The 114,978-nt window shown below is 71.8% G+C and carries 90 protein-coding genes and 3 pseudogenes (2 of these 93 only partly in view); 43 read left to right on the forward strand and 50 right to left on the reverse strand.

Annotation, left to right across the window (positions count from 1 at the left end; all coding sequences use genetic code 11):
- Nucleotides 1-240: the end of a sulfatase family protein gene (locus tag IPJ59_RS21170; RefSeq protein ID WP_293273069.1), read on the forward strand. 1,575 nt of this gene lie to the left of the window's left edge; the window shows 240 of its 1,815 coding nt (coding positions 1,576-1,815); its start codon lies off the left edge, out of view; its stop codon occupies nt 238-240.
- Nucleotides 241-244: 4 nt separating this feature from the next.
- Here the strand turns inward: IPJ59_RS21170 and asd are convergent, their stop codons facing one another.
- Entirely contained in the window at nt 245-1,090 is an 846-nt protein-coding gene (asd, locus tag IPJ59_RS21175) for an archaetidylserine decarboxylase (RefSeq protein ID WP_293251111.1), read from the reverse strand.
- Nucleotides 1,091-1,164: 74 nt separating this feature from the next.
- Between asd and IPJ59_RS21180 the strand changes: the two genes are divergently transcribed.
- Entirely contained in the window at nt 1,165-2,037 is an 873-nt protein-coding gene (locus IPJ59_RS21180; protein WP_293251113.1) for a hypothetical protein, read from the forward strand.
- A gap of 15 nt (nt 2,038-2,052) precedes the next feature.
- On the opposite strand, the gene IPJ59_RS21185 is transcribed toward IPJ59_RS21180, so the two are convergent.
- Nucleotides 2,053-3,315, reverse strand: a complete 1,263-nt coding sequence (locus tag IPJ59_RS21185; RefSeq protein ID WP_293273070.1) for a fatty acid desaturase — start codon at nt 3,313-3,315, stop codon at nt 2,053-2,055.
- A 3-nt stretch (nt 3,316-3,318) separates the two neighbouring features.
- The gene (locus IPJ59_RS21190) at nt 3,319-4,218 is read right to left on the reverse strand and encodes an MYXO-CTERM sorting domain-containing protein (RefSeq protein WP_293273071.1); all 900 of its coding nucleotides are present in this window, start codon (nt 4,216-4,218) and stop codon (nt 3,319-3,321) included.
- Between the two features lie 165 nt (nt 4,219-4,383).
- On the opposite strand from IPJ59_RS21190, the gene IPJ59_RS21195 reads away from it, so the two are divergent.
- On the forward strand, nt 4,384-5,733 hold the full coding sequence (locus IPJ59_RS21195; protein ID WP_293273072.1) for a PA4780 family RIO1-like protein kinase: 1,350 nt from the start codon (nt 4,384-4,386) through the stop codon (nt 5,731-5,733).
- A gap of 83 nt (nt 5,734-5,816) precedes the next feature.
- Here IPJ59_RS21195 and IPJ59_RS21200 read toward each other — a convergent pair whose 3' ends face one another.
- Together IPJ59_RS21200 and IPJ59_RS21205 are read right to left on the reverse strand one after the other, a co-directional pair.
- Complete coding sequence (locus tag IPJ59_RS21200) at nt 5,817-6,023, reverse strand: hypothetical protein (RefSeq protein WP_293273073.1); 207 nt, start codon at nt 6,021-6,023, stop codon at nt 5,817-5,819.
- A 42-nt stretch (nt 6,024-6,065) separates the two neighbouring features.
- Nucleotides 6,066-6,341, reverse strand: a complete 276-nt coding sequence (locus tag IPJ59_RS21205) for a hypothetical protein (RefSeq protein WP_293273074.1) — start codon at nt 6,339-6,341, stop codon at nt 6,066-6,068.
- 93 nt (nt 6,342-6,434) lie between these two features.
- Between IPJ59_RS21205 and IPJ59_RS21210 the strand changes: the two genes are divergently transcribed.
- The gene (locus IPJ59_RS21210) at nt 6,435-6,701 is read left to right on the forward strand and encodes a hypothetical protein (protein ID WP_293273075.1); all 267 of its coding nucleotides are present in this window, start codon (nt 6,435-6,437) and stop codon (nt 6,699-6,701) included.
- Nucleotides 6,702-6,782: 81 nt separating this feature from the next.
- Here IPJ59_RS21210 and IPJ59_RS21215 read toward each other — a convergent pair whose 3' ends face one another.
- Nucleotides 6,783-8,525, reverse strand: a complete 1,743-nt coding sequence (locus tag IPJ59_RS21215; RefSeq protein WP_293273076.1) for a mechanosensitive ion channel — start codon at nt 8,523-8,525, stop codon at nt 6,783-6,785.
- 198 nt (nt 8,526-8,723) lie between these two features.
- A complete protein-coding gene (locus IPJ59_RS21220) occupies nt 8,724-11,867 on the reverse strand; it encodes a protein kinase domain-containing protein (protein WP_293273077.1) in 3,144 nt (1,047 codons plus the stop codon).
- Nucleotides 11,868-11,977: 110 nt separating this feature from the next.
- On the opposite strand from IPJ59_RS21220, the gene IPJ59_RS21225 reads away from it, so the two are divergent.
- From IPJ59_RS21225 to IPJ59_RS21250, 6 genes are all read left to right on the forward strand, one after another.
- Nucleotides 11,978-13,402: an NAD-dependent epimerase/dehydratase family protein gene (locus tag IPJ59_RS21225; protein WP_293273078.1), complete on the forward strand. Its 1,425-nt coding sequence runs from the start codon at nt 11,978-11,980 to the stop codon at nt 13,400-13,402.
- A 13-nt stretch (nt 13,403-13,415) separates the two neighbouring features.
- Nucleotides 13,416-13,799: a hypothetical protein gene (locus IPJ59_RS21230; protein WP_293273079.1), complete on the forward strand. Its 384-nt coding sequence runs from the start codon at nt 13,416-13,418 to the stop codon at nt 13,797-13,799.
- Between the two features lie 10 nt (nt 13,800-13,809).
- Nucleotides 13,810-14,991, forward strand: a complete 1,182-nt coding sequence (locus tag IPJ59_RS21235) for a WD40 repeat domain-containing protein (RefSeq protein WP_293273080.1) — start codon at nt 13,810-13,812, stop codon at nt 14,989-14,991.
- A 153-nt stretch (nt 14,992-15,144) separates the two neighbouring features.
- Nucleotides 15,145-17,859: an efflux RND transporter permease subunit gene (locus IPJ59_RS21240; protein WP_293251133.1), complete on the forward strand. Its 2,715-nt coding sequence runs from the start codon at nt 15,145-15,147 to the stop codon at nt 17,857-17,859.
- Nucleotides 17,860-18,153: 294 nt separating this feature from the next.
- Nucleotides 18,154-18,753: an outer membrane lipoprotein-sorting protein gene (locus tag IPJ59_RS21245; protein WP_293251135.1), complete on the forward strand. Its 600-nt coding sequence runs from the start codon at nt 18,154-18,156 to the stop codon at nt 18,751-18,753.
- Nucleotides 18,754-18,961: 208 nt separating this feature from the next.
- Nucleotides 18,962-20,248 (forward strand): adenylate/guanylate cyclase domain-containing protein, encoded by a 1,287-nt coding sequence (locus tag IPJ59_RS21250; protein WP_293251137.1) that lies wholly within the window; start codon nt 18,962-18,964, stop codon nt 20,246-20,248.
- Nucleotides 20,249-20,269: 21 nt separating this feature from the next.
- On the opposite strand, the gene IPJ59_RS21255 is transcribed toward IPJ59_RS21250, so the two are convergent.
- Nucleotides 20,270-22,198 carry a tetratricopeptide repeat protein gene (locus tag IPJ59_RS21255; RefSeq protein WP_293273081.1) on the reverse strand — a complete coding sequence of 643 codons (1,929 nt, stop codon included), beginning with the start codon at nt 22,196-22,198 and terminating at the stop codon, nt 20,270-20,272.
- A gap of 650 nt (nt 22,199-22,848) precedes the next feature.
- Here IPJ59_RS21255 and IPJ59_RS38005 point away from each other — a divergent pair.
- Together IPJ59_RS38005 and IPJ59_RS21260 are read left to right on the forward strand one after the other, a co-directional pair.
- Nucleotides 22,849-23,232: pseudogene (locus IPJ59_RS38005) on the forward strand (lectin OAA family protein); the annotation flags it as partial.
- A gap of 9 nt (nt 23,233-23,241) precedes the next feature.
- Complete coding sequence (locus tag IPJ59_RS21260) at nt 23,242-24,378, forward strand: VOC family protein (RefSeq protein ID WP_366524654.1); 1,137 nt, start codon at nt 23,242-23,244, stop codon at nt 24,376-24,378.
- A gap of 160 nt (nt 24,379-24,538) precedes the next feature.
- Here IPJ59_RS21260 and IPJ59_RS21265 read toward each other — a convergent pair whose 3' ends face one another.
- The 3 genes from IPJ59_RS21265 to IPJ59_RS21275 form a co-directional block, all read right to left on the reverse strand.
- On the reverse strand, nt 24,539-25,498 hold the full coding sequence (locus IPJ59_RS21265) for a hypothetical protein (protein ID WP_293273082.1): 960 nt from the start codon (nt 25,496-25,498) through the stop codon (nt 24,539-24,541).
- A gap of 10 nt (nt 25,499-25,508) precedes the next feature.
- The gene (locus IPJ59_RS21270) at nt 25,509-26,066 is read right to left on the reverse strand and encodes a hypothetical protein (RefSeq protein WP_293273083.1); all 558 of its coding nucleotides are present in this window, start codon (nt 26,064-26,066) and stop codon (nt 25,509-25,511) included.
- Nucleotides 26,067-26,779: 713 nt separating this feature from the next.
- Nucleotides 26,780-27,595 (reverse strand): calcium-binding protein, encoded by an 816-nt coding sequence (locus IPJ59_RS21275; RefSeq protein ID WP_293273084.1) that lies wholly within the window; start codon nt 27,593-27,595, stop codon nt 26,780-26,782.
- 301 nt (nt 27,596-27,896) lie between these two features.
- Between IPJ59_RS21275 and IPJ59_RS21280 the strand changes: the two genes are divergently transcribed.
- The gene (locus tag IPJ59_RS21280; protein ID WP_293273085.1) at nt 27,897-28,115 is read left to right on the forward strand and encodes a hypothetical protein; all 219 of its coding nucleotides are present in this window, start codon (nt 27,897-27,899) and stop codon (nt 28,113-28,115) included.
- Nucleotides 28,116-28,294: 179 nt separating this feature from the next.
- Here IPJ59_RS21280 and IPJ59_RS21285 read toward each other — a convergent pair whose 3' ends face one another.
- From IPJ59_RS21285 to IPJ59_RS21300, 4 genes are all read right to left on the reverse strand, one after another.
- Nucleotides 28,295-28,600, reverse strand: coding sequence for an STAS-like domain-containing protein (locus IPJ59_RS21285; RefSeq protein WP_293273086.1), 306 nt, complete (start codon nt 28,598-28,600; stop codon nt 28,295-28,297).
- Entirely contained in the window at nt 28,597-29,496 is a 900-nt protein-coding gene (locus IPJ59_RS21290; protein ID WP_293273087.1) for a hypothetical protein, read from the reverse strand. The genes IPJ59_RS21285 and IPJ59_RS21290 overlap by 4 nt, the downstream gene beginning before the upstream one ends.
- A 132-nt stretch (nt 29,497-29,628) precedes the next feature.
- Entirely contained in the window at nt 29,629-32,178 is a 2,550-nt protein-coding gene (thrA, locus tag IPJ59_RS21295; RefSeq protein WP_293273088.1) for a bifunctional aspartate kinase/homoserine dehydrogenase I, read from the reverse strand.
- Between the two features lie 132 nt (nt 32,179-32,310).
- Nucleotides 32,311-33,498: a trans-sulfuration enzyme family protein gene (locus IPJ59_RS21300; RefSeq protein ID WP_293273089.1), complete on the reverse strand. Its 1,188-nt coding sequence runs from the start codon at nt 33,496-33,498 to the stop codon at nt 32,311-32,313.
- A 98-nt stretch (nt 33,499-33,596) separates the two neighbouring features.
- Between IPJ59_RS21300 and IPJ59_RS21305 the strand changes: the two genes are divergently transcribed.
- Entirely contained in the window at nt 33,597-37,781 is a 4,185-nt protein-coding gene (locus IPJ59_RS21305; RefSeq protein WP_293273090.1) for a DEAD/DEAH box helicase, read from the forward strand.
- 9 nt (nt 37,782-37,790) lie between these two features.
- Here the strand turns inward: IPJ59_RS21305 and IPJ59_RS21310 are convergent, their stop codons facing one another.
- Together IPJ59_RS21310 and IPJ59_RS21315 are read right to left on the reverse strand one after the other, a co-directional pair.
- On the reverse strand, nt 37,791-38,279 hold the full coding sequence (locus IPJ59_RS21310) for a hypothetical protein (RefSeq protein WP_293251151.1): 489 nt from the start codon (nt 38,277-38,279) through the stop codon (nt 37,791-37,793).
- A complete protein-coding gene (locus IPJ59_RS21315; RefSeq protein ID WP_293273091.1) occupies nt 38,272-39,933 on the reverse strand; it encodes a B12-binding domain-containing radical SAM protein in 1,662 nt (553 codons plus the stop codon). Before IPJ59_RS21315 ends, IPJ59_RS21310 begins: the two co-directional genes overlap by 8 nt.
- Nucleotides 39,934-40,188: 255 nt before the next feature.
- Between IPJ59_RS21315 and IPJ59_RS21320 the strand changes: the two genes are divergently transcribed.
- The 3 genes from IPJ59_RS21320 to IPJ59_RS21330 all read left to right on the forward strand — a co-directional run bounded on the left by IPJ59_RS21320 (nt 40,189) and on the right by IPJ59_RS21330 (nt 42,972).
- Nucleotides 40,189-40,821: a toxin-antitoxin system YwqK family antitoxin gene (locus IPJ59_RS21320; RefSeq protein ID WP_293273092.1), complete on the forward strand. Its 633-nt coding sequence runs from the start codon at nt 40,189-40,191 to the stop codon at nt 40,819-40,821.
- Nucleotides 40,822-40,874: 53 nt separating this feature from the next.
- Nucleotides 40,875-41,132, forward strand: coding sequence for a hypothetical protein (locus IPJ59_RS21325; protein WP_293273093.1), 258 nt, complete (start codon nt 40,875-40,877; stop codon nt 41,130-41,132).
- A gap of 895 nt (nt 41,133-42,027) precedes the next feature.
- Nucleotides 42,028-42,972 (forward strand): hypothetical protein, encoded by a 945-nt coding sequence (locus IPJ59_RS21330; protein WP_293273094.1) that lies wholly within the window; start codon nt 42,028-42,030, stop codon nt 42,970-42,972.
- Between the two features lies 1 nt (nt 42,973).
- On the opposite strand, the gene IPJ59_RS21335 is transcribed toward IPJ59_RS21330, so the two are convergent.
- From IPJ59_RS21335 to IPJ59_RS38010, 3 genes and pseudogenes are all read right to left on the reverse strand, one after another.
- Nucleotides 42,974-44,818, reverse strand: a complete 1,845-nt coding sequence (locus IPJ59_RS21335; protein WP_293273193.1) for a tetratricopeptide repeat protein — start codon at nt 44,816-44,818, stop codon at nt 42,974-42,976.
- Nucleotides 44,819-45,067: 249 nt separating this feature from the next.
- Nucleotides 45,068-45,550: pseudogene (locus tag IPJ59_RS21340) on the reverse strand (protein kinase domain-containing protein); the annotation flags it as partial.
- A gap of 104 nt (nt 45,551-45,654) precedes the next feature.
- A pseudogene (locus IPJ59_RS38010) lies at nt 45,655-46,395 on the reverse strand (protein kinase domain-containing protein); the annotation flags it as partial.
- Between IPJ59_RS38010 and IPJ59_RS21350 the strand changes: the two are divergent.
- The gene (locus IPJ59_RS21350; RefSeq protein WP_366524655.1) at nt 46,337-47,362 is read left to right on the forward strand and encodes a pirin family protein; all 1,026 of its coding nucleotides are present in this window, start codon (nt 46,337-46,339) and stop codon (nt 47,360-47,362) included. The pseudogene IPJ59_RS38010 and the gene IPJ59_RS21350 sit on opposite strands and share 59 nt — an antisense overlap.
- 72 nt (nt 47,363-47,434) lie before the next feature.
- Here the strand turns inward: IPJ59_RS21350 and IPJ59_RS21355 are convergent, their stop codons facing one another.
- From IPJ59_RS21355 to IPJ59_RS21375, 5 genes are all read right to left on the reverse strand, one after another.
- Nucleotides 47,435-48,151, reverse strand: coding sequence for a hypothetical protein (locus IPJ59_RS21355; protein ID WP_293273097.1), 717 nt, complete (start codon nt 48,149-48,151; stop codon nt 47,435-47,437).
- Nucleotides 48,127-49,023, reverse strand: coding sequence for an eCIS core domain-containing protein (locus tag IPJ59_RS21360; protein WP_293273098.1), 897 nt, complete (start codon nt 49,021-49,023; stop codon nt 48,127-48,129). Before IPJ59_RS21360 ends, IPJ59_RS21355 begins: the two co-directional genes overlap by 25 nt.
- Before the next feature lie 784 nt (nt 49,024-49,807).
- The gene (locus IPJ59_RS21365) at nt 49,808-50,317 is read right to left on the reverse strand and encodes a thrombospondin type 3 repeat-containing protein (protein WP_293273099.1); all 510 of its coding nucleotides are present in this window, start codon (nt 50,315-50,317) and stop codon (nt 49,808-49,810) included.
- Nucleotides 50,318-50,694: 377 nt separating this feature from the next.
- A complete protein-coding gene (locus tag IPJ59_RS21370) occupies nt 50,695-51,663 on the reverse strand; it encodes a 2Fe-2S iron-sulfur cluster-binding protein (RefSeq protein WP_293273100.1) in 969 nt (322 codons plus the stop codon).
- A 101-nt stretch (nt 51,664-51,764) separates the two neighbouring features.
- The gene (locus IPJ59_RS21375; RefSeq protein ID WP_293273101.1) at nt 51,765-52,145 is read right to left on the reverse strand and encodes a group I truncated hemoglobin; all 381 of its coding nucleotides are present in this window, start codon (nt 52,143-52,145) and stop codon (nt 51,765-51,767) included.
- Between the two features lie 44 nt (nt 52,146-52,189).
- Here IPJ59_RS21375 and IPJ59_RS21380 point away from each other — a divergent pair, with 44 nt between their 5' ends.
- The 5 genes from IPJ59_RS21380 (at nt 52,190) to IPJ59_RS38015 (ending at nt 59,093) form a co-directional block, all read left to right on the forward strand.
- Entirely contained in the window at nt 52,190-52,663 is a 474-nt protein-coding gene (locus IPJ59_RS21380) for an Rrf2 family transcriptional regulator (RefSeq protein WP_293273102.1), read from the forward strand.
- 218 nt (nt 52,664-52,881) lie between these two features.
- Complete coding sequence (murG, locus tag IPJ59_RS21385) at nt 52,882-53,973, forward strand: undecaprenyldiphospho-muramoylpentapeptide beta-N-acetylglucosaminyltransferase (RefSeq protein WP_463673373.1); 1,092 nt, start codon at nt 52,882-52,884, stop codon at nt 53,971-53,973.
- Between the two features lie 131 nt (nt 53,974-54,104).
- Nucleotides 54,105-57,029, forward strand: coding sequence for an aminomethyl-transferring glycine dehydrogenase (gcvP, locus tag IPJ59_RS21390; RefSeq protein ID WP_293251182.1), 2,925 nt, complete (start codon nt 54,105-54,107; stop codon nt 57,027-57,029).
- Nucleotides 57,030-57,159: 130 nt separating this feature from the next.
- On the forward strand, nt 57,160-59,010 hold the full coding sequence (locus tag IPJ59_RS21395; RefSeq protein ID WP_293273103.1) for an FG-GAP repeat domain-containing protein: 1,851 nt from the start codon (nt 57,160-57,162) through the stop codon (nt 59,008-59,010).
- Nucleotides 59,011-59,012: 2 nt separating this feature from the next.
- A complete protein-coding gene (locus tag IPJ59_RS38015; RefSeq protein WP_366524656.1) occupies nt 59,013-59,093 on the forward strand; it encodes a hypothetical protein in 81 nt (26 codons plus the stop codon).
- A 37-nt stretch (nt 59,094-59,130) separates the two neighbouring features.
- On the opposite strand, the gene IPJ59_RS21400 is transcribed toward IPJ59_RS38015, so the two are convergent.
- Entirely contained in the window at nt 59,131-59,955 is an 825-nt protein-coding gene (locus tag IPJ59_RS21400; RefSeq protein ID WP_293273104.1) for a PP2C family protein-serine/threonine phosphatase, read from the reverse strand.
- 399 nt (nt 59,956-60,354) lie between these two features.
- Here IPJ59_RS21400 and IPJ59_RS21405 point away from each other — a divergent pair, with 399 nt between their 5' ends.
- The gene (locus IPJ59_RS21405) at nt 60,355-60,744 is read left to right on the forward strand and encodes a hypothetical protein (protein ID WP_293273105.1); all 390 of its coding nucleotides are present in this window, start codon (nt 60,355-60,357) and stop codon (nt 60,742-60,744) included.
- Between the two features lie 69 nt (nt 60,745-60,813).
- On the opposite strand, the gene IPJ59_RS21410 is transcribed toward IPJ59_RS21405, so the two are convergent.
- From IPJ59_RS21410 to IPJ59_RS21425, 4 genes are all read right to left on the reverse strand, one after another.
- Nucleotides 60,814-61,743: a pseudouridine synthase gene (locus IPJ59_RS21410; RefSeq protein ID WP_293273106.1), complete on the reverse strand. Its 930-nt coding sequence runs from the start codon at nt 61,741-61,743 to the stop codon at nt 60,814-60,816.
- Nucleotides 61,740-62,228 (reverse strand): DUF6265 family protein, encoded by a 489-nt coding sequence (locus tag IPJ59_RS21415; protein ID WP_293273107.1) that lies wholly within the window; start codon nt 62,226-62,228, stop codon nt 61,740-61,742. Before IPJ59_RS21415 ends, IPJ59_RS21410 begins: the two co-directional genes overlap by 4 nt.
- A gap of 4 nt (nt 62,229-62,232) precedes the next feature.
- Entirely contained in the window at nt 62,233-63,456 is a 1,224-nt protein-coding gene (locus IPJ59_RS21420; protein ID WP_293273108.1) for a molybdopterin molybdotransferase MoeA, read from the reverse strand.
- Nucleotides 63,457-63,532: 76 nt separating this feature from the next.
- On the reverse strand, nt 63,533-65,608 hold the full coding sequence (locus tag IPJ59_RS21425) for a LysM peptidoglycan-binding domain-containing protein (RefSeq protein WP_293273109.1): 2,076 nt from the start codon (nt 65,606-65,608) through the stop codon (nt 63,533-63,535).
- Nucleotides 65,609-65,654: 46 nt separating this feature from the next.
- Here IPJ59_RS21425 and IPJ59_RS21430 point away from each other — a divergent pair, with 46 nt between their 5' ends.
- Nucleotides 65,655-65,891 carry a twin-arginine translocase TatA/TatE family subunit gene (locus IPJ59_RS21430; protein ID WP_293251198.1) on the forward strand — a complete coding sequence of 79 codons (237 nt, stop codon included), beginning with the start codon at nt 65,655-65,657 and terminating at the stop codon, nt 65,889-65,891.
- Nucleotides 65,892-65,937: 46 nt separating this feature from the next.
- Here IPJ59_RS21430 and IPJ59_RS21435 read toward each other — a convergent pair whose 3' ends face one another.
- Nucleotides 65,938-67,023, reverse strand: coding sequence for a zinc ribbon domain-containing protein (locus IPJ59_RS21435; RefSeq protein ID WP_293273110.1), 1,086 nt, complete (start codon nt 67,021-67,023; stop codon nt 65,938-65,940).
- On the reverse strand, nt 67,024-67,812 hold the full coding sequence (locus IPJ59_RS21440) for a hypothetical protein (RefSeq protein ID WP_293251202.1): 789 nt from the start codon (nt 67,810-67,812) through the stop codon (nt 67,024-67,026).
- A 532-nt stretch (nt 67,813-68,344) separates the two neighbouring features.
- Between IPJ59_RS21440 and IPJ59_RS21445 the strand changes: the two genes are divergently transcribed.
- The 3 genes from IPJ59_RS21445 (at nt 68,345) to IPJ59_RS21455 (ending at nt 72,343) form a co-directional block, all read left to right on the forward strand.
- A complete protein-coding gene (locus tag IPJ59_RS21445) occupies nt 68,345-70,255 on the forward strand; it encodes an ABC transporter permease (protein ID WP_293273111.1) in 1,911 nt (636 codons plus the stop codon).
- A 4-nt stretch (nt 70,256-70,259) separates the two neighbouring features.
- Nucleotides 70,260-71,729: an ABC transporter permease gene (locus IPJ59_RS21450; RefSeq protein WP_293251206.1), complete on the forward strand. Its 1,470-nt coding sequence runs from the start codon at nt 70,260-70,262 to the stop codon at nt 71,727-71,729.
- Nucleotides 71,730-71,884: 155 nt separating this feature from the next.
- Entirely contained in the window at nt 71,885-72,343 is a 459-nt protein-coding gene (locus IPJ59_RS21455; RefSeq protein ID WP_293273112.1) for a hypothetical protein, read from the forward strand.
- Between the two features lie 22 nt (nt 72,344-72,365).
- On the opposite strand, the gene IPJ59_RS21460 is transcribed toward IPJ59_RS21455, so the two are convergent.
- Nucleotides 72,366-74,840 carry a hypothetical protein gene (locus IPJ59_RS21460; protein WP_293273113.1) on the reverse strand — a complete coding sequence of 825 codons (2,475 nt, stop codon included), beginning with the start codon at nt 74,838-74,840 and terminating at the stop codon, nt 72,366-72,368.
- Between the two features lie 23 nt (nt 74,841-74,863).
- Between IPJ59_RS21460 and thrC the strand changes: the two genes are divergently transcribed.
- Complete coding sequence (gene thrC / locus IPJ59_RS21465; RefSeq protein WP_293273114.1) at nt 74,864-76,222, forward strand: threonine synthase; 1,359 nt, start codon at nt 74,864-74,866, stop codon at nt 76,220-76,222.
- 11 nt (nt 76,223-76,233) lie between these two features.
- Here the strand turns inward: thrC and IPJ59_RS21470 are convergent, their stop codons facing one another.
- From IPJ59_RS21470 to IPJ59_RS21495, 6 genes are all read right to left on the reverse strand, one after another.
- Nucleotides 76,234-77,196: a hypothetical protein gene (locus IPJ59_RS21470; protein WP_293251214.1), complete on the reverse strand. Its 963-nt coding sequence runs from the start codon at nt 77,194-77,196 to the stop codon at nt 76,234-76,236.
- A gap of 107 nt (nt 77,197-77,303) precedes the next feature.
- A complete protein-coding gene (gene tyrS, locus IPJ59_RS21475) occupies nt 77,304-78,584 on the reverse strand; it encodes a tyrosine--tRNA ligase (RefSeq protein WP_293251216.1) in 1,281 nt (426 codons plus the stop codon).
- 148 nt (nt 78,585-78,732) lie between these two features.
- Entirely contained in the window at nt 78,733-79,071 is a 339-nt protein-coding gene (locus IPJ59_RS21480) for a cell division protein ZapA (protein ID WP_293273115.1), read from the reverse strand.
- A gap of 42 nt (nt 79,072-79,113) precedes the next feature.
- Complete coding sequence (locus IPJ59_RS21485) at nt 79,114-80,487, reverse strand: hypothetical protein (protein WP_293273116.1); 1,374 nt, start codon at nt 80,485-80,487, stop codon at nt 79,114-79,116.
- A gap of 81 nt (nt 80,488-80,568) precedes the next feature.
- Entirely contained in the window at nt 80,569-81,297 is a 729-nt protein-coding gene (locus tag IPJ59_RS21490; protein ID WP_293273117.1) for a DUF4331 family protein, read from the reverse strand.
- 17 nt (nt 81,298-81,314) lie between these two features.
- Entirely contained in the window at nt 81,315-81,947 is a 633-nt protein-coding gene (locus IPJ59_RS21495) for a DUF4331 family protein (RefSeq protein ID WP_293251224.1), read from the reverse strand.
- A 290-nt stretch (nt 81,948-82,237) separates the two neighbouring features.
- On the opposite strand from IPJ59_RS21495, the gene IPJ59_RS21500 reads away from it, so the two are divergent.
- On the forward strand, nt 82,238-82,969 hold the full coding sequence (locus IPJ59_RS21500) for a hypothetical protein (RefSeq protein ID WP_293273118.1): 732 nt from the start codon (nt 82,238-82,240) through the stop codon (nt 82,967-82,969).
- A 72-nt stretch (nt 82,970-83,041) separates the two neighbouring features.
- On the opposite strand, the gene prfA is transcribed toward IPJ59_RS21500, so the two are convergent.
- On the reverse strand, nt 83,042-84,118 hold the full coding sequence (prfA, locus tag IPJ59_RS21505) for a peptide chain release factor 1 (RefSeq protein ID WP_293273119.1): 1,077 nt from the start codon (nt 84,116-84,118) through the stop codon (nt 83,042-83,044).
- A gap of 230 nt (nt 84,119-84,348) precedes the next feature.
- Here prfA and IPJ59_RS21510 point away from each other — a divergent pair, with 230 nt between their 5' ends.
- The 4 genes from IPJ59_RS21510 (at nt 84,349) to IPJ59_RS21525 (ending at nt 88,826) form a co-directional block, all read left to right on the forward strand.
- Complete coding sequence (locus tag IPJ59_RS21510) at nt 84,349-85,632, forward strand: hypothetical protein (RefSeq protein WP_293273120.1); 1,284 nt, start codon at nt 84,349-84,351, stop codon at nt 85,630-85,632.
- Between the two features lie 275 nt (nt 85,633-85,907).
- Complete coding sequence (locus tag IPJ59_RS21515; RefSeq protein ID WP_293251232.1) at nt 85,908-86,552, forward strand: UPF0158 family protein; 645 nt, start codon at nt 85,908-85,910, stop codon at nt 86,550-86,552.
- Nucleotides 86,553-86,568: 16 nt separating this feature from the next.
- Complete coding sequence (locus IPJ59_RS21520; protein WP_293251234.1) at nt 86,569-87,549, forward strand: DUF429 domain-containing protein; 981 nt, start codon at nt 86,569-86,571, stop codon at nt 87,547-87,549.
- A gap of 197 nt (nt 87,550-87,746) precedes the next feature.
- Nucleotides 87,747-88,826, forward strand: coding sequence for a tetratricopeptide repeat protein (locus tag IPJ59_RS21525; RefSeq protein ID WP_293273121.1), 1,080 nt, complete (start codon nt 87,747-87,749; stop codon nt 88,824-88,826).
- 48 nt (nt 88,827-88,874) lie between these two features.
- Here the strand turns inward: IPJ59_RS21525 and IPJ59_RS21530 are convergent, their stop codons facing one another.
- Entirely contained in the window at nt 88,875-89,561 is a 687-nt protein-coding gene (locus tag IPJ59_RS21530; protein WP_293251238.1) for a hypothetical protein, read from the reverse strand.
- A 96-nt stretch (nt 89,562-89,657) separates the two neighbouring features.
- Here IPJ59_RS21530 and queF point away from each other — a divergent pair, with 96 nt between their 5' ends.
- From queF to IPJ59_RS21545, 3 genes are all read left to right on the forward strand, one after another.
- Nucleotides 89,658-90,008 carry a preQ(1) synthase gene (queF, locus tag IPJ59_RS21535; RefSeq protein WP_293251240.1) on the forward strand — a complete coding sequence of 117 codons (351 nt, stop codon included), beginning with the start codon at nt 89,658-89,660 and terminating at the stop codon, nt 90,006-90,008.
- Between the two features lie 89 nt (nt 90,009-90,097).
- Nucleotides 90,098-91,528, forward strand: coding sequence for an OmpA family protein (locus IPJ59_RS21540; protein ID WP_293251242.1), 1,431 nt, complete (start codon nt 90,098-90,100; stop codon nt 91,526-91,528).
- Between the two features lie 305 nt (nt 91,529-91,833).
- A complete protein-coding gene (locus IPJ59_RS21545) occupies nt 91,834-94,302 on the forward strand; it encodes a CARDB domain-containing protein (protein WP_293273122.1) in 2,469 nt (822 codons plus the stop codon).
- A 6-nt stretch (nt 94,303-94,308) separates the two neighbouring features.
- Here the strand turns inward: IPJ59_RS21545 and IPJ59_RS21550 are convergent, their stop codons facing one another.
- Genes IPJ59_RS21550 through IPJ59_RS21565 form a run of 4 tightly spaced genes read right to left on the reverse strand, consistent with a single transcriptional unit; the run spans nt 94,309 to nt 98,188 of the window.
- Nucleotides 94,309-95,061, reverse strand: coding sequence for a class I SAM-dependent methyltransferase (locus IPJ59_RS21550; RefSeq protein WP_293273123.1), 753 nt, complete (start codon nt 95,059-95,061; stop codon nt 94,309-94,311).
- On the reverse strand, nt 95,058-96,107 hold the full coding sequence (locus tag IPJ59_RS21555) for a zinc-binding dehydrogenase (RefSeq protein WP_293273124.1): 1,050 nt from the start codon (nt 96,105-96,107) through the stop codon (nt 95,058-95,060). The genes IPJ59_RS21550 and IPJ59_RS21555 overlap by 4 nt, the downstream gene beginning before the upstream one ends.
- 4 nt (nt 96,108-96,111) lie before the next feature.
- Complete coding sequence (locus IPJ59_RS21560) at nt 96,112-97,128, reverse strand: YiiG family protein (RefSeq protein ID WP_293251249.1); 1,017 nt, start codon at nt 97,126-97,128, stop codon at nt 96,112-96,114.
- Nucleotides 97,129-97,132: 4 nt separating this feature from the next.
- Nucleotides 97,133-98,188 (reverse strand): diacylglycerol/lipid kinase family protein, encoded by a 1,056-nt coding sequence (locus tag IPJ59_RS21565; protein WP_293251250.1) that lies wholly within the window; start codon nt 98,186-98,188, stop codon nt 97,133-97,135.
- A 217-nt stretch (nt 98,189-98,405) separates the two neighbouring features.
- Between IPJ59_RS21565 and IPJ59_RS21570 the strand changes: the two genes are divergently transcribed.
- Nucleotides 98,406-100,673: a S46 family peptidase gene (locus IPJ59_RS21570; RefSeq protein WP_293273125.1), complete on the forward strand. Its 2,268-nt coding sequence runs from the start codon at nt 98,406-98,408 to the stop codon at nt 100,671-100,673.
- 16 nt (nt 100,674-100,689) lie between these two features.
- Nucleotides 100,690-100,878 carry a DNA gyrase inhibitor YacG gene (locus IPJ59_RS21575; protein WP_293251254.1) on the forward strand — a complete coding sequence of 63 codons (189 nt, stop codon included), beginning with the start codon at nt 100,690-100,692 and terminating at the stop codon, nt 100,876-100,878.
- 96 nt (nt 100,879-100,974) lie between these two features.
- On the opposite strand, the gene IPJ59_RS21580 is transcribed toward IPJ59_RS21575, so the two are convergent.
- The gene (locus IPJ59_RS21580) at nt 100,975-102,822 is read right to left on the reverse strand and encodes a signal recognition particle protein (protein ID WP_293273126.1); all 1,848 of its coding nucleotides are present in this window, start codon (nt 102,820-102,822) and stop codon (nt 100,975-100,977) included.
- Between the two features lie 146 nt (nt 102,823-102,968).
- Between IPJ59_RS21580 and IPJ59_RS21585 the strand changes: the two genes are divergently transcribed.
- Genes IPJ59_RS21585 through IPJ59_RS21595 form a run of 3 tightly spaced genes read left to right on the forward strand, consistent with a single transcriptional unit; the run spans nt 102,969 to nt 108,913 of the window.
- Nucleotides 102,969-104,864: a vWA domain-containing protein gene (locus tag IPJ59_RS21585; RefSeq protein WP_293273127.1), complete on the forward strand. Its 1,896-nt coding sequence runs from the start codon at nt 102,969-102,971 to the stop codon at nt 104,862-104,864.
- 38 nt (nt 104,865-104,902) lie between these two features.
- Nucleotides 104,903-107,242, forward strand: a complete 2,340-nt coding sequence (locus IPJ59_RS21590; RefSeq protein ID WP_293273128.1) for a DUF4091 domain-containing protein — start codon at nt 104,903-104,905, stop codon at nt 107,240-107,242.
- Between the two features lie 33 nt (nt 107,243-107,275).
- Nucleotides 107,276-108,913: a CehA/McbA family metallohydrolase gene (locus tag IPJ59_RS21595; RefSeq protein WP_293273129.1), complete on the forward strand. Its 1,638-nt coding sequence runs from the start codon at nt 107,276-107,278 to the stop codon at nt 108,911-108,913.
- A 97-nt stretch (nt 108,914-109,010) separates the two neighbouring features.
- Here the strand turns inward: IPJ59_RS21595 and tsaB are convergent, their stop codons facing one another.
- Both tsaB and rseP read right to left on the reverse strand, forming a co-directional pair.
- Nucleotides 109,011-109,730 (reverse strand): tRNA (adenosine(37)-N6)-threonylcarbamoyltransferase complex dimerization subunit type 1 TsaB, encoded by a 720-nt coding sequence (gene tsaB, locus IPJ59_RS21600; RefSeq protein WP_293251266.1) that lies wholly within the window; start codon nt 109,728-109,730, stop codon nt 109,011-109,013.
- Entirely contained in the window at nt 109,730-111,361 is a 1,632-nt protein-coding gene (gene rseP / locus IPJ59_RS21605) for an RIP metalloprotease RseP (RefSeq protein WP_293251268.1), read from the reverse strand. Before rseP ends, tsaB begins: the two co-directional genes overlap by 1 nt.
- A 342-nt stretch (nt 111,362-111,703) precedes the next feature.
- Here rseP and IPJ59_RS21610 point away from each other — a divergent pair, with 342 nt between their 5' ends.
- Nucleotides 111,704-112,534 carry a PA14 domain-containing protein gene (locus IPJ59_RS21610; RefSeq protein WP_293273130.1) on the forward strand — a complete coding sequence of 277 codons (831 nt, stop codon included), beginning with the start codon at nt 111,704-111,706 and terminating at the stop codon, nt 112,532-112,534.
- 66 nt (nt 112,535-112,600) lie between these two features.
- Here IPJ59_RS21610 and IPJ59_RS21615 read toward each other — a convergent pair whose 3' ends face one another.
- Together IPJ59_RS21615 and bioA are read right to left on the reverse strand one after the other, a co-directional pair.
- On the reverse strand, nt 112,601-113,845 hold the full coding sequence (locus IPJ59_RS21615; RefSeq protein WP_293251272.1) for a hypothetical protein: 1,245 nt from the start codon (nt 113,843-113,845) through the stop codon (nt 112,601-112,603).
- Between the two features lie 15 nt (nt 113,846-113,860).
- A protein-coding gene (gene bioA / locus IPJ59_RS21620; RefSeq protein WP_293273131.1) for an adenosylmethionine--8-amino-7-oxononanoate transaminase crosses the window boundary here: on the reverse strand, nt 113,861-114,978 show its 3' portion. 220 nt of this gene lie beyond the right edge of the window; the window shows 1,118 of its 1,338 coding nt (coding positions 221-1,338); the start codon falls outside the window, past its right edge; it ends in the stop codon at nt 113,861-113,863.

The raw sequence follows: 114,978 nt of genomic DNA on the forward strand, positions 1-114,978 counted from the left end.
CCGGGGGTGGCCCGCTTCTTCACCGATCACAGCACGCTGCTGCTCGGGCTGCGGCAAGATCGCTGGAAGTGCATCGTCGAGCCGGAGGCCGGGCGCACGCGGCTGTTCGACCTCGAGGCGGATCCTGGCGAGACGGTCGACCTCGCGGGACAGGAGCCGGCCCGCAGCGAACGCTACCGCGAGGCGCTGATGGCCTGGTCGGCGCAGCAGTCGGCGCGGCTCGGCACCCACCTGCGTTGAGCGATCACCACAGGCGCTGGCCCATGCGCAGGTGGGCGCCGAGCGGCGGCGGTAGGCCGGCGAGCGCGGGCGGGACCAGGAGGACCACGGTGGAGCCGAAGCTGAAGTGGCCGAGCTCCTCGCCGCGGGCGAAGTGGCGGCCCCAGGGCACGGGGTAGGGGCGGACGAAGTCGCGGCGCTCGCGGCCCTGCAGGTGGATGCCGCCGATCAGGCTGGCGCCGACCATGACGAGCAGGAACTCGGGGCCGGCGTCGCTGCGACAGCGCAGGGTGACCCGCTCGTTGCGCTCGTAGATCCGCGGGATGTGGCGCAGGGCGTCCTGGTTCTGCGGGAAGGCGCGGCCGGAGATCCAGCGCAGATCGACGACGGTGCCGGCGAGCGGCATGTGCACGTAGTGGTAGCCGTGCGGGGTGAGGAAGATGGTGGTGTAGCGGCCGCCCTCGTAGTCGGCGAGCGGCAGCACCGGGCCGCGGCCGCTGGTGAGGCGGGCGAGCGACAGCGGGACGCCCTTGATCTGGAGGATCGCGGCCTCGGCGATCGGTCCGGCGCCGACCACCACGCCGTCGACGGGGGCGATGAAGCCGTCGCCGATCGGGCGCGCGCCGGGTCGGAGGCGGCGCAGGAAGAAGGACTCGAGGCTGGCGAAGGGGCCGGGGAGGTAGTCGTCCATGCGGATCGCGGCGCGCTCGGTCCAGCGACGCACGGCGAGGTCGATCGCCCAGCGCGGCCGCGTGGCCCGGGCGAGCGCGCGGCTGAGGCGGCCGAGCAGGCCGTGCGGCAAGTAGCGATAGAGGCGCAGGAACGTGGCGCTGCGGTGCAGACGGAGCGTCCCGGGCCGGTGCCAGCGCATCGCTCGAGGGTAACACCGGGCGCCCGAGGAATACACGCTGTGGGCCCGCGGTAGCGCTCGCGGAGGGTGTCACGATGGAGCTCGTGGGTCTCGGCGCGGCCGCGGGTCTGTGCCTGTGCACGATCTGGCTGGCGCCGGCGCAGGAGCTGCGCGCGGGCGAGGCGGCGCAGGCCAGGGTGAGCCAGGCGGCGGCGGCGAGTGAGCGTGTCGTGCCTGCGCCGCGGGTGTCGGCCGGGCTCATGCTGCGTGAGGATCGATCGCCGGACACGGGTCCGAAGCTGCGGTCGATCGGCGGCGGGCGGCTCGTGCACGAGGACGGTCGCTTCACCGCGACGATCGCGGCGGACGGCAGCGTCCGGTTCAAGGATGTGTGGGTCAAGCCGAAGGTCGTGGTCGTGGGTCTCGATGTCCTGAGTGGCAAGGCGGACGAGTCGCAGCCGCGCGACGCGTTCGCGGAGCGGGCGGTGTACCCCTTTGGTCCGTCGACGGCGGCGATGCTCGGCGGCGGCGGCGGGGTGCCGGGGCTGGCGGACATGCTGATCGGGACGCGGCACGCGGCCGCGAAGACCCGCTTCCTGCGCGCGACCGAGGCGCTGCGCATGCGGATGGCGTACGCGTGGCTGCGGCAGCAGCTGGAGGCGCAGCTCGGCGAGCTGGTGCCGCGCATGCTGGCGATCTGGCACGACCGGTCGCTCGCGCTGGCGGAGCGGCGGCGGCGGATCTTCGTCGCGTGGGACGAGTGCGCCGAGGCGAGCGCGAGCCCGGGCTCGCCCGCGGAGGCGCTGCGCGGGGAGGCGGCGATGCAGGCCCGCGATCGCATCGAGCGGCTGGTGCGGACGATCGCCCCGTCCGGATCGCCGCAGCAGTTCACGCCGGCCGAGCTGGAAGCGCTGAACGCGGGGCGTCGCAGTCGGCGGCGCTTCGAGCCGTACGCGGCGGGGCCGTGAGGGCCGGGCCAGTGATCAGATCGCTGGTGTCGAGGTGCCGCGCGGGTGCACGAGGTTCAGGCGCTTGAGCAGCGGCCAGGAGACGACGACGCCGGGGCCGCGGCGGCGCCACAGCCAGTCGTGGACCAGGCGCGGCGGGCCGGCGGCGCTGTAGACCGCGGCCCGGTCGCCGACCAGGGCGAGCGGGACGATCACGAGGTCGTGGGTCTGCGGCGCGCGCGGGTCCCAGGTGGCGTGCACGAGCTCGACCGCGAGGTGGCCGCTGGCGGCCAGGTGGGCGCGGGCGCGGGCGAGGTGGCCGGCGTCGGCGTCGACGATCGTGACGCGGGCGGCTGGCCACACGCGGGCCAGGGCGAGGGCGGTGCGCGGGAACAGGCCGCCGCCGATGACGGCGATCCGGACGGGCCTTCGGGACAGGTCGGATGGGACATGTCCTGGAGGACAGGTGGCGGGATCGTGGGACAGGTCGGAGGGGACATGTCCCGGGAGACAGGTGGCGAGCTCGGGCATCAGCCGCGCGAGGGCGCGGGCGTGGCTGGCGACCAGGCGGGCTTGCAGGCGCGGGCTGCGGAGGGCGAGGCGCTCGAGGCCCCCGAGGCCGCGGGCGAGGGCGCTGGCGAGGGCGAGGTGCAGGCCGCGGAGCACCGGGGGCCAGGGGCTGCGCGGGGCGTCGGCGAGGCGGCGGGCGGGGAGGGCGGTCCAGTGGGCGCCGGGCCAGCGGTGGTGCTCGGCGTGGAGGCCGTCGTTGAGCCACAGGAGGTTGTAGAGGCGGCCGTCGTGGGAGACGCCGCCGCGAGCGGCGAAGGGGTGCTCGCCCAGGCCCTGGAGCTGGCACAGGCCGAGGCCGAGGAGGAAGCCGGGGAGGTAGACGAGGAGCAGGAAGCGGGGGGCGAGGACGGCGAGGGCGAGCCAGAGGTGGGCGACGGCGGCGAGCTCGAGGCTGCCCTGGAGGCCGAGGCGGAGCGGGCCGGGGGCCTCGCCGCGGTGGTGGGCGAGGTGGCGGGCGCGCCAGATCGTCTGCGGCACGCCGGTGAGCAGGGACAGGGCCAGCGAGAACAGGCGGTTGGGCAGCCGCGCCCGGAACACCGGGGTGTGCAGGTGGATGTGCGCGGCGGTGTTGGAGACCCACCAGACGACCAGGCCGATCGCACAGGTCGCAAGGGACATGCCCCAGAGGCCATGTCCCGAGAGCCAGACGGTGAGCGGGGCGAGCAGGGCCAGGAGGGCCGGGAGCGCGACGACCCAGGCGTCGCGCGGGCTGTGGCGCCAGCGCGGCACGGGCTAGGCGCGGCGGCGGCGGAGGCCGAGGACGCCGAGGAGGGCGAGCGCGGCGAGGCCGGGGCGGGCCGGGGCGGCGCTGTCACAGGCGCAGCCGCCCTTGTCGTCCGCGCCGCTGGTGTCGGTGGCGGTGGCGGTGGCGGTGGTGTTGTTGCCGCCGCTGGTGGAGCCGGCGCCGCCTTCGGTGGGTGCGGAGGTGGCGGGGGCAGTGTCGCTGCCGCTGCCGCTGCCGGCGCCGCCGGTGCTCGCGTCGGTGGTGGCCGGGGTGCCGCTGGTGGAGCCGGGGTCGCCGCTGGTGGAGCCGGGGGCGGTGGTGGTCTCGGGGGGCGCGGTGGTGGTCTCCGGAGTGCCGGTGGAGCCGAGCTCACCGGTGGAGCCGGGGTCGCCGGTGCCCGAGGTGGTGCCCGGCGGCGGATCGTCGGGCGGCGGGTTCTCGACCTGCCAGGCCTTGATCGCGGCGCAGGGGGAGAAGCCCTGGACCACGCCGAGCGCGATCGGGTAGGCGTCGGGCTTCTGCTCGGGGTCCATCGCGGGGCGCACCGTGCCGTTGTTGAGCTGGCTGTTGTCACCCCAGCCGCGGCAAATGTCGTCGCTGCCGACGGCCTTCTGCAGCTCGGTCCATTGCATGAGGCACATCGGTTGCTCCTTGGGCAGCGCGCAGTTGTAGAGCATGTAGCCGTACTGCGGGACCGAGTAGCCGGGGTAGTCGGGGAAGTCGGGCTGCTGGTTGGCCACCATGAACACGCCGTCGATGCGGACGACCGGGACCTTCATGTTGGGATCGAAGGTGACCTTGTCGAGGCGGCCCCACACGCCGGCGGGGGAGCTGGCGTGGGCGACGGAGGCGAGGCCCAGGGTGGTGAGCACAGCGGCGAGGAGGGGGACGCGGCGCAGGTAAGTCATGGACAGCTCCAATGCGGCGAAGGGAGGGCCGGCAGCCGACCGTATCACAGCGGCGCGGACCGCGATGGCGGCCGACGGTCCGTGGTCGTTGGCGCGTCGCGGAGAACGCGCTACGACCTGGGGCAAGCCCCTAGAGGCGCCGCTTGTGATAATGAGGCGAACCCCATGCGCACCCCGGAGGCCCTGGAGACGCTCGTCGAGTACGGCATCGTCGAGGAGGTGCTGCGCCCGCTGATGAGCGGCAAAGAGGCGCAGATCTTCCTCGTGCGATCGGCCGGCGAGCTGCGCGTGGCGAAGATCTACAAGGACGCGGAGCAGCGGTCGTTTCGCCAGCGCAGCGACTACACCGAGGGCCGCACGACCCGCAACACGCGCGACCGCCGGGCGATGGCCAAGCACTCGCGCCACGGCAAGGCCCAGGACGAGGCGGCCTGGCGATCGGCGGAGGTCAACGCGATCTATCGCCTGAGCGAGGCGGGCGTGCGCGTGCCGGTGCCGTACCACTTCATCGACGGCGTGCTGGTGATGGAGCTGGTCCGCGATCACGAGGGCCAGCCGGCGCCGCGCCTCGGCGACCTGGTGTACGCGCCCGCGGTGGCCCAGCAGATCTTCGACATCCTGCTCGCTGCGGTGGTGCGGATGCTCTGCGCCGGGGTCGTGCACGGCGATCTGTCCGAGTTCAATGTGCTGATGGCCGCGGACGGGCCGGTGGTGATCGACTTCCCGCAGGCGGTCGACCCGGCGAGCAACCTGAGCGCGCGCAAGCTGCTCATCCGCGACGTCGATAATCTCCACACTTTCCTCGGCCGACACTTTCGCGGCTACCGCCCGCTGCCCTACGCGCAGGAGATGTGGGAGCTGTATCAGCAGAACCTGCTGACCCCGGAGACGCGCCTGCGCGGGCGGGTGTCGGCGTCGCAGCGGCCGACGAATACGTCGGAGGTGCTGGCGCTGATCGGCGACGCGGAGCGCGAGCAACGGCGGCGCAGCGGGGCGGCGCCGCAGGGGGCGTCGCAGCGGGGGTCGCCCTCGGGGCCGCGCGGGTCGCAGGGGTCGCAGGGTCAGCAGGGTTCGCGGGGTCCGCAGGGATCGCGGGCATCGCAGGCTCCGCGGGCATCGCAGGCTCCGCGACAGCAGCCAGATCGTGGTGGGCCGCGCGGGCCGAAGGTCGAGGTGGTGGTGAAGCGCGGCGGGAGCTCGCAGCAGGACGCTCGACGCGACGAGGCCGCGAGGCCGGCGCAGGAGCCGCGGCGTGACGGGGCTGCGGCGCCGGCTCGCCAGGAGCCGCGACGCGACGGGGCTGCGGCGCCGGCTCGCCAGGAGCCGCGACGCGACGGGGCTGCGGCGCCGGCTCGGCAGGACGCGCGGGCCGGGGTGCGTGAGGCGAAGGCGCCAGTACAGGATGCCCAGGGCACGGCGGCGGCGCAGGACCCCAGCGCGGACGAGGGCGCGTCGCGACGGCGGCGACGTCGGCGCTCGCGCGGATCGGCGGCCAGCGACGCGCCGGGGGCCTGAGGGCGAGGACGAGGGAGCCACCGCTCGTGGTGCCCACTGGGGTACACTGGCCCAATGACACCGCTCCGATGGCGATGCGCATGTCAGCTCGGAGCGGGCGTTGCGCTCGCGGTGACGTCGGGTTGCGGACCCGTCCAGCCGCTCGCCGAGACCAGCGCCACGGTGGCGGCCGGTACCAGCGATACGAGCAATGGCAGCACCACGAGCGGGACGCCGCCGACTGGCAGCACGACCAGCACGACCAGCACGACCAGCACCGATACCAGCGGCATCGACGACGGCACGTTCATCGTCAAGTCGGACTTCCAGGGTCCCGAGATGGAGTGCGATATCTACGCGCAGGACTGTCCCGCGGGCCAGAAGTGCGCCTGGTGGGGCGTGGGCACCTGGGACGCGACAAAGTGCGTCGAGGTGACGGGTGACAAGGTGCCGGGCGAGGCGTGCACGCCCGTCGGTGGACCGACCAGCGGCATCGACGATTGCGTCGCCGGCGCGTGGTGCTGGAATGTCGACAGCATGAATATCGGCACCTGCGTGGCATTGTGCACGGGTAGCGAGGAGGCCTTGACCTGCCCGCCTGGCTTTGTCTGTCTGACCTCGCGGCTCATCGCCATCTGCTATGAGACCTGCGATCCGCTGTTGCAGGACTGCGAGCGAGACGACGCGCTCTGTCTCCCCGATGGCTTCGAGGGGTTCGCGTATTGCTCCCGCGACGGGGCGGGCTCGCGGGGGTGGCCAACGATCCTTGCAAGGGTCTCGACGACTGCGCGCCTGGCTACGCTTGCCGCCCGAGCGCCGAGGCGCCCAAGGCGTGCCTCCAGGACTTCTACGGCTGCTGCCAGCCCTTCTGCGAGTTCCCGGGCGGCGATTGTCCGAACCCCGATCAGCAGTGTCGACAGTGGTACGACCCGATGAACGAGCTGCCGGCGGGGGCCGAGAAGCTCGGTGTCTGCGCCATCCCGGCGTGACTCGGCGGCGAGGCGACGAGCGAAGCGAGCCTGGCCCGAAGGCCAGGCTCGCTGGTTGGCTGTCCCGGGGGACAGGTGAGCTCAGCGCTGGGGCAGGCGCGGGAAGCCGCCGTCGCCCTGGCCGGGGGTCTTGGCCGGGGGCGGCGCGGCCTGGTCGACGCTGCGGCGGACGATGTCGCCGGCGACGTCGCGGCCGCCGAGGCCGAAGGCGAGGGCCATGGCCAGGCACAGGCCGCCGAACAGCAGGCCGAAGGCGAGCAGGACGAACTCGGGGGCCACGTCGAGCTGGTGGACGGCCATGGTGAAGGCGAAGACCAGCACGGCGTAGCGGGCGAACTCGCCGAGCCAGCGGCTCTGGGTCTCGCCGGGGGCGGCGCTGCGGGCCCGCACGAGGTCGCGGACGTAGTTGCCGATCGCCACGCCGACGCCGACGATCGCGACCGCGACGAGCACGTGCTTGAGCAGGTAACCGAGGAAGCCGTTGAGGTAGTGCGACCAGGTGTCGAGCTCGAGGTTGTCGCAGGCCTGGGCGGTGGCGAGGAGGATCACGGCGAGCTGGACCAGGAAACCGACCAGCTCGCTCGGGCGCTCGAGGTTGTCGGCGCGCGGGCTGAGGGCGGGGAAGCCGAGGCGGGCGGCGAGGTCGTCGAAGCCGAGGTTCTTGAGGGTGGCCGCGGCGGCGCCGCGCAGCAGGCGGCCGATGAACACGCCGGCGAACACCACCAGGGCGGACACGGCGAGGTTCGGGAGGAGCAGCCAGAAGCGGGCCATCATCGCGGTGAGCGGGCCGCTGAGGGTGACGAGGCCGAGCTCGTTGAGCGCGGCGACGCTGGTCTGGAACACGATGAAGGCCATGGCGAGCAGGCCGACGACGGCGCTCGGGCGGGTGTGGCCGAACAGCTTGCCGAGGCCGAGGCGGTCGACGAGGCGGTTGAAGCCGAGGCTGTCGAGGAGGTTGTGGAGGACGACGCGGACGACGCGGCCGAGGACGTAGCCGGCGAGCACGAGCAGGGCGGCGAAGCCGAGCGAGGGGACGACGGCGATGACGCGGTCGAGGGCGTTGTGCAGCGGCTCGGAGATCGGGGTGATGTGGAGGGCATCGAAGGCGCCAGCGAGGCCGGCGACCATGACGAGCCAGAACACGATGTCGCCGGCGGCGCGCGAGAAGGGCTTGGCGTCGGCGGCGGGGGCGTCGGCGGCGGGCTGGTCGGGGCTGCTGAGCTCGGCGAAGCGGGCGTCGAGGCGCAGGCCGGAGATCGCGGCGCCGACGAGGCGGCTGAGGATGAGGCCGGCGAAGTAGGCGATGACGACGATCAGCGCGGCCTTGCCGACCAGCGGGAGGGCCTGGATCACGGTGTCGACGAGGCCCTGGATCGGACCGGCGGCCTGGCTGAGGCCGGCGAACTGCAGCACGCCGACGACGACGAGCAGCATCAACATGTAATAGACGACGCGGGCGATGGCCCGCTCGAGCGCGTTGGGCTGGCTCGGCTTGCCGGCGGGCTGGCCGTCGCTGAGCACGCCGAGGTGCAGCTTGGCGGCCAGCTTGTTGTCGAGGCTGGTGCGACACAGGCCGCGGTACACGGCGAAGGAGATGAGCTTGGCGACCAGCCAGCCGCCGAGGAAGAGCAGCAGCGAGAGCAGCACCTGCTTGCCGACGACGAGCGCGTCGCTCGAGAGCAGGTCCTGGACGGAGTCCCACCAGGTCGGCCCGCTCGGCGCGCCGGGGCGAGGTACGGGCGCCGGGGTGGCGGCGTGGGCGAGGCCCGAGGTCCATGCGGACGCTCCGAGCAGCAGGGTCAGGACACATCGTTGCAGCTTCACGGCAGATCCTCCGAAGATTGGCGCCGCATACGGCGGCGAGGCCGTTACGATCGTTCACCGGCGGCCGCGTTGACAAGCCGCGGCATAGTGTTCCGTGACGGGCGAAGCTCGGCGGGCGCGCGAGAATGGCGATCACATGGCCCAAAGGACAGTCGCCGCTTGTCGCCGCGTGGGGCGGTCGTGCGCGCTCGCGGACTCTCAGGGCCCCGGGAGCGGGTGCTCGCGCAGCCACTGCTGGACCTCGGCGAGCGCCGCGAGGGCGCCGGCGCGGCGGTGGGCGTCGGCGGCGGTGCGGGCGAGGACGTGGGCGCGCGGGCGGTCGCGCTTGCTGTCCCAAAGGACACGCGCGTGTTGGAGGTCGAGCGAGGCGAGCAGGCTCGGCAGCTGCTCGCGGGTCGCGAGGACGCGGGCGCGATCGAGGTCGGCGAGCGCCGCGTCGTACTGGCCGATGCCGTTGTGGGCGGCGGCGAGGACCAGCAGGGGCTCGATCAGCCAGCGAGCGTCGGGGCCGTGGTCCTTCTCGATGGTGGCGACGAGGGCCTGCAGCTGCGGCTGCGCGGCCGCGGCCTCGCCGGCCTCGACGCGCTGTTGCAGCAGCAACATCTCGGCCATCAGGGCGTAGAGGTGGGTCGCGCCGAAGGCGGCGGCGGCGGTGGTCCGGGCGCGCTCGGCGAGGACGCGGGCGGTGGCGAGGTCGTGCTCGGCGGTCGCGATCTGGGCGCGGGTGAGGAGGGCGAGGGTGAGGCCGCCGGGGTCGGGGTCGGGGCGGCTGTCCCAGGCCCGCACGGCGCGCTCGGCCAGCGCCCGCGCGGGGGCCAGCGAGCCCTCGATGAGCAGCACGTTGGCGAGGCGCTCATGCATGATGATCACCGAGGGGTAGTCGGCGCCGAAGTGCAGCTCCCAGACGATGCGGGCCTCGTCGTAATAGCGGCGGGCCTCGTCGTAGGCGCCGCGCTGGAGCGCGAGGTCGCCGAGCGCGGCGAGCGGGAAGGCCAGGCGATCGTGGCGCGGCGGCAGGCTGGCGCGCCAGATCTGGAGGGCTCGACGCTGGGCGGCCTCGGCCGCGGCGTTGTCGCCGAGCAGGGCGTAGGTGCCGCCGAGGTTGGTTAGCACGTTGGCGATGCTGGGGTGGCCGGGCCCGAGCGAGGCGCTGCGCATGGCGAGCGCGCGCTGAGACAGGGCGATGGCCTCGTCGAATTGACCGACGGTGCCGAGGAGGCTGGCGAGGTTGCCGATCGCAGCGGCGAGGGCGTCGGTGTCGGGGACGGGGGCGGCCTCGTGGGCCGCGATGGCGGCGCGGTAGGCCGCCTCGGCGCCGGCATAGTCGCCGCTGCGCGCCGCGATGCCGCCGCGGGCGGCGTGCAGGCGGGCCTCGGTCTCGGGGCTGCGACCGACGCGGTCGAGCAGGGCGTCCGCGTGGCGGAGCCAGCGGAGGCCGACCTCGGGGTGGGCGAGGCGATCGCCGGTGAGGTTGGCGAGGTTGAGGGCGGACTCGAGGGCGAGCTCGTCGCGGCCGAGGGCGAGGGCGTCGAAGTAGGCGGCCTCGAGGTCGCGCTCGCCGGGGCCGTGCTCGGCGAGCTCGACCTCGATGACGCCGAGGCTCTGCTCGGCGAGGGCGCGGAGGTGGCGGTCGTCCTGGCGGACGGCGACGGCGAGGACCTCCTGCGCGAGCGTGCGGGCGGCGGCGAATCTCCCGGCGCTGGACTGGGCGCCAGCGGCGGCGAGGCGGCGGCGGGCCTCGGCGACGGCGAGGGCCAGCGCAGGATCGGCGGGAAGGGCCTCGGCGCGCTCGAGGGCCTCGAGGTCGGCGCAGGCCTCGACGGCCGGGAGGGCGCGGACCGCCGCGACGGCGTGCTCGACGACGTCGGCGTCGGCGGCCGCGAACACGGCGAGCACGGCGAGCAGCTCGTCGCGGCGCTGCTGCAGGCAGAGCATGCGGCGGTCCATGAGCGCGGGCGACTGGGTGCGGCGGACGTTGGCGGCGAGGCAGGCGTCGGTGTGAACGGCGAGCCAGCGGGTGCGGTAGTCGTCCAGGTGCTCGGCGACGCGGTCGGCGGTGTCGGCCGCGTAGGCGAGCTTGGTGGCCGCGAAGGCGCGGTCGATCTCGGCGCGCGGGGCCTCGCCCCAGGCCTCGGCGAAGGCGGCGGGCGCCCCGGTGCACACGTCGGCGCGGGCGGCCGCGTAGGCGCCGAGGCCAGCGCCCAGCATCGCGACCGCGAGGACCGCGGCGGCGATGCGTCCGCGGCGGCGACGGAGCAGGCGCTCGAGCTCGGCGAGCAGGGCCGGGAGCGAGGGCCAGCGCTCCTTCGGCGCGGCCGCGAGTCCGCGCAGCACCAGGCGGTGCAGGCCCTTGGGCAAGCGGACGGGGCGACGCGGCGGATCGATCGCGCCGCCGAGCTTGGCCATCTCGAGGGCGTAGATGTTCTCGCCGGAGAAGGGCCGGTTGCCGAACAGGCCCTCGTAGAGCGCGACGCAGAAGCTGAATTGATCGGAGCGCTCGTCGACCTCCTCGCCGCCGCGCTGCTCGGGGGCCATGTACGCGGGCGTGCCGATGAAGGCGCCGTACTGGGTGAGCGGGCTGGACAGGGTGGAGGAGAAGGTCTCGTGCAGGCTCTCGCTGCTGAGCTCGCGCTGCTGCGAGGGCACCGCGCCGGCCGAACGCGCGAGGCCGAAGTCGAAGACGTGCACGCTGCCGTCGCTGCGCACGAGCACGTTGCTGGGCTTGAAGTCGCGGTGGATCACGCCGACCGCGTGGGCGGCGACCAGGCCGTGGCCGGCGGCGAGGAAGGTCTCCACGACCTCACGCCACGAGCGTGGTCGTTCCTCGAGCCAGCGGGCGAGGGTGACGCCCTCGATGTACTCCATCACCAGGAACACGCCCTGGCCGGTGTCGTCGCGGTGGCCCTGACCGTAGAGGGCGCCGGCGTCGTAGGTGCCGACGTCGTAGACGGCGACGACGTTGGGGTGCGAGAGCTTGGCCAGCGCCTGGGCCTCGCGGTGCAGCCGGGCGTGGGCCTCGGCGGCGGGCTCCTGATCGTCGCCGCCAGGGCGCAGCAGCTTGATCGCGACCTTGCGATCGAGGCTGGGATCGTAGGCGAGGTAGACCAGGCCCATGCCGCCGGCGCCGAGCCGTGAGAGCAGGCGGTAGCGCGAGATGACCAGGTCGCGCTCCCGCGGGCTGAGGCTCGAGCGGTCGAGCTCGGGGGGCAGCTCGCGCTCCAGGGAGAGGCCGGCGCGGCTGCCCGAGAGGACCGAGGGTGGGGCGGCGGTCGCGAGCAGGCTGCCGGCGACGGTGGCGTCGCTGCCGATGTCGAACTTCGGCGGCTTCGGTGCGTCGCTCACGCGGCCAGGTTAACAAAGACCACGCCGCCCCGTGGATGCGCGGATCGGCGAGGCGATGGCGGGCGTCGCCGCTGGAGGAACACAAGCGCGCGAGATAGGATGCGCCGGTCATGCGCGTCGTCGTCACCGGTGCCACGGGCCACGTCGGATCCAACCTCGTTCGGGCGCTGCTCCGCCGGGGAGACGAGGTGCGGGTGATGGTCCGCGGCCAGCAGCGCTCGCTCGAGGGCCTCGAGGTCGAGCGCGTGACCGGCGACGTGCGCGACGCGGACTCGCTGCGCGCCGCGTTCGCGGGGGCGGAGATCGTCTACCACCTGGCGGCGGTCATCTCGATCACCGGTGACCCGAGCGGGATGGTCCGCGCGGTCAACGTCGACGGCACGCGCCGCGTCGCCGAGGCGGCCCTGGCGGCGGGCGTGCGCCGCCTGGTCCACTGCAGCTCGGTGCACGCCTTCGACCTGTATCAGGCGGGTCGCGCGGACGGCGAGGCGATCGACGAGACCTGGGCCCGCGTGCCGGACGCGGCGAGCCACTTCGCCTACGACCGATCGAAGGCGGCCGGCGAGCGGGCGCTCCGCGAGGTGGTCGCCCGCGGTCTCGACGCGGTGATCGTGCACCCGTCGGGGATCGTCGGGCCCTACGACTTCGGGCCGTCGCGCATGGGTCGGGTGCTGCTCGGGCTCTACCACCGCAGGCTGCCGAGCCTGGTCGACGGCGGCTTCGACTTCGTCGACGTGCGGGACGTGGTCGCCGCGTTGATGGCGGCGGAGGAGCAGGGGCGGACCGGCGAGAGCTACCTGGCGACCGGGCACTTCCTCGGCGTGCCGGAGCTGGCCCGCATGGCCGAGCAGATCACCGGCGTGCGGCCGCCGCGGCTGAACGCGCCGATCTGGCTGTGCCGCGTGGGCGTGCCCTTCGCCGCGGCCTACGGGCGCGTGCGCCGGCAGGAGCCGCTCTACACCCACGAGTCGCTGGCGGTGCTCGAGACCAAGGGGGCGCTTCAGCTGGGCGAAGGCGCAGCGCGAGCTCGGCTATTCGCCGCGCGCGATGACGGAGACCCTGCGCGACACCTACGCGTGGTTCGACGCGGCCGGGATCCTGCGGCGCTGATCGGGGCGTGGCCGAGGGCTTGTCGTCCGGGTGGGCGGCGGCGACAATCGCGGGATGCGGATCGTCGGCGTGGCGCTGTTGTTGTTGGTGGCATGCACGGATCGAAAACAGGCGGATACGGACGCGGAGGGCACGGAGACGGGCGACACGGGCGACACGGGCGACACGGGCGGCTCGACGCCCACGACCGGCGAGCTCGAGAATCCGTCGGGCTTCTGTTCGCCGGCCGTGGCGGCGCCCGGGGCTTGCCCGCAGAACTATCAGTGCTGCTCGGACGACCCGGCGACGACGCTGGGGCGGCTGCCCAATTACTTCACCGGCAAGGTCGACGACAAGTACGGGGTGCCGATCTTCTCGGGGGTCAACAATGTGCTCAGTTACTCGGGGCAGTGCGTCGACAATGGCGGCAACCCGTCGCCGTTTAGTAACGGCTGCCCGGTGCCCTGCAACCCGACCTGGTCTGACGCGCAGAAGGCCGAGATCTGCGGCGTGGGCTCGGCGTGTTGCGCGTTCCAGACGGTCGATCCGGTCAAGGATTGTGTGCTCGATCCGAACACCGGGCGCTGGCGCTCGGCGCGGGGCAGCGACATCCCCAATCTCAGCACCTGGGGCCAGGCGCACACGACGAATCAGGACCCGCAGGGGGCGTCGTGCCTGATCTTCGCCACGGGCGGCGGCGGCATCCTCGACATGGAGGCGCTCAAGGACTGTTATATGCAGCTCACCGTCGCCGATCAGCGCGGGTTCTGTTATGTGGGCTGCGATTGCACCGAGGATCTGTGCGACATGAAGAATCCGGACTGGACGCCGCGCTGCGGGTGATGGTGTCGAGATGGTGCGTGTCCTTCACCGCGCCGCGCTCGCCGTTTCGGTGGTCGGGCTGTGTCTCGCCGCCGGGGCGTGCCACAGCGGGCAGCAGCGATCACCGCCGCCGCTGCCGGTGGTGTCAGATCTGCCGCCGAGCCCGCCGGTGATCGAGCCGGCGGCGCCGGTTGTGGCGCCGGCGTTGGTGCGTCCTGGCGCGGTGAAGACGGTGTCGCTGCGCGCACGCCTGCCGCACACCAACTGGCTCGGGGAGGTCGCGTGGGCCCCCGACGGTGCGCGCCTGGCCAGCGGCGACGACGATGGCGCGCTGCGCATCTGGGACGCGCGCACCGGCAAGCTCGCGCTGGATCTCGGCAAGCACGAGCGGCGGATCACCGCCCTGGCCTATGCACCGGACGGGGCCCAGGTCGCGGTCGCGGGTATGACCGACCTGCGGATCTGGGACACGGATACTGGCGCCGTGGTGCACCGTCTGTCCGGGCACGAGGATATCATCACAGACCTGCGCTGCGTCGGCGACGAGCTGTACGCCGTCGATCTGCGCAATGCGCTGGTGCGCTGGGACCTGCGGAGCGGGCGACGGATCGCCACGATCGAGGTGCCGACGATCCACAGCCTGTCGCTGGCGATCGCCCCGGGCGGGCGAGCGCTGGCGCTGGGCGGCTATGGGGATATCGAGCTGATCGAGCTGTCGGGTCGCAAGTCGCGCTTCAAGCTCGAGATGCCGCGCTGTGATCAGCAGCCGGGCGACCTCCTGTGCGCGCGCTGGAAGGTGCGGGAGGTCGAGGAGTTCGGCTACGAGGGCGGCTCGCCGAGTCGGCACAAAGAGAGCGGGCCGCAGTGGTATGTGCAGGACCTCGCGTTCTCGGGCGACGGCGGGCTGCTGCTGGCCGGCCGCGCCGACGGCGTGGCGATCCTCATCGATACGGCGAGCGGCAAGCCGCTGGCTCGCCTCGCGATCGGGGACGATGACCACGCCGCCGTGGCGTTGACGGCCGACGGCGCCACCGCGGCGCTGGCCAACCGCGACGGGCTGATCACGCTGTGGGATGTCGCGTCGCGTACCGAGCTGCGGGTGACGCACGAGTCCGGTGAGATCGTCGCGGGTCTGGCGTTCTCGCCGGACGCGACCGCGCTGGCGGCGGCGGGGCCGGGGCAAGCCGTGACGATCTGGGAGCTCGGGCGTTGAGCGGGCGCGTGCACGATTTTCGGATCGCTGCAAACCTTGCATTCGACCGGGGCGCGTCGCCCGTCCAAGGCGTCGAGATTCCTCGTCAGTCTCGGTTCGCCGGGCCACGTCGCGGCTGGAACCGGAGCTGCATGGCGCCTCGCGGGTCGACGGATGCTATCGCTCACCTCCTTCTCATTGCGTCGGCCGTGGTGGATCCTCCTCTGTTTCGTCGCGCTCACGGCCGTCGCGCTGATCGGCGTCATGCGGATCGAGAGCGAGGATGACGTGTTTGTATTCCTCCCGGACGAGGATCCCGACGTCCGCGGATTTCGCGAGGTGAGTGACCGATTTGGTTCGCTGCGGGTGGCGCTCATCGGGGCCGAGGCCCGCGATCCCACGGGTGATGTATTTGGGCCGGAGGAGGCCCGCGCGCTGGCAGCGGCGACCGAGGCGCTGGGTGCCACACCCGGGGTCGCGCGCGTGATGTCGCTGGCCAACACCGCCGACGTGGTGAGCACCGAGGACGGCGCCGAGATCGGGCCGCTCCTGCCCGGTCCGCCGGCGTCCGTCGCGGCCCACGCGGCGGTTCGGCAGCGGGTGCTCGCGCTGGACCACATCGTAGGTAACCTGGTGTCCGCCGATGGCCGGGCCACGACCATCTATGTATATATGCTGGACGGCGTCGGCACCGAGGAGACGGTGACGGCATTGCGCGCGGTCGCCGAGCGCGAGTTGGCCCCATTCGAGGTCCATTACGCCGGGGCGGCCTTCGCCGCCGAGGCGATCTATGGCGAGGCCCGCGACGACGTACGCCACCTGTCTCCGGTCGCCGCGCTCGTGCTCATCCTCGTCGTCCTGCTGTCCTTTCGCGATCCGGTGGGCGTCGTGCTCACCCTCGGGTCGGTCGGCATCGCCACCGTGGTCGTGTTCGGCGCGATGGGCTTCGCGGGTGAGCGCTACACGGCGCTGACCTCGACGATGCCCGTCATCCTGCTGGCGACCGGGAGCGCCTACACGGTGCACGTGCTCGGTCGCTACTACCTCGAGCGCGAGGGGGCGACGCCCCGGGTCGCGCTCGAGCGAGCGAGCCGTATCGTCGCCCGTCCGCTGGCGATCGCCGCGTGGACGACCGCCGCTGCGTTCCTCTCGTTCCTGGTGATGGATGTGCGGCCGATGCGGGCCTTCGGCCTGGCCGTCGCGGTCGGCACGCTGTTGTGCTGGTTCATCGCCCGGACCCTGGTCCCGGCGGTGATGATCCTGTGGCCGCGAGCGCCGAGCCGCGAGCAACTGCTGCCATTCGGCGCGGCGCTGGCCGGGATGTGGCGAGCCGTCGAGCGCCGCCCGAAGACGGTGGCGGCGGCGATGCTGCTCGTGACCGCGGCCTCGCTGCTGCCGCTCGGGGAGGTCGAGGTGCGGATGGAGGCCCAGGCCTTCTTGCGCGAGGGCTCCCCCGCGTGGCGAGACCAACGATTCTTCGAGGACCGCTTCGGCGGCGCGCGCTTCGTCCAGATCGAGATCGCGGGCGACATGCAAGATCCGGCGAGCCTCCGCGAGATCGCGCGCCTCGCCGACTATGCACGCAGTCTCCCGGGCGTGTCCCAGGTGTCGTCACTCATCGACCCGCTGGCGATCGGTGCCGAGGTGTTGAGCGGCGAATACCGGCTGCCGACCTCGCGCCGTGAGGCGGCCCAGGTCTACCTGTTCCTCGCTGGTGAGACCGGCCTGGCCTCGCTGCTGACGCCCGATCGCGGGCACGCCCTGATCAATGCCCGGGTGAAAGGCGAGGCCGCACCGGTCGTCGCGGGGCTCGAGGCGTACCTCACGGAGCAGCTGCAGACCACGCCGTCCGGCCCGACGCCCACATCGGTCGCGGAGCGCCTGGTGCTCGTCGCTCGGGGCGCCGGCGGTACGGTGGACGCGCGGGCGGTCGGCGCAATGATCGATCGCGGGGCGGCCGTCGACGAGGCCTCGCCGACGTGGGGATCGGCGGTCGCCCAGCAGGTCGACCAGCACCTGCGCGGGGATCTGGCGCCGCCCTTCGACGCCGCCGCGCAGGCCGAGATCCGGGCCGCGGCGGGGCGATCGGGGGTCGCGCTGCGGGCCCTCCTGGTCGAGCGAGCGCAGGGCGACCGCGACGCCGATCTGTACCAGGAGATGCTGCGTCTGCTCGACGGGGCGCGGCGCAGCTTCCAGGTCCAGCAGACCGCGACCGCGGTGCTCGCCGCGGCGGGGCTCGATGCGAGTAACGCGACCCTGCGAAGGCGGGCCGAGCTGATCCTCCGCGACCTCAACGCCCCGCCGATCGAGCGCGCCTCGACCGAGCTCGTGGCCCGCGTCACCGGCGAGCCGGTCCTCGATCGTGCGCTCTCGCGTTCGGTCGAGCGCAACCAGCTGCGCAGTATGGCCGTCGGGTTGGTGACCGTATCGGCCCTGTTGCTGCTGTTGTTCCGCTCGCTGACGCTGTCGCTGCTCTGCGTCGTGCCAGCGGCGGTCACGGCCGTGATCGTCGGCGGTGTCATGGGAATGATGGGGGCCCGGATCGACCTCAGCACGGCGATGGTCGGGGCGATCCTCACGGACACGGCCTCCGATTTCGGCATGCATTACGTATGGTACCTCCGGCGGCGTGCACCGGAGGAGGTGGCGCGTCGTGTCGGTCCGGTGATGCTCGTCAGCACGGCTCTGGTCGCCCTCGGCTTCTACGTGTTCGCCGCGGGCCAGTCGACGGTGATGCGGACCTTCGGCCTGCTCGCCGGCAGCACCTGCCTGGTATCTGGGCTCGTCACGATCCTCCTGCTCCCGGTCGTGTGGCCGTGGCTCCGGCGGCTTCACCCGGAGTGGAGCAGCGCGCCCACTGATCTGGCCGAGGACGACGTGGCGCCCTAGTCGGACGCGGACCGGGGAACACGCAGGACTTGCACGTGGGTGCAAGGGGTTCCGCTGGCGGCGAAGCCCATGCTGGATCTCATGGCGAGGGCCGCGGCACGGGTCTTGCTGGGTGGACCCGTCATGAAGTCAGCCACCCTCCTGCTGTCGTCGTTGCTCGGGCTAGCGAGCGTTCTGGTGTTCCCCCAGCGATCGGTCGTGGCCTCGGCGGAGTCTGTCGCTCAGGGAGCGGCGGTCTTGCGCGTCGCCGACGAACGTGCGGCCCGGTTCCCGGATCAGACATATACGGCGAACATGGACATCTACAAGCACGGCGAGCTGCGCTCGACGCTGGTGTTCTCGATGGCGATGAAGAACCTCGAGAAGCAGCTGATCCGCTTTGTTGAGCCCGGTGACGTCGCGGGCATGAAGATCTTGATGGAGAATCGCGACACCATTTATATGTACAGCCCCGAGTTCCAGAAGGTCCGGCGGATCGCGGCCCACATGCAGAACCAGGGCTTCCTCGGGAGCGAGTTCACGCCCGAGGACATGATCCTGGCCCGGCTGTCGCCGAGCTTCGACGCCGACCTGATCGGCAAGACCGGCACCGAGACGGCCCTGGTCCTCACGCCGAAGAGCGGCGCGACGGTGTCCTTCTCGAAGCTCGAGATCTTCATCGATTCGACCGTCGGGGGCATCTCGCGGATCCACTACTACGACGTCGGCGGCAGCCACGTCCGCACCCAGCTCCGGGAGGTCTGGAAGCGCTTCGAGGACACCCAGATGCCGACCCAGATCCGCATGAAGAACCTCGTGACCGGCGACGAGACGATCATCCGCCTGTCCAATATCGACGTGAAGTCGCCGGTCCCTGACGATTTGTTCTCGCGCCGCACCCTGATGAGCGGGTGAGCGGGTGAGGGCCCTGGCCGTCGCGCCGGGTCTGGGCGATAGTGCCCGCAGGACGCGGGTCCCCGCGGGCCGAGGTCGATGGGCGAGGCGGTAGGCGCCGGGTTTCATCATTCGCGCGGGTCCCCGCGGGGCGAGGTCGATGGTGCGCCGGTGATCGGGCTGATATCCTCGCGCTCCGGTCGGCGTGCGAGCTCCTGGACCTTCGATCGTGCCGCGCTTCGTCGGCGACTCGCGTGACATCGTCGGGCCCCTCGACGAGGCCGCCTTCGACGAGCAGCGGGCTCTGCTGAGCGGCGAGTTCACCAAGCTGACGGCGTGGATCTTGATCGTCCTTACGGTGGTGCTGTGGCCGACGGACGCGCTGCTGTTTCGCGGGCAGCCGGCGGTGCTCGAGTTCTTCGCCCGCTGGCGGCCGCCGATCCTCGCGCTCGCGGTGATCACCCTGCTGGGCTTCCGCTTCTCCGCGACGGTACGCGGGCGGGCGGCGTTGTTCGCGATGATCGCCCTCACCATGGGCGCGGCGATCTGCGGCGGGGCGCTCGGCCAGCTCGGGGCGCCCGGCGAGGTCTACTATCCGTGCTCTTATCTGCTATCGCAGGCGACGGTGCCGCTGATCGTCCGGCCGGTCGCGCGCCTGGTCGGCAGCATCGTCGTGCCGCTGGCCTTCACCCTGCCATACGCCTACTGCAACCCCAGCTATTTCACGGACAATCCTTACGCGATCTCGCTGCTGGTATTCCAGCTGCTGGCGATCGTCGGTGGATTCGGGCTCGGCCACAGCCTCTATTCGCTGGTCCGCGGCAACTTCGCGCGGCGCGAGGCGCTCGCGGCCCAGGCCGCCGAGCTGGCCCGGGCGCGGGAGAAGACGGAGCGGCTGCTGCTCAACATCTTGCCCGGGACGGTGGCGGCCCAGCTCAAGGACGGGGCCGCCACCATCGCCGAGGCGCACGCGGATGTCACGGTGCTGTTCGTCGACATCTGCGGGTTCACGCGCCTGTCGACCGGGTCGGGCGCGGCGGAGGTGGTGCAGATGCTGAACAAGGTGTTCTCGGCCTTCGACGCGCTGGTCGAGCTGCACGGCGTCGAGAAGATCAAGACGATCGGCGACGCGTACATGGTCGCCGCGGGCCTGCCGGAGCCGCGCAGCGACCACGCCCGGGCGATCGCCGACCTCGCCCTCGATATGCTCGCGGTGATCCGGGGGCTATGTGATCCGGCGGGGGCCCCGATCCAGGTGCGTATCGGTGCACATTGCGGGCCGGTGATCGCGGGGGTGATCGGGCGCAAGAAGTTTATCTATGACCTTTGGGGCGACACGGTCAATACGGCGAGTCGGATGGAGTCGCACGGCGAGCCGGGGACGATCCAGATCACCGATGCGCTCGCCCGTCGTCTCGGGCCCGCGTACCGCTGCGAGCTGCGCGGGGCGATCGCCGTCAAGGGCAAGGGCGAGATGGTCACCCACTTCCTGCGCGGCGTCGCCGGGGGGCCTTAGCGACGGTGGCGGAGAATGCACTCACCGCGACTGGGCCAGGAAGCCCTCGCTGGCCGCGGCGTGGCGCGGCGCGACCGCGAGGACCTCGCGGAACTGGGCTACGGCTTCGTCGGCGAGGCCGAGCTTGAGGAGCGCCCAGCCGAGCCCGGCCTTGACCTCGATATCGCCGGGGTAGGCGGCCAGCAAGGCGCTGTATCCCGCGGCCGCGGCGGCATGGTCGCCCTGCGAGTAATGAATGTACGCGAGGCGCAGCGAGGCGAGGTAGTTGCGCGGGTCGAGCTCGAGGATCTCGTGGGCCTCGGCGATCGCCGCGGCGTAGCGCCGGTCCGCGATCAATGGGAGCATGCGCCCGAGCCGTGATTCGACGGCGGCCGGCGCGAGCTCGGTGGCCCGGGCGTACGCGGCGCTGGCGTCGGCGTGGCGACCGAGCTGGTAGAGCAGCCAGCCGCGGCGCAGCTCGGCGATGTAGCTCGATCGCTCGGGCCCGGGCAGGCATTCGATCGCCGCGAGCGCGGCGAGGTGGAGACCGGCGGCTTCCTTATCATAGGACAGCTGGTAGAGCATCGCGGGGCCGCTCTCGACGATCTGGCGGAGCTCGCCTAAGTGCTGGGCGCGGCTCCACGGGCGCGCCGCGAACAGGCGCCGGATGCCGGCGATCCACTCGCGGGCGCGGGGGGTCAGCGCGTGGTGGTCGTCCATCGCGCGCCCGGGCAGCAGGAGGATGCCGAGGTCGGCGCCCTCGTAGAGGTGGTCGCCGACCCGGAGGATCCGCAGGAAGAACGCCTCGTGGTCGCCACGCACCGCTCGGTGGTCGGGCTCGAAGCGGTCGAACACGACGGTGCCGTCGTCCTCGAGGCGGTAAACGCCGCTCGCCGGGGCGGCGCCGATGAGGTCCGAGGTCGGCTCGGTGTGTTTGATCGCCATCTGCGACCACGGCTCGAACCCCACCGGGTCGGACCAGGCGCTGCTCAGCGCGTCGAGGTCGAGGCCTGGGTCGGCGTCGGCGAACTCGAGCAGGTGCAGCAGGAACAGCGGGATGCCGGCGGTCGCGCGGGTGGCGTGGCTGGTCATCGGCGATGCGCCGGTGATGCGCGGGTTGAGCTCGCCGAGCCACAGCTCGCCGGTGTCGAGGTCGAGCAGGAGGTCGAGCTCGAAGCAGCCGCGGTAGCCCTCGGCGCGCAGCTGTTCGCCAAAGGCGAGGGTGTAGGCGCGGGCCCTCGCGCGGAGCTCGGGGGTGAAGGCGTCGGCGAACACCTCGTTGCCGCACCAACCCCCGCGGTACGGGGTCAGCTCCGGGAAGCCGATCAGCTCGGTCATCAGCGGACCGACGGCGGTCCCCCGACGGGTCGTGCAGCCCTCGATCGCGGTGCCGAGGCAGCGGATCCGTCGCATGATCTTGACCTCGCCCTTGCCGACGATCGCGTCGGCGTGGCGCGCGAAGTCAGCCTCGTCCTTGATGAAGTATGTGGTGTGGCCGCTGTCGCCGTAGGCGGTCTGGACGACCAGGTCGCGGCCGAGCCCGTGGGCGTCGGCGAGGCGGCACAATTGCGCGTAGCCGGTGACCTCGGCGAGGGTGCCGGGCACCGACGGGACGCCCGCGCGCTCGCCGAGGCGCACGGTCTCGATCTTGCTGTCGATGCGCCCGCGCAAGCGGGCAGGCGGGAGCCACACCTCGGCGCCCAGCGCCCGCGCGAGCGCCTCGCTGTGCTCGTCGAACATCAGGAACACGAGCCGCGCCCCGCCGGGGCTCCCGGCCAGGCGATCGCGCACCTCGTCGTGTTGCAGCAGGTAATTGTTGATGTCCTCGATCGAGGTGAATGGCGCGTGCATGTGCTCCCTCGGCGAGAGCACGTGGGGGTGGCGCCCGTCGAATGAATCGATGGAGGTGATGAACTCGAAATTGCCCACGTCGGCGTCGACGCCGAGCAGGTTGAAGCTGGTCGCGCTCATGAAGTAGATCGGCTGTTCGTTGCGCCCAAGGTATCGACAGGCCTCGGCGACCCCCGCGATCGCGCGTGGGGGGGCCGCGGCCACACGCGGCGAAGTCGGGGGCGCGCGGGCCTCATCGATCCGGCTCAGGGGGGCGCTGTCTACCGTCGTGGGTTCAGCAAATGTGTCGGGCCCGGGGGCGGGTGCAACGAGTTCCATGCCACCAATCTCGCGCGGAGGAAGGCCGCCATCATAGCTGCTAATGCACCGCTCAGACAAGCCGTGATACACGGGCGGCAATGTCCGCGCGAGCGCCGATTCGCCCGCGGTCGCTATGCGCGGAGTACATCGTTAAGTCAGCGCCCACGACGGCGCGGCGCGGTACTGGGTGCTTGAACTCCGCGGGCCGCCATGCGATGTTGCCGCCCTCCTCGCTGTCAATCGACTGTCCCGCGCGCACACCATACGGGTGCGTGGCTCGCAGTCGCGGTGAATGCATGCAGCACCGATCCCCGGCTCGAAGGAGCGCGCCGTTCGGGACCGCTCGTCCGCGGTGGTATCATCGGAAGGCTTGACAGGCCGGAGCCTTATCCTCTAAGTGTAGCGTCGCCGATGGTGTTGGTTCGGCTTGTGAACAACGCCGAGGGCGAGCAACAGACGGGGGCAACTTCATGGCTACGTACAATGTCGAGAATCAGTGGGGTGGAAACAGCGCGCCGTGGCATCCGGGGGGGAGCTACGTACTGGGCGGTCGTGACACCCAGAGTGTCGTCGCGATCGACGTGACCTCCCCAGACGGCGGCCAGACGCTGGTCGGGACGATGACCTACGAGGGGGAAGGTCCGATCGGATTCAGGGGCACGTTGACCGGCGACAACAACTTCGATGTGCAGAACCAATGGGGCGGGGACGCTGCGCCCTGGCACCCCGGGGGGACCTGGGTCATCGGAGGTCGCGTCGGCCAGAATGTCGTCGCGCTCAGTGTCAGCTCGGCGGACGGAGGCCGGACCCTGACCGGGACGATGACCTACGCGGGCGAGGGTCCGATCGGGTTCACCGGCACGCTGCAGCCGGCGCCCCCGATCGCGAACCCGGAGCCGCCGGCGAACCCGGAGCCGCCGGCGAACCCGGAGCCGCCGGTGAACCCGCCGTCGCGGCCGTGGATCTTCGTTCAGGGGCTGGACAGCGCCGGCGGTGACATCGGGAACTTCGGGGGCGGCAGGCCCTCCGACGAGATGATCGCCCAGGCGGATGCGACCCCGGGCTGCATCGCGTTCAATACGAACGGCTGGTTCAAGAACGTCCTCCTTCCGCGCGACCAGTGGACGCGGTGGTCGGACAATCCCAATGAGGGCATGTGGGTCCGCGAGGGTGCGGACGTGCCCGCGCCGCCGGTGGAACCGCCGGCTCCTCCGAGTGAGCCGCCGCCGCGCACGCCCGTGGACTTCTCCGACCGCGGTGCGATCGTCACGCCGATCCTCAATGTCTCGGACATCGGCGCGAGCATCCGGTGGCTCGAGGCGCTCGGGTGGACCCGCCGCAACGTGTACAACGCCGGAGGCGCGGTCCCCGACGTGCACGCCGAGGCTGACGTGGCGACCGCGCTGTTCGCCACGCTGCGCTTCGGGTACGGCCAGATCTTCCTCAGCCTGAACGCCCAGGGCCTGCGCGGCGGGCTCGCGGTCGGCCCGGGCAGTGGCGAGGACGCCGGCGCGACGTGGATGTACTGGTATATGAGCTCGCCGGCCGAGGTCGACGAGATCTTCGCGCGCGCCACCGCGGCCGGTGTCACGATCGTGGCGGCGCCCGAGGCCAAGCCGTGGGGTGAGCACGAGCTGCGCCTCGCCCACCCGGATGGCCACGTGTTCCGCATCGCCGCGACGATCATCGCGCCTGCGCCCGAGCCGGTGCCGGAGCCCGAGCCGGCCCCCACGCCCGAGCCGGAGGCGAAGGTGACGGTGTTCGAACACGGCGACTACCAGGGTCGCAGCCAGGAGCTGGTCGTCGGCTACAACGCCGGCCCGCTCGCGGTCGGCAACGACGTCATCAGCTCGGTGCGGGTGCCCAGGGGCTTCCGCGTGACGCTCTACGAGCACGGCCCCGGCACCGGCCGGGAGCTCGTCCTGACCGAGGACAGGTCCTCGCTGCCCGACTTCAATGATGTGACATCGAACATCCTGGTCGAGCGCATCGAAGGATAGCCGGCGCGGCGCCGGAGCTCGCGGCGGAAGGCTGCGAGCTCCGGGCCGCCTCCTCGTGCATGGCCCATGGTCATGCCGGCGAGCCAATCAATCTGTGCGGGGTTCAACCTCGCGTTGCCGGATCCCGGGACCAGTCGGCCCGGGATATCGATGGTCGCCATTACTCACAACGCAGGTATACGTCGATGACCTCGCCGTGGGCCTGCGAGGTGTTGTGATTGAGGGTGAAGGCAGCGCGCTCGCGGCTGCAGTTGCCCCGGGCATCGCAGACGGGGGCGAGGTGGTAATCGAGGCTGATGGCGGCGACGCCGTGGGCGTGGAGGGGGAGCAGCTCCCATCCGGTGGATCGGCGATCGCTGTCGTAGTCGGACCAGAGCAGGAGCTCGGGCCAGGCGAGGTCAGCGGGGGTGATGGCGCCGTCGAGGTTGGAGTCGACGCTGGCGAGGGCGGCGAAGCCGTGGCGAGCGTGGTCGCCGGAGGGGAGGATGGTGCCGTTGCCGAACAGCTCGTGGCCGCCGTCGATGGAGCCGCTGCGATCGAGGTCGCGGGCGAGCCAGGGGGTGGCGGCGGTGGGCCAGTCGGGGGTGGTGCAGGTATTGGTGCTGGAGATGTCGAAGGACGCGCCGCTCTGCGGGGCGGTGAAGACGGGGTCGCGGGCGGCGAAGGCGAGCACGAGCGGGGTGCTGCAGCCGGATATCCCATCGTCATATTCGTAGCTGGCGCCGTACGCATCCATGCGGCACTCGTTCGCTCCTTCCCCGCTCGAGCAAGGTACGTCCTCACCGGGTTCACATTCGTCCGGGGCGCAGGTGCCCCAGAACGGCGGGAGACCGGGCGCGGGCGTGACGACGCAACGTTCGACGCCGGGGGTGTTCGCCTCGGTCGTGCAGGCTCTGGTCGCACCCACCTCGCTGCAGGCGTCGAAGCAGGCGCTCCACACGTTGCCGGGACAGAGCTCGATCCCATCGCCGCAGGCCTGGGCCACGTCGAACGTGCCACACGGTTCTCCTTCATGGCCGGCCGGCTGGTCGTCATCGCCGGCCGGCTGGTCGTCATCACACGCGCCCGCTGCGAGCGCGACCAGGAATCCATAGTTTCTCGCTGTCCATAGTGTCTTCATAAGTCCTCCATTACTCACAGCGCAGATATACATCGATGACCTCGCCGTGGGCGCGGGAGGTGTTGTGATCGAGGGTGAAGGCTGCGCGCTCGCGGCTGCAGTTGCCACGGGCGTCGCAGACAGGGGCGAGGTGGTAATCGAGGCTGATGGCGGCGACGCCGTGGGCGTGCAGGGGGAGCAGCTCCCAGCCGGTGGATCGGCGATCGCTGTCGTAGTCGGACCAGAGCAGGAGCTCGGGCCAGGCGAGGTCTGCGGGGGTGATGGCGCCGTCGTGGTTGGAGTCGACGCTGGCGAGGGCGGCGAAGCCGTGGCGGGCGTGGTCGCCGGAGGGGAGGAGGGTGCCGTTGCCGAACAGCTCGTGGCCGCCGTCGATGGAGCCGCTGCGATCGAGGTCGCGGGCGAGCCAGGGGGTGGCGGCGGTGGGCCAGTCGGGGGTGGTGCAGGTATCGGCGCCGGAGATGTCGAAGGCGCGCGGCGCTCTGCGGGGTGGTGAAGACGGGGTCGCGGGCGTCGAAGGCGAGGACGAGCGGGGTGATGCACGCTTCGTCGTCCCAATGGGTGACGCCAAACTTGTCCACGAGGCACCCCTGCGTCCAGCCCGCAAACTCTGAGTCCGGCGGAAATCCGCAGTCCATGGATTCTCCCGGCTCGCAGACGTCCGGGGCGCAGGTGCCCCAAAACGGCCGGGAGCCTGAGCTCTCGACACAGCGCTCGATACCAGTGGTATCTTCCGTGATCGTGCACGCCCGGGTCGCACCCAGCTCGCTGCAGGCGTCGAAGCACGCGGTCCACTGACTATAGTTACACAACTCGACGCCGTCGGCGCCGCACTCCTGGACCTTGTTGGGCGTGTCGCATGGCACCCCTTCGTGGCTGCAGGTGCTCCAGGAGTGCACGCCAGGAACGCCGCCGCAGATCTCGAGGCCAGGGGTGTCGTCCCCGGTGGTGCAGGGCCGGGTCGCACCCAGCTCGCAGCTGCAGGTGCTCCAGGAGTGCACGCCAGGAACGGCGGTGACGTCGCAGCTCTCGATACCAGGATAGTCGTCTCCGGCCGTGCAGGGCCGGGTCGCACCCGGCTCGTTGCAGGGGTGGACACAGGCGCTCCACTCACCACTAACGAGACATACCTCGACGCCGTCACCGCATGCTTGCGCGTGGTGGGGCGTGGCGCATGGCTCGCCTTCGTGACCAGGCGGCTGGTCATCATCACACGCGCCCGCTGCGACCGCGAGCAGGAACCCATAGCTTCTCGCTGACCATAGTATGTTCATAATCTCTCCATTACTCACATCGCAGATATACGTCGATGACCTCGCCGTGAGCGCGGGCGCTGTGATTGAGGGTGAAGGCTGCGCGCTCGCGGCTGCAGTTGCCGCGGGGGTCGCAGACAGGGGCGAGGTGGTAGTCGAGGCTGATCGACGCGACGCCGTGGGCGTGGAGGGGGAGCAGCTCCCAGCCAGTGGAGCGACGATCGCTGTCATAGTCGGACCAGAGCAGGAGCTCGGGCCAGGCGAGGTCAGCGGGGGTGATGGCGCCGTCGAGGTTGGAGTCGACGCTGGCGAGGGCCGCGAAGCCGTGGCGAGCATGGTCGCCGGAGGGGAGGAGGGTGCCGTTGCCGAAGAGCTCGTGGCCGCCGTCGATGGAGCCGCTGCGATCGAGGTCGCGGGCGAGCCAGGGGGTGGCGGCGGTGGGCCAGTCGGGGGTGGTGCAGGTATCGGCGCCGGAGATGTCGAAGGGCGCGCCGCTCTGCGGGGTGGTGAAGACGGGGTCGCGGGCGTCGAAGGCAAGCACGAGCGGGGTGTCGCAATCGTCGAAGGTGTCCGCGGGGCTGGCGACGCCATCGTTGTCCACAACGCAGGTCGTCGTGAATTCCGAATGTGTGCACTTCACGTCTTCACCGGGCTCGCAGAGGTCCGGGGCGCAGGTGCCCCACACCGGCCGGGAGCCGGAGCCCTCGACGCAGCGCTCGACCCACGGCATGTCGTCCTCGCTGCACGGCCGGGTCTCGCCGATCTCGCTGCAATGCTTGCCCTCGCACGCGCCCGCTGCGAGCGCGACCAGGAATCCACCGCTGCGCACCCACGACAACGCGTTCATAAAGCCTCCTCACGATATCGAACATACAGATACCACCGCGAGCGTGACAGAATCTCGGCGAAGGCGCAAGGGCCGCAATTCGGCCGCGTTCACGCGTTCCCGGCCCTTGCCGGTCGGTCCGGGAGCCGTTCGGCCTGTGATACCCTGCGTCCGTGGACGAGGAGCGTCACGTACGCCGAGCCCACTGCCCGACCTGGGTCCGTCGGCCTGGTGACCCGGATGACGACGATGTCCGTGATGCGGCGCCGAGGTGTCCCTGACGGACCGAGCTGCGACGTTCGGCCTGTGATACCCTGCGTCCATGGACGAGGAGCGTCGCGCACGCCGGGCCAACTCCCCGACCTGGGTCCGTCGGCCTGGCGACCCGGACGACGAAGATGCCCGTGATGCCGCGTACTGGGCGTCCCTGACGGTCGCCGAGCGCGTGAATCTCGTCTGGGAACTCAGCCAAGAGCAGTGGGCGATGCTACCGGAGGTGGCGCATGCGAGGGCGCTCGAGCGGTTGCCACCTCGCACCTGAGTGCGTCCTGGATCTGATTCTGTTCAGCGGTCACCGGGCGTGCGAGCGGCATAGAGGGTCCTGCGCCTGGGGTGATGGCGCCGTCGAGGCTGGCGTGGTCGCCGGAGGGGGTGCCGTTGCCGAACATCTCGTGGCCGCCGTCGATGGAGCCACTCCAGCGCGCCCGCGCGTGCGGACGATCATTCGACCGAAAGTGTATTGAGCCTCGCGTCGATGGCCCGGAGTATCGCTCCGCGAGTGCTATCTGTCATCCCAGTGACCTGAACGTGCTTTCGGAACCACGGTTTGCCTTTCTCTGCCACCAGAACGCCGAACAGCTCATCGGCGAAGGATTCGCTCAATGTGCGAATCCCTGTGCAATCTACGGTCACCGATTCGGTCGCGTGTGCGAGCATGTTGCGGATGGCGACGCGAATGCCCGCGCCAGTTGTACGGCTGCTGAGGTCAGTTCCGTAGTTAATCAGTACAATAAGCGCAGACGTCATAGGCCGAGATCCTCCGCCAAAGATTGCAAACGTGGAGATGAAAGGTCCCAGCTCATCGCCTGAGCGCTGGCCGGGAAGAGCGTAATGTTGAGCATGACGCCTGGCCAAGGCAGAGGTGTGAGCGCGTAAGCACTCGTGCCATCCTTGTTCATCGTAAACGAAGTGTCTCCTGTCCAGATCCAGAGCTCGCCACCGCTCGCGCGGATGAGCTCAGTCAGGAGGTGGAGACCCCATCCCATGTGGTGGTCTCGCTGATCCGATCCACCCTCCGATTCGGCGTAGGGGTCGCCTTGCACGATCGCGTCTTGCGGGAGTGTTCTGGCGGTGTGACGACCGGCGGTGTTGCCCTTCTTCAAGCACCATCGGATGGCATCCTCGTGATTCGTGATTGATGGTTGGGCCCGTCGGACGTTGCTCAAGAATCCGCACCCAGCATCCGCGACCGAGAGCTCGAGGCGAGCCGGGTGGTCACTGCGACTTGGGTAGAACTGTGCCGCGGAAAATCCCCTCCCATCCGCATGAGAGGCAATATTATCATGCAACTCGCCCACAACGCGTGCCATGGCATCGATCGCAGCGCGCGGCATTCCGCCGAGTTGGGCGAAGATGAGATCATTGATCGTTTGATTGCACGCTTCGATCTCTGCGTGGTGAAATAGCGTCGTGAGTGGGCTCCAAGTCTGGCCTTGCTGTCCCCGGCGGGCCTTGCTCATGGCCGCGTGATTGGCGGCGAGGGCGTCGTCGAGCCCGCTCAGCTTCGCGTACTCTTGAGTGTCGTTCACGAAATCTACATGCAATTGTCCGCGGGCGATGCGCGTGCATGCCAAGAACGTGGCGATCGCTGGCTGGATAAATCGAACCTCGATCGGCTCCTTGCGGCTCGCGCGCGACCACATGGTGATGACGGCTCTATCTAACATCCGCGGTGTCCTTGATGGTGCGATCCCTGTTGCACTCTACACTGGAAGTGGTGCCCAGGCACGTGACGATTGTCCGTGTATTGTCTCACGAAAACGAGGACCAGGCTCCTATCGGCCGCGGAGGGTCTGGGCGATCTTCAGCACATCCGCCAGCACCCCGGCCGCCGTGACGGCACCGCCGGCCCCGGCGCCGCGGACGACCAGCGGATATTCTTCATATCGTTCGGTCGTGAATGCCACGAATGCCTCGGCGCCCTTGAGGGTCGCGGCGGGGTGGTCGGGGGCGACGTCGATCGGGCCGACGCGGACGCGGAACTCGCCGGTGTCGGGGGCGAGGTCGATGCGGGCGAGGTATCGCAGGACCCGGCCGCGGGCCTTGAGCTCGGCGAGGCTGGCGGCGAAGGTGCTGTCATAGTCGGCGAGGCCGGTGAAGAAGCGCTCGAGGTCGTCCTCGGCGAGCAGGTCGCTGTGGACCAGCGGGTGGACGTGGATCTGCGCCAGCTCGAGGGTGAGGCCGAGCTCGCGGGCGAGGATGAGGGCCTTGCGGGCGACGTCGAGGCCGCTGAGGTCGTCGCGCGGGTGGGGTTCGGTGTAGCCGCGCTGGCGGGCCTGGCGGACCGCCTGGGAGAGCGGGACGCCGCGCATGACCTCGCCGGCGATGTAGCCGAGCGAGCCCGAGAAGGAGCCCTCGACGCGGTGGACGCGGTCGCCGGTGCGGACGAGGTCGGCGAGGGTGGCGATGACGGGGAGCGAGGCGCCGACAGTGGTCTCGTAGCGCCACGCTGCGTGGGCGCTGCGGGCCGCGGCGCGCAGCTGTCCGTCGGGACCTGTCCCGAGGGTCAGGGGCTTCTTGTTGGCGCTGACGACGTGGATCCCGCGGGCGAAGGCCTCGGCGTAGACGGGGCCCATGCCGTCGGCGGCCGTGCAGTCGACGAGCACGGGGGCGGGCAGGCGCCGCAGGCGATCGAGCAGCGGGGTGAGGGCGGTGAGGGTGTCGCTGCTGGCGAGGGCGGGGGCCTCGGCGAGGTGGGCCTGCCAGCGCCCGAGCTCGAGGCCCTGAGGCTCGAACAGGGCGCGAGCGCGGTCGGCGAGGCCGACGACGCGGAGGGCGATGCCGTGGTGCTTGCGCAGCGCGGCCTGCTGTTGCTGGATCTGGGCCAGCAGCTGGGCGCCGACGGTGCCGTGGCCGAGGATCAGGAGGCTTATCTCCTCGTGGGCGAAGTTGAAGGCGGCGTGGACGGTGCGCACGGCGAGGGCCGTCTCGCCGCCGTCGATGGCGCAGGAGATCGAGCGCGAGCTCATGCCCTGGGCGATCGCCCGCACGGGCACGCCGACCTGACCGAGCGCGCGGAAGAACTGGGCGGCGGCGCTGCGGGGATCCATGCGCTCGGCGACGAGGGTGAGCAGCGTGATCGGGGCGCGCACGCCGGGGCTGTCGACCTCGCCGCGGGCCCGCTCGAGCGCGAGCTCGGCGTCGATCGCGGCGCTGGCCTGCTCGGCGGACTCCTGCGGGATGACGACGGCGACGGCCTGGCCGTGGGCGGCCTGGTTGGCCATCCACACGGTGATGCCGGCCTGCTCGAGGGCTCGCAGGACGCGGGCGCCGACGCCGGCCTCGTGGCTGATCCGGCGCCAGCGGAGGTCGAGCAGGGCGAGCTTCTCGAGCGAGGTGACGCAGGTCGGGCCGGCCGCCTCGGCGCCGCGCTCGTCGATGCGGGTGCCCTCGGCGTCGGGGTCCATGGTGCTGCGGATCCGCAGGGCGATCCGTCGCTCGATGAGCGGCACCATGGTCCGCGGGTGGAACATGCGGGCGCCGAAGTTGGCGAGCTCGAGCGCCTCCTGATACGACATGCGGGCGATCGGGTAGGCGTCGCGGAGGATCGTCGGGTCGCCGGTCATGACGCCGGGGACGTCGGTCCAGATCTGGACCTCGGCGGCTCGCAGGGCGCTGGCGAGGAGGGTGGCCGTGTAGTCGGAGCCGTTGCGGCCGAGGGTGGTGCTGCGGCCGTCCGGGGTGGCGCCGAGGAAGCCGGTGTGGACGGCGACGACGTCGCCCCAGCCGGGCCGGAGCGCGGCGAGGCGGTCGTGGCTGGCGTCCTGATCGACGAGGGCGGCGCCGAAGCGGTCGTCGGTGACGAGCCAGTCGCGGGCGTCGACGAACACGGCGGGCAGGCCCGCGAGCGGGAGCAGGGCGGCGAGGATGCTGGCGCTCAGGCGCTCGCCGAAGGAGAGCACGAGGTCGAGGGTCTGCGGGGTGCACTGGCGCAGGAGGGCGACGCCGGTGAGCACCTGGCGCAGCGGGAGCAGCAGCGAGGTGACGTGGGCGGGGATGTCGGGGTGCGGCGCGCGGGCGTCGCTGGGATCGCTGGCGCTGTCGGTCTCGCTGCTGCGGCGCAGCAGCTCGCGCAGGGCGCCGCGGCTCGTGTCGATCGCCAGGCCGGCGACGCGGTCGAGGATCGGGTCGGCGGCCAGGACGTCGCCCTTCGCGGCGACCCGGGCGGCGTCGATCAGCCAGTCGGTGGTGTCGCCCATGGCGGAGACGACGACGGCGATCGGGCCGAGGGCCCGCTCGCGGGCGATGAGGTCAGTGACGCGGATCAGGCGGTCGGCGGCGCCGACCGAGGAGCCGCCGAACTTGAGGACGCGGAGAGGTGTCATGCGGGAGGGACAGGGCGGAAGGGACAGGGCGGAAGGGACAGGGCGGAAGGGACAGGGCGGAAGGGACAGGGCGGAAGGGACAGGTGAGGTGCGCGGGCGCGGGACGGGGGGCGTCGAGAGGGTTTGCGAGGCCTAGTCGGCGAGGGCGCGGGCGAGGTCGGCGAGCAGGTCGTCGGGGTCCTCGATGCCGAGGCTGAGGCGGACCAGGTTGTCGCGGATGCCGATGGCGAGGCGCTGCTCCGTGCTGAGCTCGTAGAAGGACATGAGGGCGGGCTGCTCGATGAGGCTCTCGACGCCGCCGAGCGAGGGGGCGATGCGGGCGATCTGGCAGCGGTCGATGAAGCGGCTGGTGCGGGCCTCGTCGCCGCGGACCAGGAAGCTGACGACGCCGCCGAAGCCGCGCATGTGGGCGCGGGCGACGAGGTGGTCGGGGTGATCGGGGAGGCCGGGGTAGTGGACGCGATCGATCGCGGGGTGGCCGGCGAGGAACTCGGCGACGCGCTGGCCCGTGGCGTTCTGACGCTGCACGCGGAGCTCGAGGGTCTTGAGGCCGCGGGTCAGGAGGTAGGCGCTGTGCGGGTCGAGGACGCCGCCGAGGACGCCGCGCTGCTCGCGGACGAGGCCGACCAGGGCCGCGTCGCCGCACACGGCCCCGGCGAGCAGGTCGTTGTGGCCGCCGAGGTACTTGGTGCACGAGTGCAGGACCAGGTGGGCGCCCTGGGTGAGCGGCTGCTGGTTGACCGGGGTGGCGAAGGTGCTGTCGATGAGGAGCTTGAGGCCGCGGTGCGGGCGGCAGAGCTCGGCGAGGGCGCGCAGGTCGGCGACGCGGAGGTAGGGGTTGGTCGGCGACTCGCTGAGGACGACGCGGGTCTTGCCGGGGACGATCGCGGCGGCGATCGCCGCGAGGTCGCCGGGCGGGACGAGGGTGTGCTCGACGCCGTAGCGGGCGAGGAAGCCGGTGACGAACTGACGCGTGCGACGGTAGCCGTCGGCGGTGAGGACGACGTGCTGGCCGCTGCGAAGGAGGGTCAGCAGGGCGGTGGTGATCGCGGCCATGCCGCTGGAGAACAGGGCGCAGTCCTCGGCGGCCTCGAGCGCGGCGAGCTTGCGCTCGGCGACGGCGACGGTGGGGTTGCCGTAGCGGCCGTACTCGTCGCGGGTGATGCGGCCCTCGAAGTGGTCGCGCAGCTCGGCGGTGTCGCGGAAGGCGTAGGTCGAGGTCAGCGCGATCGGGGTGGTGACGGCGTCGTGCGGCTGCGGGCGCGGCTCGCCGGCGTGGACGGCGAGGGTGCCGGGGCGGGCCTGCGGATCGTGGGTCACGGCGGGGCGAGGGTCGCGTGGGCTCGCGCGCGGTGCAAGGCGTCGCGGGTCCAGTGGGCACTGTACAGATCATCAGCTCGTCGGCTATGTTCGCGCGCATGACGGGCCAATTTTGTGCGCCGGTGCAGCGGTGGTTCGAGCGGCGCTTCGCGGGGCCGACGGAGGCGCAGCGCGGGGGCTGGGCCGCGATCGCGGCGGGGCAGGACGCGCTGATCATGGCGCCGACGGGCTCGGGCAAGACGCTGGCGGCGTTCCTGGCGGGCATCGACGGGCTGGTGCGGCGCGGGCTGGCGGGGACCCTCGGTGAGGGGGTGAAGATCGTGTACGTGTCGCCGCTCAAGGCGCTCGGGGCGGACGTCGATCGCAATCTGCAGGCGCCGCTGCGCGGCATCGCCGAGGCGGCGGCGGAGCTGGGGATGGTGGTGCCCGCGATCCGCACGGCGCTGCGCACGGGGGACTCGACGGCGACCGAGCGGGCGCGCCTGTTGCGGCAGCCGCCGCACCTGCTGATCACCACGCCGGAGTCGCTGTATCTGCTGCTCACCTCGCCGCGGGGGCGGACGATCCTGGCGGGCTGCGAGCAGGTGATCGTCGACGAGATCCACGCGCTGCTCGGCAACCGTCGTGGGGCTCACCTGGCGCTGTCGCTCGAGCGGCTCGATGTGTTGTGCGGGCGGCGATCGCAGCGGATCGGCCTGTCGGCGACGGTCGATCCGGCGGAGGAGGCGGCGCGGCTGCTGGTCGGTCAGGACGACGCGGGGCGGCCGCGGGCCTGCGCCCTGGTGGACGCGGGTCGGCGGGCGGCGCTCGACCTGAAGATCGAGGTGCCGACCGAGACACTGTCGGCGGTGGCGTCGCGGACGGCCTGGGACGACGTGTATGTGCGCATCGCGGCGCTGCTGGCGGAGCACCGCAGCGCGCTGATCTTCGTGCCGAGCCGGCGCCTGTCGGAGCGGGTGGCGCACGACCTCGAGCAGCGGATCGGCGAGGGGCTGGTGGCGGCGCACCACGGGGCGCTGGCCAAGCGCACGCGCCAGCTGGTCGAGGCGAGGTTGCAGTCGGGGGCGTTGAAGGCGGTGGTGGCGACGGCGTCGCTCGAGCTGGGGATCGACGTCGGCGAGGTGGAGCTGGTGATCCAGATCGGGTCGACGCGCAATATGTCGGTGCTGCGCCAGCGGGTCGGGCGGGCCTGTCATTCGGTGGGGGGGACGCCGAAGGGCCGGATCTTCGCGCTGACGCGCGACGACCTGCTCGAGTGCGCGGCGGCGGTGCGGGCGATCCAGGCCGGGCGCATCGATCGGGCGGTCCAGCGCGAGGCGCCGCTCGACGTGCTGGCGCAGCAGATCGTGGCGAGTTGCGCGGCGGAGGAGTGGTCGGTGGCGGCATTGTGGGCGATGACCCGGCGGGCGGGGCCCTATGTGCAATTGGAGCGGCCGGCCTTCGACCAGCTGTTGACAATGCTGGGGGACGGGACCTCGACGCGGCGCGGGCGGCAGGGAGCGCTCATTCACCTCGATCGGATCCATGGCACAGCGCGCGGGCGTCGCGGGGCTCAGCTGGCGGCGTTGACCTCGGGCGGGGCGATCCCCGACAAGGCGGATTATGCGGTGATCGAGGACGCGAGCGAGGCGGTGGTCGGTTCGGTCGACGAGGACTTTGCGATCGACAGTATGGTGGGTGATGTGTTTCGCCTGGGCTCGCACGCGTGGCGGGTGCGGCGGGTCGAGAACGGGCGGGTGCGGGTGGAGGACGCGCAGGGGCAGGCGCCGACGATCCCGTTCTGGAACGGCGAGGGGCTGGCGCGCACGGCGGAGCTGTCGGCCGAGCTGGCGCAGCTGCGCGAGGCGCTGTGGCGACATATCGCGGCGGACGATCTGGTGGGGGCGCGGGCGCTGCTGGCCGAGGGCGGGGTGGAGGGCGACGCGGCGACCCAGGCGATCGCGTATGTCGAGGAGGGGGCGCGGGCGCTGGGGGTGGTGCCGACGCAGGAGCGACTGGTGGCGGAGCGCTTCTTCGACGAGTCGGGCGGGATGCAGCTGATCATTCATGCGCCGTTCGGGGCGCGCATCAATCGCGCGTTCGGGATGGGGCTGCGCAAGAAGTTCTGCCGGACCTTCGACTTCGAGCTGCAGGCGGCGGCGACGGACGACGCGGTGCTGCTGTCGCTGGGGCCGCAGCACTCCTTCCCGCTGATCGCGATCTTTGACTTCTTGCACGAGCACGCGGTCGACGAGGCGCTGACCCAGGCGGCGCTGCAATCTCCGCTGTGGGAGACGCGCTGGCGCTGGAACGCGACCCGGGCGCTGGCGGTGCTGCGCCAGCAGGGCGGGCGTCGCACGCCGCCGCCGATCCTGCGCATGCGCGCGGCGGACCTGCTGGCGGCGGTCTTCCCCGAGCAGGCGGGCTGTCAGGATAACCATGGCGGCGAGATGATCGTGCTGCCCGATCATCCGCTGGTGAATGAGACGACGCGAGATTGCCTCGAGGAGGCGCTGGACGCGGCCGGCTTGAAGGCGATGCTGCGGCGATTGCACGCGGGAGAGATCGAGTCGCTGGCTTGCGAGACGGTGGCGCCGTCACCGTTCGCGCACGGCATCCTGGCGGCCAATCCCTATGCATTCCTCGACGACGCGCCGCTCGAGGAGCGCTGGGCCCGGCAGGTGCGCACGGCCCGGCCGGGCGAGCTGGCGCTGCGCGGCGGGGACCTGCGCACGCTCGACCCCGACGCGGTGGCGACGGTGGCGGCGCAGGTGGAGCTCGGGGTCGACGCGCCGCGCGACGCGGACGAGCTGCACGATATGCTGTGCGCGCCGCTGTTGCTGGCGCCGCGGGCCGGCTGGGGCGGATTGTTCGCGGCGCTGGTGGCCCGCGGGCGGGCGACCTCGCTGTGGCAGGCGGACGGGGAGCGGTGGATCGCGGCGGAGAGTTTGCCGCTGGTGCGGGCATTGTGGCCGGATGCGAGGATCGATCCGCCGATCGAGCTGCCGGCGTCGCTGATCACGGGGATCGACGCGGAGGAGGCGGCGTTGCGGCTGGTGCGGGCGCTGGTGCAGGGGCTCGGGCCGAGCTCGGCGGCGACGATGGCGGGGATGCTCGGGCTGACGGAATCGCAGGTGGAGGCCGCGCTGGCGCAGCTCGAGCTGGCGGGGATCGTGCTGCAGGGGGAGTTCTTGGCGGCGGAGACGATCACGTGGTGCGAGCGGCGGATCTTGCAGCGGATCCACCGATTGACGCTGGGGCGGCTGCGCGAGGAGATCCGGCCGGTGACGCCGGCGGAGCTGGTGCGCTTCCTGCTGCGCTGGCAGCACGTGCAGCCGGGGACCCAGCTGCACGGGGCCGAGGGGCTGCTGCGGGTGATCGAACAATTGGAGGGGCTCGAGCTGCCGGCGCAGGCGTGGGAGCGCGAGGTGCTGCCGCGGCGGATCGCGGGCTATGACCCGGCGTGGCTCGATGAGCTGTGCCTGTCGGGCGAGGTGGCGTGGGGCCGGCTGTCACCGTTGCCCGCGGAGGGCTTGGAGCCCGGCGAGCTGCCGCGCGGGGCCGGCAAGGTGGCGCTGTTCCTGCGCGAGCACGCGGGCTTCCTGGTCGCGCGCGAGACGGGGCCGGCGCACGAGTGGCCACATTTGTCGGCGCTGGCCCGGCGGGCGGCGGAAATGTTGGCACATGGGGCGGCGTTCGCGGCGGACCTGCGCGCGAGCCTCGGCGTGGGGGTGGCGGAGATGGAGGAGGCGCTGTGGGAATTGGCGCGGGCCGGGGCGATCACCAGCGATGGATTCGCGGGGCTGCGGGCGTTGTGCGAGACGGCGGAGAGCCGCCGCGGGGTGCGACGGATCTTGCGCGGGCGGTGGTCGCTGATCGCCCGGGAGCTGGGCCAGGGGCCGGTGCCGGACCCGTTCGGCGACGGCAGCGCGGTCGAGCTGGCGCGCTCGTACCTGCGACGATACGGAGTTGTGATGCGGGTGTTGCTGGGGCGCGAGACGGGGGCGCCGCCGTGGCGGAGCTTGCTCGAGATCTATCGTCGACTCGAGGCGCGCGGGGAGATCCGCGGCGGGAGGTTCGTGTCGGGACTCAGTGGCGAGCAATTTGCGCTGCCCGAGGCGGTGGAGGTGCTGCGGGCGACGCGGCGCATCGACGCGGAGAGCGAGGAGGTCGAGGTGGCGACCTGTGATCCGCTGAATCTGGTGGGTATCATCACGCCGGGGCCGCGGGTGCCGGCGGTGCGGGGGCATGTGCTGCGATATCGCGACGGGGAGGCGGTCGAGGCGGCGCGGGCGCTCGGGTGAGCGCGGCGCTCAGGCGCCGGACGATCCGGTGCCGCTGGTACCGGTGCCGCTCGTATCGGTGCCGGTGCCGAGCGTATCGGTGCCGGTGCCGGTGCTGCTGGTGTCGGTATCGGTGCCGGCGTCGGTGCTATCGCTGGTGTCCGGCGGCGGGGGCGGGTCGCAGCCGTCGGGGAAGCAGGGGTCGTCCCAGGTCGAGCTGCCCGTGGTCGGGGGCCCCGTGGTGGTGCCGGTGCTCGTGCTGGTGGTCGGCGGGGGCAGCGGGTCGCAGCCGTCGGGGAAGCAGGGGTCGTCCCAGGTCGCGGAGCCAGCGGTGGTGCCGTCGGTGGCGGTGCTTCCGGTGTCGGTGCCCGTGTTGTCGGATTTGGGACCGCAGGCGGGCGCGGCGACGGTGGTCGCAATGCCCACGATCGAGGCGGCGCCCATCATTCCCATCATTCGGCGGAGGTGGGCCTGCACGCGGTCGTGCGGGCCGGGGCGGTGATTGTTGGGATCAGACATAATGCAGGGCCTCCGCGGGGGTATGGTCGACCGGGACGGCGCGCTGGAGCGGGGTCGCGTCGTTTCCGATCGAGGTGGCATTGTGGCGTGACGGGGCGGTGGCGGCGAGCATCTCGGCCTTCAGGACGCGCCACTGGTCGGTGATCTCGCGCTCGAAGGCCCGCAGCGACGGGGCCAGCTCGCGCACGAAGCTGGCGTCGTGGTCGCGGCTGGCCCGACGCACGTGGCCGAGGATCGCGCGCAAGCCGGTCACCGTGTCGGCGCCGACCAGGCGGTGCAGGGCCTTCATGCGGGCGAGCCACGCGGGCCGGAACACGTCGGCGTGGAACAGGCGGCAGGTCTCCAGCTCGAGGCGCCAGCCGCCGATATTGTTGTGCAGCGCGCCCGGTCCGAAGTTGCGCGGGGTGAAGGCGTCGATCGCCATCTCGAACACACGCTGCACCTCGGGGGTGCGCAGGCGGTAGTCGTAATGCAGGTAGTCGCCGGTGGTCCGGCGCTCGCCGAGCATGCGATTGAGCAATGGGGTGCCGGCGTAGAGCTCGGTGCGGCAGAAGTTGAACGGGAAGTCCGACGCGGCGGCCATGAAGTCGAGGTTTTGCTCGAGCGAGGGCATGGTGGTGTCGGGGTCGAAGATCAGCATGTTGAAGCAGCCGAACATGTCGAGCTCGCGCAGGACCTCGATCGCGGCGTGGTTCTGGCGCGAGGCGAGGCGACGCTGCAGGGTCACCAGGCCCTGGTCGGCGTCGGTCTCGATGCCGACGTAGGAGCGCAGCGCGTGCAGGCGGTCGCGCATGACCCGGAACACCTCGAGGTCGGCGTCGTTGGGCCGGGCCTTGACGACGATGCCGAAGCTGCCGATCGCGCGCGCCTCGAGGGCGTCGGCCAGGGCGTGGAAGCGCTCGAGGTTCTTCTTCTTGCTGGGGACGAAGAAGTTGTCGTCGTGGAAGATGAAGATCTCGACGCCGCGGTCGCGCTTGAGGGCGACCATCTCGTCGGCGACATCCTCGGGTGGTCGCACGCGGTAGCGCTTGCCCGGCAGGGTCTGCTCGTGCCACGAGGCGATGCAGCAGAACGAGCAATCCGCGTAGCAGCCGCGGCTGCTGACGAGGGGGGCGAGCGCGTGGCCGAAGCACTGCTTGGGCGGGCCGGCGCGGTCGGGGTGGCGCAGGGTCTCGAGCGCGGGCGGGTGGCGCAGCGGACCGGCTACCACCATCCCGTCGGGGTCGCGGGTCGAGACGCCGGCGATGCCCGTCAGCGGCGCGCCGCCGGCGACCGCGGCGATGAGCTCGACGATCGTCTCCTCGCTCTCGTGGCGGCAGACGCTGTCGATCTCCGGGAAGTCGCGCAGGAGGTCGGGCGCGGCGAAGGTCGCGAAGTGGCCTCCGATCGTGATGTGGCCGCGGTAGCCGGCCTCGCGCAAGCCCATCGCCACGGCGAGCAGCTCGACGGCTCGCCACTGGAAGGCCACCGAGATGCCGACCATGATCGGGGGCTCAGGGGCCTCCGTGATCGTGCGCAGCACGGTCGGGAGATCACGGGGTTGGTTGAATGCGACGATCTCGACGCGCCAGCCGACCGTGCGCAGGGCGGCCGCGAGGTAGCGCAGCGAGAGGTTCTCCTCGAGCTCGGGTCCGACGAGGGCTATCCACGACATCGCTTCACCTCCAAGTTCGAGGACGATACGATCGCACGGTATCACGACGGAGCGAGGGGCAAGTGCCTGGAGCGGGCGCAATCGCTGCGCCGGGACGGGGGCCGCGGGCCTCAGCAATATCTGCGGCGTACCCGTCATGAAGCCCGCGCGCGAGGCTGCGCGTCGGCGGTAGAGATATGTCTCAAAGGACAGGTGGCTGGCGTCGTCGGAGCGTTCGTTGCCAGGATCGGCGGGCACGTCTAGCATTGCCCGCTGATGACGACGAATCGCTCGACGCCCGCGTCCCCGGGGGACACCGGTGCGTATCCGTTGCCGAGCGCCGAGGAGCAGGCCGAGACGCCCCTCGCGGCGTACGTGCCGATCGTGCCCGATCCGTCGCTCGACTCGTTGTTGCCGTGTCCGCCGGGGACGCAGCAGTGCGTCGGCGATCACGTGATCGAGTGTCGGATCGCCGGCAAGGTCGGCGAGTCGCTGTCGCGGCGCCACGGGCCGGCCGTGTGGTTCCATCCGAACGGCGAGGTGGCGCGCAGCGGCAGCTACGAGCACCACGAGTGGAGCGGTCGCTGGTGGAGCTTCGACGAGCAGGGGCGCGTCGAGGCGAGCACCGCGTACGTCGCGGGCAAGGAGGAGGGGCTCGAGGTGAAGTTCTATCCGAACGGCAGGCGCCGCTTCGAGAGCTTCTACCGGGCCGGCAAGCTCGACGGTCCGAGCAAGGCGTGGACGGAGGACGGCGAGCTGATGGGCATCACGGTCTACAAGGACGGCAGGACTGTGAGCAGCAAGGTGTTTCGCTACACGCTGAAGGAGGCGAGCCCGCAGGAGCTCGCGGCGGCGCACGCGGAGCTGCGGCGTTTGCTCGCGGAGCAGCAGCGCTTGCTGGGAAAGTGAGGGGCGGGATGTTCGCGGGATTGCAGGCGCTGTTGGTGCATTGTGGGCTGGCGATGGCGCTGATGTTCGCGGCTGCGGTGGTCGGGGTCGGCGTGACCGGGCCGTCGGTGTCGGCCGCCGAGCGGACCGTGCTGGTGCTCGCGGCCCTCGACCTCGTGATCGCGGTGACGACGATCGTGCGCTTCGTGGCCGCGAGCGCGGCGTTCTCGGCCGGGTTCGGGCGGGTGCTCTGGGTGATCGTGTGCGTGGGCTTGATCGCGGTCGGCACGGCGGCCATGTTCTTCGTCTCGGTGGTCGCGCTCGATCGCTGAGCTTGCCCGGAGGGCTGACGGCCTTGGTGCTGGGGTACGCGGTGGAGCGCGGTCCGAACCCGAGCGCGGCCTGTTCGGCCCCATATTCTGCTCGGGCGATTCTCGGTTGCGCCGGCAAGTAGTATTCTGCGGCTGTGATGGGTTTGCCGCGTCGCTGCATCCACAGCATCGTGGGCATGAGTGCCGCGGTGGCGCCGTGCTCGATCGAGGCGAGGCGCGCCGGCCGACCCCGCCGGTCGAGACCTGGGCCTGGAACATCCCGACCGACAGATCGACCCGTCGGCCGACGGCTGCCAGGTCGACGCGGGCACCGCCGACTCCGGCGGCCCGCCAGCGAAGCGGGCCGGATGACGCTGCCCAGCGGGAGTTCGAGCCCGCAGAGCCGGAGCAGGTGTCGCCCAAGGGCGTGGGTCTGCTGATCGGTGGCGGTGTCACGTCATTCTGTGGCGCGCTGGCGCTGTTCGGTGGGCTCGCAATCCGGGCGCAATACGAACCCGAGCCGCCGAAGCCCACCCCACTGCGGCGAACCTTGTGCTGGCTTTAGTTTTCCCGAGCCACAGGGGACGGTCCTGCTCGCGGTCGGCACGCTGGCGCTGATCGTGGGGCCGGCGCTGCTCGGCGTGGGCGGGTACCTGTACCGCTCCAGCAAGAAACTGAGGCCGAGGGTGCAGCGTTCGCTGCACGGGACGTGGACAGCGGGCCTCATGCTCGAGTTCTGATTCGTCTCTGCCATCCGTCCCGGGGCGCGGATGACCCCACACTTCGGCAATTCGCAGGTCACTCAAATCTCCGCCCCAGCCCCTCCGGCGGGCCTCGGCGCCGCAAGAGTGACCTCCCCGGCCATCGCTACACGCGCGCTTGCGTTAGCGGCGGGCTCGTGCTTTGTGGCGGGCACATGAAGGGCGTCGAGATCGTCGAGGGGCAGGCTTATTTCTCCGGCAGCACGGCGGAGCTGCAGCGGGCGCTGGCGGCGGGGGAGCTCGACGCGTGCGGCTCGCTGGTGGTCGAGGGCAAGCTGAACGCGCTGCCGCCGGAGATCGGGCGGCTGACGCGGCTGCGCGAGCTGGTGCTCGACACCGACACGCTGCAGGCGATCGACCCGGCGATCTTCGCGTGCGCGGGGCTCGTGAAGCTGGTCGTGCATTCGAATCAGATCAAGGAGCTGCCGGCGGGCGGCTGGGGTCGGCTGGCGCGGCTGGAGCAGCTCGAGTTCGCGGGCGCCAAGGCGCTGCGCGGGCTGCCGGAGGACCTCGGGGCGGCGGCCCTGCTCGGCGGGGCCTTCGACCTGCTGCCGCAGACCAAGCTCGCCGCGCTGCCGCGGTCGTTCGGGCGGCTGTCGCGGGTGACGCTGCTGCGCCTGCCGCCGGGGGTGTCGGCGCCGGATCCGATCGCGGGGATGACGGGGCTGCGCGAGCTGCGGGTGCGCGGGGTGGCGGCGCTGCCGGAGGACATCGGGGCGCTGCAGGAGCTGCGCTTCGTCGACGCGTGCGAGTGCCCGATCACGCGGCTGCCGGCGTCGATCGGGGGGGCGAGCGCGCTGCGATCGCTGAGCCTCGGACGCACGCTGGTGACGACGCTGCCGGACAGCGTGTGCGAGCTGCTGGCGCTGCGAGATCTGGATCTGCAGCAGACGCCGCTGACGGAGCTGCCGGAGGCGATCGGGCGGGTGCCGCTGACGCGGCTGCGCTTGCAGCAGACGGCGATCGTGCGCCTGCCGGAGAGCCTGGCGACGCCGGCGGGCGACCTGCGGATCTACCTGCCGCGAGATCAGCGGGCGGCGATCGAGGCGAGCTCGGCGGGGGTGCTGGCGGCGCTCGGCGAGCGGGTGGTGTTCGAGTAATTCAGCGGGAATTGGCGGCGAGCCAGGCGTCGACCTCGGCGAGGGCGAGCTTCTGATCGCTGGCGCGCCAGCCGTCGCGGGCGTGCGTGGCGGCGGCGATCGCCCGGGCTCGATCGCCGTTGCTTGCTAGCAGGGCGCGGGCGAGCTCGAAGTGGGCCTCGAGCTCGCCGTGTTGATCGCCGGGCTGGGCGGCGAAGATGGTGAGCGCGCGCTCGAGGCGGGGCAAGGCGTCGTGCGGGTGGTGCTCGGCGAGGTCGACGCGGGCGAGGTCCTTGAGGGTGAGGGCGAGGTCGGGGTGATCGGGGCCGAGGGCTTGCTCCTTGATCTTGCGGGCGCGCTCGAGGAGGGCGCGTGCGGGGCCGGTGGCGCCGCGGTGGAGCTCGAGGTTGGCGAGGTTGGCGAGGCTGTCGGCGACCAGGCGGTGGTCGGGGCCGAGGGCCTTCTCGCGGATCGCCAGGGCGCGCTCGTTGAGGCGGCGGGCCTGGGCGGGGTCGGTGATGGCGAGGAGCGTGGCGAGGTTGTTGAGCGCGTCGGCGAGGTCGGGGTGATCGGGGCCGAGGGCGGCCGCGAAGATCGGGATGGCGCGCTCGTAGCGGGCGCGGGCGGCCGCGTCGTCGCCGAGGGCGCGGTCGATCACGGCGAGGTTGACGAGGCTGTCGCCGACGGCGGGGTGGTCGGCGGCGAGGGCCTGCTCGCGGATCGCCAGGGCGCGCTCGTGCAGGGCTCGCGCGTCGGTGAAGGCGCCGGTGTGGTAGTGCACGAGGGCGAGGTTGTTGATGGTGTTGGCGACGGCGGGGTGGTTGGCGCCGAGGGTCTGCTGTTTGATCGCCAGGGCCCGCTCGTGCAGGGTCCGGGCGGTCGCGTAGTCGCCGAGGGCGACGTGCACGCTGGCGAGGTTGCCGAGGCTCTGGGCGAGGTCGGGGTGTTCGGGGCCGAGCGCCTCGGTGCGGATCTCGAGGGCTCGCTCGAGCACGGTGCGGGCCTCGGCGTTGTCGCCGGTGGCGAGGAGGAGGGCGCCGAGGTTGTTGAGGCCGAGGGCGACGGCGAGGTGCGCGGGGCCGAGGGCGCGCTCGCGGAGCGCGAGGCTCTCGCGGTAGAGGCCGTCGGCCTCGGCGTAGTCGCCGGCGAGGTCGAGGGCGGTGCCGAGGTGCTCGAGGCGGGCCGCGGCGACCAGGCCGACGGGGTCGCCCGCGTGGGCCGCGGCGACCTCGGCGTGGCGGAACCAGGCGCGGGCCTCGGGCGGGCGGGCGAGGTTGTAGCCGACGACGTGGATGAGCTCGCTGGCGGCGTCGCTGGCGACGGTCCAGGCGCCCTCGCGGGCGGCGAGGAAGTAGGCGCCGGCGAGTGTGGTCTCGGCGGCGGCGTAGGCTCCGCTGGCGGCGAGGGCGTGGCCCTCGACGTTGCGCGCGGCGGCGAGGAGGGGCGGCCAGGCGAGGGTCTCGGCGCGGGTGCGGGCGGCGACGGCCGCGGCGACGGCGTCGCTGTACTTGCCGGTGGCGGCGAGCGAGGTGGCGAGGGCGAGGGCCTCGCGGGTGGCGGCGATCTCGTCGCGGCGCTGGGTCGGCGGTGATGGTTGGCGCAGCAACCAATTCGGGTCGGTGCAGCGGTCGTCGACGGGCACGGCGGCGGCGGTCGGGACGGCGCGGTGGACCGCGGTGGCGTCGACGACGGCGAGCTGGCGCAGCTGGGCGACGAGGCTGCTGCGGCGGTCGTCGAGGCACCACAGGGCGCGGCCCTGGGTCGCGGGGTCCCAGTCGCGGGCGAGCTCGGCGTGGCCGCAGACCTGGATGCGGGCGGTCTTCCAGGCGCTGGCGTGGCGGTCGAACCACGGCAGCAGCTTGTCCACGGTGATCGCGGCCTGGGCGACGCCGGAGGCGAGGAAGGCGGCGCGCAGGCGTTCGCGGGCGGCGTCGTTCCAGACCTCGTCGATCGCGGCGCCGGTCTGCTCGCAGGCGGCGACGCGCTGGGCGTGATCGATGCGGCGGGCGGCGAGGACGGCGAGGGCCGCGAGCGTGACGACGGCGAGGCCGAGGGCGACCAGCTTGAGGCGGGCCCGGCTGCGGCCGCGATCGAGGGCGGTGAGCAGGGCGGCGAGGTCGGGCCAGCGCTGCGCCGGGGCTGTTGCGAGGCCGCGGACGAGCACGCGGTGCAGCCAGCGGGGCACGCCGCGGCCGCGCGGTGGGGGCCGGCGATGGCCCGCGAGGACCTCGGCGCGGAGCTTGAGCAAGGTCGCGCCGACGAAGGGGCGCTCGCCGTACAGGAGCTCCCAGGCCATGACGCACCAGCCGAATTGATCGGCGGCGGCCTCGGCCTCGCGGCCCTCCCACTGCTCGGGGGCCATGTACGCGGGGGTGCCTTGCACGGCGCCGACGCGGGTGAGCCTCGCGCTGAGGACGGCGAGGTCGGAGCGGGAGGCGGAGTCGGTGCCGGGTTCGAGGTCGGGGACGGTGGGGAGGGCGGCGGTGGCGAGGCGGCCGTGGGCGAGGCCGAAGTCCATGACGCGGACGCGGTCGTCGTGATCGACCATGACGTTGTCGGGCTTGAGGTCGCGGTGGACCAGCCCGGCCGCGTGGGCCGCCTCGACCCCGCGCGGGCGGCGTCACGCAGGGCGCGCAGGAGCTCGGGCCAGCGGCGCGGGCGTTCGCGGGCCCAGGCGTCGAGGGTCTGGCCGGCGACGAACTCCATGGCGATCCACACGCGGCCGGCGTGGGTGCCGACGTCGTGGACGGTGACGACGTTGGGGTGGGCGAGCTTGGCGAGGGCCTGGGCCTCGCGCAGGAGGCGGAGCTCGCCGGCGCCGTCCGGGCGCGGACGCAGCAGCTTGAGCGCGACCTTGCGGTCGAGGTCGGGGTCGAAGGCGGCGTGGACGACCCCCATCGCGCCGGCGCCGAGGCGGTCGAGGATGACGTAGCGGCCGATCACCGTGCCGCGCTGGAGCTCGTCGCTGGCGAGGGCGAGGGGATCGCCGGCGTCGGGTGCCCCGGCGGCGGTGTCGTCCAGCGCGAGGGTCATGCCAGGTCGGGACGCTAACACGGGCCGTCGTGGGGCGGGTAGGTGCACCGGGGCGGTGCGCGGACCGGACGGCTGCGCTGGCGGATCTGTTGGCGCGTGGGGTCGCGTAGGATGCTCGGGTGAGCGGTCGCTGCAACAATGCGTTGCGCCGCGACGCGCTTTCGCCGGGGCCCGGGCGGCCCCATCCTCGTCCTGCCAAGGAGCCACCGTGACCGCCGACGACCACGCCGAACGACTCACCCGCCGCGAGCTCATCACCGGGCTCGCGGGCGCCGCCCTGGCCGGGGTATCCGGCTGCGACGGGAGCACTCCTGGCATTCCCGATCCGAACGATCGAAAGAGCGAGGTATCTGTGCAACAGCAAGACCCTGTATTGAGCGCGCGCCCGCTGGGTTTCCAGTGGGAGACCATCGACCCATTTCTGTTTTGTGTGCACCACGACGACGCCTATCCGGCCGGCAATGAGCAGCTCGGCCCGGCGAGCTCGCTGGCGGGCCGCGACATCGGCCAGGACTTCGCGGGCGTCGACGGCTGGCGCATGTACCACGGCGACGTGGTGCCGGGCTTCCCGCAGCACCCGCACCGCGGCTTCGAGACGGTGACGGTGGTGCGTCGCGGGCTCATCGATCACAGCGACTCGCTGGGCGCGACGGCCCGGTTCGGCCGCGGCGACACGCAGTGGCTGACGGCCGGCGCGGGCATCGTGCATTCGGAGATGTTCCCGCTGGTCGAGCGCGACGCGGGCAATCCGCTCGAGCTGTTTCAGATCTGGCTCAATCTGCCGCGCGCGAGCAAGTTCGCGGCGCCGTACTTCTCGATGCTGTGGCGCGAGACGACGCCGGTCCGCGTGGAGAAGGACGCGCAGGGGCGCAGCACCGAGATCACGGTGATCGCGGGCGACCTCGCGGACACGCGGGCCCCGGCGCCGCCGCCGGACTCGTGGGCGGCGCGGGGCGACAGCGACGTGGCGATCTGGTCGATCACGATGGCGCCGGGGGCCCGCTGGACCCTGCCGGCGGCGCTCGCGGGGACCAACCGCACGCTGTACTTCTATCGCGGGGCGGGGCTCACGGTCGCCGGGCGCAAGGCGGCGGCGCGCACGGGGCTGCGGCTGCGGCCGGAGGCGGCGGTGGAGCTGGTCAATGGTGATTCGCCCGGCGAGCTGTTGCTGCTGCAGGGCCGGCCCATTGGCGAGCCGGTCGTGCAATACGGGCCGTTCGTGATGAATACGCGGGACGAGATCGCCCAGGCTTTCGCGGACTATCGTCGCACGGGCTTCGGCGGCTGGCCGTGGAGCAGCGACGGGCCGGCGCACGCGCGCGGGGAGGGGCGCTTCGCGATCCACGCGGACGGGCGCCGCGAGACGCGGGTGGGGTGAGCGGCGGGTGGTGACAGTGACAGGGTCACCGCCCGGCGCCTATGCGGCGAGCGCGGATCGCTGCACGCGGGTTCACTGCGCCATATCGATGTAGAACCACGCGCTGTGGGCGCCCGAGCCGGCGCTCTTGTCTCTTTGCGTGTAGATCGGGACCTGGTCGTTCGAGCGGTCGTAGAGCTGATAGTGGGTCACGGTGAGGTAGATGATGCCGCTCATGTAGTCGAGCACGATCTTGCTGTTGTGCGCGTCGTTCAGGAGACCCGTGCCGGTGTATTCGGCGTAGCCGATCGGTGCGTTCGCCGGCTTGTCATATGGTTTGACCGAGGTCGCGGTGTAGTGGTTATGCAGCGGCACGGCGTTGTTCGGGAGCCCGGCGCCCTGCATCTCGGGGAGCTGGCCCTGCTCGTTCATGTGCCATGAACGCAGGGTCGCCGGCTCCTTGGGGTTCTTCTCCTTCTGCTGCTGGGCCACCTGGCTGCGATCGTCGAGCACCGCGCCGATCCGCCAGGATGTGTAGATATCGCGGATCAAGTTGCGCAGGGGGGCGGGCAGGGCCGCCTTGGCCAGGCTCCAGCGGATCCCCGGGATGTCGGGCTGCTGCGGGTTCTCCTTGGTGCCCGGGGCGGCGGTCCGGTCCGCCAGGCCGCTCGCGGTGACGAGGCCTTCCATGATGCCGAGGGCCTGCTTGGTCGGGTCGGTCTTCCAGTTGTCGGCGCGGGTGTTGCTGTACGAGCCGAGGTCCTCCTTGTAGCTCGTGTACGCGGTCAGGACCCGGTTGATCTCGAGCACGAGCGCGTCCGCGGGCGCGGTGCAGCCGGTCCAATCGTTGCTCGTCTGGCTCGCGGTGAATGCGGTCGTGAGGGCCGTGAATGCGGTGAGCAGTGCCGCCGCGCTCTCGTCGTCCGCCATCTTGGCCGCGCCCTGGCCCTTGGCCAGATGCGGGCGAGCTGGTACTCGGGGCTGATGAAGTCTTTCACGAATTCGCTGACCAGAGCCTGTGTCGCGGGCCGCTGCGCGAGCCATTGCGTGTAGCTGAAACGGATCAATCGCTGGACGACGGACTCGGAGCGCGGGAGGTTGTGGCCAGGTGGCGCGACGCGGTCGAGCAGGGGCTCGGCGGATTGCCCGGTCTGGACCCGCTCGGCGATCGCGTCGGCGTGGCGCTCGTGGACGTCGCCGACGCGGCCGACCCGCGACGGCAGCGAGATACCCGCGCGTTGCTGGATCGCGTGCGCGGCCTCGTGCGCGGCGGTTCGCAGGTCCGGCGGGCGGGAGAAGACGACGTGCTCGCCGAGCGCGTAGGCCTCCGCGTGGATCGCCGCGGCGCTGGCCGACGCGGCCGGGCCGAGGTGCGCCTGCAGGCCGGCGATCGTGTGGCGGCCGAAGCTGCGGGCGATCGCCTCGCCGTGCGGATAGTGGGTCCCGGGCGTGCGGGTGCCGGCCAGCGCGGTGGGGAAGATCGCCGTCGGCTCGGCTGCCGTCGTCAGGGCGCCGCGGAGCTGTTGCAGCAGCTGGACGACGCCGCGGTTGCCGAGCCTGCGATGCAAGGAGTGGATCGCCGGGGGCCGGCGTGGGGCTTTGCCGGGGCGCTCGAGCGCCGGGCGGTCGCCGGGGGATCTGGCCTCGTCGCGGGTCTGCGCGGCGGCTTCGGGACCATGCATCGCTGGCACGGCACGAGGAGAGCGTGAGACGCCGGTCGAGGTCAAGTCGCTGTGAGCGCGCGTCGCTGGCCGAGGGCGCCGTTGTATACCGGTGGCGGTTTTCGCTGCGCGCGGCCTGGGTGAGGGCGGTGCGCTGGCTGGCACTGTTGGCGGATCGAGCAGGTCCGGGTCCCAGCGCCAGTACTTCCCAAGTTGGGCCACCCTTGTGTTCGCGTCGAGGCCATCGCGCTGCCCGGATCGCTGGCGGTCGCAGAGGTCGCAGTCGTCCGGGATATCGTCGTAGTCCTGATCCCAGGCCGGCAGGAGGCACAGATAGTTCCACAGCTCGCTCGGGTCGTCGACGTTGCAGGCCTCGATCTTGCGGGCCTTGCCGTCGCGCTTGGGTCAGGGCCTCGTCGCAGCCGGGCGGCAGCTCGAAGACCCCCGCGGCCCGCGGCCCGAGCTCGTCGACGACCAGCGGACCGGGTGGCGCGCATCCGTCGTACCCGGACGCAGAGCGGCCGCCGACGCTGACGTCGAAAGCCGAAGGGCCGCGCGTTCCCACATCGCACCGGGTTGCGCTCACGCGGCTTCGAGCCATGGGGATCGTCCAGCCGCCAGCGGTGACCTGCTGGCGGCCGAGGTGTCGGGAGGTCGCGATGCCGGCGACGCCGAACGGCTGTAAGGTTGCATTGCGTCGACGAGCAGTCCCATCGTGCGGCGCACCTCCGGGAGATGGCGATCGAGTTTCCTCAACGAAGTCGTCGACCGACCGTGCAGAACCGATCGGGCGCGCGGCGGGAGTTCAGGCGGCGCAGCTAGAGCCGCCGCGACGCGCCTGGTCGGGGTCGAGGTCTGGCTGGCAGTCCGGCGCGTCGAGGTCGATCAACGTGCCGACGGCGAAGGGCGTGAGCCCCGGCCCGTCGCCGAAGCCCTGGCAATTGGCGGCGCGCACGCAGTTGTCACACACGTCGCCGATACCGTCGCGGTCGGCGTCGCCCTGCTGGGGGACGTTGCGCACCCGCTTAGGGCGGGCCCGGCGGGCGCCCCGGGGGGGGGTTAGCGAGAACTGGCGCGGGCACACATCGCAGCCGTTGCCGACGCCGTCCTTGTCGGTGTCCGCGGTGTTGTTGTCGGTGGCGACGGTCGGGCAGCGATCGACGATGTCGCCGAAGCCGTCGCCGTCCATGTCCAGCTGGTCGGGGTTGTGGTGCTCGGGCGCGTTGTCGCAGAAGAAGTGGACCTCGTCCCGGTCCATGTCGAGTGGAAGGGCCTTGGCGATCGATCGCAGGGCGGCGGCGGCGGGTGCTCGCATACCTCGGGCACCGGGATGAGCCCCGTCTCGCCGGACTCGTCGCCGGTGCTGGCGCTGGTCGTCGCGCTGTCCCCGGTCCCGCTCGTGGTCGGCGCAGCGCTCGTGCCGGTGCTGTCCTCGGGCCCGCCGGTGGTCGGCACGGCGCTCGCGCCGGTGCTGTCCCCGGGCCCGCCGGTGGTCAATTCGGTGGTGTTGTTGTCGGTGGTGGTCGCTGGCTCGCCCGGACAGGCCGTGACGCACAGCGCCAGGATGGTGAGCGTCACGGCGAGGGCCCACGGATTGGGCTCGCACATCTCGGCGGGACCAAGTCAAGGGTCATCACGGTCCCATGCACCCGGGGGCGGTCGCGCTTTCCCGCAGGAATGGTGGCGCTCGGATCAGACCGGCGGGCGCGCGGTGACGAAGGCGTCGGCGAGGATCTGGTCCATGCGGGCGCCGCGGAGGAAGCACTGTTTGCGCAGGGCCTGGACGCGCTCGGGGTCGCCGCAGAGGAACACGCGGTGGCCGGCGAGTTTGGGGTGAAGTGCGGCGGCGACCGCCTCGATGCCGCCGATCTGCAGGCCCTCGGCGGCCTCGCCGTGGAGGGCGCAGCGGAGATAGGAGAAATTCGCGTGCGCGCGGGACATGTCCTTCAGGACATCTACGAGGTAAAGCCCGGCGGGGGTGACGGCGCCGTGGAGCAGGGTGATAGGGCCGGTGTGACCGCGGTGGAGGGCGTCGCGGGCGATGCCGAGGAGCGGCGCGAGGCCGGTGCCGGTGCCGATGAGCAGGAGCGGCTGCTCGGGGCTGCCGTCGGTGTAGAAGCAGTCGCCCTCGGGGCCGCGGATGCGCAGTTGATCGCCGGGGCGCAGGTCGTGGGCGATCCACTGGCTCATGCGGCCGTGGGGGAGCGCGCGGACGTGCAGCTCGAGGGTGTCGTCGCCTGGCAGGTTTGCGAGCGAGTAGCTGCGGGCGAGGCCGTCGGCGCGCAGGAGGGTGATGAACTGGCCGGCGCGGTGGACCAGCGGGGCGAGCGGGCGCAGGCGCAGGCGGACGACGTCGACGGAGAGCGGCTCGATCGCTACGACCTCGGCGTCCTGCGGCGGGTCGTCGTCGACCGCGATCGTGAGGTCGGACTCGGGGCGGCACAGGCAGGCGAGGAAGTAGCCGCGCTCGCGCTGGGTCGGCTTGAGGCCGACCTGCGAGGCGGGCGGCGGATCGCCGCTGCTGGCGCGCAGGCGGCAGCTCTGGCAGGCGCCGGCGCGGCAGCTGTTGGGGACCGGGACGCCGGCGCGCAGGAGGGCGTCGAGGGCGGTCTCACCTGGCTCGAGGGACAGGTGAAGATCGCCGTGGTGCAGCACGGGCATGGCGGACTCCGGAGTGGATCGACGGGCCGCGGGCGGCCGGGTCGCGCGGCGACCCGGGCGTGGAACCTGGCGCGGCTGGAGGACCGCGACCGCCGGGACGATCAGACGGCGGGCTTGTGGTCGCGGCTGAGCACGTCGTCGCGGACCGAGTTGGCGAGGGCGGCGACCTCGGCGATCTTTTCGGCGCTGACGCCGAGCTCGGCCAGGGTGGCGCCGAGGTTCTCGATCACGGCGTCGACGTGGCTGTCGTTGAGGCCCTTGGCGAGCAGGTGGGCGTGGCCGGTGCGCATGTCCTTGCCGGTGTAGTGATTGGGGCCGCCGAGGACCATCGTCAGGAAGCCCTTCTGCTTGGCCGCCTGGCGCTCCATGTCGACGCCGTCGAAGAAGCGCGCGATGCGGTCGTCGCTCAGGACCTTGCGATAGAAGATGTCGACCGCGGCATCGAGGGCCGGGGCGCCGCCCAGTTCGTCGTAGAGACTCATGTTTCAGACCTCCGCTTGTAAAAGCTGCACGCAGAATGCATGTTATGCCGGAGCGGGTCAAGATGCAGCTGACGAACTTCACGGACTACGCGCTGCGGACGCTGCTGTATCTGGGGGCCCAGCCGGAGCGGCTGGTGCCGATCGCGGAGGTGAGCGCGGCGTATGGGATCTCGCGGCATCACCTGATGAAGGTGGCGAGTCTGTTGGCGCGGGCCGGCTTCGTGGCGGCGGTGCGGGGGCGCGGCGGGGGCCTGCAGCTGGCGGGGCCACCCGAAGCGATCACGGTGGGCGCGGTGGTCCGCGCGTGCGAGCCGAATCTCGACCTGGTCGAGTGCTTCGACGGGGCGCACAACACCTGCCCGATCGCTTCGGTGTGCAAGCTGGCGCGGGTGCTGGACGGGGCGCGCGGACAATTCATGGCGGCGCTCGACGCCTGCACGCTGGCCGAGCTGGCCGCGCCCGGGCCGCAGACGCAGAAGCTGCTGCAGATCTGGCGGCGCAAGGTGGCGGCGGGCTGAGGTCGGGTTTGCGCGCTATGGTGCTCGCCCCGGTTTTCGCAACAAAGCTGCGGGCGAGGGCGTAGTGCGCTACCTGGTGCCCCATGCCGACGTTCACGCCGCCCGTCGATCAGATGCTGCCGCGGACCTTGATGCACGCCGCCGTGGGCGGGCCCGAGGGGGTTCGTCGCGAGCTGGCGCCGGTGCCGGCGTCGGTGCGGGCGCGCGGCGATCGGCCGCTGCGGGTGCTGATCGCGGGCGGGGGCACGGGCGGGCACCTGTTCCCGGGGGTCGCGCTGGCCGAGGAGGTGCGGGCGCGCGGGGGCGAGGTGCTCTTCGTCGGGACTGCGCGCGGCATCGAGGCGCGGGTGTTGCCGGAGCAGGGCTTCGCGCTGCGCCTGATCGACGCCACGGGGATCAAGGGCAGGGGGCTGCGTGGGCTGCTGGCGGGGCTCCTGCGGCTGCCGCGGGCGTGGTGGCAGAGCCTGAAGATCGTGCGTGAATTTCGCCCGGACGTGGTCGTGGGGGTCGGTGGTTACGCGAGCGGGCCGGTGGTGGCGACGGCGGCGATGCTGCTGCGGCCGACGGCGATCCTCGAGCAGAACAGCATCCCGGGGATCACGAATCGGATCCTGTCGCGGGTGGTGAAGCGGGTGTTCTGCACCTTCCCGGATCACGGGCGCTTCTTCCCGCGGCGCAAGGTGGTGCTGACGGGCAACCCGATCCGGCGGCCGATCCTGGCGGCGTTGCAGGCCGCGGGCGAGGTCGGTGCGAGGGCCGAGACGCGGCCGCCGCGGCTGTTCGTGTTCGGCGGCTCGCAGGGGGCGCGGGCGATCAATGACATGATCGTGGCGGCCACGCCGGCGCTGCTGTCAGCCCTGCCGGGGCTCGAGATCTGGCATCAGACCGGGCGCGGGGATCGAGAGCGCGTCGAGGCGGCGTACCACGGGTTCGGGCTGACGGCGCCGCGGGTGCGGGTCGCCGAGTTCCTCACCGACATGGCGACGCCGTACGCGTGGTGCGACCTGGTCCTGTGTCGCGCCGGTGCGACCTCGCTGGCCGAGCTGGCGGCGGCGGGGCGGCCCGCGGTGCTGGTGCCCTTCCCGCACGCGACCGACAATCATCAGGAGCACAACGCGCGCGCGCTGGTGGAGGCGAAGGGGGCGGTGCTGCTGCGCGAGGGGGAGTGGAGCGCGGACAGCCTGGCGGCGGCGATCTGCGGGCTGCTCGGCGACCCGGCCCGGCTGGCGGCGATGCGGACGGCGATGCTGGCGGCGGCCCGTCCGGCGGCGGCGGGGACGATCTACGAGCTGCTCGCGGCGCTCGGGTGATCGCGGTTCTGTGAGTCGCGCTGGATCTGCAGTGGGCCGCGTGTGGGCCGTGTGCGGGCCAGTGCGCAAACTCTGGTTGCGCGCCGGGGAGGCGGATCGGGGCCGGCTGATACAGTCACGCCGCGATCGCCATGCCTGACAACGCAACGCTCCTGGCCCCCAGCGACACCTTCGTTCACCGCCACATCGGCCCGCGTCCGCACGAGACGGCGAAGATGCTGGCCACGCTCGGGCTCGACTCGCTCGACGCGTTGATCGACCGCACGGTGCCGGCGGCGATCCGCATCGCCCGGCCGCTGAAGTTCGGGCCCGAGGTGATCGCGGGGCGCGAGGCGGGTGAGCACGAGGTTCAGGCGGCGTTTCGCGCGATGGTCGGCCAGAACCGGGTGCTGCGCTCGCTGATCGGGATGGGCTACTACGCCTGCATCACGCCGCCGGTGATCCAGCGCAACATCCTCGAGAACCCGGGCTGGTACACGCAATACACGCCGTATCAGGCCGAGATCGCCCAGGGGCGGCTCGAGGCGCTGCTGAACTTCCAGACGATGATCAGCGACCTGACCGGGCTGCCGCTGGCGAACGCGTCGCTGCTCGACGAGGCGACCGCGGCCGCGGAGGCGCTGGGGATGTGCTTCGCGCTGGCGAATCACAAGCGGCGCAGCTTCGTGGTCGCGGAGACCTGCCACCCGCACACGATCGCGGTGGTGCAGACGCGGGCCGAGGCGCTCGGGGTCGCGGTGAAGGTGGTCGCGGTCGAGGCGATGCGCTTCGATGGCGACACCTGCGGGGTGCTGTTTCAATATCCGGACACCTTCGGCCGGGTCCGCGCGGAGGCCGAGCTGGTCGCGGCGGCCCACGCCGCGGGCGCGCTGGTGGTGGTGGCGACCGACCTGCTGGCGCTGACGGTGCTGCGCTCACCGGGCGAGCTGGGGGCCGACATCGCGGTCGGCTCGGCCCAGCGCTTCGGGGTGCCGCTCGGCTACGGGGGGCCGCACGCGGCGTTCATGGCGACGCGCGAGGCGTACAAGCGGGCGCTGCCGGGGCGGGTGATCGGGGTGTCGAAGGACGCGACCGGCAAGCGGGCGTATCGCATGGCGATGCAGACCCGCGAGCAGCATATTCGCCGCGAGCGGGCGACCAGCAACATCTGCACGGCGCAGGTGCTGCTGGCGATCATGGCCGGGATGTACGCGGTCTATCACGGGCCGAAGGGGCTGCGGCAGATCGGCGAGCGGGTCCACGGGCTCACGGCGGTGCTGGCCGAGGGGCTGCGCCGGCTCGGGCACAGCGTCGGCGACGCGCCGTTCTTCGACACGCTGCGGGTCGAGCTGGCGGGCAGCACTGCGGCGACGGTGCTCGCGGCGGCGCTGCAGCGCGGCTACAACCTGCGCCCGATCGGGGCGAGCACGGTGGGGGTGTCGCTCGACGAGCGCTCGACGCTGGCGGAGGTCGATGAGCTGCTGGCGGCGTTCGCCGCGGGTCGGCCGGCGGTGCTGGCCTGCGACGTGGCGACCGACCTGGCCGCGAGCGCGCTGGTGGTGCCGGCGGCGCTGGCCCGCACGGACGCGTACCTGGGGCACCCGATCTTCTCGGCGTATCACAGCGAGCACGACCTGCTGCGCTACATGCATCGCCTGCAGGGCCGCGACCTGTCGCTGACGAGCTCGATGATCGCGCTCGGGTCGTGCACGATGAAGTTAAACGCCACCTCGGAGATGATGCCGATCTCCTGGCCGGGGCTGGCCGACCTGCACCCGTTTGTGCCGCGCGATCAGGCAAAGGGCTACGCGGCGATGTTCGCGTCGCTCGAGGCGATGCTGTGCGAGGTGACTGGCTTCGCGGCGGTGTCGCTGCAGCCGAACGCGGGCTCGCAGGGCGAGTACGCGGGGCTGCTGGTGATCCGCGCGTACCATCGGGCAAACGGCCAGGGTCACCGCGACGTGTGCCTGATCCCGACCTCGGCGCATGGGACCAACCCGGCGTCGGCGGTGATGGCGGGCTTCACCGTGGTGCCGGTGGCCTGCGATGACCACGGCAACGTCGACCTCGCCGACCTCGCGGCCAAGGCCAGCGCGCACGCCGATCGCCTGGCGGCGCTGATGATCACCTACCCGAGCACGCACGGGGTGTTCGAGGCGAGCATCCGCGAGATCTGCGAGGTCGTGCACGGCCGCGGCGGGCAGGTGTACATGGACGGCGCCAACATGAACGCGCAGGTCGGGCTGTGCCGCCCGGGAGACTTCGGCGCCGACGTGTGCCACCTGAATCTGCACAAGACCTTCTGCATCCCGCACGGCGGCGGCGGCCCGGGCATGGGCCCGATCGGGGTAGCGCCCCACCTGGCGCCGTTCCTGCCGGGGCACCCGGTGGTGGCGCCGTTCACCGGTGATGGCGGGGCGCAGGCGATCGGGCCGGTCGCGGCGGCGCCGTGGGGCAGCGCGAGCATCCTGGCGATCTCATATGTGTACATCCTGATGATGGGATCGGCGGGGCTGACCCAGGCCACGCGGATGGCGATCCTCAACGCGAACTACATGGCGAAGCGGCTCGAGGCGCACTACCCGGTGCTGTACCGCGGGGCCAACGGGACCTGCGCGCACGAGTTCATCCTCGACCTGCGGCCGCTGAAGGCCAGCGCGGGGATCGAGGGCGAGGACGTGGCGAAGCGGCTGATGGACTACGGCTTCCACGCGCCGACGATGTCGTTCCCGGTCGCGGGCACGCTGATGATCGAGCCGACGGAGAGCGAGCCGCTGGCGGAGCTCGACCGCTTCTGCGACGCGATGATCGCGATCCGTGAGGAGATCCGGAAGGTCGAGACGGGCGCGTGGCCCCGCGAGAACAACCCGCTGAAGCAGGCGCCGCACACCGCCGAGGTGGTCACCGCGAGCGCTTGGGATCGGCCGTACAGCCGCGAGGTGGCGGCCTTCCCGGCGCCCTGGGTCCGTGAGCACAAGTTCTGGCCGCACGTCGGGCGCATCGACAACGCCTACGGCGACCGCAACCTGGTGTGCACTTGCCCGCCCATGGAGGCGTACGCGGCGGCCGCCGAGTGAGCGGCGCGGGGCTCATCACGGCGCGCGCATCCGCGTCGGCGACGTGGCGCTGCTGGACTGCGAGGCCGGTCGGCTGAGACCGGCCTGGGCGTGAGCCGGAGGTGGCGGGCTTCCGCTATCCTCGGCTGTGATGGTGCGTGGCGTGTTCATGGCGATCGTGCTGCTCGGCTGCGGCGGGGAGCCGGCCGCGATCGCGGGCTCCGAGTCGAGCTCGGGTGGGGGATCGTCGGAGACCGGGGACATCGTGATCGCGGGGCCTCGCATCGAGCGCTCCACGGCGAGCAGCGTGCCGGGCGGCAGCGTGTTCGTGCAGACGGACGAGCCGATCGCGGAGGTGGAGCTGCGGGTCGATGGGGTGCGCTTGCCGGAGCCGCCGATCGTCGCGGCGGGCGGGGCGGGTGACCGCTACGGGGGGCTGTTCGCGCTGCCGGCCGAGCTGGGGGTCGGCGAGTACGCGCTGGCTGTGCGCTCGCGGGGCGGGGCGGCCGACAGCCATCAGGTCGCGCTGGCGATCGTGACGCCGAGCTTCGTCGACGTCGCGGCGGCGACCGGGCTGCTGCAGGTGCACGATGTCAGCGGGCACCCGGAGGGCTGCGCGTGGAGCTCGACGGGCCTCGGCTTCGCGGACATCGACGGCGACGGGGACAGCGACTTCTACGTCGGCAACGTCGGCCGCGCGGGCCGGATGATGCGCAACGACGGCGACCAGGACGGCGACGGGCTGCCCGACTTCACCGAGGTGACGGAGGCGCTGGGGCTGGCGGGGATCGACAACGTGTCGGCGGTGAGCTTCGTCGACCACGACAACGACGGCGACCGCGACCTGCTGGTCGGGCGCCGCGGGGCGAACGTGCTGCTGAATAACGAGTGGATCGAGACGGGAGCGCCGGGCTTCGTCGACATCACGGCGAGCGCGGGCCTGGGGGCCGACGCGCAGCGGACGATGGGGGCGGCGTGGGGCGACTACGACGGCGACGGCGACCTCGACCTGTACGTGGTCAACCACGCGTGGTGCTTCCCGCGCGAGGGCAGCGAGCTGCGGGCGCAGGACCACCTGTATCGCAACGACGACGGGGCCTTCGTGGAGGTGAGCGCGCAGCTGGATGTCAGCGCTGACTCGCCGCTGCACTCGCTCGGCTTCTCGGCGGTGTGGATCGACCACGACCGCGACGGCGACCAGGACCTGATCGTGATCAATGATCACATCGCGGGGCTCGGCGGAGCGAACGCGCTGTGGCGCAACGACGGCCCGGGCGACGCGCCGGGGGCGTGGCGCTTCACCAGCGTGGGCGCGGCGGCGGGCGTGGCGATCGCGGCGGACAGCAGCGGCGAGGGGGCCAATGGGATGGGGCTGGCGGTCGGCGACGTCGACCGCGACGGCTTCCCGGACCTGGCCTTCTCCAACATCGGCCCGAACTACCTCCTGCTGAACAATGGCGACGGCAGCTTCCGCGACGCGTCGGCGGCGACGGGGATGCGCCGCGGGCTGCTGGCGTGGCAGCGGCGATCGATCACCTGGGCGGTGCACCTCTTCGATCACGACAACGACGCCGACCTCGACCTGTACTTCGCCGGCGGGCCGATCCACGACGACGAGCCGATCCCGGACGCGCTGCTGCGCAACGAGGGGGCGATGTTCGTCGACGTGACCTGGGAAGCGGGGCTGCAGGAGCTCGGCTCGGGCAAGGGCTCGGCGCTGGTCGACCTCGACGGCGACGGCTGGCTCGACCTGGCGACGGCGCACTGGGCCCGACCGCTGCGCGTGTACCACAACCGCCGCCCGGGGCCGGCGCACCACTGGCTCGGCGTCGATCTCGTCGGCACCAGCTCGAACCGCGACGCGCTCGGCAGCGTGGTCGTGCTGGCGACCGCGGACGGACCCGCCAGACCTGCTTTCACACCCAGAGCCCGGCGCTCGGGGCCGGCGGCGAGCTCGGCTGTCACTTCGGGCTCGGGCCGGCGACGGCGATCGCGGAGCTGACGGTGACCTGGCCGAACGGACAGGTGCAGGAGCTCGCGCCGCCGGCGGTCGATCAGCGGCTGCGCGTGGTCCAGGCGCCGTGAGGCCGTGAGTCCGGGAGCCTGAGCCGGCGCCAGGCCGTCAGGGCGAGGCGAGGAACTCGACGAAGAGGGCGGTGATGTTGTCCTCGCCGCCGCAGGCGTTGGCGTGGCGGATCGCGGCGGGGGCGGCCTCGCGGAGGTCGAGCTGGAACAGGTCGACGAGGGTGTCGGCGGCGTCGAGGTAGGCGTGCAGGCCGTCGGAGCAGAGCAGGAGGCGGTCGCCGATCTGGACGGGGACGGCGAGGATGTCGACCTCGACGTGGTCGCGCAGGCCGACGGCGCGGGTGATCATCTGCTTGCCGGTGATGCTCTTGCGCTTGGCCTGCTCGGGGGTCATGGCGCCCTGCTTGACCTGCACGTTGAGCCAGGTGTGATCCTCGGTGAGCTGGGAGACCTGGCCGTCGCGCGCGAGGTAGACGCGCGAGTCGCCGACCTGGCCGACGACGACGAGCTCGTCGGCGACGAGCACGACCGAGGCGGTGGTGCTCATGCCGCGCTGCGAGGGGTCGACCTCACCCATGCCGTGGACCATGTAGCAGGCGTTCTGGACGGCGCCGCGGACCAGCGCGCCGAGCCGGCCGACGGCCTCGGCGGGCATGGTCACAGGGCGGTCGGGGGCGCCGACGACTCGCATGACGCTGCGGGTCTGGGCCTCGGCGATCGCGGCCTGGACGACGTGGGCCTGGGCCTTCACCCAGTCCCAGATGAGCTCGACGGTCTCCTCGCTGGCGACCTCGCCGCGGGCCTGGCCGCCGACGCCGTCGCAGACGATGAAGAGGCCGAGGCGCTCGTCGGCCAGCCAGGCGTCCTCGTTGTGCCGGCGACGACGGCCCGTGTCGGTGTAGCCGAAGTGGCGCGTGCGCATCGCCGCGCGACGATATCATTGCGCGCGCGAAGCCGGTAGCGGGGCCAGGCGGGGTCTGGTGTGGGCGTGTGGGCAACTGCGGGGGCGCAGGGGCGGGCGTGGGCGCGCGAAGTTCCCGAGAACCAGCGCGCGGCCGGAGCGTAGGGTGGATCGCGCACCATGATTGCACACGCTCTGTCTCGGTCCTCCGTCGCGCTCTTGTTGGGCTGTCTGATCGCTTGTGGGCCGGGCTCACCGGACGCGAGCACGGGTGGGAGCACGGGCGGGAGCACCGGGGCGAGTGGTCCGGCGGGGACCAGCGAGCCGACGACAGGGGCGGCGACGGGGGGCGCGACGACGGGCGGTGGAGCGTCGTCGTCGACGGCGGCGGAGAGCAGCACAAGCACGGGCACGGGCGAGGTGACGACGGCGGCCAGCGCGACCGACAGCGGGGGCACCACGGAGCTCGGGCCCTGTGTCGTCGATCCGGCGCAGGACGTCTGCTCCGATGCCTGCGACGTCAGCGACTGCTGTCAGTGTGTGCCGCAGAAGCTGGCGCCCGATCCGGGGGCGGTCGACTGCAAGATCGCGGCAGGCATCGTGACCGCGGTGTGCCCGTGGAGCATCACCAGCGTCCGGATCGACGGCGTGTGGGTCGAGCAGGATGTCTGCGAGGGGCCGGGATCGGGCTGGACGCAGACGCCCGAGAGCGGCGACATCGTCGTCGAGCTGTGCGGCGACGCCTGCACGACCTACCTCGCCGGGGACTTCGCGGAGCTCGAGATCTACGTGTTCTGCGAGGTCGCGTAGCGGAGCTCGAGATCCACGGGTTCCAGGCCGCCAGGCGGAGCTCGAGATCGACGGGTTCTGCGAGGTCGCCTAGCGCAGCTCGGGCGGGGTCTCGGCGAGCACGGGCGCGGCGTCGGGGTCGATCGCGCGGAGATCGAGGCTGTGGGCGTGGAGGTGGAGGCGGTGGGCCGGGGCGCCGCCGTAGAGCGGGTCGCCGACGATCGGGAGGCCGAGCCAGGCGAGGTGGACGCGGGCCTGGTGCCGCCGGCCGCTGCACAGCTCGAGGGTGACGCGCGCGAGGCCCTCGCCGCGGGGCTCCGGGCGGGCGATGCGGGTGAGGCTGGGGGCGCCGTCGCTGTGCACGCTGACGCGCTGGCGGCGATCGCCGGTCGCGAGCGGGGCGTGGACCTCGAGGCGGTCGCCGTCGGGGACGATCCAGCGGGCGGCGGGTGGCGGCCATGGCTGGCCTTCGGGACATGTCACGAGGGCCAGGTAGTGCTTGACCACGGTGCGGGCGGCGAAGGCGGCGCGGCCGGCCGCGTGGGTGGCGAGGTCGCGGGCGAAGGCGAGGACGCCGGAGGTGGCGTGGTCGAGGCGGTGCAGCGCGCCGGCCTCGCGCGGGTCGGGGCTGGCGGCGGCGCACTCGGGGAAGGCGGCGGCGACGAGGTCTGCGAGGGCGAGCGGATCGCCCGGGCGCAGGCGGTGGGTGTGCAGCCCGGCGGGCTTGTCGACGAAGACGAGGCGCGGAGTGACGGCGAGGATCACGAGCGGCGGGGGCGGGAGCTCGGGGGTCGCGGGGAGGCGCAGCTCGAGGCGGGCGCCGGCGCGGACGCGCTGCGAGGGCGGGGCCGGGCGGCCGTCGATGTGCAGGTGACCGGCGAGGGCGAGGGCCCGGGCGACGCGGCGCGAGAGCTGCGGGGCGCGCAGGCCGAGGACGACGTCGGCGCGCTTGCCCTCGTCGTCGGCGCTGGCGTGGACGACGAGCGGGGCGCGGGAGCGTGGGGCGGGCGCAGCGGTCATGGCGGTGTACGCGGTCCGCGGGTGCGGTGGAGGGTGCTCTCGTGGCCGATCCAGCCGCCGCGGGGGTCGGGGCCGGCGACCTCGATGTGGAGGGCGTCGCCGTCGCGGCGGTAGTGGAGCTGCTGCGGGAAGTCGTGGTTCGGGTTGGCGAAGCGCAGCTCGTCGGGGCCGCAGTGATCGAGCTGGAATTCGACGGGTGGGCCGCCGCGGGGCTGGGCGATCAGGACGAGGTTGTGGGCGCGGGCCTCGATGCGCAGGAACTCGAAGAACTCGGTGCGGGCGCCGACGATGGTGCGGCCGAGGCCGAGCATGGTGCCGGCGGCGGGCTCGCTCCACTGCTCCTCGCTGCGATGCTCGCCGTCGCGGTGCTGCCAGGCGCCGGCGAGGAAGCCGGCGTCGGTGATGTCGCCGGTGCAGGTGCGAGGGGCCGCGGGGACGCCCGGGTGGCAGGCGAGCAGCAGCGCGATCGGTGCGAGGCGGCGCATCGGACTACAGCAGCAGGGCGGGGACGATCGCGCCGGCTGCGAGTGGACCTGTCCCGGGGGACAGCTCGAGCAGGGCGTTGTGACCGGCGATCGATCGCAGGTCGCCGGAGGTCTGGTCGGCGAGCGGGGTGGCACGCTCGCCGTCGACGACGGCGCGGACCATGTGCACGCGCCGCGGGTCGCGGGGCGCGGGGGCCGTGAGCACGACTTGCCGCGTGGGCCGGAAGCACTGGGTGTGACCGAGCAGGCGGCGCAGGGCGGGGCGCACCAGCAGCTCGAAGCCGACGTGGGCGCTGGCCGGGTTGCCGGGCAGGGCGAACACGAGGACCGGGCCGGCGGGGCCGGGGGCGCGCAGCAGGGTGCTCGGTCGGCCGGGGCGCAGGCGCAGGCGCCGGAACACGAGCTCGGCGCCGAGGCCGATGAGGGTGGGCAGCACGAGGTCGTGGTCGCCGACGGAGATGCCGCCGCAGGTGACGAGGAGGTCGGCCGCGAGGCCGCGCTCGAGGGCCGCGTGGAGGGCGTCGGGCTCGTCGCCGGCGACGCCGAGGTCGAGGATCTCCGCCCCGGCCTCGCGAGCCTGCCAGGCGAGCATGAGGCCGTTGCTGCTGACGACCTGGCCGCGCTGCGGCCAGGCGCCGACGGGCACGAGTTCGTCGCCAGTACACAGGATCGCCACACGCGGCGGGCGGTGGACGTGGGCGGTGGTGTGACCGCAGCCGGCGAGCAGGCCGAGCTCGCCGGGGCCGAGCACGGTGCCTGCAGGGAGCAACGCGGCGCCGGCGGTGACGTCGCAGCCGGCACGGCGGACGAAGTGGCCGGGCTGCGGATCGCCGACGAGGTCGCGGTCGATCTCGAGGTGCTCGCCGTGCAGCTCGCAGTCCTCCTGGGCGACGACCATGTCGGCGCCGTCCGGGAGCAGGGCGCCGGTGGAGATCCGCAGGGCCTCGCCGGCGACGAGCGGGTGCTCGTGCGGATGACCCGCGGCGCTCTCGCCCCGTCGGCGCAGGCGAATGCGCGGCGAGGCGCTGGCCCGCAGGTCGGCGGCGCGGACGGCCCAGCCGTCCATGGTCGCCAGATCGGCGCCGGGCAGGTCCCAGCGGGCCTGCGGTGCGTCGGCGAGGACGAGGCCGTGGGCCGCGTCGAGCGGGCAGGCGATCGGCGGGAGCGGCTGCACGTGCGCGAGGACCTCGCGCTGGGCGGCGGCGATGTCGAGCTCGCCGGTGATCACGTGCGGTCCTCCGGTGGGTGTCGGGCGCAGTGCTCGAAGGCTCGGCGGTGGCGCTCCGCGTGCGGCTCGCCGGTGATCACTTGCCGTCCTCCGACTTCGGCTTGCCGGGCTTGCTGGACTTGCCGGACTTGCGGCCGGGCTTGCGGGTCCAGCCCTGCTTGCCGGGCAGCTTGGTGCGGCTCGCGGTGGAGGGGCCGGCGGGGCTCGTCGCGGTGTCGGGGTCGCTGATGGTGTCGTCGCGCATGATGCCGGGGCCGGGCTCGGGGTCGATGTCGATGCGGTCGTCGACGTCGTCGGCCTCGGGCGTGGGCTCGGGCGCGGGGGTCGGCTGGTCGTGGCCCTGGCGCGGCGGGGGCGGCTCTAGGGTGCCGCGCTCGTGGCCGCGGGCGACGTAGACGACGAGCAGGGTGCCGGGCGCGGGGACGTGGTCGCGGGGGAAGTTGTTGATGCGGCCGAGGTCGCCGTCGCTGAGGTCGAACTTCTTGCCGATCTTCTGCAGGTCGTCGCCCTTGCGGACGCGGTAGCCGCGGCGCACGAGGCCGCGGTCGCGCAGGCCGGCCTCGATGTGCTCGCGTGAGCCGCGGACGATGAGCTCGACCTGGCTCTGCTCGAGGAGGTCGACGCGGGCCGCGTCGGCGCTGAAGCTGCGGGGCACGACGATCTGCAGGACCTGGCCGGGCTGCAGGCGGGCCTGGGGGTCGAGGTCGTTCCAGGCGACGACGCTGTCCCAGGCGACGCCGAAGGCCTCGGCCAGGCCGCGCGGGGTGGTGGCGCGGGTGACCTCGAAGAACACGAGGCGCTGCGAGGGGAGGGTGCGCAGCGGCGGCACGGCGGCGCGTGGGCGGGGTATGGGGGTGGTGTCGGGCTTGCCGCGGGCTGGCACGAGCAGGACCGTGTCGCGCTCGAGCTCGGCGCTGTCGTCGAGCTCGTTGAGGCGGCGCAGGGCGGCCTCGCTGGTGCCGTGGCGTCTGGCGATCTCGGCGACGGTCTCGCCGTAGCGGACGATGTGTTGCTGGGCGTCGGCCTCACCGCCGAGGCGGGCGGCGCCGCGTTCGAAGGCCGCGAGCCCGGCGCGAGGGATCCGCAGCGGGGTGCGGCGACCGGGCGGGGTCCGCTTGCGCACGAGGTCGGCGTTGAGCTCCTCGAGCAGGGCCGGGTCCTCGCCGATCAGCTTGGCGACGCTGGCCAGCGAGGTCGCGGGCGGGGCCTCGACGGTGACCAGCTGGATCGGGGGCAGGCTGCCCGAAAGGTCAGGTCCGACGTGGAAGGCGGCGCGGTTGCGGCCGACGATCGCGGCGGCGATGATCTTCGGGACGTACATGGTGGTGGCGTGCGGCAGGCCGCTCTCCATCTCGCACAGGGCCCAGAAGTTGTTGGTGTTGCTGCGCGAGACGCTGGTCATCACCAGGCCGTAGCCGGCGTTGAAGGCGGCGAGCGCCATCTCCCACGAGCCGAAGCGGACGCGCAGGTCCTTGAGGTAGGAGGCGGCGGCGTAGGTGGCTCGCTCGAGGTCGTGGCGCTCGTCGATCCAGTAGTCGCGCTGGAGGCCGTAGACGCGGCCGGTGCCCTCCATGAACTGCCACATGCCGGCGGCGCCGACCCGCGAGCGGACCTTCGGGTTGAAGCCGCTCTCGGCCATGGCGACGAACACGAGGTCCTCGGGCACGCCGACCTCGCGGAGGATCGGGCGGAGGATCGCCTCGTAGCGGCCCATGCGGCGGATCCATCCCTTGATCAGGGCTTGCCCGCGGGGGTCGTCGCGGAAGTACTTGAGGTAGGCGACGGTCTGCGAGTTCCAGCGCACCGGGAGGTCGGGCAGCTGCAGCGCGGCCATCCACGGCTCGGGCGCAGCGGCGATGATCGTGGGACGGACACTGGCGGGGAAGTGCTCGCGCTCGAAGCTCGCCAGGTCCGCGCGGGCGGCGACGTCGGGGTCGTGCGCTCGCGGCACGTGTGTCTCGTGGATCGTGGCGCCGTCGGGGCGACCACCGCGGACCGTGTCGCGACCGCTGCTCGAGACCTGCAGCGGACCGACCCGCTCGAGTGTCTCGGGGGCTGGCTCGCTGGCGTCGAGGGAGCCCGGCGCCAGCAGTGCCAGCGCCCCGAGGACCAGGGCGAGGCGTTCGCGGCGTTGGCGCAAGCGAGCGAGCATCGCGGCGACGCTAGCAAAGCGGGGCCCGAAGGACTACCTTTCAGCCATGCTCGGCGCCATGCTCGGCGGTCTTGAGATCGCCATCATCATCCTCGTCATCCTGCTGATCTTCGGGCCCTCCAAGCTGCCGCAGCTCGGTGAGGGCATCGGCAAGATGCTGCGGGGTTTTCGCCGGGAGATCAAACAGATCGACGTCGACAAGCGCGAGGAGGATGCGCGTCGCGGTGAGATCGACGTGACGCCGAAGGGCGACGAGAAGCCGAAGTACCAGGGCCCGGGCTAGGGTGCGCCAGGCGGGCGCCAGGTGGCGCGCGCAAGTTTGTGGGAAATCAAGAAGCCCGCCGGTGTCCGAGGACGCGGCGGGCTTCGTGTTTGTCGTGCTTGTCAGGGGTCGCCAGGGTCGCAGCCCGGTTGCCGAGGACGCGGGGGGGGGGCCGGGGGGGGGGGGGGGCGACGACGGCGGCGACCAGCAGCGTGACGATGATGACGTAGATGACGCTCGGGCTGCCGGGCTCGGGCGGTTTGACGGCGGGCTTGGTCTCGGCGGGCTTGGTCTCGGCGGGCTTGGTCTCGGCGGGTTTGGTCTCGACCTTGGCGGGGTGCGGGCCCGACTGGGCTGCGATGTCCTCGGGCGGCGGGGTCGGCTGCTCGCTCGGGGGCGGGCCGCTGCTGACGACGCTGGCCACCGGGGGCGTGTGCGGCGGCTTGCGATCGTTGGGCTGAGACGGCTCGGCGCTGCGGGGCTCGACCTTCGCCGGGTCGCCGGGCTCGACAACATCGACGCCCTTGCCGGCGCGCATCGACGGGCCGGCGGTGGTGGCAGCGACGGGGGTCGGGGTCGCGGCGACAGGGCTCGCGTCCATGCTGACGGGCTTCTTGGAGGGCACCTGCAGCATGGTCTTGCTGCCCGCGCTGCGGACGCTGGTGGCCGCGGCGGGGGTGCTGGCGGGAGTGCCACCGAAGTGCTGGCAACCGGGGCAGGGGTGCTGACGGGGCGCTGCAGCCGGCGCACCGGGGCCAGGCAGCGACCGGCGTTGCGGGCGCACCGGGGTGGCGGCGGCGACGGGCGTGGCAGCGGGCGTATGCGCCGGCGTGTGCGCGGGCGTCTGGGCGGGAGCTCGGGTGCCGCCGACTGCACTCTGAGCAGAGCTTTGAACCGTCACGGCGGTGACGCCAGCCCGCGGCTGAGCGTCGGGCTTGCTGGTCACGTGGTCGTAGACGCTGGCGTAGGCTTCGACGGACTCGAAGCCCTGGGCGAACTGGTGGCCGGCCTCGCGGAGGGACGGCTCGTTCGCGGCCTCGAAGTCGAGGATGATGCGGTACTCGCAGTGCGGGCACGCGGTCTGGACCAGCGGCGCGATCTGCTCGGCGGGGATGCGATACGGACCGGAACAGGACGGGCAGACGATGAACATTTAGAAGTCCAGACCGAGAGAGAGGGTGTACTGCTGCTGCAGGCCCGAGTTGTCGGCGACGCTCATTCCGTTCAGCTTGCCGTTGCGGTTGCCACCCGGGACGATCATCGCCTCGGCGGTGATGCGGATGACGCTGAAGATGAAGCGCAGGCCGAGGAAGGGGCGGTGGCGCAGGATTGCCCCGGCGTCCTTGAACACGAACTCACTGAGCTTGCCGGAGGGGTTCAGGTACTCGTCGGTGGTCGGGGTCACGTCGAGCACGCCGGAGCGGGCGATGATGAAGAGCGCCTGGTAGCCGAGGTAAGGCGTGACGTTGACGGTCTTGCCGAGGCCGAAGACGTGCGAGATGGACACGTCGGCGGAGCCGGTGGTCATGTTCATGTCCTCGGCGCCGACCAGGCGGGAGAACATGCCGCGCAGGGCGATCGACGGGATCGGGAGGTGGTGGAAGCCCTCGTGCAGCGCGACCTTGCCGTAGCCGCTGATCGTCCACATGCGGCTGTTGAAGAGGTGGGTCGCGCCGGCGCCGATCTCGATGCCGGGCCACAGGCCCTTGCGGCCCATCACCTGCAGCGTGGGCGCCACGCTGTTCGGGGTGCCGCGCGTGACGCCGTTGCCCCAATTGCCGGGCTTGATGGTGTTGACGCTGAGGTCGGCCGAGAACGCGAAGCCCGAGAGGCCGAGCGAGTCCGCGGGATCGACGGGCTTCGGCGCCATCAACACGCCGAGCTCGGATGCGAGGCTGCGGAACGCGTCGTTGTTGCCCGTCGCTGCGCCACCGCTGTCCACGTTCCCCAGCTGGTTGAGCCGGAGGTCGTAGGCGCCTGCCCATGCCTCCGACGAGTGGAGACCGAGAGCTGCTAGGGCAAACGAGAAGAGGAACCGTCTAGGCATGCAGAGCTCCGAGAATCAGCGGTCGGCGCAGCGTAGCTTGCGCCAGCGAGGCGTGTCAAGGTTCGCGCTTGGGCCCTCTGGGCCGGCGATAACGCCCGATCTGAGGGATCTGCCGCGATCCAGAGGAGCCGTCGCGGCGGGGGTTTTGGGGTGAGATCCGAGGTGTTCGAAAGCCCCGTGAACGATCGTGAGGCGAGGTGGTGAGGCTGCCAAAGGAGGGCCAACAAGGGGAGGCCAACAGGGGCCAAGAGGAGGCCAACAAGGGGGGCCAACAAGGGGGCCAACAGGGGGCCAACGCGGGAATGGTGACGCGAGTGACAAGCGCAGGGGAGGCTGTTAGCTTCGCGGCCCGTTCGCGCCCGCCGCGACGATACCAAGATTTCTTGGGCTTTCGTGGCCCGGCGAGTGGCTCAAACCGGTTTCACCCTTGGCTTCACCCTCGGAGCAGCAGCGCCAGAAGCACGTCAGGGGGCCCTCCTTCACGGGCCCGGGCGGGGCGCGTCCGCGAGCCGTTCAGGTGCTGCTGTTGCTGCTGTTCGTGATCTCGTGGGCGGCGCCGCTGGGGCTGGTGGCGTTGCTGGGGCTGTTGCCGCCGGATCTGCCGCGGTGGCTCGCCGGGGCGCTGACCACGGCGGGCGTCGTCGGGGCCGGGGCGCTGGCGGTGCTGCTGCTGCGCTGGTTGCTGTCGGGGGCGCTTGGGTACGAGAGCGCGATCGGGCTGCGGATCATCCGGGCCGAGCGGGTGCCCCGTGGGGCCCGCGTGGCCTTCGTTTGGTGCGTGCTGATCGCGGTCGGCGGGCTCCTGGCGCTGAGCCTCGGGGTCACGCATCTGGGCCTGGTGATCGCGGTGGCGGCGGCGAGCTTCCTCGGCCTGCTGCTGCTGCTGGTCCAGTATTCGTCGATCTTCGGGACCACCAGCATCGTCGGGGTGGTGCTCGGGGTGGCGGCGCTGATCGTGGTCCAGTCGGTGGCCACGGGCTTCCAGCACGAGTTCGAGCGGCGGGTGCTCGGGGTCTACGCGCACATCAACGTCACGCGCAGCACCGGGATGACCGAGTATCGCCGCTTCGAGGCGTGGCTGCGGACCCAGCCGGGGGTCACCGGGGCGAGCCCCTTCGTGTACTACGCGATGATGCTGGCGCCCTTCGACCCGGAGGGCGGGCGCACCGACGACCTGCGCCTGGCGAGCGTGCTGGTGAAGGGGATCGAGCCGGAGACGGCGGCGCAGGTGATCGACCTGCCGCAGCACCTCGAACGCGGCAGCGGGCGAGCGATCCCCCTGGAGGTGCTGCGCAGCGACTTCGAGCTGATGCCCGTGCCCGATCGCGAGGCGGACGAGCTGCCGCTGAGCGTTGCGGCGACGCCGGACCCGCGCGGGGCGGGCTGGTACGAGCGGGCCATGGAGCACTACGCGGCGGCGCCGGCGGTGCGCAAGCGGATCCCGGGGGAGATCCGCAGCGATCTGCTGGACGACGACGAGTGGCCGGAGGACGTGGTCAGCGGCTCCGGGAGCGGGGGCGACGACGCCCGCTTCGACGCCAGCGCCCTGCCGACGATCTTCGTCGGGGCGACGCTGGCCAAGGAGCTCGGGCTGAAGGAGGAGTCGCTGGTGATGGTGGTCGACCCGGGCTCGAGCTTCGACAGCAGCAGCGAGCCCGAATTCCAGTACTACCGGGTCGTGGGCGTGTTCCAGGCCGGGTTCCAGGAGTACGACAGCCGGCTGGTGTACGTGCACATCCGGGAGCTGCAGCGCTTCAAGTATCGCGGCCGCGATCAGGTGTCGGGGATCGACCTGCGCCTGATCGACCCGAACCTGGCGCCGGCGGTCGGCGGGGCGATCCGGGCGGCGCTGCCGGGCCGCGAGTACTCGGTGCTCGAGTGGCAGAACCTGAACGAGAACCTGTTCAAGTCGATCCGCTTCCAGAAGAACATCATCACGATCATCCTCAGCCTGGTGATCACGGTGGCGACCTTCAACGTGCTGTCGGCGCTGTGGACGATGGTGGTGCGGCGATCGGCGGAGGTGGCGATCCTGATGTCGATGGGGGCCACCGGCGGGCAGGTGGCGCGCATCTTCCAGGTGACCGGGATGGCGATCGGGCTGTCGGGCTCGCTCGCGGGGGTGGGCTTCGGGCTGGTGCTGTGCTGGCTGGTCCAGCTCTACGGCTACACCCTCGACCCGGAGGTCTATTTTATCGAGTCGCTGCCGGTCGAGATCAGCGTGACGCAGATCGGCTGGATCCTCGGCATGACCCTGGCGATCTGCTTCGTCGCCACGCTCCCGCCCTCGCTGCGCGCGGCCAAGCTGCGGCCGGTCGAGGGGCTGCGCTACGAGTAGAGCTGTGACGAAGGGGTCCGTGGCGCGGGGCGGCCTGGTGTGGATGGTGGCGCGGCGCCTGCTGCTGCGCGATGCGCAGGGCGGGTCGCGGGTGTGGTGGATCGCGCTGCTGGCGACGATCGCGATCGGCGGCGGACTGGTGCTGCTCGGGGTGCGCTCGGTGGCGCCGCCGCTGGCGGTGGCGATCGCGGCGCTCGGTCTGCTCGGCGGGGCGTGTGTGCGCGCGCTGACCCCCGCGGTGGCGGTGGCGGTGTTCGGCATGAGCCTCGGGGTGGCGGCGCTGGTGACGGTGCTCGGTGTGACCTCGGGCTTTGAGTACGAGCTGACGGCCCGGCTGGCGCGCATCAACGGGCACGTGCTGATCAGCGAGTACGGCCAGGACTTCGACGAGTACCCGGAGATGGTCGCCCGCTGGCGCGCCGACCCGCGGGTCACGGCGGCCTCGCCGTTCGCGTTCGCGACGGCCGCGGTGGTGCCGGCGACGGAGGAGGCCGAGGCGGAGGATGGAGCTGTCCCTGAGGACAGGCCCGAGGACAGGCCCGAGGACAGGCCAGTCCGGCCGCCGGCGATCGCGTTCGTGAAGGGGCTCGACCCGGCGCGGGCCTTCGAGCTGCCGGGCGTGGTGGCGATGCTGCACGGCGGCGATCTGACGGTGCTGCGCCCGGGCGACTGGCAGACGCCGCCGGGGGTCGCGCTCGGGCGCCGGCTGGCGACGCGGCTGGGGGTGAAGGTCGGCGACTTCGTGCGCCTGGTGATCCCGGCCGAGCTCGAGGGGGCGTCGGGCTCGCTGCAGCGGCCGCCTCGCTTCGCCCGCTTCGCGGTGCTCGACCTGCTCGACACGGGGGTCAGCGAGTTCGACACCTCGTTGGCGCTGATCCACCTCAGCGCCGGGCAGGCGCTGTTCTTCGGCGAGGGCCGGGTGACCGGGGTGGAGTTCGCGCTGCGGGATCCGGAGGACGCCGATGCGTTCGCGGCGGAGGTCATCGCCGCGGCGGGTCCGAACTTTCGCGCGACGACGTGGCGGCAGCAGAGCGAGGGGACGATCGCGGGGCTGCGACAGATCCGCGTCGCGGTGGCGCTGGTGCTCGCGCTGCTCGAGGTGGTCGCGGCGACGGCGTTGATCGCTAGCCTGCTGTTGCTGGTGCGGCGCAAGACGGCCGAGATCGCGGCGCTGATGGCCCTCGGGGCCGACGGTCGCCGGGTGTTCTGGATCTTCGAGGCGGTCGGGCTGCTGGCCGGGGCCGTGGGGGCTCTGGTGGGCGTGCTGCTCGGGCTGCTGCTGAGCGGATTGCTGGCGGTGTACCGCTACCCGCTGAGCGGCGACGTGTACCCGGTCGAGCACCTGCCGGTGCGGTTGATGGCGCTGGACGTGCTGCTGCCGGGTTTGGCGGCGGTGCTGCTGTGCGGGCTGGTGAGCGGTCCGGTGGCGCTCATCGCCGCGAAGCAGCCGCTGCTGCCGGGCCTGCGGCGCTGACGATCGGCCCGGCGAGCGCGGCGATCGATGGCGCGGTCGAGGCGCTCGCCGAGGTCGCGCGGCTGTCTGGACGCTGCGGCTGCGATCGCGCGGCGAGGGCTCGCTTGACCCCGCGGTGTGGCGACGCCTACCGTGGGGCACTGGAGGTCTTGATCATGCAACGCTCGCTCGTCCTTGCTGCTCCTGCGCTCGCCCTCGCCGGTGTCGCGCTGATGTCCACACCGGCGCAGGCCGGGAAGGGGATCGTGCTGATCACCTCGGGAGATTCGGTGGCGCATTACGCCGACCTGACGGGCGAGATGAAGAAGATGGCCGACGAGGCGACCGGGCATGACGTCCAGCTCGGCTACAAGTACAGCCAGTTCGGGCTGTTCTGGCTCGAGCTGTGGACCTGGGACGGCGAGTACGTGCTGTTCCACGACGACACGGTGTGGGAGCTGACGCCGGATCAGGCGGCCGAGATGTTGGCGGTGAAGGTGGAGGATCTGGGGACGCCGTGGCGCTTCAAGCTGCCGTTCGGGCTGATGATCTTGATCGGGCTCGGGGCCGCGGCTCTGGTGTGGTCGCGGATGAAGGGCAAGGACGAGGGCCCCGCGGCGCCGACTGCCGGGTGAGCAGGCGGGTGAGGAGGCGCGATCAGGGGGCCAGCGGCTCTGGCGGGAGGGTGCGGGCGAAGAACTCGACGCGGGCCTGCCACTGCTGGGTCTCGAGGCGGTGACCGGCCAGCGTGGAGGCGAGGGCGAGCTCGCGGAGGACCTCGCGGGCGCGCGGGTAGTCGCGGGCGCGCACGCAGGCCTCGATCAACATGAGCCGCGCGCTGCGGAGGAGCTCGGGGGTGGCGAGGCCGGGCTGACCTGGCCCCGGGGACAGGCTCAGCTCGAGCTGGTCGCGGGCGTCGGCGCCGTCACCGACGTTGAGCAGCTGGCGGCCGACGAGGTAGGCGCCGAGGGCTCGCTGGCGCGGGAGGGCGGCGACCTGGAGCGCGGCGTAGAGGCGCAGGACGGCCTGGCTGGCGTGGTCGGGCTGGGGATCGAAGGGGCTGAAGTAGGCGAGCAGGCGGGGGGCGAGGGCCGGGTCGCCGGCGCCGCGGCGCTTGATCTGCAGGGTGCGCTGCTGGGCCTCGCCGAGGCCGCGCTCGAGGGCACGGGCGTAGTGGCCGTCGGCGGTGCTGAGGTCGCCGCGGGCGAGGGCGAGGTCGCCGCGGCGCTCGTCGAGCACGGCGAGGAGGGTGTCGCTGAGCTCGAGGCCGCCGGGCTCGCCGGGGTGGAGGGAGGCGTCGGCGACGGCGTCGAGGGTGCCCGCGGCGTCGTCGCGGTGGCCGGTCTGGGCCTGGGCGTGGGCGAGGGCGAGGCGGTGCTCGGGCTGCTCGGGCTCGACGCTGCAGAGCTCGCGCAGGGCGCCGAGGCGGCGCTCGCCGTCGCCGCGAGCCTGGGCGGCGTTGGCCTCGGCGGCGAGGTCGGCGGCCCGGTGGGCGCAGGGGCGCTGGAAGATCGGGCGCTGCTTGTAGCGCTGACGCAGCGCCTCGATGTCTTTCGGGAGCAGCTCGCGGGCGGCGAGGAAGGCGAGCCACTGCGGCTCGAGCTCGGTGAGGGATGTCCCATAGGCCAGGTCGAAGTCGCCGGCGCTGCGGTAGAGTTCGCTGAAGGCCGCGACGCCGCGGGTCTCGATGAGCCACAGGGAGAAGGAGCCGGCGGCGGCGTAGGCCCGGCGCGAGCTCTTCCCCCAGAAGCCGAGGCCCATGATGTCGGCGAGCGGCGGACGCAGGCCGAGGCGCTCGAGGATCGCGGCCTGGTCGTGCAGGTCGAGGTGGCCCTCGGGGCGCGGGGCGAGGGCGGTGGCGAAGCCCTCGAGCAGGGCGAGGTTGACCCGCGGACCGCCCCAGCCGAGGCGAGCCGGGGCGCCGAAGACGGGGTCGCCGAAGCCGTACGAGAAGGCGTGGGCGAGCTCGTGGTGCATCACGCGGTGCGGGAAGGGCTGCTCGTTGAGGTAGAGGTGGCCGCGCCACGGTGGGGCGACCTCGGTGGTGCCGGCGCCGAGGAGGGCGCGCTTGCTCTCCGGGGTGGGGAACACGAAGCTGTGGATCGGCGGCTCGGGGTGGGCGCCGAGGCGGGTGGCGAGCAGGTCCCAGGCGAACTCGTGCTCGGCGGCGACCAGCTCGATGTCGCGGGCGGTCTGGGAGCCGGGTGCGTAGTGGATGACGAAGTGCTCGCTGTGGTGGGTGCCGAGCAGGCTGCGGGCGAGGCTGTCGACGTCGTGATGAAAGCCGTGGTGGCCGGGGCGCAGGCCGAGCGAGGCGGCGCAGGCGAGGGCGAGGACGCAGCCGGCGAGGCTCCACGGGCGCAGCGCGGGTCGTTGCGGCTGCAGCTCTCCCCGCGAGCGCAGCGTGGGTCGTTGCAGCTGCAGAGAGGGGCTGACGACGAGGCGGATCAGCAGCAAGGCGGCGGCGCAGGCGAGCAGGTTGTAGCCGCGAAACCACAGGTAGCGCGACGAGATCGGGATGCCCTCGTCGTAGATCGGGCCGGCGAAGTAGCCGAAGAAGGGGTCGAAGGCGAACACGACGGGGTCGGCGTAGATCCGCCACAGGCCGACGATCAGGCAGAAGAGCAGGGGGAGCAGGCCGAGGCCGATCTGGCGGCCGCGGCGGGTCGCGAGGAGGCCGCCCCACAGGCCCGCGACCAGGCCGCACAGGCCCGACAGCGCGGGGCCCATGGCGAAGTAGGCGAGGCCCATCCACGGGTCGCAGTTGGTCTGCCACAGCGGGGCGACGAGGAGGATGGCGAGCGGGATGGCGAGCAGGATCGCGAGCTCGCGCAGGCCGGCGCGCAGGAGGGCGGGCAGGGGGCCGTCGCTGTTGTCGCTGGCGCCGCGGGCTCGCTCGCTGCGCACAGCGTCGTCGACGAGGCCGCGGGCTCGCTCGTCGCGCACGGCGTCGACGCCGACGCCGACGGCGAACAGGGCGAGCGGGGCGGTGAGCACGAGGCTGCCCTCGTAGCCGAGGGTGCCGACCAGCGGGACCGCGGTGAGGCCGGCGGTGGCGAGCCCGAGCAACCAGCGGCGGCGCAGTCGTGGCGCGCCGAGGTGGCGCCGCAGCAGGGTTCCGGGGCCGGTCATGGTCGGGCAGTATACGGCCGACGATGCGCTACACGGCCTGGTTTCAATGCATCCGCGGTTGTCCTGGGCGGCACGCGCTGACCGAGGTGATCTATCGCTGTCCGGTTTGCGAGGGGTTGCTCGAGGTGGAGCACGATCACGAGGCCTTGCGAGGGCGCGCACCGGCGGCGTGGATGCGGCTGTTCGATGAGCGTCACGGTCGCACGCTGTGGCCGTATGGGAGCGGGGTGTGGAGCAAGCTCGAGTGGGTGCTGCCCGAGGTGACGCCCGACAACGTGGTGTCGCTGTTCGAGGGCAACTCGAACCTGCTGTGGGCGGAGCGCTTTGGGAAGCAGATCGGGCTCGATGATCTGTGGATCAAGCAGTGCGGGATCAGCCACACGGGGTCGTTCAAGGACCTCGGGATGACGGTGCTGGTGTCGGCGGTGAAGCAGGCGATCGCGCTGGGGCGGCCGATCCGGGCGCTGGCCTGCGCGTCGACGGGGGACACCTCGGCGGCGCTGGCGGCTTACGGGGCGGCCGCGGGGATCCCGGTGATCGTGCTGCTGCCGCGGGGCAAGATCAGCGCGGCGCAGCTGGTCCAGCCGATCGCCAACGGGGCGCTGGTGTGCAGCCTCGACACCGACTTCGACGGCTGCATGCGGGTGGTCCAGCGGCTCACGCAGGACCCGCAGATCTACCTCGCCAACTCGATGAACAGCCTGCGCGTCGAGGGCCAGAAGACGGTGGCGATCGAGATGGTGCAGCAGTTCGACTGGGCGGTGCCGGACTGGGTGCTGGTGCCGGGCGGGAACCTCGGGAACGTGTCGGCGCTGCACCGCGGCTTCGTGCAGATGCAGGCGCTGGGGCTGACGCAGAAGCTGCCGCGCCTGGTGTGCTGTCAGGCGGCCCACGCGAATCCGCTGTACGAGGCCTACGCGCGCGCGCGGGCGGCTGGACGGGCGTTGACCGAGGCGGACTACGTGGCCCAGGTGGCGCGGCCGACCTTGGCCTCGGCGATCCAGATCGGGGCGCCGGTGTCCTTGCCGAAGGCGGTGCGGGCGATCGTCGAGTGCGAGGGGATCGTGGAGCAGGCGAGCGAGGCGGAGCTGGCCGACGCGGCGGCGATGGCCGACCGCACCGGGATGTTCAACTGCCCGCACACGGGGGTGGCGCTGGCGTGTCTGATCAAGCTGGTGCGCGCCGGGACGATCGATCGCGCGGCGCGGGTGGTGGTGGTGTCGACGGCGCACGGGCTCAAGTTCACCGAGTTCAAGGCGCGCTACCACGAGGACGCGCTGGGGTTCCCGGCGAGGTACGCGAACCGGCCGACCTTGCTGCCGGCGGCGCCGGAGCTGGCGGTGGCGGCGTTGCACCGCCTGCTCGACGCGGTGCAGGGGTAGCGCGCGGCGCTTCAGGGCTTGCCGGTGCGGCGGGCGACCCAGTCGATCGCGGGCGAGTCGTCGCAGATGCCGCTGAGGTGCGACTGGAGGTTGACGACCTCGTAGCCGAGGTCGCCGTCGCCGAGCGCTCCGGTCTGGCCCTCGGAGAGCATGAGGTCGGTCTTGAAGGCGGTGAAGTGGAGGTCGAGGAGGGTGGGCACGCCGCAGCAGCCGTCGCACTCGCACTCGTCGACGGTGATCTGCTCGGTGTCGAACTGGCCGATGACGGCCTGGATCGGGCCGAGCAGGCTGCCGGCGTGGTAGAGCGCGGGCGAGCCCTCGGGCTCTTCGCTGTCCCAGATAGCGACGCCGACCAGCTCGCAGCCGCCCTTGCTCTTCTGGCGCTCGACGATGATGCGCGGGCAGGCGGGCAGGTTGCCGGCGGACCAGTCCTTGGGGGCGTCGAGGGTGAAGGTCCAGGGGTCCTCGATCAGACAGTTGCTGTTGCAGGGGCAGCCGTCGAGCGCGTAGACGGGGCCGGGGCTGTCGGCCTGGTTCTGGCCGACGAACTCGATGGTGCCGCAGCCGGGGTCCTCCTGGTCGTGGACGAGGGTGGCGTCGATCTCGGGGCCGTCGGCGCCGCACAGGTTGGCGCCGGTGGTCGTGTCGCCGGTGGTCGTGTCGCCGGTGGTGCCGGAGACGTCGGTGGTGGTGCCGGAGACGTCGGTGGTGGTGCCGGGGACGTCCGTGGTGGTGCCGGGGGCGGTGCTCGTGTTTGGGCCGGTGGTGCCGGAGTCGGAGTCGGAGGCGGAGGCGCTGCTGGTGGTCGGCGTCTCGCTGGTGGGCGAGCTGGTGGGCGAGCTGGTGGGCGAGCCGCTGGGGTCGCCGCCGGTGCTGGTGTCGCCGGTGCTCGCGCTGTCGGTGGCGGTGGCGACGGTGTCGCCGCCGCAGGCGAGGGTGAGGCCGGGGAGCAGGGCGAGGATAAGTCTGCGCATGGTCTCAGCGTATCCGCTGGCGCGCGGGTCGGGAAGCCGTCCGCGCGTGGGCGGGCCGCACCGCCCCGCGGAGGTTTCGCAGGAGAACGTCGTCTTTGCTGGGTGGGTCAGGGGGGCGGGAAATACACCCGGACCCGCGTCTTCTTGCCGGCTTGCAGGCGCAGGTACTCGCCGCTCTGGTCGGCGGCGCTGAGCAGGCGGTTGGGGTCGAGGCAGGCCTCGCCGTTGAGCTTCACGGCGCCCTGTTCGATGCACTGCTTGGCCTCGCGGCGGGACTTGAAGCCGTCGACGCCGGGGAGGGTGACGAGGTCGACGAGGCGGAGGGTGGTTTGCTCGAGGCGGTGCTCGGGGACGGCGCTCCAGTCGTTGCCGCCGCCGAAGGCCTGGCGCGCGGCGGTGTGGGCCGTGTCGGCGGCGTCCTGGCCATGGAGCAGGCGGGTGGCCTCGTAGGCGAGGCGGGCCTTGGCGGCGTTGAGGGCGGCGCCGCCGGCCTGGGTGAGCGCGGCGATCTCGGCGACCGGGAGCTCGGTGAAGATGCGGAGATACTTGGCGACGTCGCGGTCGTCGCAGCCGACCCAGAACTGGTAGTAGTCGAAGGGGGGCAGGCGCTCCGCGTCGAGCCAGACGGCGCCGCGCTCCGTCTTGCCCATCTTGCGGCCGTCGGCGGTGGTGAGCAGCGGGAGGGTGAGGCAGTGGGCCACGCCGGGCTCGCCCTCGGGGGTCATGCGGCGGATGAGCTCGATGCCGGCGACCATGTTGCCCCACTGGTCGCTGCCGCCAAACTGCAGGGTGCAGGCGTGGTGGCGAAACAGGTGCAGGAAGTCGTAGGCCTGCAGGAGCTGGTAGTTGAACTCGAGGAAGCTGAGCGGGATCTCGGCGTCGAGGCGGTCGCGGTAGGTCTTCACGGCGACCATGCGATTGACGGTGAAGTGGCGGCCGATCTCGCGGAGGAAGTCGATGTAGCGCAGCTGCAGCAGCCAGTCGGCGTTGTTGAGCATGACCGCGTCGTTGCTGGCGCCGCTGTCGAAGTGGAGGAACTGCGCGAGCTGGCGCTTGAGCGCGGCGGCGTTGGCCTCGATCTCGGCGGTCGACAGCAGCTTGCGGGCCTCGCTCTTGCCCGACGGGTCGCCGACCATGGCCGTGCCGCCGCCGACGATCACGATCGGGCGGTGACCGCAGCGCTGAAGGGCGCGCATCGCCATGACCTGGACCAGGTGGCCGACGTGCAGCGAGCTCCCGGTCGGGTCGTAGCCGACGTAGAAGCTGACCATGCCGGCGTGCATCTCGGCGTCGATCGCGGCGAAGTCGGAGGCCTGCTCGAAGTAGCCGCGCTCGAGGAAGGTGGCGAGGGCGGTGGAGCGCGGCTGGAGGGCGGGGACGACGGTCATGGCCGGCGCAGGATAACCCTGCGGGCGCGACGGTGGCCACCAGGGGCGGAGTTCCGGGCGGGGCGCAGGGCGCAGGGCGGGGGGCGATCGGCGAGGGCGGCGAGCCACGCGGGGGTCAAGCCGCAGCCGCCGAGAGCTGGGGCGGAGCTCAGGGCGGGACGGCGGCGGCGGGTGGTTGCTCGTGCAGGGCGACGAGGCGCTGCTCGTGATCGTCGAGGGCGCGGCGCAGGGTCTCGAGGCGGTCGCCGACGCGACGACGGAAGCGCTGGTGGAGGTCCTTCTCGCGGAACAGCTCGTCGGCGAGCTGCATGGCGACGAGCAGGGCGACGCGCTGGAGGCCGGCGCTGTTGGTGATGCGGCGGCCGCCGGAGAGGACGCGCAGGTGGGCGTCGACGTACTCGGCGAGCTGTTGCACGTAGTCCGCGCCCTCGTCGCTGCGGATGGTGAGCTGCTGGCCGGCGATCTCGACCTGGACCGATCGTTTCACGCGGGCACGATATCGCGGGCAGGCGGTGCTGTCACCGGCCGGTCAGTCGAGGGCGTGGGGGTTCATGGCGAGGGCCTGCTCGCGGTGCTTGGCGGCGGTTGCCGTCGACGCGGGGTCGCTGGCGGCGGCGTACACCTCAGCCGCGGCGGCGAACAGGTCGGCGCTGCGCCACGGGGTAGCGAGGGCCCCGGCGATCGCGTCCCTGGCGTCGCCCTGGCGGCCGGCCTTGAGGTAGGCGCGGGCGAGCGAGATCTTGGCCTCGGCGTTGGGGCGGGTGCGGTGGTTGCTTTCGGCGAGCTGGACGACGCGGGCGGGGTCGCTGCCGAATTCGAGGAAGTGGGCGAGGGCGTGGCCGTAGGCGGCCTCGGGGAAGCGCTCGAGCTGGGCCTCGTAGATCTGCCCGGCGCGATCGATCCATACGCGGGCCTCGGCGGGGCGACCGGCCGCGAGGTGGATGCTGGCGACGGCGTCCATGAACTCGGGGCTGCCCGTGCGACGGATGATGTCAGCGTAGGCGGCGAGTGCGGCGTCGGTCTGGCCCTGGAGGGTCAGGAGCTCGGCGATGTGCTCGTCGATGAGCCAGTAGCCGGCGAGCTCGGCGGCGCCGTCGTTGTAGTGGGCGAGGGCGTCGTCCCAGCGGCCGCGCCCCAGGTCCATCAGGCCGAGCTGGAGGTGCAGCCAGGCCGAGGGCTCGCCGGATCCGGGGGGCAGCTTGGCGAGGGCCTGGTGGTAGAGATGCTCGGCGTTGAGCAACTCGCCGGTCTTCCAGCGGTAGAGCGCGAGGCGGGCGAGGTTGGTGATGTCGGCGTCGCTGGCGAGGGCCTGCTCGAGGCCGATCGCGGCGGCCGGGTAGTCGCCGCGCTGGAAAGCCAGGTCGGCGCGCTGGACGGCGAGGGCGCGGCGGTCCGTGTCGCGGTGGATAGCGAATTGCTCGATGCGGTCGAGGTCGGCGGCGACGCGGTCCAGGCGGTGGAGGGTGAAGTTGAGGGCGACGCGGGTGAAGTAGGGGCCGGCGTCATCGCCCGCGATAGCGAAGGCGCGATCGATCTGGGTCTCGGCACTGGCGTAGTCATTGTAGTCGCCGCTGAGGCGGGCGCGCGTGAGGTAGAGGTCGGCGAGCTGGCCACGCACCAACCAGCCGGTGGGCTGCGCCTCGGCGCGTGCGAGCACGGCGGTGATCCGGGCGTCGAGCTCGGCGAGGGCGTCGGCGTGCTGCAGCGGCGTCGCGGTGGGCAACGGCTTCGCGGTGGGCAACGACTTCGCGGTGGGCAACGGCTTCGCGGTGGGCAACGACTTCGCGGCGGCCAGCGGCCTCGCGGGGGTGCTTGCCAGGTCGGTGGGTCTCGCGGGGCGCGATGCGGGCGGGGCGGAGCAGGTGAGGACGAACAGGGGCAGGGCGGCGAGGGATCGCTTCATCGGGGCTGACTCCGGAAACAGCGGCGGCCCGCGAGACGAGGTCGTCGTGCGGGCCGCGGCGGTGAGCATCGGTGGCGGCGATCAGTGGGGCGCGGCGAGGTAGGGGAATTCCGGCGCGAATTCCTTGTCGTTCTTCGGCGGGTTGACCGGGACGTCGGCCAGCGTCGCGGCGGTCTGGCCCGGCGCCGAGAGGTCGAGCATGACCACCGCGAGGGTGATGTCGACGCACGGGTCCGTGAGACGGCGGCCGTTGGGGAAGCCCGCCTGCTTGCTGATGTCGATCTGCAGGGTATCGGGAACGACCAGCGGGGCGGCCTGCGCGACGCAGGTGTCCTTGGCGCAGGGGACCAGCTTGCGGGTCATGAGGTCGTCGTCGAGGGCCGCGTGCAGGCCGACGAGGTTCATGACGATGTCGGGGACGAAGGTGCTGGCCGCGTCGTCGCTCGGCGTCGACGCGTTGTAGTTGTCCTTGAGCTCCTTCGAGATCACCGCGGTGGCGACGGCCGGCATGCCCATACGGTCGAGCTGGACCAGCTGCTCCGGCGGGGTCTCGTCGAAGACGAAGGGGTCGTTGGGATCGCCGGTGGGGTCGGTCGGATCGTTGGTAGTGGACGGGTCGTTGGTGGTGGCCCCGTTGGTCGGGTCGGCGGTCGGGTCGGCGGTGGTCGGGGTGTCGGTCGCCGTGGCGTTGGTGGCCGTGATCGGGCCGCCGGTGCTGGAGTTGTCGGTGTCGCTGCCGTCGTCGCCACAGGCGGTGGCGAATGCGGTGGCGAGGACGAGGGACAGGGAGATGCGCTTGAGCGGATGCATGATCGTGTCCTCCGTGCTCACGGCTTGACCCGGGTGGACGCCCAGAGGCGGAAGGTCTTGCCGTTGCCGACCAGCGCGTCGGTGCTCATCTCGACGACGATCGCGGTGACGTTGGTCGTGGCGAAGGTGTCGTGCTTATTGTCGAAGCTGAGGGTGCCGGTCTGGACGGTCTTGTTGAAGCCGTCGAGGTCGAAGAAGAAGGGGTCGTCGCGCAGGCCGGCGTACACGCGCAGGCCCATACCCGCGTCGATGGTGGTCTCGACCGGGCCGGTGACGACCGGCTTGCCGCCCGGGAGGCCGCTGACCTGCACGCCCCAGGCGCCCTTGCTGTTCTTGCCGAAGCGGATGTGGGCCTCTTGATCGGGCAGGTTGTCGTTGTTGTTGTCGATGTGGATCGTGTAGAGCACGTCGGCGTCGAAGGTCGCGGGCAAGCCGGCCTCGCCGAAGCCGGCGAAGTCGAGGACGGCGACGACCTTGCCGTCGCCGGTGTGCCAGGCGTACACGTCCGTGATGTCGCCCGCGAGGAAGGCCTTCGTCTTCGGCGCGTCGACGTGGTCGGCGGCGTGGACGGTGTCGGTGAGGAGCGGCATCGCCACAGCGGCGACGAGGCCGAGGGCAAACAGGCCCGCATTCTTGCGTGTTGTGTTCATTCTTAAACCCCTGATTTTCAAACGCCGCGGGTCAGTCGACCCACGAGCGGCGGTGCGGTACGAGCGTGCCTGCTTCGTGGATCGCTCGCAAGTCTGGAATTTGCCGCTGAAGCGCCGTGGTGTGTCGGGTGCAGCACGGCGCGAAGGGCACTCGGGGGCGGGCGATGTAGCATCGAGGGCGAGTGATTCTTTGCGGAAGGCTGTCGCTTTGTACGGTCGCTGCGATACTCTCTCGCAGCAACCCTACAAGGACTTGACCGATGCGTAATCCATCCTGGCTCACAATCTCCATGCTTGCCGTCGCCCTCACGGCGTGCGGCGACGACAAGGGCGACACCCTTTCCGCCGGTAGCAGCAGCACCGATCCCACGGCTGGCTCGACCACCGTCGAGGTGACGACCACCGCGTCGACCAGCAGCGCGACGAATGACTCGACGACCACCGGCCCGACCACGGTCGAGCCGACGACCGACCCGGCGACGACCGAGCCGCTGACCACGGGCGACTCGACCTCGGGCACCACCGGCGAGCCGGTCGAGCTGACCTGTGAGAACTACTGCTCCCTGTACGCCACGGGCTGCGCCGACTTCAGCGAGTACGCCAACGATCAGGACTGCCTGTCGCAGTGCAAGCAGTGGCCGCCCGGCATCGCCGGCGAGACCGCCGGCGACAGCCTCGGCTGCCGCCTCTACCACGTCGGCGTCGCCAACCAGGTCGATGCGAAGGTGCACTGCCCGCACGCTGGCCCGACCGGCGCGATGGTCTGTGTGTCGCCCGACGCGCCGATCTGCCAGGACTACTGCGACACGTACCTGAAGAACTGCACGGACAAGCTCAACCTCTACATCGACGCCGCGGACTGCCTGGCGCAGTGCGGCGACTGGTATCCCGGCACGGGTGCCGACACCACGGGTGACACGGTCGGCTGCCGCCTCTACCACGCGGGCGTAGCGATGGCCGATGCCAACACGCACTGCCCGCACGCCGGCCCCGGCGGCGCGATGGTCTGCGTGGCGCCGTGATCGGGTGACGATCGAGTGACGTGAGGATGCTTGTGCGCCGGGCGATGGCCCGGCGCACAACCCGTCCGTGGTTCATGAGCTCTGGGCCTCGGCGAGGCGTTGAGCCTCGTCGCTGGCGCGCAGGGCCGCGATCACCTCGTCGATGTCGCCGTCCATGAAGTCATTGAGGGCGTGGCGGGTGAGGCCGATGCGGTGGTCGCTGATGCGGTCCTGCGGATAGTTGTACGTGCGGACCTTTTCGGCGCGGTCACCGGTGCCGACCTGACCCTTGCGCTGCGCGGCGCGTTCGGCCTGGTAGCGCTGGATCTCGCGGTCGAGCAGGCGCGAGCGCAGCAGTCGCATGGCGATGTCGCGGTTCTTGGTCTGCGACTTCTCCTGCGAGCAGTGGACCGCGAGGCCGGTCGGGAGGTGGGTCAGGCGGACGGCGGAGTCGGTGGTGTTGACGCTCTGGCCGCCGGAGCCGCTGGCGCGCATGGTCTGGAGCTCGATGTCCTTGGGGTTGATGACGACGTCGATCTCTTCGGCCTCGGGCATGATCGCGACCGTGGCGGTGGAGGTGTGGATCCTGCCCTGGGCCTCGGTGGCCGGGACGCGCTGGACCCGGTGCACGCCGCTCTCGAACTTGAGCATGGCGTAGACATCCTTGCCGCGGATGAGGCCCGTGATCTCCTTGACGCCGCCGGCCGATGCCTCGCTGACGCTCATCACCTCGACGCTCCAGCCGCGGCGCTCGGCGTGGCGGATGTACATGCGCCACAGGTCGGCGGCGAACAGCGCGGCCTCCTCGCCGCCGGTGCCGGCGCGGATCTCGAGGATGACGTTGCGGCTGTCGTTGGGGTCGCGCGGGAGCAGCAGGCGCTGGAGCTGGAGCTCGAGCTCGTCGCGGCGGGTCCGCAGCTCGCGGACGTCGTGTTCGGCCAGCTCGCGCATGTCGGGGTCGGCGAGCAGGCCCTCGGCGCCCGCGAGGCTGGCCTCGACCTGCGCGTACTGCTGCAGCGCCAGCGCCAGCGGGGCGATCTCGCCGTGCTCGCGCGAGAGGGCGAGGAAGCGGGATTTGTCGTGTACGACCTCGGGATCGCAGAGCATCGTTCCGAGTTCGTCGTGACGATCGGCGATGCTGTCCAGCTTGGCGCGCAGGGAGGCTTCCACGGCGGAGCGGGAAGCTAACACCCAAGGCCCGCGGCCGCAACGCGACCCGGACGTTGCCAGCGGCCCGGTCGGCGGGATAAAGAGTGGGCGCCCGCATGTCCCCTGGATCTGACAGCCGCGAGAGGCCGCCACGCGTCGCCGATGCGCCTGCTGCGACGTCGGGCGCGGCGGCTGGCGCGGCGGCTGGGGTGACGGCTGGGGTGATATCTGGCGTGACGGCTGGGGTGACGGTGGTAGCGGCGTCCTCGTCGGTGAGCGGTGCGCCGAGTCCAGTGGTCCAGGAGGCGCCCCGCTGGTGCGCGCGGCTCGGCTTCTCGCGTGACCTCTGGACCGGGCGTGCGCGGGTGGTGTGCGACCCGGAGGTGGAGGCGTCGCTCCGCGACACGCGGCGGCTGTCGGGCGCGGCGGCGGGGCTGTTGGCCGAGCTGCTGCCGGAGCGGGCCAGCACGGTGTGGTTGCTGGCGCAGCGGCCCGACGAGCTCGCGGGGCCGCGGCGTCGCGGGGTGCACTCGCTCGAGGAATTCGACGGGCTGCTGACGCAGGCGCCGTGGGAGGTTGCGATCGTCGAGCTCGGGCAGTTCCTGGTCGACACGGCGAACCTGTCGCGCTTCGCGGCGCGGGCCCGCGGCCGGCTCGAGAACCGCCTCGACACGCGGGCCTTTCGCCTGCTGAGCGCCGCAGCCGAGGGGGCGTACGCGGGTCGCACGGTGATCGTGTCGGTGCCGGCGCAGAGCCGCGGCGGGCTCTCGCTGTCGGACTTTCAGGACCTGCTCGAGCAGCACTTCGCGCGGGCCCGCGTGTACGCGCTGGCGCCGGTGGCGGTGGCCGTGGTGGTCGACTGCGGCGAGGTGGTCCGTGAGGACGAGGACGAGGGCGACGCTGGCGAGGACGACGATGACAGCGCGCCGCCCCTGGGCTTCGACAACCGGCTCGGCGAGGACCTGGGCTACGACACGTACCTCGCGCTGGTCAACGCGCCGGCCGAGCCCGAGGGAGTGACGCTGGTCGAGCTGCCGGCGGCCGCGCTGGGGGCGACGCGCAGCGCCGAGGTGTCGCGTCCGCACGCGGCCGCACGTCCGCAGGAGGCCCGCCGCAGCGAGCGCAGCGAGGCCGAGCTCGAGAACCTCAAGATCCAGCTGGGGCAGGCGCGGCGGCAGGTCGAGCTGGCGGCGATCGCCCGCCAGTCGCTGGTCGAGCAGCTCGACGCGGCCCAGGCTCGCGTCGACAACCTCGAGGATCAGGTCGCGGAGCAGCAGCGACGACAGAGCGCGAGCGAGGTCAGCGATCGCCGGGCCGCGGCGCTGGCTGCGGCGCCTCTCGGAGAGCAGGTGCACGCCGAGCCGCCGACCGACCTGCGGCCCGACGCGACCCAGGCCACGCTGCTGGCGCTGCGCTGGGAGCTCGAGCAGACCCGCGAGGAGCTGCGCAAGGCGCTCGGGCGGCCTGTGGACGCGCTCGAGCGGGAGCTCGCCGAGCTCCGGGCCCGGCTCGGCGTGCCAACGCCGGCAGACTGACGCTGCGCGGCGATCGAGGCTCTCGGCCCCCTATTTGGCGATCGGGCTGGCTTGCAGCGAAGGCGCGTGCGTGGGCAGTCTTGCGCGTCGTGGGGCGCGGACCCGACGGTCGCGTGTTGCCCGGCCCAGGGGCATGAGACTATGCTCGCCGAGCGCGCCATTCCCCCCAGAGTGGGCGCACCGACCGACCCGCCATCACGTGTTTGCGAAACCCGCGCCTGACCAGCGCGGTCGCGCGCGGTGCACCGGGCCTCCCTTGCGAAAGCGACTTGGCCATGAAGATCTCGTCCGACGCGCCGATCCCCGACTGGTCGGCCCTTGAAACTGCCTTCGAACACAACGCCCCCGATCACCACGCCTATCTCGATCTCAGCAACGGACAGGTCGTCACGATCAACGACAGCCGCCCCGAGGATGAAGAGAAGCGCCAGCTGATCAGCAAGAGCACCGGGCGCTTCGTTCACCTCGACCCGGCCTCATCGCGCGAGCAGTACCGGTGGATGGAGCGCTTCGTCGCCTCGGTCGAGGAGGTCAGCCTGCGCGAGCGGCTGGTGCTAGCGATCGACGGCAAGGGCGCGTTCCGCCGCTTCAAGGACGTGCTGCTGTCGTACCCGGTCGAGCGCGACCGGTGGTTTAGCTACCGCGCCAACTTGCTGCACATCTACATCGACGGCTGGCTCGCGGGCCAGGACGTGCTGCTCGGCGCCTATCCGCCGTGGGGAAAGCCCGAGGAGCCGACCGAGCCGAACGTGCCGCTGGAGAAGCCGCCGGGCGAGCGGGGCGCGGGCGCCTCGGAGACCCTGCGTCGCACGGCGCGCGACCTCATCGACCGCCTGCCGGCGCTCGAGCTGCCGGCCGCGATCGCGTACCTGCAGTACCTCCACGAGCGCGGGCCATCGGTGCCCGACGCGCCCGCGTGAGCCTGTGCCTTCGGACATGTCTCAGGCGACAGGTCGCCGCTTCGCCCGCTTCATCGGCGTCAACCTCGGAGGCGGGCGCGGCAAGACCACCGCGGTCGCGCGCCTCGAGGCGTCGGCCAGCGGCGGCGTGCGTCTGGTCGAGGCCCGCATGCGCCACGGCCACCGCGGCGGCGGCGAGGACAGCGGCGAGGAGAGCGGCGACCCGCTGTTCCGCGACGAGGTGCTGGTGGCCTACGTGCAGCGGCACCTCGACGACGAGACGGTCGTGGCGATCAACGCCCCGCTGACGCTGCCGCCGTGCATCCGCTGCAATTTGCCGTGCCCGGGCGTGCCAGCCTGCGAGGTGCCGGTGGTCGCGTGGATGCGGCGGCACGCCCCGGCGCTGCTGACCCATCGGGGTCGCAGCGACCGCGGAAAGCCGGCGGTCACGCCGTACACGCAGCGGGCCGCCGACCTGTTGCTCGCGCACGCGGGCCTGCAGCCGCGCGAGTCGCTGGGTCAGGGGATGGGCCCGCTGGCGGCCCGCGCCGCGTACCTGCGCCACGTGCTGTCGCCGATGTTGCGTCTGCACGAGAACCTCATCGAGGTCCATCCGACCGCCACCTTGATCCGCCTGTTCGGGACGGCGACGGTGCAGCGTCTCGGTCGCGGGCCCACCGATGAGGTCGCGGCGCAGCGTCGCAAGATCTTCGTCGGCCTTGGCGAGAAGCTGCACTTCAACTACGTCTGGCCCGAGATCGTGGTCCGAAGCCCCCATATCTTTGAAGCGGTGCTTTCGGCCTTCACAGCGTTCCTGTGGGCGACCCAGGGCTGGCAGGGGCCGGGCGATCTGGCCGCGCCCGCGCCGGATCCGTCGAGCCCGCCCGCGATCGTCCGCGACCCGCTGACGCCGGCGCTGGCGGAGCTCGACCATCTCTGGCTGGAGGACGGCTGGATCTGGGTGCCTCCGGTGCAAACCCGCGAGGCCGAGCCCGGGCGCGGCGGGGCAGGCGTGTGATACGGCACGCAGCATTCGCCAGACCGTGGGCTCGTGGAGGCCGTTCATGCCGCCCCGTGATGTTCGCTCGCGCCACCGCTGTGCTCTCGTTGCGTCGCCATGCTCAGTGCGGTGGGGCCTGCGATCGGCTTGCCTGGGGCGTCGCCGCCGGTGCAACATCGTCCTGTCGCCGTCGGAGCGACCCGCGCTGAGGAGCCATGGCAGACCCGGGCAACGATACGTCTTCCGAGGCCGCTGGGGGCCGAGCGGGAGAGTGGTCGCCGGCCGAGCTCGACGTCGTTGAGGACGCGCTCGAGCGCTGGACCGCGGCGGAGCTCGAGGACGTTCCCGAGGACAGCACACTGTCGCCGCGGATGCGCGAGCGGCTCGAGTCGTACCGCGAGCTGCTGGCGATGACCCGCGCCGAGCTCCCGCTCGAGGACGTGTCCGACTCGCTGCTCGCGGGCGTGCTCGCCGAGGCGGCGCGCAGCGGCTCGGCCGCGCCAGCGCGCGAGCTCAAGGTCGCGGAGGCGGTGCGGGTGGGCTTTTGGGAGCGGCTGCGGCGATCGATGCTGCTGCCCGGCCTGGCCCTCGCGGGCTCGGCGGCGCTGTTGCTGTGGATGGTCCAGCCCGGCGACGAGGCCCCCACGACGTTGGCCACGCAGACCACGCCGGCCCGGCTCACGCCCGAGGCGAGCCCGGCCCCGGCCGCGCCGAAGCTCCCCGAGCTGCGCGAGGCGCCGGAGATGGACGAGCTGCGCGGCGGCGCGGCCGAAGAGAAGCAGGCTGATGAGGCGCCAGGGGCGGCCGCACCGGAGCCGGCTGCGGTGCTGGCCGACCCCGCCGAAGCGGCTGTCTCAAAGGACAGCAAGCTCGAGCTCAAGGGCGACCGCGGCAAGGCCAAGTCGATCAAGAAGAGCGAGCTGCCGGCCGAGTCCTACCCGGGCCTCGATGATGTCCCGAGCGACGCCGCGGCTGACAAGGACGCGCTGCGCGACACCCTCGAGCAGGCCGACAGGGCCCGCCGCAAGGGCCGCTGCGATCTGGCGCTCGGGCTCTACCAGGAGGCGACTGGCATGAGCGGCCCGGACAGCGAGCGGGCCCAGGCGCGGGCCGGCTACGGGCTGTGCCTGCAGGCCCAGGGCAACGACGCCGCGGCCATGAAGTACTTCGAGTCGGCCGGCAAGATCTCGCCGAGCATCAACGCGTGGATCAAGCGCGAGCGCGGCGACAGCTCGCCGAAGAAGGCGCCGGCCAAGCCCAGCTCCAAGGCCCACGTCGACGAACCGTTCAAGTGATCGGCGGATCGGCGGTTGGCTGTCCTCGGGGACAGGCTCGCGTGAGCGTCACTGGATGTCGACGCCGAAGCTGACCGCCATCGCCGGGCCGTCGAAGTCGGGGAAGCGGTGGTCGAACACGGCCCGACGCGCGCAGCTCGGGATGCCCCATACGCGCAGGCTCGCGGGGGCGCTGAGGGTGACGCTCTCGACCTTGCCGCTGGGGAGCACACGCAGCTTGAACTTGAGGCTACCCGCGGGGATCTCGGCGTAGGCGCTCGCCGTGGTGACGCAGCGCTGGATCTGCGGGGTCACCTGGGCGAAGTGACGGTCGAGTTCGGCCTCGGAGAGTCGCTCGCTGCCGGCCTTGAGGTCGAGGGTCTGCGCCTCGGCGTTGCTAAACTGCGGGATCTTGCTGTCGTCGATCGGCACGAAGGGTGGGGGCGGGGCCTCGGGGGGGCCGTCAACGTCGTCGGCCGCGTCCGGTGTCGCGTCGCCCGGGGCCGCATCGCCGCCGGTCCGCGTGCCCCGGCGCTTGCGCTTCTGCTTGCGCTTGCCCGGCTTCTCCGGGGGGGGGGGGGGGGTCTCGGCGATCGCCTGACAGCGATCCGCGACGCACTCGGTGCCCGGTCCGCACGCGCCGCCGCAGGGCTCGCGCACCTCGTTCGTGCAGGCCAGGGCCGTGACCGCCGCGATGGCCAGGAGGGCCGTGACTGCCAGTAGCGCCGGGCCGAGAGCTGCGAGCGACCTGGCCACTGTCCGCGAAATACGCGGGTGGGGTGGGGCTGTCAAGCTGCTGGAGCGCAGTCTGGGACCGTTGCAGCGGCGGCGGGCTCGTGGCAGCTTCCGCCCGTGTCCGAGCCCCGCACTGCGTCCCTCGAGTCCTTCGCCAACCCGCGGCCTGGGCGAAGCTACGAGATCCGCTTCGAGTGCCCCGAATTCACGTGTCTGTGCCCGGTCACGGGCCAGCCCGACTTCGCGACCATCCGAGTCCGTTACACGCCCGGCGAGCGCTGCGTGGAGCTCAAGAGCCTCAAGCTCTATCTGTGGTCGTACCGTGACCGCGGGGCCTTCCACGAGGCGGTGACCAACCAGATCCTCGACGACCTGGTCGCCGCCGTGGCCCCGCTGCGGATGACGGTGGAGGGCGATTTCTACGTCCGCGGTGGGATCCGTACCGTGGTCGAGGTGCAGCACCCGTAACCGGCGCAGCACCCGTAAGTGGCGCAGCCTGTGATACGGTGCCCGGCGCAGGCGTCGGCCCGCGTGGGTCGCCGCTGCCGGAGATCGCCATGCCACTGTTGCCGAGCCTCGCGGGCGCCCTGCTCGCGCTCCTCCTGGACGGACCCTTCAACTACGAGTTCTCGCGCGTCACCGACGAGAAGGGCGAGGCCTACTTCGTCGTGCGGGCCAACGAGAACCTGCCGCAGATGGAGGTCACGATCACGGGTGACCGCCAGAAGATCCGCAAGCAGCTCCCGCCGATCAAGGCCGGCAAGGAGCACAAGATCGTGTGGGTGCAGAACTCGCCGACGGCGGCCTACGAGGTGAAGATGATCGCCGGCTCGGCCGAGGCGGAGACCGGCTTCGAGATCAGCCGCGCGACCGGCAAGGCCGTCACCGGTGAGGCCGGCAAGATCACGGCCCTGGCGACCGCCGAGGACCTCGTCTACAAGCACCAGTCGATCTATCAGACCTCCTTCGATGTCACGAGCTACAAGTTCGAGGTCTACGACACCGACGGCGACGTGATCCACGTCGACAACGGCAGCCAGGCGCCGTTCAAGGGCGGCGAGCGAGTCACGCTCAAGTGGGACAGCCCCAACGACGTGTTCCTCGTCAAGGTCCGCTTCGACGGCGACGCCGGGCAGTACGGCGAGCACATCCTCGCGCCGATGGCGATCGAGATCCCGCACACCGAGGTCGTGTTCGACAGCGGCAAGGCGCTCATCAAGGGCGAGCAGTCGCCCAAGCTCGACGAGGCCGCCGCGGTGGCGATGAACAAGCTGGCCGCGGTCGAGAACGCCAAGGCCGCCGTCGGCAACGCGCTGGCGGGCAACGGCTACGTCGCCAAGCTCTTTATCAGCGGCTACACCGACACCGTCGGTCCGCCGGCGGACAACCAGAAGCTCTCGCAGCAGCGGGCCAAGGCGATCGCCGACTATTTCTACAGCAAGGGCGTGTGGTCCGAGATCTACTTCGCCGGCATGGGTGAGCGCGGGCTCAAGGTCCAGACCGGCGACAGCGTCGACGAGGAGAAGAACCGCCGCGCCGTCTACGTGATCAGCTTCCAGCCGCCCACGGGCGCCTGGTTCCCCGCCCCTGGCGCGTGGAAGAAGGCGGCCAGCAGCCGCGCGCGGCCCAAGGAGATCCCAGCCTACCCCGAGAAGTGGAAGCAGCACGAGAAGGAGAAGCGTGACAGCGCCCCCAGCACGAGCGGCAGCGGCGGCGACACGAGTAGCGGTGACACAGGCAGCGGCACCAGCGGCGACAGCGGCGACACCAGCAGCGGGGACAACGGCAGCAGCCGTCGCCCCGGCCTCGGTGAGGGCGACCCGGGCACGCCCTACCTCGGCGGCGCCGAGGATCCGCCGGCCGTCGGCGGCGAGCCAGGCGCGACCAAGAAGGGCTGCAGCGTGCACCGCGAAGAGATGCCCGGCGCGCTGATCGTGGTGCTGGCCGGGATGCTCGGGCTGCGTCGTCGCCGTCGCCAGTCGGCATGACCCTCGAGACGAGCGGCGTGCGCGTGCTGCCCGGTCGCCCGCAGGCCGGCCGCGATTGAGCCCCGCCGGCCCGGGCCGACTTTCGCGCGTGGCGTGTGCCTCGCGTTGCCCGGACGCCCGCCCGCTTGCGCCTGACCGCGCAGCGATCGCGCTGTTGATCGGAGCGCGTGGCGTGTGCCTCGCGTTGCCCGCACGGCCGCTCGCGTGCGCCTGACCGCGCAGCGATCGCGCTGTTGATCGGACCGCGTGCACGTGGTCCCATCGTCGCCATGAATGGTTGGCGATTGGGTTGGAGTATCGGTGGGATGTTCGTGCTCGGGGCGGCGCTGGCGGGCTGTGGCGACGATGGGTCGGGCAGCGGCGGATCGGGCAGTGACAGCAACACAGGGACCGGCGGGCTGGCGAGCACCGGCGCTGCGAGTGAGCCGACGACCAGCGGCTCGCCGCCGACCAGCGGCGGCCCGACCAGCACCGGCGGCAGCGGCAGCGACAGCGTCTCGACCACGGGTGGCCCGAGCGACCCGACGCTGACCACCGGCGGCTCGCTCACCGAAGTCAGCGTCAGCGCCAGCGACACCAGCACGAGCGATCCAGGCGGCAGCAGCACCGGCGGCGCCGATCTGTGCGAGGGCGGCACGCTCTGCGGGCAGGTGGCGATGTGCTGTCCCGCGGGCAACGAGTGCGTCGACGACAAGTGCCTGCCCGCGTGTGCGAGCGAGGTCCGCTGCGGCCCCGACCTCGCCGTCTGCTGCGACGACGGCGAGGTGTGCTCGGGCGACCTCTGCGTGCTGCCGGGCAAGGACTGCGTCGACTCCTACGACTGCGAGCCCGGCGAGTACTGCGAGCAGACCCTGAACAAGTGCCTGCCGCAGCCCGACCCGCTGACCTGCGAGCTGATCCCGAGCTTCGACATGATCACCGCGGTGCCCGAGTGGTCGTGGATCGATCAGGAGGTCATCTCGAGCCCGGCGGTCGCCGACCTCGACGCCGACGGCACCCCCGAGGTCGTCGTCAACGTGACCAAGTACAAGGTCAACGACTTCACGATCGGCGCCGTCGCCGTGCTCGACGGCAAGACCGGCGCGCTCAAGTTCATCATCGACCACGACCCCAACAAGCAGCAGTACGGCTCGCAGGGCCGCAGCACCCTCGCGGTCGGCGACGTCAGCGGCGACGCCCTGCCTGACATTGTCTACGCTGGCCGTGAGAGCGGCGGCAAGAGCCCGCTGCACGCCGTCGATCACACCGGCAAGTGGCTGTGGACCGCGCACAATGCCAACAACCAGGCCGTCACCACCGGCGTCGCCAACGGCGGCGCCACGCTGGCCAACTTCGACGGTGACCTGCAGGCCGAGGTCGTGTTCGGCGCCAGCCTGATCGATCACGACGGCCTCGTCGTGTGGAACCTGAACAACAACGGCGGGTTGGTCGGGGCGCCAGGCGGCTACCCTGGCGGGCTGTCGTCGGTCGCCGATCTCGACGGCGACGGCAAGCCGGAGATCGTCAGCGGCAAGCAGGCGTGGAAGGTCGACTGGACCCCGGGCAACCCGCCGGTCGTCAAGGTGACCGAGCTCTGGAACAACCTCGACGGCACCGACGGCTGGCCGGCGATCGCCGATCTCGACGGCAACAGCACGCCGGAGGTCATCCTCGCGGCCAGCGGCAAGGTGCGGGTGCTCGACGGCAAGACCGGCAAGCTGTGGTGCGGCGTCGATCCCAGCGGCGTGATGTGTGACAACAACAACGCCCTGCGCACCCAGCCGCTGACGATCCCCGGCGGCGGCCTCGGGGGTCCGCCGACGATCGCCGACTTCGACGGCGACGGGAAGCCGGAGCTGGCGATCGCCGCGGCCGCGGCCTACACGGTCTTCGATCTCAACCGCATGGGCGAGGAGATCGTCAAGCCGAACGCCGACCCGGTGCCCAAGGCCGGCGCCATCTTCCGCCGCTGGTCGCAGGTGACGCAGGACCAGTCCTCCAACGTGACAGGGTCGTCCGTGTTCGACTTCCAGGGCGACGGCGCGGCCGAGGTCACCTACAACGACGAGTGCTACTCGCGCGTGTACTCGGGCAGCGACGGCAAGGTGTTGCTGCAGATCGAGAACTCGAGCTCGACGATCCACGAGTACCCGCTGGTGGTCGACGCCGACGCCGACGGCAACTCGGAGATCCTCATCGTCGCCAACCTCGTCGGGTCCTGCACCGCGCCGGGCTACAAGGCGCGCAAGGGCGTGTTCCTCTACGGCGACAAGGGCGACGGCTGGGTCCCGACGCGTCGGGTGTGGACGCAGCACACCTACCACGTCAGCAACGCCGGCTCGGACGGCAACGTGCCTGACGTCGAGGTCGACAACTGGGGCGTCAAGGGCCTCAACAACTACCGCCAGAACGTCCAGGGCGAGGGCGTGTTCAACGCCCCCGACCTCACCGTGCAGCTGGCGATCGGGCTCGTGAACTGTCCGGCCGAGCTCGAGCTCATCGCCACCGTGCGCAACGAGGGCGCCCTCGGCGTGCCCGCGGGCGTCGACGTCGACTTCTACGCCGGCACCGACGCGACCGGCATGCTGCTCGGCTCCGCCGTCACCGCCAAGGCGCTGCTGCCCGGCGGATCGACCAAGGTCAAGCTGCTGGTCCCGGCGCCTGCCGAGGGCCAGACGCAGGACTATTACGTCGAGGTCGACAAGGCGAGCGAGGGCGACGGCGCGATCCTCGAGTGCAACGAGGACAACAACGGCGGCCAGACCACCATGGCCGCGTGCCCCAAGCCCGGGTGATCGATCCTAGGCGCGCCGGAGCTCGAGCATGAACAGCTCCTGCAGCGGCGGGCGGCGCTCGCCGTGGACCGCGGGGTCGTCGAGGCTGGACGGCACCGCCGCGATCTCGACGCGGCTGGTGAAGCCGCGGGCCTCGATCGCGTGCACCGCGACCTGCAGGTGCGGTCGACCCGGATCGGCGAGCAGCACCCGTGTGTTGGGCCCGCACAGCGCGTCCAGGGCCGGGCCGAGCGCGCCCGCCAGCTCGGCCTCGTAGAGCAGGTCGCTGCCGATCACGAGGTCGAGGGCCCCGAGCTGCTCGCGCATGGCCGCGAGCTCGGCCGGCGCGCGCCAGTCGAGCGCCCGGTACTCGATCGCCACCCCGTTGAGCGCCGCGTTGCCGGCGAGGAAGCCGGGCACGTCGGGGTGGCAGTCGCTGGCGATCACCCGCGCACCGAGCCGCGCCGCGACCAGCGCGGGCAGCCCGAGTCCGCAGCCGAGCTCGAGCACGACCTGTCCCGTGAGACAGCCCGGGCGATCCGCCGCCAGCGTCGCCAGCCAGCGCGCGAGCCCGCGGCCCGATGGCCACAGCGTCCCGAAGTAGGGTGTGAGCCGCAGGATCTCCGCCGCGTCCACACCGCGCTGACCGAGCGCCACGAGGTCGTCGAGCGCCTCGTCGATGCTGGCGAGGATGTCGAGCGTCAGCGTCAGCGCCCCGACCTGCTCGCAGATCCGCCGCAGGCGATAGGCCACGCGGGCGCCCTGCAACGACCCGCTCACGTCGCGCCCGCGTCCAGCGTGAGCACGACCTTGCCGAACTGCTCGCGGCGATCGAGGTAGCGCTGGGCCTCCGCCGCCTCGGCCAGCGGGAAGCAGCGGTCGACCACCGGACGCAGCGCGCCGCGGGCCATGAGCAGGACGATGCGGTGCAGATGCGCCTTGCTGCCCATGGTGCTGCCGAGCACCTGCAGCTGGCGGAAGAACACCTGGCGAAGGTCGGTCACCGCCGCGTGGCCCGAGCTCGCGCCGCAGGTGACGATCGTTCCGCCGCGTCGGGCCAGGCGCAGGCTCGCCTCCCAGGTGGCCGCGCCGGTGTGCTCGAACACCACGTCGACGCCGCGCTTGCCGACCGGCGCCAGCGCGCGCACCTGCTTCTCCCAGTCGGGCGCGTCGCTGCGGACCGTGAACTCTGCCCCGAGCTCGCGGGCCCGCGCCAGCTTGGCCTCGCTGCTGGCCAGGGCGATGACGCGGGCGCCGTGCAGCCGCGCGATCTGCAGCCCGGCCACGCCGACGCCGCTGCCGACCGCGTGGATTAGCACCAGCTGGCCCGGTCCGACCTGGGCGCGCACGGTCAGCATCTGCCACGCGGTCAGGAAGGTGAGGGGCGCGGCGGCGGCGGTGATCGTGTCGAGGCACTCGGGCCTGGCCAGCAGGTTCGCCGCCGGCACCAGGACCCGCTCCGCGTAGCCGCCCGGCGCCGTCTCGCCGAGGATCCGGTACTGCGGGCACAGGTTGTCCCAGCCCGAGAGGCACGCCTCACATGTCCCGCAGGACAGGCCCGGATTGACGAGCACGGCGCGCCCGAGCCAGGCCGCGTCGACCCCGGCGCCGAGCGATTCGACCACCCCGGCGATGTCGCTGCCCAGCACGTGCGGCAACGGCAGCCTGCTGCCCGGTAGCCCGTTGCGGACCCACAGGTCGAGGCGGTTGAGCGCGCAGGCGTGCACGCGGACGACCACCTGGCCGGGGCCGGCGACCGGGTCAGGGAGCTCGGTGAGGACCAGTTGCTCCGGTCCGCCGTGGGCGTGGAAGACGACGGCGCGCATGGCTTCAGGACGGGCTTTGGGACGGGCTTTGGGACGGGCTTTGGGACGGGCTTTGGGACGGGCTGTTGGCGGCGGCGAAGTTGAGCGCCGCGAAGTCGCGGACGAGGTCGTTGTACTCGCGGACGGCCTCGCCGATGTCGCCGGCGCGGGCCTTGTTGTCCTGCAGGCCCGCGCGCAGGGCGTCGGCGGAGCTGCGGTATTCCCCGAGGCTGGCGACGAACTGGCTCATCCAGAACACCTTCGCCGCGGCGGCCGGGTCGGCGTCGTGGACCGCCATGAACGCCTTGTGGGCCTGCTCGAAGGGCGTGTAGAGCCCCGCGCAGATCTTGGCCGTGATCTCGTCGTGGTCGCCGAGGCAGCGCACGTAGGGCCGGGCCGCGCGCATCATGTCGCGCGCGTGCCACTCGAGGCCTTTTCCGCTGCGGCGTTCGACCTCGGCCAGCACCTGCTCGTCGACGCTGGCCTGCTGGCGGTCGATCTCGCGGTCGAGCTGCTGGCGCGCGTCATCCCAGCGGGTGAAGGCCGCGGCGAAGCGGGTGTTCGGGTCGGTCGGCGGCGGGTCGCCTTCGCCTGGCTTTTCGGACAGGCTCGCCCGCACCACCCCGATCGCCGCCGCCAGCTCGCGCGCCTTGGCCAGGTAGTCGGCGGCCGCGGCCTCGAGTTCGACCAGGGGCGGCTGCAGCAGCGGACCCTCGCGCTGCGCCTTCACGCAGGGCTCGAGCCACTCGTCGAGCACCGGCGTGATCGACTCGGCGCGCGCCTTCTTGCCCGCCGCCTGGGCCGCGTTCACCTCGCGAAACCCCGCGTAGAGCGGCACCCGCGTGCTGTTGGCGCAGTCGACGAAGAGGCTCAGCTTGTTGCTGATCAGCTCCGGCGGCAGCTCGGCCCCGGCGGCGACCGGCCGCTCGCTGTCGGTGAGGCGCTGCTGCAGGCGCTCGCCGATCGTGTTGCGCAGCTCGTCGCCGCACGACGCCGTGAACAGGACGGGGAGGACCGAGAGGAGGAGGCGAGGGGAGGCCACGGAGCTAGACCCAGTGCGCGTCCTCGGGGACGAGGATGCGGAGGTAGTGGTAGAGGTTCTCGATGCGGTAGTGGTCCGCGGGGATGAACTCCTCGCCGTCGATCTGGGCCTGCAGCGGCGGCATGCCCTCCGGGCGCGTGACCCGGATCTCCACCACGCGGCCGCTGGGGATCTCGCGCTGCGGCAGGCCGAGCACGGCGAGGTCGTCGCGCGTGACCGGGTTGCGCTTGTGGGCGCCGATCGCCGCGGCGCCCCAGTCGGCGTTGTTCTTGACGATGATGACCTCGAATTTGCCGTCGTCGGGCTTGCCGTCCGGCGCGAAGATCCAGTCGCCGCCGTAGAGCAGCGTGCCCTTGACGACGATGTCGTTGACGCCGTCGAAGCGCAGCGTGCGGTCGTCGATGCGGATCTCGGCGGCGAAGCGGGCGCGCCCGATCAACGACTTGAACACGTTCTTGAGGTAGCTCGACAGGCCGGCCCGGATGTAGACCAGCTTGTCACGGTAGATCTGACGCACGACCGGGATCCGCTTCACGAACTCCCGCTCGCGGTTGCGCTTGGCGAGGATCTGCGCCGACAGGCCGAGGCCCCAGCTGTCGAACCACAGGTCGCGCAGCAGCAGCTCGCCCGCGGGGTCGAAGGCCTCGACCTTGCCGACGTCGAGCCACTGTTCGATCCCCGTGGCGATCACCTTGATGTTGGCGCCGAGCGCCTTGACCCCCGAGTGCACGCCGAACGATCGGCCCTGGTCGTTGGCCGTGCCCATCGGCAGCATGCCCATCGGCGCGTCGACCCCATATTGCTCGCGCGCCAGGATGATGCCCTTCGCCGTCTCCGCGAAGGTCCCGTCGCCGCCGAGGTAGATGACACGGGCCACGTCCCCCTTCTCGAGCCGCTGCGCCAGCGCGGCCACAGTGGCGCCCTCGGGCAGCGTCGAGAAGAATTCCGGCTGCAGCCGCGCTGTCTGCAAGCCCGTCATCGCCGCCTCGATCGCCGCGGCGGCCTTGCCGGAGCGGGCGGTCGGGTTGCCGACCAGCAGCGATACACGGGGCCTTGGCACGTGCCGGTAGCCTACACGTCGGCGCTGTCCCGCGGCCTGGCAGCGGCCCCGGTCTGCTGCGGGGACCTTGCTCACGGCCCCGCCACAGCGCGTGGTCGCAGCGGAGCGCAGGAGGAAGACCCGCGAGCCGCGGTCCGGGTTTCGCGCTGGCCCCCGGCGGCGACTCACGGGCCCGGGACTGCCCAGCGCACGCGTAGATCTGATACCTGTCAATGCCATGTCGTGCGTGCGTTCCAAGCTCTCCATCGCCTTCTCGTCTCTGCTCTTGCTGGCCTGCAATGGCAGCAAGGCTGACTCCGCGAACCCCGGCGGCAGCGGCAGCGAGGTGCAGGCGGGCGGCGACACCACGCCCGCGGCCTTCAAGTTCCAGAACCCCGGCGGCATGTGGATGCCCCGTCAGATGGCGCAGCACGCCGACACCTTGAAGAAGCTCGGCGTCAGCTACGACCCGAAAGCCCTCACCGACCCGACCGCCTTCCCGCTCAACGCGGTCGTCAGCCTCGGCGGCTGTACGGCCTCCTTCGTCTCGCCGGACGGCCTGCTCATCACCAACCACCACTGTGTCACCCGCTACCTGCAGCACAACGCCACCCCGGAGAAGAACCTGCTCAAGGAGGGCTACCTCGCGGCGACCCGCGCCGACGAGAAGTCGGGCGGACCGACCGCGCGGGTGTGGGTCACCACGGCCTTCACCGACGTGAGTGACAAGGTGCTCGGCGGCCTCGAGGCCGTCACCGACGACAAGGATCGCTACAAGCAGATCGAGGAGCGCCGCAAGCAGATCGTCAACACCTGCGAGAACGGCCGCCCCGAGGTCGCCTGCTCGGTGGCCAGCTTCTTCGAGGGCGCGCAGTTCTTCCAGATCGAACAGGCCGAGATCCGTGACGTGCGCCTCGTGTACGCCCCGGCCGCGGGCATCGGCAACTACGGCGGCGAGGTCGACAACTGGCGCTGGCCCCGGCACACCGGCGACTTCTCGTTCCTCCGCGCCTACGTCGGCAAGGACGGCAAGCCGGCCGACTTCAGCCCCGACAACGTCCCCTACAAGCCGGCTCACCACCTGAAGGTCGCCACCACCAAGGCCGCGGCCGACGGCTTCGTCATGGTCGCCGGCTACCCCGGTCGGACCCAGCGGCTCAAGACCGCCGCCGAGGCGCAGCAGGCCGCCGACTGGTACTACAGCCGCCAGATCGCGCTCTACGAGGAGCACATCGCCGTGCTCGAGACGATCGGCAAGGACCGGCCCGACGTCGCGATCAAGGGCGCCTCCCGCCTGCGCAACCTCCACAACTACCTCACCAACTTCAAGGGCGTGCGCGACGGCCTGGTCAAGGGTGGCGTCGCGGCCGAGAAGGCCCGCCTCGAGGGCGAGCTGCAGAAGTGGATCGACAGCGACGTGGCGCGCAAGGCCAAGTACGGCGACGTGCTCGCCAAGATGGCGGCGCTCAGCCAGGAGCGGGCCCGGACCCGCGAGCACGACATGGCCCAGGACGAGCTCCTGCGCGGCTCCCAGCTGCTCGGCGTCGCCGACACGATCGTCAAGCTCGCCGACGAGCGCCAGAAGCCAGACCCCGAGCGCAAGCTCGGCTTCCAGGAGCGCGACGCCAAGGACCTCGAGCAGGGCTTCCAGGCCATGCAGAGCTCCTACGATCCGGACATGGACCGCGCGGTGTTCAAGCTCTACCTGCAGCGCGCCGCCAAGCTGCCGGAGGCCGAACGCCCCGAGGTCCTCGCCGCGGTGCTCGGCGCCGGCAAGGCCAGCGACGCCGACATCGATCGCGCCCTGACCGCGCTCTACAAGACAAGCAAGCTCGGCGACTCGAAGGCCCGCATCGATCTGCTCAAGACGGCGACCCCGGCGAGCCTGGCGAAGAGCAAGGACCCCTTCATCAAGCTCGCGCTCAAGGTCAAGCCGGTGGTCGACGCCTACAAGGCCCGCAGCGAGGCCCAGGCCGGCGCGCTCGCGGCCCTGCGTCCCCGCTACATCGAGGCGCTCCAGACCTACTCCGGCGGCACCCTCGCGCCCGACGCCAACGGCACCCTGCGCATCACCTTCGGCACCATCCGCGGCTACAGCCCGCAGCCCGGCGCGCCGGTCTACACCCCGTTCACGAAGCTCTCCGAGGTCGTCGCCAAGCACACCGGGGAGGAGCCCTTCAACGCCCCGAAGGCGCTGCTCGACGCCGTGGCCGCCAAGAAGTTCGGGCCCTATGTTGACCCGACCCTCGGCGAGGTCCCGGTCAACTACCTCACCGACCTCGACATCACCGGCGGCAACTCGGGATCGTCCACCCTCAACGCCGCCGGCGAGCTGACCGGCCTCGTGTTCGACGGCAACATCGAGGCGATGGCCAGCGACTGGGTGTTCATGCCGGCGATCACCCGCTCGATCCACGTCGACATCCGCTACGTGCTGTGGGTGATGGACGCGGTCGACAACGCCGACCACCTGCTCACCGAGATGGGCGTCACGCCCGCGATCTGAGGGCCAGGGGGCGCGCGTGCATATTCGCTGCCCCATCTGCCGCAAGCAGATCCGCGACGCGCCGGACGACTTCGCCTGGCGCCCGTTCTGCTCCAAGCGCTGTCAGACGATTGACCTCGGCAACTGGCTCGGCGGGGCCTACCGCATCACCCGTCCGCTCGGCCCCGACGACGTCGACGACGACGGCGAGCGCGGCGTCAACTGAGCTCGCACACGCGGCACCCAGCTCAATAACCGCGGTCGCCGACGCCGTGACGCGAGCGTCTGTCACGTTCACGGCAGCGCCGTGAACGTGGCCGCCTCACTTGCGGCGGTTCTTCTTGCGCGCCAGCTTCTCCGCCTTGCGCTTCGCCGCGATCGCCTTGTAGTCGATGGCACCCTTCGGCGCGCCCGGGTGCCCGCCCATGCCGCCATGCCCACCGAGGTTCGGCGCGCCCTGTTGTCCACCCGGCAGCCCCGGCATGCCTGGCAGCCCACCCATGCCCGGCATGCCGCCCATGCCCGGCATGCCGCCCATGCCCGGCAGTCCGCCCATTCCCGGCATGCCGCCGCCGCCGAACATCGAGCTCAGCGCCTCCGGGTTCTGGGCCAGCTTGCGCAGCGCGTTGAGCTGCTTGAGGCTGCCCATCCCGGGGATCTTGTCCATCAGCCCGCCGAGGCCGCCGCGCTTCTGATCACCGCCGGGCATGCCCGGGATGAGCCCGCCGAACATGCCGCCCATCATGCCGAACATGTCGCGCATGCTGATGAAGCGGGCGATGAGCCCACGGACCTCGTCCTCCGTGCGCGCGCTGCCGCGGGCCACCCGGGCGACGCGGCTCTGCACGAAGTCCTCGGGCTTCATGTTGTTGGGGTCGGGCATGCCGGCCGCCGGGTCACGCCGCTTGCGCCGGCTGAGTTTGGCCGCGGCCGACTGCTTCGGATCCTTGTCGAAGAACAGCTCCGGCTCGTTGCGCTCCGCCTTCGTCATCGAGCGGATCATCGCCTCGACCTTGCCGAGCTCCTTGTCGTCCGTGGCTTGCTGCATCGCCTCCGGCGGGATCTCGATCCCGAACATGCTGGCCAGGGGCATCTTCTCCATGATGTCCTTGAGGCTGCCCATGCTCTGGATGTTCTTGATCTGGGTCAGGAAGTCATCCATCGAGAACTTGCCCGAGAGCATCTTCTCGGCGTCCTTCGCGGCCGTCTCCTCGTCGACGACCTCCTGGAAGTCGTTCATCAGCCCGACCAGGTCGCCCATCCCTAGGATGCGCCCGGCCAGACCCTCGGGGCGGAACTCGTCGAGCTTGTCGAGCTGCTCGCCGATGCCGAGGAACTTGATCGGCTTGCCGGTGACCGCCTTCACCGACAGCGCCGCGCCGCCGCGGGCGTCGCCGTCGAGCTTGGTCAGGATCACGCCGGTGACGTCGAGCTTCTCGTCGAAGGCCTTCGCGGTGGTCACCGCGTCCTGGCCAATCATCGCGTCGATCACCAGGAAGATGTTCGACGGCTGGACCCGCGTCTTGATGTCCGCGAGCTCCTGCATCAACACGGCGTCGATCGTCAGGCGACCGGCGGTGTCGTAGATGACGAAGTCGTAGTTCTCGGCCGCGGCGGTGTCGGTCGCGTCGGCGCAGATGTCGACCGGGTTGGCCCCGTCGATCGAGAACACCGGCAAACCGAGCTTCTCGCCCAGCACCTTGAGCTGGTGCACCGCGGCCGGACGGTACACGTCCGCGGCCACCAGCATCACCTTGTAGCCGGCCTTCTGCAGCTTGCGCGCGAGCTTGCCGGTGGTGGTCGTCTTGCCCGAGCCCTGCAGGCCCACCATCATGATGCCCGTGACGCCCTTGCGCGCCCGCGACAGCGAGGTGTCCACCGGACCCATCAGCGCGATCAGCTCGTCGTGGCAGATCTTGACGAAGTGGTCCTCGGCGCGGACCCGCAGCGTCTCGCTCTGCTTCTTCGCGACCAGCTGCACCTTCTCGCCGAGCGCCTTCTCTTTGACCGCCTGCAAGAAGCGCTTGACCACCCCGAACTCGACGTCCGCCTCGAGCAAGCTCAGGCGCACGTCCTTCAGAGCGGCGTTGACCACGTCCTCGGTCAACTCGCCTTTGCCAGTCAAACGCTCGCGCGCGGCCCGGAAACCCTTCGATAATGTCTCGAACACGGCCGGGCGTTCTACCACTTCCCGGCCCCGCGCGGCGCTCCGGACGTGCCCGGGGGGCCTAGCTCACACGCATGGCCGTGGGCGCGAGCTGCCCGGAGACCCGGCTGGTGAATCCGGCGGCCGCGCGCTACGTTGGCTGCCCCACCATGACGAAAACCGCCGCCAGGGCCCAGGGATGGGGCGTCAGCCTGCTGTTTCGCGGTCGCAGCGTCGCCGAGTGCAGCGTCCGCGACGGCGCTCCGCTGCGTGTGGGCGAAGATCCCGCGTGCACGCTGGTCGTGCCGGGCCTCGGCGGCAGCGCCTTGCTCGCGCAGGGCGAGCGCCTCCTCGGCGTGCCCGGACTCACCGGTCTGGTCCACCGCGACGGCGAGCCCGAGCCCGTGCAGGAGACCGACGGCACGACCCTCAGCGTGGGCGAGCGCGCCGAGCTGCATTTCGTCGCTCACCCGGAGATCACCCTCGAGCTGCGTCGCCAGCAGTTCGATCGCCTCCCGCTCGGCACGCTGCTCAACGTCCGCGAGCTCGGTCGCCAGCTGGCTCTCGGCGCCGGCCTGGTCGCCGGCATGATCTTGCTGGTCCGCAGTGAGGCGCCGGTCAACACCCTCGAGGTCAAGGGCGAGCCCGACGCGCCCGAGGACTCGGCCCTGGTGCGGGCGATGTTCGCCACCGCGGTGGAGCCTGTACCGATCGTCGACGTCCGTTGGCTGCCCGTGCCTGTGCCCGTCGCTCCGCCGTCGCCCGAGCCGCCCGCGCTTGCCAGCCTCGCCGCGCTCTTGCCCCCGCCCGTCGCCGTGCCCGTCGCCGACGCACCGCCGCGAGCCCGCAAGCGCCGCGCCCCCGAGCCCGAGGTCACCGCGATGCTGCTCGGCTCGCTGGAAAGCGACGAGCTCGGCGGTGTGTTCGACGAAGCCGTGGTCGGCGGTGTGGTCGGCGGCGTGGTCGGCGGTACGGTGGCATCCGACGTGATGGCCGAGCGCAGCCCGGACGCCCCTGGCCTCGCCTTCGGCCTCGCGGACGGTGGTGCTGGCGGCCTGGGTGGCGGCGGCACGGGCGAGGGCGTCAGCGCCCGTCCGACCGTCGGCGACGAGCTCGTGGTCCGCGAGCTCCACGATCAGCCCAGGCCCGAGCTCGTCGAGCTCGACGAGCCGGCCGACGACAGCTTCGTCGAGGCGATCATGGGCCCCGGCACCAGCGACACACCTGTCCCCGGGGACAGCCCGCCGCCGCCTCCGCAGGCTGGCCCGCACAGCCACGGCGAGGCCGGCGTCGCCGTGCTGCGTGGCACCGCCGACGGGCTCGCCGCGGTCGCCCCCGAGGACCGCTGCGACGACCCCACGATCAGCAAGAAGCGCCAGCTCGACGTCGTCTTCGTCGTCGACGTCTCGACCACCATGAATTTCATGCTCGGCCGCATCGAGCAGCAGCTCGCGCAGGTCGACGCCGAGGCGCGGGCGGCCGGCCTCGACACTCGCTACGGCCTCGTCGTCTTCGTCGACGACGTCCAGCTCGGCAACCAGGGCCAGCCCTACGTCGACCTCGCCGCCGTGCAGCGGGACCTCGCGCACTGGCAGGCCTTCACCAGCAGCAACCGCCAGATCGGCAGCGAGGCCGCCAACCTCGACTGGCCCGAGAACAGCCTCGACGCCCTCCACAGCGCCGCCACCGGCTTCGCCTGGCGACCCGCCGACACCACCCTGCGGATGATCGTCCACGCCACCGACGACGACTTCGGCGAGGCCCCCGCGGTCCAGAGCGGGCAGCAGATCCAGCACAGCTACCAAGCGACCGTCACGGCCCTGCGCGCGGCGGAGGTCCGCATGTTCAGCTTCGCCGCAAAGATCGGCGGTCAGTGCGAGTGCCTCGACGTCCGCCCGGGCCTGTTCACCCGCCACCGCGGCCGGCCCTCGCTGCCGAGCGCCACCGGCGGGGTCGTGTTCGACATCGACGAGGTCGCGAGCGACAAGCTCAGCTTCGCGGCCGCGGTCGGCGGCGCGATCAAGAGCGGCGTCTGCACCCGCTACCCGCTCTCGCCGTTCGGCTGAGCGCCCGTGCCCGCTCGCGGGTGATACCCTGGCCGCACGTGGAAGCCTCGCGGTCGATCGCCCTGTGTCTCCTGCTCGCCGCGTGCAAGGGCGGCGACGGCAACGACGGCGGCAGCGAGACTGGGGGCACCGGCGGCGGCTCGGCCAGCAGCGGCGACGAGCCGACCACCGGCGACCCCGTGTGCACCGACTGCACCCCCGTCGGCATGATGAGCTTTCGCCTGCCCTCGCCCGCGGGCGCGACCCTGTGGACCGCGACGACGATGGACAAGGTCCTGCGCGAGGCGGCCCCGCCCGAGGCCACCGCCCCCGCGATCCAGATCCACGCCGCCCGCAACGAGTACGAGCCCTTCCAGCTGGTCGTGCGCAGCGACACCGACGCCATGGTCAGCGTCAGCGTCTCCGATTTCAGCGGACCCGGCCCGCTCCCCGCGGTGACGCTGCACCGCGTCGACTACGTGAACATCGCCGCCCCCTCCGACCCGGGCGCGATCCTCAGCGGCCAGATCCCCGACCCGTTGGTCCCGATCGCCTTCGGCACCCCCGTGGCTGTCAGCGCCGCGAGCAACCAGCCGCTGTGGTTCACCGCGCAGGTCCCCGCCGACGCCCTCGCCGGCGACTACAACGCCACCATCACGGTGACCATCGCCGGCCTCGCCCACGAGGTCCCGGTCCAGCTCCACGTCTTCAACTTCGCCATCCCGGCCCAGCTCGGCTTCGACGGCAACTGGAACACCAGCTTCGAGGCCCTCGGCGGCGGCGCCAGCCTCGAGCGCGTCGAGCTGCTCAAGGACTTCTTCTTCGCCCACCGACTGGTCCCATCGTCGGTCGCCTGGCCGGCGGGCACCAACTACAACGGCGGCATCATCTACGACTGCGCCGCCGGCGTGTTCAAGGAGGAGGTCAACGACTACGACATCTCGTCGCTCGGCCCGAAGTACATCGACGGCGTCGGCTGGAACGGCGTCGGCTTCCCGTCGTTCCAGGCCATGACCTTCGTCGACAACAGCACGCCGCGGCCGCAGCTCTTCTGCGACGTCGACCGCGGCCCCGACCACGTCGGCACCGCCGAGTACAACGCCGCCTGGTCGAAGATGCTGACCGCTCTCGACGCCTACCTGGTCGGCAAGGGCTGGGCCGGCAAGGCCTACTACTACACGCAGAACGAGCCCCAGGGCCCCGTCGACTACGACACCGCCGCCTACCTGGCGACCCTCACCCGCAGCGCCGCGCCCAACCTGCGCCTGGCGATCAGCGAGGAGCCCAAACCCGAGATCGCCGAGCACCCGCAGATCGCCGGCAACCACTACGACCTGTGGTGGGCCAACCTCTCCGCCTTCGAGCCCGTCTACGCCGCCACGCGTCAGGCCCTCGGCGAGCAGGTGTGGTGGTACTTCCTCTACGGCGACCTCCCGCCGCACTTCAACCCGATCACCATCGATCACGCCGGCGTCGAGACCCGCGTCGCCCACTGGGCCGCCTGGAAGTTTCGCATCCGCGGCTTCGCCTACTACTCCGTCACCGGCTGGGGCGCCGACCCGATCGCCGACCCGCGCCCGCAGGGCACCAATCAGAACGGCGACGGCTTCCTCCTCTACCCCCCCCAGGGCGACGCGCTCGTCACCAGCATCCGCTGGGAGCTGCTGCGCGAGGGCATCGAGGACCACGAGTACCTCCGCCTCGCCGCCGGCGGCAACTATCCCGCGACCCCGGCCGAGGTCGTCGGCTGCGACGTCTCGGTCGCCAGCGCCGTCTCCTCGACCACCGCCTACACCCGCGACGCCTCGGGCCTGCAGCACCTGCGCGACGAGCTCGGCTTCTACCTCGAGGGTGCGCGCAGCGGCTGTCCGCTGCTCATGACGAACGCCCCCGGCGTGCACAAGCGGGCCCCGTACTACCTGAACTTTCAGGACCCCGCCGGCGAGCCCGCCACGGACCCGCTGCAGGTCGACGGCCAGACCTGGCAGAAGGTCGGCTGGGTCCCCTACGCCGTCGAACAGGGCTTCGGCTGGTCGGGCCCCTACATCGGCGATCCCGCGATCATGAAGGCCCAGTACCTCGCTGATGCCCCCGTCGATGAGCTGCAGCGCAGCATCCTCTACAACGACTACGGCCGCACCGACACCTTCAACTGGGACATCGAGCCCGGCCTCTACACCGTCACCGTCTCGGTCGGCTGGCACGGCAAGGACTACCCGAAGCACCGCGTCATCGTCGAGGGCACTCCGCTGTTCGACTCGGTCCCCACCACGATGGCCGAGCCCTACCGCGTCGCCTCGATCGACGTGATGGTCAGCGATGGCAACCTCACCCTCGAGGCGGGCCAGATGGACGAGTACACGATGCTCAACTGGCTCAGCATCGTCCCGAAGGATTGACCGCCGCGCGCGAGATTGCGCTAAGCTGCCGCAGTGCGCCTCCTGACCCTGCTTTGCGGCTCGCTCCTCGCCACCCCGGCCCTCGCCGGCGAGACCAAGATTGTCCTCGATGGCGCCGTCCCTGACGGCGGCCTCGACCACTTCTTCGTGCCCTTCGACGTCCCGCCCGGCACCGTCGAGATCGAGGTGCAGCACGATGACCTCTCCGACGCCAACATCCTCGACTGGGGCCTCAACGACCCCGCGGGCTTTCGCGGCTGGGGTGGCGGCAACAGCGAGCCCGCCGTCGTCGGCCTCGCCGCCGCCTCGCGCAGCTACGTCGCCGGCCCGATCGCCGCGGGCGAGTGGCGGGTCGTCGTCGGCAAGGCGAAGCTCGTCGAGACCCCCGCGAGCTACGCCCTCACGGTGATCCTGCGCGACGCGCCGAGCCTCGCGCCGCAGCCCGAGCGCGCCCCCTACCAGCCCTTCGCGGGCCTCGGCGGCGGTCCGCGCTGGTACGCCGGCGACTTCCACGTCCACTCGCGCGAGAGCGGCGACGCCAAGCCCCCGCTCGCCGAGATCGCCGCCCTCGCGCGCAGCCGCGGCCTCGACTTCGTCGAGATCAGCGACCATAACACCCTCACCCAGCTCGAGTTCTTCGCCGCCGCCCAGGCCGAACAGTCGGAGCTTCTGTTCGTCCCGGGCAGCGAGTTCACCACCTACGCGGGCCACGCCAACGCGATCGGCGCGACCGCTTGGGTCGACCACAAGATCGGCCAGCCCGGCGTCACGATCGCCGCCGCAGCCGCGGCCTACGCCGCCCAGGGCGCGTTGTTCTCGATCAACCACCCGGCGCTCGACCTCGGCGACGTGTGCATCGGCTGCGCCTGGAAGCACGAGATCCCGGCCGAGCTCGCCGCCGTCGAGGTCGCAACGGGCGGGCTCGACAAGGCCGGTAAGTACCTCACCGACGATAGCATCGCCTTCTGGGACAAGCTGTGCGGCGAGGGCCGTCACCTCGCGGCGATCGGCGGCAGCGACGACCACCGCGCTGGGAAGGACCTCGGCGCCTTCGACAGCCCCGTCGGCGACCCCACCACGATGATCTACGCCGACGAGCTCAGCACCCCCGCGCTGCTCGCGGGCATCACCGCGGGTCGCACCGTGGTCAAGCTGCAGGGACCCGGCGATCCGATGCTCGAGCTCGCCGCCGATGTCTCCCCGATCGGCGACACCATCACCGCCGACGCCGTCACCCTGCAGGCCACGGTCACCGGCGCGCCCGCGGGCAGCAGCGTCCGCTTCCTCCGCAACGGCCAGGGGATGCCCCCGATCCCGATCGACGACGACCCCTTCGTCGCCAGCGTGCAGGCCACCGCGCCCGCCACCGGAGAGGACCGCTGGCGCGCCGAGGTGATCGTCGACGGCCAGCCACGCACGATCACCAGCCACCTGTGGCTGCGCGACGATCCCTCGTCCGCCCCGACCACCGGCCCCGAGCCCACCACCGGCCTCGACGCGAGCAGCGGCAGCACCGCCGCGCCCACCGGCGGCGCTCCGGGCAGCAGCAGCAGCGGTTCCCCCGAGGAGACCCCAGGCGAAACTGGCGGCTGCGCGTGTGACCTGAAGAAAAGGCCGAGCGCCCCCATGTTGCTGGCGCTGCTCGTGCTCATCCGCCGACGCCGGGACTAGCTGGCCCGAGAGACAGCCTCACACGAAGGGCGAGCGGTACGGCGGCCGGCGCCGGGTGTTCGTCCCGAGCTCGGCGTAGCTGGCCCGAGAGACAGCCTCACACGAAGGGCGAGCGGTACGGCGGCCGGCGCGGGGTGTTCGTCCCGAGCTCGGCGTAGCTGGCCCGCAGGTACAGCGCGTCGACGTGATCGATCTCGGCGGGTTGATCGCGCCTGAAGGCCCGGGCGGCCGCCCGCCACAGCCCGCGCCCGTCGACGCCCGGCGTCGTCTGCAGCGCGAAGCCAGCCAGCGCCTCCGCGTAGGCCGCCGCGCCTGGTCCCACGACCTGGATGCCTGGCGCATCGACCATGTCCGTGAGGACCTGTCCGATCGGACAGCAGCGCGGCTCGCCCAGTGCCCGCGGTCCCTCCTCCGCGAGTACGAAGCGAGCCGCGTAGACCTCGCCGCGTCGCGCGTCGAGCAGCGCCAGCACCTCGCCGTCGCGCGTCGCCCCGCCGGCCAGGCTCGCCAGGGTGCTGAGCGCGAACAGCGGGCAGGGGAGGGCGAAGGCCAGCCCCTTCGCCGTCGCCAGCGCCACGCGGGTGCCGGTGAAGGTGCCCGGCCCCACGCCGCAGGCGATCGCTCCGAGCTGGCGCGGTGTGATGCCCGCCTCCTCGAGCAGCGCGGAGATCCTCGGCGCGAGCAGACTTGAGGCCGGCGCCGCGCGATCGTCGTGGGTCGCCTGCGCGACCAGTCCGTCCGCGTCGCCGCCGACCCGCCCAAGGGCGAGCGCCGTGCACGGCGTCGAGGTGTCCAGCGCCAGCAGCCAGGTCGACATCAGTCCATCCAGATGCGCATCACGTCGTTGCGCAGGGCGATGAGGAGGAGCAGCAGGATGATGACCAGACCGATCGCGCTGGCGATCTCCCGCGCCCGCTGGCTGAGCGGTCGGCGGCGCAGCGCCTCGATCGTGAAGAACATCAGGTGCCCACCGTCGAGGATCGGGATCGGTAGCAGGTTGACGAAGCCGAGGTTGATGCTGAGCAGCGCCATCAGCCGCAGGAACTCGGCCCAGCCCTGGTTGGCGGCCGTGCCAGCGACGTCGAAGATGCCGACCACCGAGCTCAGCTCCTCCACGCCGCGCTCGCCGGTCACCATCTGCCGCAGGGTCGTCCACATCATCATCAACATCGACCCGGTGGTCGTCAGCGCCGAGCGCATCGCGTACGTGAAGCGCCCGCGGATCGGCTCGGGCGGCGGCGTCATGCGGCTGTGGTAGGGCTCGGCCCCGAACCACAGGTAGCTGCGCGCGTCCTTGTAGAGCCCGCGGTAGCTGCGGATCTCCTGCGTGACCTGCACTTCGCGCGGCGCCTGGCCAGGCGACTGCACCGTCAACGCCAGTGGTTGCTCGCCCTGACGATCGAGCAGCACCGCGACCGTCTCCCAGCGCGTCACCGGTCGATCAGCCACCGCGAGCACCCGGTCGCCCGGAGCGATGCCCGCCTTCGCGGCCGGCGAGTCCGGCTCGACCGTGCGGACGAAGGTGTTGGCCGGCAACAGCCCGGTGCTCTGCCCGCGCTCGTGCCGTGGCAGCAGGCGCGCGTGGTACGAGTCGAACCACAAGTAGCGACCGAGCTCGCCGCGCACGGCCTGGGGCCGCAGGTAGGTGAGGCGCAGCGCGCCGTCGCGGCTGCGCTCGAGCTCTCGCTCGAGACCCTCGATCGTCTCGACCGGCTCGCCGTTGACCGAGGTGATGATGTCACCGGTCTGCAGGCCCTCGGCGTGGGCCGGGGAGTCGGTGTCGATGATCCCTATCTGCGGCGCGTAGACCCACTGGGTCACCCCGAGCAGGCCGCGCGCCTCGTGTTCGCCCACCATGTTCTTCGCCACGCTCTTGCGCGGCGTGACGAAGCGGTCGAAGCGGACCCCGTCGCGCTCGATCTGCAGGCGAAGCTCGCGGCCCGGGGCGACACGTACGCGGTCCTGCATCTCCTGCCACGCGTGGATGTCATCGCCCTCGATCGCCACGATGCGATCGCCCGACTGTAGGTCCGAGGCCGCCGCCGCCGAGTCGTCGAGCACGGTGCCGATGATCGGCGGTGCCACCACGGTGTGCCCGAGGAAGAACGCGAAGTAGATGAACAGCGGGAGCAGCAGGTTGAACGCCGGACCTGCCCCGAGGACCAGGTAGCGGGCCCACAGCGGTTTGTTGCGCAGCGCCCGGTCGGCGTCCTGCGGGCTCAGCTCCTCGTCCGGCGACGCGCCCAGCAGGGTCACATAGCCGCCGAGCGGGATCGGAGCGATGCGGTACTCCGTCTCCCCGATCTGCACCCGCGCCAGCGCCGGACCGAAGCCCAGCGAGAAGCGCACAGCCTTGACCCCGACGAGCTTCGCCGCCAGCAAGTGACCGAGCTCGTGGATGAAGATCAGCGGCCCGATCAACAGGATGAACGCGAGAAAATACGTCACCCTCGACCTCCTGCAGGCCGTTCGGCGCAGCGTGCGAACTCGCGCTGGCGCTGGTGTGGCGTCGTCATGCCAGAGCCCTGGATACTCGACTCACGCGCGCAGGTCCATCGCGGCACCCCTCCGAGCCGAGCATCGTGACAGCAATCACGGGCCAGGAAGCGACCGTGTGACGCCAAAAAAGATGCTGGTCTCGCCTGGACCTCGCCGTACACTTGTCCGCCGCGCGGGCTCAGGTGGCGCGCTCGAGCGACTTGTCTCGACGTCCAACCTGCACCGCCTGAATCCCGTCCAAACCCGGGCGTCTACCGCCCCTGAATTTCCGACCTCCACGAGGACTTCCCGATGATCCGCAATACTCTGATCCTGGTAGCGAGTTTTGGGCTGATGGCTGGTTGTGCCACCTCTTCCGCGACCTCCACCCCCCAGAACCCCGATGCTGGCAAGGTCAACTACGACGTCGGCAGCGCGCCGAATGGCGGCACCGGGTCTGGCTCTGGCGGCACCGAGCCGGCGACCGATGGCGGCGCTGCGCCCCACACCGCCAAGGGCCGCGACTCGACCAGCACCAAGTCTGTCGGGCTCAAGCCCAAGGTGGTGAAGAAGATCGCCGCCGCCAAGCCGCCCAAGCCGGAGGAGCCCGCGGCTGATCCCAAGGTCAAGCCGACCCGCAAGGGTCGCGTCGACGTGAATGGCCTGCTGGCCGAGGCGTTCGCCATCGAGGCGACCACGACGAAGCTCCCGGACCTCACCACGTTCGCCGGGCCGAGCAGCATCTTCATCGCCGCCACGGTCGACGCAACCGGCAGCACCCCGCTGGCGGGCATCCCGGCGACCGTAGCGACCCCGACCGCGCTGCGTTTCACCGGCACGATCAACATCACCGCTGGCGACGAGTACAAGCTGTGCACCAAGAGCAGTGACGGCTCGCAGCTGCTGATCGAGGATACTCTGGTCGTCGATAATGACGGCGTTCACGCCGAGGCCGTCGAGGTGTGCGAGCTCGTCAACCTCGAGCCCGGCGAGTACAAGATCGAGATTCGCTCGTTCCACACCAAGTCGGTGCTGGTCCAGGCCAGCTGGGCCGTCGGCAAGGATGGCACCCCGGCCGCGATCCCGACCCGCTCGTTCTTCCGGCCGGCCGACGCCGACGCTCGTGTGAAGGCCAAGAAGTAGCGCCACCCACCGATGGCAACCCAGGGGCGCGCCGCGGAACTCCGCGGTGCGCCCTTTGTCGTTGGCTCACTCGTGGTCGCAGGCGGCCGCGACCCGGCGCGAGCCCCCATCGGCGCGCACGAGGAACTGGCCCCGGCCGGCGAGCGACACCTGGGCCCCGGGATCGAGGGTGAGCGCGCCGGTGCGATCGACATCGACGCCCTTCTCGTCGATCGGCGCGATCGTCCACGCCTGGCCCTGGATCTGCCCCAGCGCCACGCGGCCGCCGATCTGCAGCAGGTGTGAGCTCAGCTCCTTGCGCGCCGTGGCCATGATCCGCGCCTGTCCGGTCGCGTCGTCGCGGCCGGCCCGGTACAGGAAGTCCTGCTCCGGCAAGGTCGCGTCGTCGGTGAGTGGCACCAGCCCGGCGAGCCAGTACAGCGCGTCGCGGTCGGTAGCGATGAACGCCGGCGACACCACGACCGGTCCGGTCGTGGTCCAGTACGGCAGGTCGCGGCGCAGCATCGTCGGCGGCTGATCGGGCCCGAGCGAGCGCAGCTCCACGTTCGCCACCAGCGTGGTGTACACGGCCGTCGTCGCCGGTGGGTCGGACATCTTCGAGGAGTACATCCCGATCAGCGCCGCTGCTCCGCCCACGCTGCCCCCCTCGGTGGTGCCGAGCAGCTCGAGCTCGATCGGGCCGCTCAGCAGTGGCGGCTGGCACGGGAGCATCTCATCGATCTGGCCTTCAGGACAGGCTTGCCACAACGGCAAGCCAAGCGCCGGCTCAGGCGCGAGCGTGTCGTCGAGACGCGAGAGCATCACCTCGACCGTGCTGGCATCGCCGCTGTACGGCACCGCAAGGACGTGGGCGACTTGATCGAGGAACACGAGCCTGCGCGTCCAGTTACCGGCCGCCGGGAAGTCGACGAGGCGCGGGCCGGCGACGAGATCCCCGTCCTCGCTGTCGCTCACCCGCCACACCTGCGCCTCGTTGGGACGGTCGAGCAGCACCCAGGTCTCGCCCTCGATCGCACCCGGTACCAGCTGCAGCTCGGCGATCGTGCCGATCTCGGAGAAGTCGTGCGCAGCTCCGTCGGGCGATGCAACCAGTTGCAGTCGACCCTCGCCGTCGGTCGCCAGCGCCCACGCGCGCGCCCCCTCGCTGCGTTCGATCGCCAGCGCGTGCACCTGCCAGCCTGGCAGCAGCGCCGGGTCGCGCACCTCGAGGGCGATGCGGGCGCAGATGCGGCCGAGGTCGATCTCGAGGTCGGGATCCGGCCCGCTGACGCAGGACGCCGCGGCGACGACGGCGAGCAGGACTCGGCGCATGCCCGACATGATAGTTCAGGCCAGCGCCGCGTGGACGGCCGCGATCGTCACATCGGCGAGGACGTCGAGCTCCGCGTCGTCGATCACCAGCGGCGGAAGCCAGTAGATCGTGTCGTGCAGCGGTCGCAGCAGGACCCCGCGCTCGAGCGCAGCCGCCCGCAGGCGCAGCCCGAGGCGGCCGTCGGCCGGCGTGCGCGAGGGGTCGACCTGGAACGCGCTGATCATCCCGATCTGGCGTTGCTGCACGATCGCCGGGCAGGCCGCGGTGACCGCCTCGCGGCGCGTCGCCATCGCGGCCACTCGCTCGGGCAGGCGCGCGAGCAGGTCGCCGTCTCGAAACAGGCGCAGGCCAGCAAGCGCCGCGGCGCACGTGATCGGGTTGGCCGTGAAGGTGTGGCTGTGCAGGAAGCTGCGGCTCGGTGCCCCGGTGAACGCGTCCTCGAAGCCGGCCCGGATCAACACCGCCGCCAGCGGCAGCACCCCGGCGAGGCCCTTGCTCAGGCACAGGAAGTCGGGCGTCACGCCGGCCCAGCTCGACGCGAACAGGCGTCCGGTGCGGCCGAAGCCGACCGCGATCTCGTCGGCGATGACGTCGATCCCCAGCCCATGTGCGGCCCCCGCGAGTCGGCGGTAGAAGCCAGTACCGGTCATCGTCATGCGCCCGGCGCACTGCACCAGCGGCTCGATCACCACCGCGCTGAGCTCCGCGGCGTGCTGCTCCAGCAGCGCGACCGCGGCGTCCGCTTCGGGTGTGTCCGCCCCTAGATCGCCATCGCTGTCCTCCGGGCGGTGCGCCGGGAAGGCCGGCGCCGGCAGCTCCAGCGCGTCGAAGAGCAGCGGCGCGAAGCTGTCACGATAGGGCCCGCTGCCGCACAGCGCCAACGCCCCGAGGGTCTCGCCGTGGTAGCTGTTGCGCAGCGTGGCGAAGCGTCGGCGCCGTGGTTCGCCGATCTGCTGGTGTCGCTGATAACTGAGCTTGAGCGCCACCTCCACCGCCGCCGAGCCGCAGTCGGCGAAAAACACCTTGCCGAGCCCCGGCGGCGCGAGCTCCAGCAGAGACTCGGCGAGTTCGACCGCCGGCGCATGCGTGAAGCCGGCGAACATCACGTGGTCGAGGTGCTCCGACTGGGCGC

The organism is Nannocystis sp., assembly GCF_016714285.1.
GTDB lineage: Bacteria > Myxococcota_A > Polyangia > Nannocystales > Nannocystaceae > Nannocystis.

What these genes read in the sequence shown, in the direction of transcription:
- asd (WP_293251111.1), bottom strand. Translation starts at nt 1,090, where the DNA reads ATGCGCTGGCACCGGCCCGGGACGCTCCGTCTGCACCGCAGCGCCACG.
- IPJ59_RS21180 (WP_293251113.1), top strand. Translation starts at nt 1,165, where the DNA reads ATGGAGCTCGTGGGTCTCGGCGCGGCCGCGGGTCTGTGCCTGTGCACG.
- IPJ59_RS21190 (WP_293273071.1), bottom strand. Translation starts at nt 4,218, where the DNA reads ATGACTTACCTGCGCCGCGTCCCCCTCCTCGCCGCTGTGCTCACCACC.
- IPJ59_RS21195 (WP_293273072.1), top strand. Translation starts at nt 4,384, where the DNA reads ATGCGCACCCCGGAGGCCCTGGAGACGCTCGTCGAGTACGGCATCGTC.
- IPJ59_RS21200 (WP_293273073.1), bottom strand. Translation starts at nt 6,023, where the DNA reads ATGAACGTGCCGTCGTCGATGCCGCTGGTATCGGTGCTGGTCGTGCTG.
- IPJ59_RS21205 (WP_293273074.1), bottom strand. Translation starts at nt 6,341, where the DNA reads ATGAGCCGCGAGGTCAGACAGACAAAGCCAGGCGGGCAGGTCAAGGCC.
- IPJ59_RS21225 (WP_293273078.1), top strand. Translation starts at nt 11,978, where the DNA reads ATGCGCGTCGTCGTCACCGGTGCCACGGGCCACGTCGGATCCAACCTC.
- IPJ59_RS21235 (WP_293273080.1), top strand. Translation starts at nt 13,810, where the DNA reads ATGGTGCGTGTCCTTCACCGCGCCGCGCTCGCCGTTTCGGTGGTCGGG.
- IPJ59_RS21240 (WP_293251133.1), top strand. Translation starts at nt 15,145, where the DNA reads ATGCTATCGCTCACCTCCTTCTCATTGCGTCGGCCGTGGTGGATCCTC.
- IPJ59_RS21245 (WP_293251135.1), top strand. Translation starts at nt 18,154, where the DNA reads ATGGACATCTACAAGCACGGCGAGCTGCGCTCGACGCTGGTGTTCTCG.
- IPJ59_RS21255 (WP_293273081.1), bottom strand. Translation starts at nt 22,198, where the DNA reads ATGAGCGCGACCAGCTTCAACCTGCTCGGCGTCGACGCCGACGTGGGC.
- IPJ59_RS21265 (WP_293273082.1), bottom strand. Translation starts at nt 25,498, where the DNA reads ATGAAGACACTATGGACAGCGAGAAACTATGGATTCCTGGTCGCGCTC.
- IPJ59_RS21275 (WP_293273084.1), bottom strand. Translation starts at nt 27,595, where the DNA reads ATGAACGCGTTGTCGTGGGTGCGCAGCGGTGGATTCCTGGTCGCGCTC.
- IPJ59_RS21280 (WP_293273085.1), top strand. Translation starts at nt 27,897, where the DNA reads ATGGACGAGGAGCGTCGCGCACGCCGGGCCAACTCCCCGACCTGGGTC.
- IPJ59_RS21285 (WP_293273086.1), bottom strand. Translation starts at nt 28,600, where the DNA reads ATGACGTCTGCGCTTATTGTACTGATTAACTACGGAACTGACCTCAGC.
- IPJ59_RS21290 (WP_293273087.1), bottom strand. Translation starts at nt 29,496, where the DNA reads ATGTGGTCGCGCGCGAGCCGCAAGGAGCCGATCGAGGTTCGATTTATC.
- thrA (WP_293273088.1), bottom strand. Translation starts at nt 32,178, where the DNA reads ATGACACCTCTCCGCGTCCTCAAGTTCGGCGGCTCCTCGGTCGGCGCC.
- IPJ59_RS21305 (WP_293273090.1), top strand. Translation starts at nt 33,597, where the DNA reads ATGACGGGCCAATTTTGTGCGCCGGTGCAGCGGTGGTTCGAGCGGCGC.
- IPJ59_RS21310 (WP_293251151.1), bottom strand. Translation starts at nt 38,279, where the DNA reads ATGTCTGATCCCAACAATCACCGCCCCGGCCCGCACGACCGCGTGCAG.
- IPJ59_RS21315 (WP_293273091.1), bottom strand. Translation starts at nt 39,933, where the DNA reads ATGTCGTGGATAGCCCTCGTCGGACCCGAGCTCGAGGAGAACCTCTCG.
- IPJ59_RS21320 (WP_293273092.1), top strand. Translation starts at nt 40,189, where the DNA reads ATGACGACGAATCGCTCGACGCCCGCGTCCCCGGGGGACACCGGTGCG.
- IPJ59_RS21325 (WP_293273093.1), top strand. Translation starts at nt 40,875, where the DNA reads ATGGCGCTGATGTTCGCGGCTGCGGTGGTCGGGGTCGGCGTGACCGGG.
- IPJ59_RS21330 (WP_293273094.1), top strand. Translation starts at nt 42,028, where the DNA reads ATGAAGGGCGTCGAGATCGTCGAGGGGCAGGCTTATTTCTCCGGCAGC.
- IPJ59_RS21360 (WP_293273098.1), bottom strand. Translation starts at nt 49,023, where the DNA reads ATGCATGGTCCCGAAGCCGCCGCGCAGACCCGCGACGAGGCCAGATCC.
- IPJ59_RS21365 (WP_293273099.1), bottom strand. Translation starts at nt 50,317, where the DNA reads ATGCGAGCACCCGCCGCCGCCGCCCTGCGATCGATCGCCAAGGCCCTT.
- IPJ59_RS21370 (WP_293273100.1), bottom strand. Translation starts at nt 51,663, where the DNA reads ATGCCCGTGCTGCACCACGGCGATCTTCACCTGTCCCTCGAGCCAGGT.
- IPJ59_RS21375 (WP_293273101.1), bottom strand. Translation starts at nt 52,145, where the DNA reads ATGAGTCTCTACGACGAACTGGGCGGCGCCCCGGCCCTCGATGCCGCG.
- IPJ59_RS21380 (WP_293273102.1), top strand. Translation starts at nt 52,190, where the DNA reads ATGCCGGAGCGGGTCAAGATGCAGCTGACGAACTTCACGGACTACGCG.
- gcvP (WP_293251182.1), top strand. Translation starts at nt 54,105, where the DNA reads ATGCCTGACAACGCAACGCTCCTGGCCCCCAGCGACACCTTCGTTCAC.
- IPJ59_RS21395 (WP_293273103.1), top strand. Translation starts at nt 57,160, where the DNA reads ATGGTGCGTGGCGTGTTCATGGCGATCGTGCTGCTCGGCTGCGGCGGG.
- IPJ59_RS21400 (WP_293273104.1), bottom strand. Translation starts at nt 59,955, where the DNA reads ATGCGCACGCGCCACTTCGGCTACACCGACACGGGCCGTCGTCGCCGG.
- IPJ59_RS21410 (WP_293273106.1), bottom strand. Translation starts at nt 61,743, where the DNA reads ATGACCGCTGCGCCCGCCCCACGCTCCCGCGCCCCGCTCGTCGTCCAC.
- IPJ59_RS21415 (WP_293273107.1), bottom strand. Translation starts at nt 62,228, where the DNA reads ATGCGCCGCCTCGCACCGATCGCGCTGCTGCTCGCCTGCCACCCGGGC.
- IPJ59_RS21425 (WP_293273109.1), bottom strand. Translation starts at nt 65,608, where the DNA reads ATGCTCGCTCGCTTGCGCCAACGCCGCGAACGCCTCGCCCTGGTCCTC.
- IPJ59_RS21430 (WP_293251198.1), top strand. Translation starts at nt 65,655, where the DNA reads ATGCTCGGCGCCATGCTCGGCGGTCTTGAGATCGCCATCATCATCCTC.
- IPJ59_RS21435 (WP_293273110.1), bottom strand. Translation starts at nt 67,023, where the DNA reads ATGTTCATCGTCTGCCCGTCCTGTTCCGGTCCGTATCGCATCCCCGCC.
- IPJ59_RS21455 (WP_293273112.1), top strand. Translation starts at nt 71,885, where the DNA reads ATGCAACGCTCGCTCGTCCTTGCTGCTCCTGCGCTCGCCCTCGCCGGT.
- IPJ59_RS21460 (WP_293273113.1), bottom strand. Translation starts at nt 74,840, where the DNA reads ATGACCGGCCCCGGAACCCTGCTGCGGCGCCACCTCGGCGCGCCACGA.
- thrC (WP_293273114.1), top strand. Translation starts at nt 74,864, where the DNA reads ATGCGCTACACGGCCTGGTTTCAATGCATCCGCGGTTGTCCTGGGCGG.
- IPJ59_RS21470 (WP_293251214.1), bottom strand. Translation starts at nt 77,196, where the DNA reads ATGCGCAGACTTATCCTCGCCCTGCTCCCCGGCCTCACCCTCGCCTGC.
- tyrS (WP_293251216.1), bottom strand. Translation starts at nt 78,584, where the DNA reads ATGACCGTCGTCCCCGCCCTCCAGCCGCGCTCCACCGCCCTCGCCACC.
- IPJ59_RS21485 (WP_293273116.1), bottom strand. Translation starts at nt 80,487, where the DNA reads ATGAAGCGATCCCTCGCCGCCCTGCCCCTGTTCGTCCTCACCTGCTCC.
- IPJ59_RS21490 (WP_293273117.1), bottom strand. Translation starts at nt 81,297, where the DNA reads ATGCATCCGCTCAAGCGCATCTCCCTGTCCCTCGTCCTCGCCACCGCA.
- IPJ59_RS21495 (WP_293251224.1), bottom strand. Translation starts at nt 81,947, where the DNA reads ATGAACACAACACGCAAGAATGCGGGCCTGTTTGCCCTCGGCCTCGTC.
- IPJ59_RS21500 (WP_293273118.1), top strand. Translation starts at nt 82,238, where the DNA reads ATGCTTGCCGTCGCCCTCACGGCGTGCGGCGACGACAAGGGCGACACC.
- IPJ59_RS21515 (WP_293251232.1), top strand. Translation starts at nt 85,908, where the DNA reads ATGAAGATCTCGTCCGACGCGCCGATCCCCGACTGGTCGGCCCTTGAA.
- IPJ59_RS21520 (WP_293251234.1), top strand. Translation starts at nt 86,569, where the DNA reads ATGTCTCAGGCGACAGGTCGCCGCTTCGCCCGCTTCATCGGCGTCAAC.
- IPJ59_RS21525 (WP_293273121.1), top strand. Translation starts at nt 87,747, where the DNA reads ATGGCAGACCCGGGCAACGATACGTCTTCCGAGGCCGCTGGGGGCCGA.
- IPJ59_RS21540 (WP_293251242.1), top strand. Translation starts at nt 90,098, where the DNA reads ATGCCACTGTTGCCGAGCCTCGCGGGCGCCCTGCTCGCGCTCCTCCTG.
- IPJ59_RS21545 (WP_293273122.1), top strand. Translation starts at nt 91,834, where the DNA reads ATGTTCGTGCTCGGGGCGGCGCTGGCGGGCTGTGGCGACGATGGGTCG.
- IPJ59_RS21555 (WP_293273124.1), bottom strand. Translation starts at nt 96,107, where the DNA reads ATGCGCGCCGTCGTCTTCCACGCCCACGGCGGACCGGAGCAACTGGTC.
- IPJ59_RS21570 (WP_293273125.1), top strand. Translation starts at nt 98,406, where the DNA reads ATGTCGTGCGTGCGTTCCAAGCTCTCCATCGCCTTCTCGTCTCTGCTC.
- IPJ59_RS21585 (WP_293273127.1), top strand. Translation starts at nt 102,969, where the DNA reads ATGACGAAAACCGCCGCCAGGGCCCAGGGATGGGGCGTCAGCCTGCTG.
- tsaB (WP_293251266.1), bottom strand. Translation starts at nt 109,730, where the DNA reads ATGTCGACCTGGCTGCTGGCGCTGGACACCTCGACGCCGTGCACGGCG.
- IPJ59_RS21610 (WP_293273130.1), top strand. Translation starts at nt 111,704, where the DNA reads ATGATCCGCAATACTCTGATCCTGGTAGCGAGTTTTGGGCTGATGGCT.
- IPJ59_RS21615 (WP_293251272.1), bottom strand. Translation starts at nt 113,845, where the DNA reads ATGCGCCGAGTCCTGCTCGCCGTCGTCGCCGCGGCGTCCTGCGTCAGC.